The 115,343-nt window shown below is 60.5% G+C and carries 93 protein-coding genes, 1 tRNA gene and 1 pseudogene (2 of these 95 cut by a window edge); 42 read left to right on the top strand and 53 right to left on the bottom strand.

Going from position 1 to position 115,343, the window contains the following annotated elements; translation table 11 throughout:
- The 3 genes from choV to AD663_RS02380 form a co-directional block, all read right to left on the bottom strand.
- Nucleotides 1-290 carry the 5' portion of a choline ABC transporter ATP-binding protein gene (gene choV, locus AD663_RS02370; RefSeq protein ID WP_003177572.1) on the bottom strand. It extends 889 nt beyond the left edge of the window, so 290 of the gene's 1,179 nt are visible here — the first part of the coding sequence; its start codon is at nt 288-290; the stop codon falls past the left edge of the window.
- Entirely contained in the window at nt 287-1,132 is an 846-nt protein-coding gene (choW, locus tag AD663_RS02375; RefSeq protein ID WP_003177573.1) for a choline ABC transporter permease subunit, read from the bottom strand. The genes choV and choW overlap by 4 nt, the downstream gene beginning before the upstream one ends.
- Before the next feature lie 70 nt (nt 1,133-1,202).
- Nucleotides 1,203-2,150 carry a choline ABC transporter substrate-binding protein gene (locus AD663_RS02380; protein WP_003177574.1) on the bottom strand — a complete coding sequence of 316 codons (948 nt, stop codon included), beginning with the start codon at nt 2,148-2,150 and terminating at the stop codon, nt 1,203-1,205.
- A 425-nt stretch (nt 2,151-2,575) separates the two neighbouring features.
- Between AD663_RS02380 and AD663_RS02385 the strand changes: the two genes are divergently transcribed.
- Both AD663_RS02385 and AD663_RS02390 read left to right on the top strand, forming a co-directional pair.
- Nucleotides 2,576-3,952: an L-serine ammonia-lyase gene (locus tag AD663_RS02385; RefSeq protein WP_053213208.1), complete on the top strand. Its 1,377-nt coding sequence runs from the start codon at nt 2,576-2,578 to the stop codon at nt 3,950-3,952.
- Between the two features lie 478 nt (nt 3,953-4,430).
- The gene (locus AD663_RS02390) at nt 4,431-5,534 is read left to right on the top strand and encodes a GlxA family transcriptional regulator (protein WP_003177576.1); all 1,104 of its coding nucleotides are present in this window, start codon (nt 4,431-4,433) and stop codon (nt 5,532-5,534) included.
- A 147-nt stretch (nt 5,535-5,681) separates the two neighbouring features.
- Here AD663_RS02390 and AD663_RS02395 read toward each other — a convergent pair whose 3' ends face one another.
- The 6 genes from AD663_RS02395 to AD663_RS02420 all read right to left on the bottom strand — a co-directional run bounded on the left by AD663_RS02395 (nt 5,682) and on the right by AD663_RS02420 (nt 11,207).
- Nucleotides 5,682-5,945 (bottom strand): hypothetical protein, encoded by a 264-nt coding sequence (locus AD663_RS02395; RefSeq protein WP_003177577.1) that lies wholly within the window; start codon nt 5,943-5,945, stop codon nt 5,682-5,684.
- A 370-nt stretch (nt 5,946-6,315) separates the two neighbouring features.
- Complete coding sequence (locus AD663_RS02400) at nt 6,316-7,479, bottom strand: gamma-butyrobetaine dioxygenase (RefSeq protein WP_053213209.1); 1,164 nt, start codon at nt 7,477-7,479, stop codon at nt 6,316-6,318.
- 20 nt (nt 7,480-7,499) lie between these two features.
- On the bottom strand, nt 7,500-7,976 hold the full coding sequence (locus AD663_RS02405) for a thioesterase family protein (protein ID WP_003177579.1): 477 nt from the start codon (nt 7,974-7,976) through the stop codon (nt 7,500-7,502).
- A gap of 178 nt (nt 7,977-8,154) precedes the next feature.
- A complete protein-coding gene (locus tag AD663_RS02410; protein ID WP_003177581.1) occupies nt 8,155-9,120 on the bottom strand; it encodes an L-carnitine dehydrogenase in 966 nt (321 codons plus the stop codon).
- 183 nt (nt 9,121-9,303) lie between these two features.
- Nucleotides 9,304-10,191, bottom strand: coding sequence for a 3-keto-5-aminohexanoate cleavage protein (locus AD663_RS02415; RefSeq protein WP_053213210.1), 888 nt, complete (start codon nt 10,189-10,191; stop codon nt 9,304-9,306).
- A gap of 71 nt (nt 10,192-10,262) precedes the next feature.
- Entirely contained in the window at nt 10,263-11,207 is a 945-nt protein-coding gene (locus AD663_RS02420; RefSeq protein WP_053213211.1) for a choline ABC transporter substrate-binding protein, read from the bottom strand.
- A 169-nt stretch (nt 11,208-11,376) separates the two neighbouring features.
- Between AD663_RS02420 and AD663_RS02425 the strand changes: the two genes are divergently transcribed.
- Together AD663_RS02425 and AD663_RS02430 are read left to right on the top strand one after the other, a co-directional pair.
- Nucleotides 11,377-12,321: a GlxA family transcriptional regulator gene (locus tag AD663_RS02425; RefSeq protein ID WP_003177584.1), complete on the top strand. Its 945-nt coding sequence runs from the start codon at nt 11,377-11,379 to the stop codon at nt 12,319-12,321.
- A 191-nt stretch (nt 12,322-12,512) separates the two neighbouring features.
- Nucleotides 12,513-13,682 carry an alginate lyase family protein gene (locus AD663_RS02430; RefSeq protein WP_003177585.1) on the top strand — a complete coding sequence of 390 codons (1,170 nt, stop codon included), beginning with the start codon at nt 12,513-12,515 and terminating at the stop codon, nt 13,680-13,682.
- A 273-nt stretch (nt 13,683-13,955) separates the two neighbouring features.
- Here the strand turns inward: AD663_RS02430 and AD663_RS02435 are convergent, their stop codons facing one another.
- Entirely contained in the window at nt 13,956-14,372 is a 417-nt protein-coding gene (locus AD663_RS02435) for a DUF3010 family protein (protein ID WP_003177586.1), read from the bottom strand.
- A gap of 31 nt (nt 14,373-14,403) precedes the next feature.
- Nucleotides 14,404-14,805 (bottom strand): lysozyme inhibitor LprI family protein, encoded by a 402-nt coding sequence (locus tag AD663_RS02440; protein WP_003177587.1) that lies wholly within the window; start codon nt 14,803-14,805, stop codon nt 14,404-14,406.
- Between the two features lie 232 nt (nt 14,806-15,037).
- Between AD663_RS02440 and AD663_RS02445 the strand changes: the two genes are divergently transcribed.
- The 9 genes from AD663_RS02445 to AD663_RS02485 all read left to right on the top strand — a co-directional run bounded on the left by AD663_RS02445 (nt 15,038) and on the right by AD663_RS02485 (nt 30,807).
- Complete coding sequence (locus AD663_RS02445; RefSeq protein ID WP_003177588.1) at nt 15,038-16,015, top strand: dipeptidase; 978 nt, start codon at nt 15,038-15,040, stop codon at nt 16,013-16,015.
- 213 nt (nt 16,016-16,228) lie between these two features.
- Nucleotides 16,229-16,759, top strand: coding sequence for a 4-vinyl reductase (locus AD663_RS02450; protein WP_003177589.1), 531 nt, complete (start codon nt 16,229-16,231; stop codon nt 16,757-16,759).
- Nucleotides 16,760-16,774: 15 nt separating this feature from the next.
- Nucleotides 16,775-18,835 (top strand): dimethylglycine demethylation protein DgcA, encoded by a 2,061-nt coding sequence (gene dgcA, locus AD663_RS02455; protein ID WP_003177590.1) that lies wholly within the window; start codon nt 16,775-16,777, stop codon nt 18,833-18,835.
- Nucleotides 18,836-18,997: 162 nt separating this feature from the next.
- Nucleotides 18,998-20,947, top strand: a complete 1,950-nt coding sequence (gene dgcB / locus AD663_RS02460; protein WP_053213212.1) for a dimethylglycine demethylation protein DgcB — start codon at nt 18,998-19,000, stop codon at nt 20,945-20,947.
- Nucleotides 20,947-22,167, top strand: a complete 1,221-nt coding sequence (locus tag AD663_RS02465; protein ID WP_053213213.1) for an electron transfer flavoprotein subunit alpha/FixB family protein — start codon at nt 20,947-20,949, stop codon at nt 22,165-22,167. Before dgcB ends, AD663_RS02465 begins: the two co-directional genes overlap by 1 nt.
- A 15-nt stretch (nt 22,168-22,182) precedes the next feature.
- On the top strand, nt 22,183-22,953 hold the full coding sequence (locus tag AD663_RS02470; protein ID WP_003177593.1) for an electron transfer flavoprotein subunit beta: 771 nt from the start codon (nt 22,183-22,185) through the stop codon (nt 22,951-22,953).
- A 1,106-nt stretch (nt 22,954-24,059) separates the two neighbouring features.
- Nucleotides 24,060-27,512, top strand: coding sequence for a GMC oxidoreductase (locus AD663_RS02475; RefSeq protein ID WP_053213214.1), 3,453 nt, complete (start codon nt 24,060-24,062; stop codon nt 27,510-27,512).
- 154 nt (nt 27,513-27,666) lie between these two features.
- Entirely contained in the window at nt 27,667-29,535 is a 1,869-nt protein-coding gene (locus AD663_RS02480) for a hypothetical protein (protein WP_053213215.1), read from the top strand.
- A gap of 27 nt (nt 29,536-29,562) precedes the next feature.
- Entirely contained in the window at nt 29,563-30,807 is a 1,245-nt protein-coding gene (locus AD663_RS02485; protein ID WP_053213216.1) for a metallophosphoesterase, read from the top strand.
- A 114-nt stretch (nt 30,808-30,921) separates the two neighbouring features.
- Here AD663_RS02485 and gbcA read toward each other — a convergent pair whose 3' ends face one another.
- Nucleotides 30,922-32,217, bottom strand: coding sequence for a glycine-betaine demethylase subunit GbcA (gene gbcA, locus AD663_RS02490; protein ID WP_003177597.1), 1,296 nt, complete (start codon nt 32,215-32,217; stop codon nt 30,922-30,924).
- A gap of 284 nt (nt 32,218-32,501) precedes the next feature.
- Here gbcA and gbcB point away from each other — a divergent pair, with 284 nt between their 5' ends.
- A complete protein-coding gene (gene gbcB, locus AD663_RS02495; protein WP_003177599.1) occupies nt 32,502-33,602 on the top strand; it encodes a glycine-betaine demethylase subunit GbcB in 1,101 nt (366 codons plus the stop codon).
- Between the two features lie 273 nt (nt 33,603-33,875).
- Nucleotides 33,876-35,207: an IS110 family transposase gene (locus AD663_RS02500; RefSeq protein WP_053213217.1), complete on the top strand. Its 1,332-nt coding sequence runs from the start codon at nt 33,876-33,878 to the stop codon at nt 35,205-35,207.
- A gap of 170 nt (nt 35,208-35,377) precedes the next feature.
- Here AD663_RS02500 and AD663_RS02505 read toward each other — a convergent pair whose 3' ends face one another.
- On the bottom strand, nt 35,378-36,418 hold the full coding sequence (locus AD663_RS02505) for a low specificity L-threonine aldolase (RefSeq protein ID WP_003177600.1): 1,041 nt from the start codon (nt 36,416-36,418) through the stop codon (nt 35,378-35,380).
- Nucleotides 36,419-36,617: 199 nt separating this feature from the next.
- On the opposite strand from AD663_RS02505, the gene AD663_RS02510 reads away from it, so the two are divergent.
- The 8 genes from AD663_RS02510 (at nt 36,618) to fdhA (ending at nt 46,793) form a co-directional block, all read left to right on the top strand.
- Nucleotides 36,618-37,322: a TraX family protein gene (locus AD663_RS02510; RefSeq protein WP_003177601.1), complete on the top strand. Its 705-nt coding sequence runs from the start codon at nt 36,618-36,620 to the stop codon at nt 37,320-37,322.
- 313 nt (nt 37,323-37,635) lie between these two features.
- Nucleotides 37,636-38,889, top strand: coding sequence for a serine hydroxymethyltransferase (gene glyA / locus AD663_RS02515; protein WP_003177602.1), 1,254 nt, complete (start codon nt 37,636-37,638; stop codon nt 38,887-38,889).
- Between the two features lie 21 nt (nt 38,890-38,910).
- Nucleotides 38,911-40,161: a sarcosine oxidase subunit beta gene (locus tag AD663_RS02520; RefSeq protein ID WP_003177603.1), complete on the top strand. Its 1,251-nt coding sequence runs from the start codon at nt 38,911-38,913 to the stop codon at nt 40,159-40,161.
- Nucleotides 40,162-40,175: 14 nt separating this feature from the next.
- Nucleotides 40,176-40,505: a sarcosine oxidase subunit delta gene (locus AD663_RS02525; protein WP_003177604.1), complete on the top strand. Its 330-nt coding sequence runs from the start codon at nt 40,176-40,178 to the stop codon at nt 40,503-40,505.
- A complete protein-coding gene (locus AD663_RS02530; protein ID WP_003177605.1) occupies nt 40,502-43,519 on the top strand; it encodes a sarcosine oxidase subunit alpha in 3,018 nt (1,005 codons plus the stop codon). The genes AD663_RS02525 and AD663_RS02530 overlap by 4 nt, the downstream gene beginning before the upstream one ends.
- A gap of 194 nt (nt 43,520-43,713) precedes the next feature.
- Nucleotides 43,714-44,346, top strand: a complete 633-nt coding sequence (locus AD663_RS02535; RefSeq protein WP_003177606.1) for a sarcosine oxidase subunit gamma — start codon at nt 43,714-43,716, stop codon at nt 44,344-44,346.
- Nucleotides 44,347-44,510: 164 nt separating this feature from the next.
- Nucleotides 44,511-45,368, top strand: coding sequence for a formyltetrahydrofolate deformylase (gene purU, locus AD663_RS02540; protein WP_003177607.1), 858 nt, complete (start codon nt 44,511-44,513; stop codon nt 45,366-45,368).
- Between the two features lie 225 nt (nt 45,369-45,593).
- Nucleotides 45,594-46,793, top strand: coding sequence for a formaldehyde dehydrogenase, glutathione-independent (gene fdhA, locus AD663_RS02545; RefSeq protein ID WP_003177608.1), 1,200 nt, complete (start codon nt 45,594-45,596; stop codon nt 46,791-46,793).
- A gap of 103 nt (nt 46,794-46,896) precedes the next feature.
- Here fdhA and AD663_RS28090 read toward each other — a convergent pair whose 3' ends face one another.
- A complete protein-coding gene (locus tag AD663_RS28090) occupies nt 46,897-47,907 on the bottom strand; it encodes an RHS repeat-associated core domain-containing protein (protein WP_083455087.1) in 1,011 nt (336 codons plus the stop codon).
- Nucleotides 47,908-48,028: 121 nt separating this feature from the next.
- On the opposite strand from AD663_RS28090, the pseudogene AD663_RS28840 reads away from it, so the two are divergent.
- Nucleotides 48,029-48,159, top strand: a pseudogene (locus AD663_RS28840) (formaldehyde dehydrogenase, glutathione-independent); the annotation flags it as partial.
- A gap of 121 nt (nt 48,160-48,280) precedes the next feature.
- Here AD663_RS28840 and AD663_RS02555 read toward each other — a convergent pair.
- The 7 genes from AD663_RS02555 to AD663_RS02580 all read right to left on the bottom strand — a co-directional run bounded on the left by AD663_RS02555 (nt 48,281) and on the right by AD663_RS02580 (nt 54,256).
- Nucleotides 48,281-49,306 carry an RHS repeat-associated core domain-containing protein gene (locus tag AD663_RS02555; RefSeq protein WP_053213218.1) on the bottom strand — a complete coding sequence of 342 codons (1,026 nt, stop codon included), beginning with the start codon at nt 49,304-49,306 and terminating at the stop codon, nt 48,281-48,283.
- Nucleotides 49,307-49,450: 144 nt separating this feature from the next.
- Nucleotides 49,451-50,542: an RHS repeat-associated core domain-containing protein gene (locus tag AD663_RS28095; RefSeq protein WP_003177611.1), complete on the bottom strand. Its 1,092-nt coding sequence runs from the start codon at nt 50,540-50,542 to the stop codon at nt 49,451-49,453.
- Nucleotides 50,543-50,569: 27 nt separating this feature from the next.
- Complete coding sequence (locus AD663_RS02560) at nt 50,570-50,782, bottom strand: cold-shock protein (protein WP_003177612.1); 213 nt, start codon at nt 50,780-50,782, stop codon at nt 50,570-50,572.
- A 179-nt stretch (nt 50,783-50,961) separates the two neighbouring features.
- A complete protein-coding gene (locus AD663_RS02565) occupies nt 50,962-51,234 on the bottom strand; it encodes a hypothetical protein (protein WP_053213219.1) in 273 nt (90 codons plus the stop codon).
- A 909-nt stretch (nt 51,235-52,143) separates the two neighbouring features.
- Nucleotides 52,144-52,719 (bottom strand): hypothetical protein, encoded by a 576-nt coding sequence (locus AD663_RS02570; RefSeq protein ID WP_053213220.1) that lies wholly within the window; start codon nt 52,717-52,719, stop codon nt 52,144-52,146.
- Between the two features lie 105 nt (nt 52,720-52,824).
- On the bottom strand, nt 52,825-53,298 hold the full coding sequence (locus AD663_RS02575; RefSeq protein ID WP_256217151.1) for a DUF3757 domain-containing protein: 474 nt from the start codon (nt 53,296-53,298) through the stop codon (nt 52,825-52,827).
- Between the two features lie 481 nt (nt 53,299-53,779).
- Entirely contained in the window at nt 53,780-54,256 is a 477-nt protein-coding gene (locus AD663_RS02580; RefSeq protein ID WP_256217152.1) for a DUF3757 domain-containing protein, read from the bottom strand.
- A 245-nt stretch (nt 54,257-54,501) separates the two neighbouring features.
- On the opposite strand from AD663_RS02580, the gene AD663_RS02585 reads away from it, so the two are divergent.
- On the top strand, nt 54,502-55,080 hold the full coding sequence (locus AD663_RS02585) for a DUF2780 domain-containing protein (protein WP_053213223.1): 579 nt from the start codon (nt 54,502-54,504) through the stop codon (nt 55,078-55,080).
- An 85-nt stretch (nt 55,081-55,165) separates the two neighbouring features.
- Here the strand turns inward: AD663_RS02585 and AD663_RS29225 are convergent, their stop codons facing one another.
- Together AD663_RS29225 and AD663_RS02595 are read right to left on the bottom strand one after the other, a co-directional pair.
- Complete coding sequence (locus AD663_RS29225) at nt 55,166-56,209, bottom strand: RHS repeat-associated core domain-containing protein (protein WP_256217153.1); 1,044 nt, start codon at nt 56,207-56,209, stop codon at nt 55,166-55,168.
- Nucleotides 56,210-56,290: 81 nt separating this feature from the next.
- On the bottom strand, nt 56,291-57,184 hold the full coding sequence (locus AD663_RS02595; RefSeq protein WP_053213225.1) for an acyltransferase: 894 nt from the start codon (nt 57,182-57,184) through the stop codon (nt 56,291-56,293).
- 227 nt (nt 57,185-57,411) lie between these two features.
- Between AD663_RS02595 and AD663_RS02600 the strand changes: the two genes are divergently transcribed.
- Nucleotides 57,412-57,918, top strand: coding sequence for an ATP-dependent zinc protease (locus AD663_RS02600; protein WP_003177621.1), 507 nt, complete (start codon nt 57,412-57,414; stop codon nt 57,916-57,918).
- Between the two features lie 164 nt (nt 57,919-58,082).
- Here AD663_RS02600 and AD663_RS29230 read toward each other — a convergent pair whose 3' ends face one another.
- On the bottom strand, nt 58,083-59,165 hold the full coding sequence (locus AD663_RS29230; protein ID WP_003177622.1) for an RHS repeat-associated core domain-containing protein: 1,083 nt from the start codon (nt 59,163-59,165) through the stop codon (nt 58,083-58,085).
- 179 nt (nt 59,166-59,344) lie between these two features.
- On the opposite strand from AD663_RS29230, the gene creB reads away from it, so the two are divergent.
- The 3 genes from creB to creD all read left to right on the top strand — a co-directional run bounded on the left by creB (nt 59,345) and on the right by creD (nt 62,909).
- The gene (creB, locus tag AD663_RS02605; RefSeq protein ID WP_003177623.1) at nt 59,345-60,025 is read left to right on the top strand and encodes a two-component system response regulator CreB; all 681 of its coding nucleotides are present in this window, start codon (nt 59,345-59,347) and stop codon (nt 60,023-60,025) included.
- Nucleotides 60,025-61,443, top strand: a complete 1,419-nt coding sequence (gene creC, locus AD663_RS02610) for a two-component system sensor histidine kinase CreC (protein WP_003177624.1) — start codon at nt 60,025-60,027, stop codon at nt 61,441-61,443. Before creB ends, creC begins: the two co-directional genes overlap by 1 nt.
- 92 nt (nt 61,444-61,535) lie before the next feature.
- Entirely contained in the window at nt 61,536-62,909 is a 1,374-nt protein-coding gene (gene creD / locus AD663_RS02615; RefSeq protein ID WP_003177625.1) for a cell envelope integrity protein CreD, read from the top strand.
- 181 nt (nt 62,910-63,090) lie between these two features.
- Here creD and AD663_RS02625 read toward each other — a convergent pair whose 3' ends face one another.
- The 9 genes from AD663_RS02625 to AD663_RS02665 form a co-directional block, all read right to left on the bottom strand.
- Nucleotides 63,091-63,720, bottom strand: a complete 630-nt coding sequence (locus AD663_RS02625; protein WP_003177626.1) for a glutathione S-transferase — start codon at nt 63,718-63,720, stop codon at nt 63,091-63,093.
- A gap of 98 nt (nt 63,721-63,818) precedes the next feature.
- The gene (locus AD663_RS02630) at nt 63,819-65,117 is read right to left on the bottom strand and encodes an MFS transporter (RefSeq protein ID WP_003177627.1); all 1,299 of its coding nucleotides are present in this window, start codon (nt 65,115-65,117) and stop codon (nt 63,819-63,821) included.
- 203 nt (nt 65,118-65,320) lie between these two features.
- The gene (locus AD663_RS02635) at nt 65,321-65,500 is read right to left on the bottom strand and encodes a hypothetical protein (RefSeq protein WP_003177628.1); all 180 of its coding nucleotides are present in this window, start codon (nt 65,498-65,500) and stop codon (nt 65,321-65,323) included.
- Nucleotides 65,497-66,627 carry a PepSY domain-containing protein gene (locus tag AD663_RS02640; RefSeq protein ID WP_003177629.1) on the bottom strand — a complete coding sequence of 377 codons (1,131 nt, stop codon included), beginning with the start codon at nt 66,625-66,627 and terminating at the stop codon, nt 65,497-65,499. Before AD663_RS02640 ends, AD663_RS02635 begins: the two co-directional genes overlap by 4 nt.
- A 217-nt stretch (nt 66,628-66,844) precedes the next feature.
- On the bottom strand, nt 66,845-69,283 hold the full coding sequence (locus AD663_RS02645; protein ID WP_053213226.1) for a TonB-dependent siderophore receptor: 2,439 nt from the start codon (nt 69,281-69,283) through the stop codon (nt 66,845-66,847).
- A gap of 233 nt (nt 69,284-69,516) precedes the next feature.
- The gene (locus tag AD663_RS02650) at nt 69,517-70,491 is read right to left on the bottom strand and encodes a FecR domain-containing protein (protein WP_003177631.1); all 975 of its coding nucleotides are present in this window, start codon (nt 70,489-70,491) and stop codon (nt 69,517-69,519) included.
- Complete coding sequence (locus AD663_RS02655) at nt 70,488-71,006, bottom strand: RNA polymerase sigma factor (RefSeq protein ID WP_003177632.1); 519 nt, start codon at nt 71,004-71,006, stop codon at nt 70,488-70,490. Before AD663_RS02655 ends, AD663_RS02650 begins: the two co-directional genes overlap by 4 nt.
- A 225-nt stretch (nt 71,007-71,231) precedes the next feature.
- Complete coding sequence (locus tag AD663_RS02660; protein WP_003177633.1) at nt 71,232-71,939, bottom strand: PolC-type DNA polymerase III; 708 nt, start codon at nt 71,937-71,939, stop codon at nt 71,232-71,234.
- Complete coding sequence (locus AD663_RS02665; RefSeq protein WP_003177634.1) at nt 71,936-73,870, bottom strand: putative nucleotidyltransferase substrate binding domain-containing protein; 1,935 nt, start codon at nt 73,868-73,870, stop codon at nt 71,936-71,938. The genes AD663_RS02660 and AD663_RS02665 overlap by 4 nt, the downstream gene beginning before the upstream one ends.
- A 258-nt stretch (nt 73,871-74,128) precedes the next feature.
- On the opposite strand from AD663_RS02665, the gene AD663_RS02670 reads away from it, so the two are divergent.
- The gene (locus AD663_RS02670) at nt 74,129-74,575 is read left to right on the top strand and encodes a response regulator (RefSeq protein WP_053213227.1); all 447 of its coding nucleotides are present in this window, start codon (nt 74,129-74,131) and stop codon (nt 74,573-74,575) included.
- Between the two features lie 222 nt (nt 74,576-74,797).
- Here AD663_RS02670 and AD663_RS02675 read toward each other — a convergent pair whose 3' ends face one another.
- Nucleotides 74,798-76,975, bottom strand: a complete 2,178-nt coding sequence (locus AD663_RS02675) for a malate synthase G (protein ID WP_053213228.1) — start codon at nt 76,973-76,975, stop codon at nt 74,798-74,800.
- 526 nt (nt 76,976-77,501) lie between these two features.
- Here AD663_RS02675 and AD663_RS02680 point away from each other — a divergent pair.
- A complete protein-coding gene (locus AD663_RS02680; RefSeq protein ID WP_003177637.1) occupies nt 77,502-78,020 on the top strand; it encodes a glycine cleavage system protein R in 519 nt (172 codons plus the stop codon).
- A gap of 217 nt (nt 78,021-78,237) precedes the next feature.
- Here the strand turns inward: AD663_RS02680 and rarD are convergent, their stop codons facing one another.
- The 5 genes from rarD to AD663_RS02705 form a co-directional block, all read right to left on the bottom strand.
- Nucleotides 78,238-79,125 (bottom strand): EamA family transporter RarD, encoded by an 888-nt coding sequence (gene rarD / locus AD663_RS02685; protein ID WP_003177638.1) that lies wholly within the window; start codon nt 79,123-79,125, stop codon nt 78,238-78,240.
- A 213-nt stretch (nt 79,126-79,338) separates the two neighbouring features.
- Nucleotides 79,339-80,313 (bottom strand): serine/threonine protein kinase, encoded by a 975-nt coding sequence (locus AD663_RS02690; RefSeq protein WP_053213229.1) that lies wholly within the window; start codon nt 80,311-80,313, stop codon nt 79,339-79,341.
- A 214-nt stretch (nt 80,314-80,527) separates the two neighbouring features.
- Nucleotides 80,528-82,429, bottom strand: a complete 1,902-nt coding sequence (locus tag AD663_RS02695) for a PhoX family phosphatase (RefSeq protein WP_003177640.1) — start codon at nt 82,427-82,429, stop codon at nt 80,528-80,530.
- 66 nt (nt 82,430-82,495) lie between these two features.
- Entirely contained in the window at nt 82,496-83,260 is a 765-nt protein-coding gene (locus AD663_RS02700) for a TOBE domain-containing protein (protein WP_003177641.1), read from the bottom strand.
- Between the two features lie 57 nt (nt 83,261-83,317).
- Nucleotides 83,318-84,058, bottom strand: coding sequence for a ComF family protein (locus AD663_RS02705; RefSeq protein ID WP_003177642.1), 741 nt, complete (start codon nt 84,056-84,058; stop codon nt 83,318-83,320).
- A 90-nt stretch (nt 84,059-84,148) separates the two neighbouring features.
- Here AD663_RS02705 and bioB point away from each other — a divergent pair, with 90 nt between their 5' ends.
- The 11 genes from bioB to AD663_RS28110 all read left to right on the top strand — a co-directional run bounded on the left by bioB (nt 84,149) and on the right by AD663_RS28110 (nt 97,197).
- Nucleotides 84,149-85,204, top strand: coding sequence for a biotin synthase BioB (gene bioB / locus AD663_RS02710; protein WP_053213230.1), 1,056 nt, complete (start codon nt 84,149-84,151; stop codon nt 85,202-85,204).
- Between the two features lie 152 nt (nt 85,205-85,356).
- Nucleotides 85,357-86,535 (top strand): 8-amino-7-oxononanoate synthase, encoded by a 1,179-nt coding sequence (gene bioF, locus AD663_RS02715; RefSeq protein ID WP_003177644.1) that lies wholly within the window; start codon nt 85,357-85,359, stop codon nt 86,533-86,535.
- On the top strand, nt 86,528-87,259 hold the full coding sequence (locus AD663_RS02720) for an alpha/beta fold hydrolase (RefSeq protein ID WP_003177646.1): 732 nt from the start codon (nt 86,528-86,530) through the stop codon (nt 87,257-87,259). Before bioF ends, AD663_RS02720 begins: the two co-directional genes overlap by 8 nt.
- The gene (gene bioC / locus AD663_RS02725; protein ID WP_003177647.1) at nt 87,252-88,064 is read left to right on the top strand and encodes a malonyl-ACP O-methyltransferase BioC; all 813 of its coding nucleotides are present in this window, start codon (nt 87,252-87,254) and stop codon (nt 88,062-88,064) included. Before AD663_RS02720 ends, bioC begins: the two co-directional genes overlap by 8 nt.
- Nucleotides 88,061-88,741 carry a dethiobiotin synthase gene (gene bioD, locus AD663_RS02730; RefSeq protein ID WP_003177648.1) on the top strand — a complete coding sequence of 227 codons (681 nt, stop codon included), beginning with the start codon at nt 88,061-88,063 and terminating at the stop codon, nt 88,739-88,741. Before bioC ends, bioD begins: the two co-directional genes overlap by 4 nt.
- Nucleotides 88,742-88,863: 122 nt before the next feature.
- Nucleotides 88,864-89,160 carry a hypothetical protein gene (locus AD663_RS02735; protein ID WP_003177649.1) on the top strand — a complete coding sequence of 99 codons (297 nt, stop codon included), beginning with the start codon at nt 88,864-88,866 and terminating at the stop codon, nt 89,158-89,160.
- A gap of 277 nt (nt 89,161-89,437) precedes the next feature.
- Nucleotides 89,438-91,243: a phenylacyl-CoA dehydrogenase gene (locus AD663_RS02740; protein ID WP_003177650.1), complete on the top strand. Its 1,806-nt coding sequence runs from the start codon at nt 89,438-89,440 to the stop codon at nt 91,241-91,243.
- Nucleotides 91,244-91,496: 253 nt separating this feature from the next.
- A complete protein-coding gene (locus AD663_RS02745; protein WP_003177651.1) occupies nt 91,497-92,786 on the top strand; it encodes a GGDEF domain-containing protein in 1,290 nt (429 codons plus the stop codon).
- A 91-nt stretch (nt 92,787-92,877) separates the two neighbouring features.
- Nucleotides 92,878-94,674: an acyl-CoA dehydrogenase C-terminal domain-containing protein gene (locus AD663_RS02750; RefSeq protein WP_053213231.1), complete on the top strand. Its 1,797-nt coding sequence runs from the start codon at nt 92,878-92,880 to the stop codon at nt 94,672-94,674.
- A gap of 241 nt (nt 94,675-94,915) precedes the next feature.
- Nucleotides 94,916-96,694, top strand: a complete 1,779-nt coding sequence (locus tag AD663_RS02755; RefSeq protein WP_053213232.1) for an acyl-CoA dehydrogenase C-terminal domain-containing protein — start codon at nt 94,916-94,918, stop codon at nt 96,692-96,694.
- 344 nt (nt 96,695-97,038) lie between these two features.
- Nucleotides 97,039-97,197 carry a YqaE/Pmp3 family membrane protein gene (locus AD663_RS28110; RefSeq protein ID WP_003177654.1) on the top strand — a complete coding sequence of 53 codons (159 nt, stop codon included), beginning with the start codon at nt 97,039-97,041 and terminating at the stop codon, nt 97,195-97,197.
- Nucleotides 97,198-97,327: 130 nt separating this feature from the next.
- On the opposite strand, the gene AD663_RS02760 is transcribed toward AD663_RS28110, so the two are convergent.
- The 14 genes from AD663_RS02760 to rpoD form a co-directional block, all read right to left on the bottom strand.
- The gene (locus AD663_RS02760; RefSeq protein WP_003177655.1) at nt 97,328-99,154 is read right to left on the bottom strand and encodes a S9 family peptidase; all 1,827 of its coding nucleotides are present in this window, start codon (nt 99,152-99,154) and stop codon (nt 97,328-97,330) included.
- On the bottom strand, nt 99,120-100,289 hold the full coding sequence (pqqE, locus tag AD663_RS02765; protein ID WP_003177656.1) for a pyrroloquinoline quinone biosynthesis protein PqqE: 1,170 nt from the start codon (nt 100,287-100,289) through the stop codon (nt 99,120-99,122). Before pqqE ends, AD663_RS02760 begins: the two co-directional genes overlap by 35 nt.
- Nucleotides 100,261-100,536: a pyrroloquinoline quinone biosynthesis peptide chaperone PqqD gene (gene pqqD, locus AD663_RS02770; RefSeq protein ID WP_003177657.1), complete on the bottom strand. Its 276-nt coding sequence runs from the start codon at nt 100,534-100,536 to the stop codon at nt 100,261-100,263. Before pqqD ends, pqqE begins: the two co-directional genes overlap by 29 nt.
- Nucleotides 100,533-101,285, bottom strand: coding sequence for a pyrroloquinoline-quinone synthase PqqC (gene pqqC, locus AD663_RS02775; protein ID WP_003177658.1), 753 nt, complete (start codon nt 101,283-101,285; stop codon nt 100,533-100,535). Before pqqC ends, pqqD begins: the two co-directional genes overlap by 4 nt.
- 11 nt (nt 101,286-101,296) lie before the next feature.
- A complete protein-coding gene (gene pqqB, locus AD663_RS02780) occupies nt 101,297-102,208 on the bottom strand; it encodes a pyrroloquinoline quinone biosynthesis protein PqqB (RefSeq protein WP_003177659.1) in 912 nt (303 codons plus the stop codon).
- A gap of 80 nt (nt 102,209-102,288) precedes the next feature.
- Nucleotides 102,289-102,363, bottom strand: a complete 75-nt coding sequence (pqqA, locus tag AD663_RS28115; protein ID WP_003177660.1) for a pyrroloquinoline quinone precursor peptide PqqA — start codon at nt 102,361-102,363, stop codon at nt 102,289-102,291.
- Nucleotides 102,364-102,520: 157 nt separating this feature from the next.
- On the bottom strand, nt 102,521-104,944 hold the full coding sequence (pqqF, locus tag AD663_RS02785) for a pyrroloquinoline quinone biosynthesis protein PqqF (RefSeq protein WP_053213233.1): 2,424 nt from the start codon (nt 104,942-104,944) through the stop codon (nt 102,521-102,523).
- A 48-nt stretch (nt 104,945-104,992) separates the two neighbouring features.
- Nucleotides 104,993-105,787, bottom strand: coding sequence for a carbon-nitrogen hydrolase family protein (locus AD663_RS02790; RefSeq protein ID WP_003177662.1), 795 nt, complete (start codon nt 105,785-105,787; stop codon nt 104,993-104,995).
- A gap of 12 nt (nt 105,788-105,799) precedes the next feature.
- On the bottom strand, nt 105,800-107,482 hold the full coding sequence (locus tag AD663_RS02795) for an NAD(P)/FAD-dependent oxidoreductase (protein ID WP_003177663.1): 1,683 nt from the start codon (nt 107,480-107,482) through the stop codon (nt 105,800-105,802).
- Between the two features lie 271 nt (nt 107,483-107,753).
- Entirely contained in the window at nt 107,754-108,215 is a 462-nt protein-coding gene (locus tag AD663_RS02800) for an Lrp/AsnC family transcriptional regulator (protein ID WP_003177664.1), read from the bottom strand.
- Between the two features lie 35 nt (nt 108,216-108,250).
- On the bottom strand, nt 108,251-110,569 hold the full coding sequence (locus AD663_RS02805) for a hypothetical protein (protein WP_256217154.1): 2,319 nt from the start codon (nt 110,567-110,569) through the stop codon (nt 108,251-108,253).
- A 252-nt stretch (nt 110,570-110,821) separates the two neighbouring features.
- Nucleotides 110,822-110,898: transfer RNA gene (locus AD663_RS02810), tRNA-Ile, on the bottom strand.
- A gap of 15 nt (nt 110,899-110,913) precedes the next feature.
- On the bottom strand, nt 110,914-114,657 hold the full coding sequence (locus AD663_RS02815; RefSeq protein WP_003177679.1) for a bifunctional diguanylate cyclase/phosphodiesterase: 3,744 nt from the start codon (nt 114,655-114,657) through the stop codon (nt 110,914-110,916).
- A gap of 126 nt (nt 114,658-114,783) precedes the next feature.
- Nucleotides 114,784-115,343, bottom strand: partial view of an RNA polymerase sigma factor RpoD gene (rpoD, locus tag AD663_RS02820; protein WP_003177680.1) — the 3' portion only. It continues 1,288 nt past the right edge of the window; only the last 560 of its 1,848 coding nucleotides appear in the window; its start codon lies beyond the right edge, outside the window; the stop codon is at nt 114,784-114,786.

The raw sequence follows: 115,343 nt of genomic DNA on the forward strand, positions 1-115,343 counted from the left end.
GAAGCGATGTCGATCTGGCGGCCTTCGTGCTCGACGAACAGCTTGCCGCGGCTCACGGTGTTCAGGCCATTGATACAGCGCAGCAGGCTGGACTTGCCCGAGCCGGACAGGCCCATCAGTACGCAGATTTCACCTTTCTCGATGTCCAGGCTGGCTTTTTCCACGCCGACGATTTGCCCGGTCTTCTTCAGGATTTCGTTTCGGGTCAGGCCTTTGTCGAGCAGCTTGAGGGCTTCGCGTGGATCTTTGGCAAAGATCACGTCGACCTCTTCGAAGCGGATTATGCTCATGCGTCACCCCCTACTTTAGCGTCGGGTTGTTTGCAGATTCGGTCGAGCATGATCGCCAGCAATACAATCGCCAGGCCGGCTTCGAAGCCCAGGGCGATATCGGCGGTGTTCAGTGCGTTGACCACGGGTTTGCCCAGGCCATCGGCACCCACCAGCGCGGCGATCACCACCATCGACAACGACAGCATGATGCACTGGGTGATACCGGCCGCGATGCTGGGCATCGCGTGGGGCAGTTCGATGCGCGACAGAAGTTGACGGCGGGAACAGCCGAAGGCTTTGCCGGCGTCCATCAGTTCTTCCGGAACGTCGCGGATGCCCAGGTAGGTCAGACGGATGGGCGCGGCAATCGCGAACACCACCGTGGAGATCAAGCCCGGGACCACACCCAGACCGAAAAGGGTCAGGGTAGGAATGAGGTAAACGAAGGTCGGTACGGTCTGCATCAGATCGAGTACCGGACGCATCAGGGTGTAGAACATCGGCTTGTGCGCGGCAACAATGCCCAGCGGCACGCCGATCAGTACGCAGACCAGGGTGGCGAACAGCACCTGGGCGAGGGTTTCCATGGTTTCCTGCCAATAACCCAGGTTGAGGATCAGCAGGAAGGAGGCGATGACGAATACGGTCAGGCCCCATTTGCGCTGGATGAAGTGCGCCAATAGCGCGATGAGGCCGATCAAGGCCAGTGGGTTGAACCAGGTCAGCGCAAACGTCACGCCGTGAATCATCGTTTCCAGGAACAGCGCGATTGCGTCGAATGTGCTGGCGCCGTGTTGCGTCAACCATTCGACAAAGCCGGCTATGTACTGGCCCAAGGGTATTTTCTGATCAATGAGCATGGTAGTGAACGTCCGCATGCAAGGGATAAACAGCCCGGGCGAGCGAACCCGCCCGGCATAACATGAGCAATTACTGCGCGAGCTTGGCTTTCACGGCGTCCAGGCCTGGTTTACCGTCAATGGTGGTGACGCCAGCGAGCCAGGTATCGAGTACCTGTGGGTTTTTCTTCAGCCAGGCCTTGGCCGCGGCTTCAGGCTTCATCTTGTCGTCAAGCACGTTGCCCATCAGCGAGCTTTCCATGTCGACCGTGAATTCCAGGTTTTTCAACAGCTGGCCCACATTGCTGCATTCCTGGCTGTAGCCCTTGCGGGTGTTGGTCGCGACGGTCGCAGCGCCGAAATCCGGGCCGAAGAAGTCGTCGCCACCGGTCAGGTACTGAATTTTGAAGCGCGTGTTCATCGGGTGTGGCGCCCAGCCGAGGAACACCACGTCGGTATTGCGTTTGGAGGCGCGGTCGACCTGGGAGAGCATGCCCGCTTCACTCGACTCGACGACCTTGAAGCCTGCGTCCTTCAGGCCGAAGGCGTTCTTCTCGATCATGCTCTGGATCAGGCGGTTGCCGTCGTTGCCGGGCTCGATCCCGTAGATCTTGCCGTCCAGTTCCTTCTTGAATTTGGGGATGTCGGCGAAATCGTGCAGGCCTTTGTCATACAGGGCCTGAGGCACGGCGAGGGTGTACTTGGCACCCTTGAGGTTGGTGCGCACGGTTTCCACTGTGCCGGCGTCGCGGTAAGCCTTGATGTCGTTTTCCATGGTCGGCATCCAATTGCCGAGGAAAACGTCCATGTTCTTGCCGTCGGCCAGGGACTTGTAGGTCACCGGCACGGAAATCATGGTGGTCTTGGTCTTGTAGCCCAGCGCGTCGAGTACAACGCTGGTGGTGGCGGTGGTCACGGTGATGTCGGTCCAGCCGACATCGGAGAAGTTGACGGTGCTGCACTGTGCGGGTTCTGCAGCGTTGGCCAGCATCGGAAGACTCAGCATGGCGGCCAACAACAACGGCGTGGAACCTTTCATGGGTGGACTCCTGGTGTTTTATCGGCAGTGTCCGGTCAGGACAACCGCGCTTATTGGATGTTGCGGTTGGTGGCGCGTGAGCACTCTTCTGACACGCGGCCTTGCAATCGAGCCGTAACCGATCATGTACCAGTGCAAATCCGACGCCTACAGGGTGGGTCGTATCCAGTACAGGGATGGTCGCATCCAGTGCGGGTAACGTCGTTTACAGATTTTTTCCGCCCTTGGCAGGCTTCTGAACCGCAAAAAAACGGCGCAAAACCGGGGCAAACGCCAGGCGGCGTTGGCGGGCATGATTGCGTCGGTGTCAGACGTCGGGCCTCAAGACAAAAGCCGGATGATGCGGCCATCCCGGCGTTGAGCGTAGCAGCTCCGCCACCGGACGCTCCTGCGCCCGGATGTGCCTGTTCTGGAGGTTCTCGGCAATGGCAATCAGCGTTTTCGATCTGTTCAAGATTGGTATCGGCCCGTCCAGCTCCCACACGGTGGGCCCCATGCGCGCCGCGGCTTTGTTTGTAGAGGCACTGCGGACCAAAGCGATGCTGCACGATGTGCGCCGGGTCGAGGTGCAGTTGTTCGGCTCACTGTCCGCCACCGGCATTGGCCACGGCAGCGACAACGCAGTGATCATGGGCTTGATGGGGGAGTGGCCGGATTCGATTGATCCGTCGCAGATCGGCACGCGTATCGAACTGCTGCGCGAGACCGGGACGCTGCTGCTGGACAGTCGCTTGCCGGTGCCTTTCATCTGGTCGCGGGACATGCGCCTGATCGACGAGAACCTGCCGTTCCACCCCAATGCGATGACGCTGGTGGCCGAGGGTGATAACGGCGAGCTGCACCGTGATACCTATTATTCTGTCGGCGGCGGTTTTGTCGTCGATCAGGCCCAGGCGTCCAGCGGCGTGGTGGACCTGGACCGCACCGAACTGCCTTACGATTTTTCCAGCGCCGAAGAATTGCTCGATCTGTGTCGCACCCACAACCTGCGGGTGGCCGAGTTGATGATGGCCAACGAAAAGGTCTGGCGCTCGGAAGAAGAGATTCGCAGCGGCCTGATGAAACTCTGGCGCGCCATGCAGGATTGCGTCGAGCAGGGTCTCAAGCATGAGGGCATCCTGCCTGGCGGTCTGAATGTACGCCGGCGTGCGGCCAAATTGCACCGCAGCCTGCAAGAGCTGAACAAGCCCAATGTCATCGGCTCGACCCTGAGCGCCATGGAGTGGGTCAATCTTTTCGCCCTGGCGGTCAACGAAGAAAACGCCGCCGGCGGGCGCATGGTCACGGCGCCGACCAATGGCGCGGCGGGAATCATTCCGGCGGTGCTGCATTACTTCATGAAATTCAGCGAAGCGGTCACCGACGCCAACGTCGTGGATTATTTCCTCAGCGCGGCGGCAGTAGGGATCCTGTGCAAGAAAAACGCTTCGATCTCCGGCGCCGAAGTCGGTTGCCAGGGCGAGGTGGGGTCGGCCTGCGCCATGGCGGCGGCGGGTTTGGCGGAGATTCTCGGAGCCACGCCGGAACAACTGTGCAACGCGGCGGAAATCGGCCTGGAACACAACCTTGGCCTGACCTGCGATCCGGTGGGTGGCCTGGTGCAAGTGCCGTGCATCGAGCGCAATGCGATTGCCGCGGTGAAAGCCATCAACGCCGCGCAAATGGCGTTGCGGGGCGACGGCCAACACTTCATCTCCCTGGACCGGGTGATCCGCACCATGCGCGATACCGGCGCCGACATGCATGACAAATACAAGGAAACCTCCCGGGGTGGCTTGGCGGTCAGTGCGGTGGAGTGCTGATTAAGGCGCTGTGAATAATCCTGTGGCGAGGGAGCAAGCTCCCTCGCCACGGGTATCGAGAAAACCGCTCGTTAAATGAACACTCATGCGCAAACACGCCACGTTTTGGCGCGTCGCAAACAGATAAGACGTGACTTGTCGGTCACTCCTTTGCACACCGCCCGACCATCCGTCCCCGCGCTTGCGGTGACATCCGCCGCACAAGCGCCGCAGCCCAGTTCCCACAAGTGCTACCGATCTGCTCACAGCCCGCTGTGACAGGTACCTGCGGCCTGGATGGCGCTTATAACCCCTACATCACGCATGCCTTATGTAGACAGGCCGCGATGTCGTTTTCAGGATTTATTGAACACCCATTCAATTTTAGGCACGGCAATTGCTCTATCCCGATAAAGCCCCGTCTCACGCAAGAGAACGATGGCAATAACAAGAGCCTCCGCCTGAGGCCATCACCCGCTTTGTGTGAGGAGATACCGCGATGACGACGTCCAACTCCGGGGCCCAACCCCAGAACCGTGCGCCTCAATCCATCGGCTTTCTGCTGCTGGACAATTTCACGCTGATTTCCCTGGCGTCCGCGGTAGAACCGCTACGCATGGCTAACCAGTTATCCGGTCGCGAGCTATATCGTTGGACCACCCTCACCGTTGACGGCGGGCAAGTCTGGGCCAGCGATGGTTTACAGATCACCCCGGATGCCTCCATGCACAAGGCCCCGGCACTGGACACGGTCATCGTCTGTGGCGGCATCGGTATCCAGCGCACCGTCACCCGCGAACATGTGTCATGGCTGCAAAGCCAGGCCCGTCAGTCCCGTCGCCTCGGTGCGGTCTGCACCGGCAGTTGGGCCCTGGCCTGCGCCGGCCTGCTGGACGGTTTCGATTGCAGCGTGCATTGGGAATGCCTGGCCGCGATGCAGGAAGCCTTTCCACGGGTATCGATGAGCACCCGTCTGTTCACCCTCGACCGCAACCGTTTCACCAGCTCCGGCGGCACCGCACCGCTGGACATGATGCTGCACCTGATCAGCCGTGATCACGGCCGCGAACTGTCGGCGGCGATCTCCGAAATGTTTGTCTACGAGCGTATCCGCAACGAGCAGGACCACCAGCGTGTGCCACTCAAGCACATGCTTGGCACCAACCAGCCGAAGTTGCAGGAAATCGTCGCGCTGATGGAAGCCAATCTCGAAGAGCCGATCGACCTGGACGAACTGGCGGTGTACGTCGCCGTGTCCCGGCGTCAGCTGGAGCGGTTGTTCCAGAAGTACCTGCACTGCTCGCCGTCGCGCTATTACCTCAAGCTGCGGCTGATTCGTGCACGGCAGTTGCTCAAGCAGACACCGATGTCGATCATCGAAGTGGCGTCGGTATGCGGTTTCGTCTCCACGCCGCACTTCTCCAAGTGCTATCGCGAGTACTTCGGCATTCCGCCACGGGACGAGCGTGTAGGTTCCAATACCACGCAGCAAGTGGCGATGATGCCGCTGCCACAGGCACTGGTGCTGTCGCCGCTGTCCGGCCCGCTGTCGGCGCTGAGCCAGGCGCGCAATGAGTCGACGTTTGCCAGCGTAAGGCTCTAGCGCAACAGCTTTTGTGGCGAGGGAGCTTGCTCCCGCTGGACTGCGAAGCAGTCCCAAAACCGGCCTATGCGGTGTCTCGGACATATAGCGTAGCCAGGTTTACGACCGCTTCGCGGCCGAGCGGGAGCAAGCTCCCTCGCCACAGGGTCAGGCGCTATGGTTTTGCTGATATTCGGTCAATGCCGGCAGCAACTGCTTATCAATCGCCTGGCGCACGGCTGGCAGGATGGTGGCGCTGCTGGTGTACATGTCCTTGACCATCCGCCGCAGCTCATTGGCGCGGGCCCGGTCCAAGCCCCGCACAGCGCACTCACACGCCTGCTCGGCCGTAGAGCCGCTGGGTATCTGGAGCCCAAGGGCCTTGAGCTGGCCCAGCAGGTCTTCCTGGTCGATCAAATCGGCGTACATCATGACGCTTTTCCTTGTTCAGGGATTGGGGTCGTGCCTCGATTCTGGTAGCCGTCCGAAGCGGCGGCAAGGGCAAACTGTCGCAATGGCCCGGATACCTATGAACAGGTCGTTTTCGGCTAACTCTCGCGAACCCGTACTGGGCACACTGAACTCAAGCTGAATCACGATGGTTTGGTCACCCTCGCGCGACGGCTCCTCCAGTAACGCACCTGCCCCGATCCAGTCACGGCTTGATCGGGGATTTTTTTGCCTGGGTGAAACAGGGGGAGATGGGCTGCCGGACAGACCGCTATCGCGAGCAAGCCCGCTCCCACATGGGAACCCGGACTCCTGTGGGAACGAGCTTGCTCGCGAATGGCCGTTACGCGGTCTAGCGTTGTAGAACCAGAATCCGCGACAACAACTCATCCCGATCCACATAGCAACCCTGGAAATGCCGCGCCCCCGAGGCCGGGTCGAAGGCGTTGCGGGCGTGGAGGGTGCGGCGGTTGTCGAAGCACCAGAGTTGGCCGGGTTCGAGACGCTGTACCAGACGAAATTGTGGCTCGCGGGTCAGGGCGATGAAGCGACGGTACGCGCGGTACAGCCGGGGCATCTGCTCGACCGAGGTGTCGAACGGCCCGCGCAGGAAGTTCGCCATGCGGATCTCCGAGACATGCCCGAGGACATCCAGCGCAATGATCGGCGCCAGGCAACGGTAATCGCTGTGACGATCCTTGTTGCGAAACTCCACCGGGATCTGGCACAGCGCGTCGAAGGCTTCGGGATCTTCCTGGCGCAGCGTCTCGGCGATGGCAAAGCCGTCGACAAAAATACTCTCGCCACCCTCAGCGTCATTCACCAGGCAATGCAAGAACTGAAGCCCCGGCTGCAACTCCCGCGTCGGCAAATCGCTGTGCAGTGGCAAGTTGAAAGCGGTGTAGGCGTTGCTGTCGGCATTGGCCTTGGATTGCACGTTGAACAGCACGCCGAAGTTGCTTTCGCGGATAAAGGAAATGCGCTGGGCAATCTGTTTCAGCGACCCGGGTTCGGTGGGCACGCCGCGTACTTGCGTCAGGCCGATGTCGCGCACCGCCAGCAGCCAGTGCAGCAACGCATCGGCGTCTTCCATCAACGCCGGGTAATCGAACACCGGCAGTTGCAGATCGTGCTGCCACAGTTGGCGCCGAGGTTTGTTCGCCAGGCGCTCGGCCCTGGATTGATCATCGTAGGCGTGGGCGCGCAACCAGCCTGGATCGAAACGGCTCTGGTGACCGTCCTGCCAACTGACGCACAAACAACCTTCGTCGTCGAGGCCGACGGTAGCGGGGGCAAGGTGTTCGGGGACGTCGACGATTTCCAGCACTTGTTCCCGAGTGACGCTGTAGACGCATTCAGGGCAAGGGCAGTTGTCCCGCAGCCATTGATGGTGGAAGGGGCTGACCCGGCTGTCGGCCCAGGTGACCTGTAGCCGGTCGGCCATGGGCGTCACCGCGCCCAGTGCGCAGATCCGAGGATATCGGCGGAAGTCGGCAAAAGCGGCGGCGGTGTTCATGGCGATCTCCTGTTGCGGACTTATCGGGCGGCTGGCAGCGCGATGACCCGCCCGATGTAGGCCGGGGATGGCAGGTCGGACTGTTCATCGAGCAGGGCGGTGAGTCTGCCCAAGGTCTGCTCCGTGAAAGGCGCCGAACGCGGGCCGGCCAGGTCGACGTGCAGCAGCATTTGCTCATTACCGGCCAGCTCTTTATCGCCGCCCGCCAAGTGCAGGCTGTGGTAGAGGTGCAGGCGCTTGGCGTCATGGCCGATGATGTGCGTGCGCACTTCCACGGCGGCGTCGAGTTTTACTTCGTGCAGGTAGTTGAGGTGCAGTTCGAGGGTGAACAGCGAGTGACCGCTGGCCTCGCGGTTCTGGCTGTCCAGGCCGAGCCGGTCCATCAACGCATCGGTGGCATAACTGAAGATCAGCAGGTAGAAGGCGTCGCGCAGGTGGCCGTTGTAATCGACCCATTCCGGGAGAATGCGGGTTTGGTAGGTGGTTAGAGTGGGCATGGCGGAACTCCACAAACAGTCGCTGATGTACCCTTTTGTGGCGAGGGAGCTTGCTCCCGCTCGGCCGCGAAGCGGTCGTAAAACCGGCGAATGCAATTTGACTGACACCGCATTTGCCGGTTTTGGGACTGCTTCGCAGTCCAGCGGGAGCAAGCTCCCTCGCCACATGGGGTTGTGATTATTCAGTGAACGCCATCCCATGCTTGGCTTTGGTCGTCTTCACCGCCTCCAGCACCGCCAGCAGGCAATCATCACGATAGCGCTCCAGGGCCGAAATGCTGTGGCTGCCCAGTTGCTCGCTCGTCCCGTCCACCACGTCGTCGATGAGTTTTTCAGTCAGTTCCGGCGCTGGCAGGTAGGTCCATGGCAATTGCAGCGCCGGGCCGAACTGGGCCATGAAGTGACGCATCCCGGCATCGCCGCCAGCCAGGGTATAGGTCAGGAACGTGCCCATGAATGACCAGCGCAACCCGGCCCCAAAACGAATGGCGTCGTCGATTTCACCGGTGGTGGCCACGCCGTCGTTGACCAGGTGCAAGGCTTCGCGCCACAGCGCTTCGAGCAACCGGTCGGCGATGAAACCGGGCACTTCCTTGCGCACATGCAGCGGCCGCATGCCGAGGGATTCATACACCTGCATGGCCGCCTGCACCGCTTCTGGCGCGGTGTGTTTGCCGCCCACCACTTCCACCAGCGGCAGCAGGTAGACCGGGTTGAACGGGTGCCCGACCACGCAGCGTTCCGGGTGGGTGCAACCTTCATAGAATTCGCTGGGCAAAAGCCCCGAAGTGCTGGAACCGATCAGCGCGTTCGGCTTGGCGGCGGCGCTGATCTGGCCGTGCAGTTCCAGTTTCAGTTCCAGGCGCTCGGGGGCGCTTTCCTGGATGAAGTCGGCGTCGCGTACACACTCTTCGATGGTCGCGACAAAGCGCAGCCGATCCTGCGACGCCCCAGGGGCCAGGCCCTGTTTCTCCAGCGCGCCCCAGGCGTTGGCGACGCGCTTGCGCAATGCCGCCTCGGCGCCCGGCGCTGGGTCCCAGGCCACGACGTCCAGGCCATGGGCCAGGGCGCGGCTGACCCAGCCGCTGCCGATCACACCGCTGCCCAGGGCGGCGAAGATTTTGATGTCAGTGATAAAGCTCATGGTGATTTCCTGAATGGTTCGCCGATTCCTAATGTGGGAGCGGGCTTGCTCGCGAAGACGGAATTCCTTTCACAGAAGATCCATCGGAGGTACCGGCCCCTTCGCGAGCAAGCCCGCTCCCACACTCGATCTGTGCTGGTCTTGGGATCTGCGGTCAGTGCAGATCCTATGTGTGCTTTTGGTTTAGCTACGTTTGGTCAGGCCCATCTTCTTGCGGCCTTCAGCTGGGGTGAGCACCCGCGCTCCGAGGCGACTGAGGATTTCACTGGCCCGCTCCACCAGTTGGCCATTGGTGGCGAGCACGCCTTTGTCCAACCACAGGTTGTCTTCCAATCCGACCCGCACGTTGCCGCCCAGCAACACGGCCTGGGCCGCCATCGGCATTTGCATGCGGCCAATGCCGAAGCCGGCCCACACCGCGTCGGCCGGCAGGTTGTCGACCATGGCTTTCATCGTCGTGGTGTCGGCCGGTGCGCCCCATGGGATGCCCAGGCAGAGCTGGAACAGCGGGTTGTCCAGCAGGCCTTCCTTGATCAGTTGCTTGGCGAACCACAGATGGCCGGTGTCGAAGATTTCCAGCTCGGCCTTGACCCCCAGCTCGGTGATGCGCTTGGCGCCGGCTCGCAGTTGCGCCGGGGTGGACACATAAATGGTGTCGCCATCGCCGAAGTTCAGGGTGCCGCAATCCAGCGTGCAAATCTCCGGCAGTAGCGCTTCGACGTGGGCCAGGCGGGTCAGCGGGCCCACGAGGTCGGTGTTGGGGCCGAACTCCATCGGCCGTTCACCGGCACCGATCTCCAGGTCGCCGCCCATGCCGGCGGTGAGATTGACGATGATGTCCACGTCTGCCTCACGGATGCGTTCCATCACTTCGCGGTACAGCGTCACGTCCCGGCTGAACTTGCCGGTCTGCGGGTCGCGAACATGGCAGTGGACCACCGTGGCTCCGGCCTTGGCGGCCTCGACAGCGGCCTCGGCGATCTGTTTCGGGGTGACCGGCACGTGGGGGCTCTTGGCGGTCGTGTCGCCAGCACCGGTGAGTGCGCAGGTGATGATGACGTCGTGGTTCATGGTGCGGATTCCTTCAGGCGTGGTCGGTCACTGCGCAGCCGTCGGGCGCTGCGCAGATAGGTAGTGGTGGGTCAGTTGCTGGTCAGTTTCAGGTTGTCGGCGGCCGGCTTGCCGTCGAAGGTGGTTACGCCTTCGAGCCAACGCTGTTTGTCTTGCGGGTGATCCTTGAGCCATTGCCGGGCCGATTCGAGCGGGTCCTTGTGATCCAGCAGCGGCTGCATCATCCGGCTCTCGTCTTCGGCGGTGAATGTCAGGTTGCTCAACAACCGCCCGACGTTCGGGCATTGCTGGGCATAGTCCGGAGCGGTGACGGTCCACACGGTGGCCATGCCTTCGTTCGGACCGAGGGCGTCTTCGCTGCCAGTGAGGTAGGTCATTTGCACATTGACGTTCATCGGGTGCGGCGCCCAGCCAAAGAACACCACGGCTTCCTTGCGCCGCACGGCGCGGTCCACAGCGGCGAGCATGCCGGCCTCGCTGGACTCGACCAATTGGAATTTGCCCAGACCGAACTGGTTCTTGGCGATCATCGCCTTGATCTGGGTGTTGGCGCCGGAGCCTGGCTCGATGCCATAGATCTTGCCGCCCAGTTCTTTTTCGAACTTGGCGATGTCGGCGAACGTCTTCAGGCCCTTGTCGGCCAGGTAGGTGGGCACGGCCAGGGTGGCGCGCGCATCCTTGAGGCTTGGCTCCGTCAGCACTTTGACCTGCTTGGCCTCGACGAACGGGGTGATGGTCTGGGTCATCAGCGGATTCCAGTAGCCGAGGAACAGGTCCAGGCGCTGGTCGCGGATGCCGGCAAAGATGATTTGCTGGGAGGCGCTGGTCTGTTTGGTCTTGTAGCCGAGGCCATCGAGCATCACCTGGGTCAGGGCGCTGGTGGCGATGACGTCGGTCCAGTTGACCACGCCCAGGCGCACGTTCTGGCACGCGGCGGGCTCGGCTGCCAGGGCGGCGCCATTCAACAAAGTGGTACCGCTCAGGGCAAGAACGCAGTAGCTGATCAATCGTTTCATGGCGGGGTCCTCGGCAGCTTATTGTTATGGGTTCCGGTGTCTGCGCGCCGGTGATGCCAAGTTACGCAGCCCGCAGCCTTGCAAAACGCACGGCGGCGACGCGCTCTTGCACTGCAGCGACCTGTGGCGTATCAAGGTCGGCACGCTACCCGCCAACCGAGTGCGCTCCATGTCCCAGGATTTCTACTTCTTGTTGATGCCGGGTTTCTCGGCCATCGGTTTCATTTCGGCTATCGAGCCGTTGCGGGTCGCCAATCGTTTTCGCGGCGAGCTGTACCGCTGGCATGTGTTGAGTGCCGATGGTGGAGCGGTGCTGGCGAGCAACGGTATGTCGGTCAACGCCGATGCCGCGCTGGAGCCACTGAAAAAGGGCGCGACCCTTTGGGTGGTGGCGGGGTTCGAACCGCTGAAGTTCGCCACCCCGGCATTGGAGCGCTGGCTGCATCGGCTGGACAACGAAGGCGTGAGCCTGGGCGGTATCGACACGGGCAGTGTGGTCCTGGCCGAAGCGGGTCTGCTGGAAGGGCATCGCGTGACCCTGCACTGGGAAGCGATCGAGGCGTTCAAAGAGTCTTATCCACAGCTCAGCGTGACCCAGGAATTGTTCGAAATCGACCGTCGCCGTATCACCTGCGCCGGCGGCACCGCTTCCATCGACCTGATGCTCGACCTGATCGGCCAGGCCCACGGTCCCGAGCTGGCGATTCAAGTGAGCGAGCAATTCGTGCTTGGCCGCATTCGCCCGCGCAAAGACCATCAGCGCATGGAAATCGCCAGTCGCTACGGCATTCGCAACAAGAAACTGGTGCATGTCATCGGCGAGATGGAAACCCACAGCGAACCGCCCCTGAGCACTTTGGCCCTGGCCGAATCCATCAGCGTCACACGTCGCCAGCTCGAAAGGCTGTTCCGCCTGCACTTGAACGACACCCCGAGCAACTTCTACCTGCGCTTGCGCCTGGAAAAGGCCCGGCAACTGCTGCGCCAGACCGACATGAGCGTGTTGGAAGTGAGCATTGCCTGCGGTTTCGAATCACCGTCGTACTTCACCCGCAGTTACCGGGCACGGTTCGAACGCTGCCCGCGGGAGGATCGGCGGCGGCAGTTGGTTTGAAAGCAAAACACCTCTAGGGCACCTGCACCAAAAACGGTATTTAAATTTTTTGATTTAAATTATTCCTGGCGATCGTCTTGGTTTTTTTAAAGACTGGTGCTGTTAGTTCTGATGGCGGCTAAAGGATTTTCTGCCGATCCAAGAAACGTGTTTTAACGGACCGCTGAATAGGGCCAAGGGAGGTGCTGTGCATGAAGAGAAATATTTGGCTTTTTTTTGTATTGCTATTAGTTAGTCGTTTGGTACAAGCAAATCTCGCCCATCCTGGAATTCTGGTGGACTTCAAGCAATTACAGTACGTGAAGGAAAATATACATCGAGAGCCTTGGAGGAGCGCTTATGAAAAAGCCCTGCAAGACCCCTTGGGCGATAGAAATTACGAGCCGACGCCTTGGACGACGGTAGAGTGTGGCTCGTATTCCAATCCCAATAACGGCTGTTCGGACGAGACCAGAGACGCCCGGGCAGCCTACACGCAGGCTTTATTATGGCGGCTGAGCGGTGACCCTCGGTATGCAGAGAATGTACGAAAAATCCTCAATGCTTGGGCCGACACACTGATCGGTGGTCACACCAATAGTAATGGTCCCTTGCAAGCTGCATGGACGGCAGCGTTGTTTACCAGAGCCGCTGAAATTGTCAAATATTCCTACGATGGTTGGCCCCAGCCGGAAAAAGACAAAGTGACCAGGTTATTTGCCAGGCAGTATTATCCTGACGTGCTGCGTGCTTTTTCCGGGAGTTATAGTTGCTATAACAAGAACTGGCATGCAAGTGCCATTGAAGCAATGTTTAATATTGCTGTATTCAATAAAAAACAGGCGTGGTTGGATGACGCCGTTGCGAAGTGGCGTGGCCTTGTTCCGTCCTATATTTATCTCTCCTCCGATGGCGCACGTCCGAAGAATGCTCCGTGGTGCTCGCGTAGCAACGCACAAGTTAATGCGCACTGGAGTAGCCCTGAAGTCTACGTGGAAGGTTTGTCGCAAGAAAGTTGCCGGGACTTTGAGCATGCGGCTTATGGTCTGGCGGCAATAATCAACGTTGCGGAGAGCGCACGTTTACAAGGGATTGATTTATATGGGGATCAAACCAGCCAGGCCGCGTTACGCATTGCGGCGGCGATGGAGTTGCACAGTGCCTATCAAAATGGTGATCAGGCAAAACTATGCAAGTCCTATGATGGATACAGGAACGATACGGTCGGCACGTTCGAAATAGGATTCAATCACTACGCGTTGCGTCAAGGCGCTTCCCTGCCGCAGACGTCGCTGTTCCTGCAAAAGCACCGCCCAGTCAAAGGAAAATTTCATTACCTTTGGGAAACGCTGACCCATGGATCCACGGGGATCATCCCATAGAACCAGTCGTATCTGGTTTGAGAAGACCCGGCGGTGATTGGGGACGGGCGGGAGCTGGTTTGAGAGGCTTTTATACTCAATTATTCCCGCGACTATAAATTATACCTGTCGCCATAAACGGGGATAAAAGCCTGATGTCCGCCTACACCTGTGGCGAGGGAGCTTGCTCCCGCTGGGCTGCGTAGCAGCCCCAAAAAAGCGAGGGCCGCTGCGCGCCCCAGCGGGAGCAAGCTCCCTCGCCACGGGGGGGCGCATTCCACAGGGGAAACGCATTTATTTTTTCAGCAACGCCGAACACGCTGCCTTGTAGGCCTCATGCTGATATTTGTTCAGCGTCGCTGGCAAGGCGAAGTCATGTTTCTTGTGCTGCGCGTTGATGGTCTGCGGTGACAGCAGCGTCACCTCGCAATCCTCCAGCAATTGAAAAACCCCTTCAATCTTGAACGTGGTCGGTCCGCCGGCGAACTCGCCTTTCTTGCTGCGCTTCTTGATGGCGATGCGTTCGATACCATGCTCAGCCACGAATGCCCGCACCTGAGCGGCAAACGCCTTGACGTTGGCGGCTTCGTCATCGTCGTCCAGGGCGATTTTCTTGGTGTTCAGCGCGACGTGGGTCAAGGCCAGCTGATCCAGCGAGGCAACGGCGATGATCGCTTCGCTGCCTTTGATTTCGATGCCGCAGGTTTTCATGTGAATCTCTTTGCTTGAGGGGGTGTGCAGCTTACTCCTGCCCAATCGACTCCAAGAACTCCGACCGATCATCGCTCACCTGGGCCATGCAGTCGTTTTCGGCGATTTTGTAGGCTTCGCTGCCGGGTTTGGCCGGGAAGGCGGCGATGGCGCAGTCGGCTTCGCGCTGTTTTAGCCACAGTTGCTGGGCGGCCTTGATCTTGGCGGTGATGTCGTTGAGTTGCGCCTTGTCGCTGGCGTAGCGGGTTTGCAGGCGTTCGTTGAGGCTTTGCAGGTTCTCATTGAGCAGTTGTTCGGCGGCGGTCTTGCCATAGGCCGAGCAGGCCAGGGTCTGGACGTCGTTTTCCACCGCGTCGCAGGGGTTTTGTTCGGTGTCTTCGGTGGCGTGGGCCACGGTGCTGATCAATGCCAAAGCCAGGAAAAGTGATTTCATCGCGTCGCCGCTCAGTCCAGTGAAAACCAGTGATGCGGCGGATTCTGGCGCAAGCGACGGGTAAAGAACAGACGGGCAGGGTGGAGCGGCCATGACCCTTTGTCGCGGATTGACGCTTTCGGCAATTCCCCTGTCGTTTTTGCACCCGGTCGCCACGGCCCTCAGGCATATGCTGGCCCCAAAGCGCCGGCACACGATTCGGCGCGTGGATCTGACAAAAGGGGACTGCCTGATGAGCCCAGCCGAATTGCACGCCGACAGCATCGTTATCGACGGGCTGATCATTGCCAAGTGGAACCGTGAACTGTTCGAAGATATGCGCAAGGGTGGGCTGACCGCCGCCAACTGCACCGTGTCGGTGTGGGAAGGCTTCCAGGCGACCATCAACAATATCGTCGCCAGCCAGAAGCTGATCCGCGAGAACAGCGACCTGGTGATCCCGGTGAAAACCACCGCCGATATCCGCCGCGCCAAGGAACAGGGCAAGACCGGCATCATCTTCGGCTTCCAGAACGCCCACGCGTTCGAAGACCAACTCGGCTACGTCGAGATCTTCAAGCAGCTTGGCGTTGGCGTGGTGCAGATGTGCTACAACACCCAGAACCTGGTGGGCACCGGTTGCTATGAGCGTGACGGTGGCCTGTCGGGCTTCGGTCGCGAAATCGTTGCCGAGATGAACCGGGTCGGCGTCATGTGCGACCTCTCCCATGTCGGTTCCAAGACTTCCGAAGAAGTCATCCTCGAATCGAAGAAACCGGTCTGCTATTCCCACTGCCTGCCGTCCGGCCTGAAAGAACATCCGCGCAACAAGTCCGATGAAGAACTGAAGTTCATCGCCGACCACGGCGGCTTTGTCGGCGTGACCATGTTCGCGCCGTTCCTGGCCAAGGGCATCGATTCGACCATCGACGACTACGCCGAAGCCATCGAATACACCATGAACATCGTCGGCGAAGACGCCATCGGCATCGGCACCGACTTCACCCAGGGCCACGGCCAGGACTTCTTCGAAATGCTGACCCACGACAAGGGCTATGCCCGTCGTCTGACCAGCTTCGGCAAGATCATCAACCCCCTGGGCATCCGCACCGTGGGCGAGTTCCCGAACCTCACCGAAACGCTGCTCAAGCGCGGCCATCCAGAGCGGGTGGTGCGCAAGATCATGGGTGAAAACTGGGTAAGCGTCCTGAAAGACGTCTGGGGCGAATGAATAACTCAGGAGCCTACTCCGCTCGCCGATAGCTGCGTCAGGTCCTCGCGCCAAGCTCGCCGTACGTCCCGTACTGTCTCGCTTGTCGCTCCGGTCCTTCCTTGCTCTCGACGTGCTCGCTACGGCTCCAAAGTCATTCACACGGCTGGTTTATAAGAGCGAAGCAAAAGCATTGCTAAGCACTGACTACGAATTTTCTGGAGTTAACGTTTCATGGCCAAGATCGCCCCGCAACTGCCTATCGAAGTCGACAGCGAAACCGGTGTCTGGACCTCCGACGCCCTGCCGATGCTCTACGTGCCGCGTCACTTCTTCGTCAACAACCACATGGGTATCGAGGAAGTGCTGGGCGCCGACGCCTACGCCGAGATTCTCTACAAGGCTGGCTACAAGTCCGCCTGGCACTGGTGTGAAAAAGAAGCCGAATGCCACGGCCTGGAAGGCGTCGCGGTGTTCGAGCACTACATGAAGCGCCTGTCGCAACGCGGCTGGGGCCTGTTCAAGATCCAGGACATCGACCTCGACAAAGGCACCGCCAGCGTCAAGCTCGAGCACTCGGCGTTCGTCTACGTGTACGGCAAGGTCGGGCGCAAGGTCGACTATATGTTCACCGGCTGGTTTGCCGGCGCCATGGACCAGATCCTCGCCGCTCGCGGCAGCAAGATCCGCACTGTGGCCGAGCAGGTCTACGGCGGTTCCGAAGAAGGCCACGACGATGGCCTGTTCATCGTCAAGCCGTTGTAAGTCGAGGATCGCGCCATGGCTTTTGAAGCAATGTTCCAGCCGATCCAGATCGGCAAACTGACCATCCGCAACCGCGTGCTCAGCACCGCCCACGCCGAGGTCTATGCCACCGACGGCGGGATGACCACCGACCGGTACGTGAAGTATTACGAAGAGAAGGCCAAGGGTGGCATCGGCCTGGCCATTTGCGGTGGCTCGTCGGTGGTTGCCATCGACAGCCCGCAGGAATGGTGGAGCTCGGTGAACCTGTCCACCGACCGCATCATCCCGCACTTCCAGAACCTGGCCGACGCCATGCACAAGCATGGCGCCAAGATCATGATCCAGATTACCCACATGGGCCGTCGCTCGCGCTGGGACGGCTTCAACTGGCCGACCTTGATGTCGCCGTCCGGCGTGCGTGAGCCGGTGCATCGCGCCACCTGCAAGACCATCGAGCCGGAAGAAATCTGGCGGGTGATCGGCAACTACGCCAGCGCCGCCAAGCGGGCCAAGGCCGGTGGCCTGGACGGCGTCGAGCTGTCCGCCGTGCACCAGCACATGATCGACCAGTTCTGGAGCCCGCGGGTCAACAAGCGTACCGACGAATGGGGCGGCAGCTTCGAAGGCCGGATGAAATTCGGCCTGGAAGTGCTCAAGGCCGTGCGCGCCGAAGTGGGTGACGATTTCTGCGTGGGCATGCGCCTGTGCGGTGACGAATTCCACCCGGACGGCTTGTCCCACGAGGACATGAAGCAGATCGCCAAGTACTACGACGACACCGGCATGCTGGATTTCATCGGCGTGGTGGGCTCGGGTTGCGACACCCACAACACCCTGGCCAACGTTATCCCGAACATGAGTTATCCACCGGAGCCGTTCCTGCATTTGGCCGCCGGTATCAAGGAAGTGGTCAAGGTCCCGGTGCTGCACGCGCAGAACATCAAGGACCCGAACCAGGCCACGCGGATCCTCGAGGGCGGTTACGTCGACATGGTCGGCATGACTCGTGCGCACATCGCCGACCCGCACCTGATCGCCAAGATCAAGATGGGCCAGATCGACCAGATCAAGCAGTGCGTCGGCGCCAACTACTGCATCGACCGTCAGTACCAGGGCCTGGACGTGCTGTGCATCCAGAACGCCGCGACGTCCCGTGAATACATGGGCGTGCCGCACATCATCGAGAAGTCCACCGGGCCGAAACGCAAGGTGGTGGTCGTGGGTGCCGGCCCGGCCGGGATGGAAGCAGCACGCGTGGCCGCCGAACGTGGGCACGAGGTGACCCTGTTCGAGAAGAAAGAATTCATCGGTGGGCAGATCACCACGGCCTCGAAAGCCCCGCAACGGGACCAGATCGCCGGTATCACCCGCTGGTTCCAGCTGGAGCTGGCGCGGCTGAAAGTCGACCTGCGCCTGGGCGTGGCGGCGGATGCGGCGACCATCATGGACTTGCGTCCGGACGTGGTGGTGCTGGCCGTCGGCGGGCATCCGTTCCTGGAGCAGAACGAGCACTGGGGCGCCGCCGAAGGGCTGGTGGTCAGCAGCTGGGACGTGCTCGACGGCAAGGTTGCACCGGGCAAGAACGTGTTGGTCTACGACACCATCTGCGAATTCACCGGCATGTCGGTGGCCGATTTCCTCGCCGACAAGGGCAGCCAGGTCGAGATCGTCACCGACGACATCAAGCCGGGCGTGGCGATTGGCGGGACGTCGTTCCCCACCTACTACCGCAGCATGTACCCCAAGGAAGTGATCATGACCGGGGACATGATGCTGGAGAAGGTCTACCGCGAAGGCGACAAGCTGGTGGCGGTGCTGGAGAACGAATACACCGGGGCCAAGGAGGAACGCGTGGTCGACCAGGTTGTGGTGGAGAACGGCGTGCGGCCGGACGAAGAAATCTACTACGCACTCAAGGAAGGTTCGCGCAACAAGGGCCAGATCGACGTCGAAGCCCTGTTCGCGATCAAGCCCCAACCGTGCCTGGAGCAGAGCGGTGATGGCTACCTGCTGTTCCGCATCGGCGACTGCGTGGCCCAGCGTAATACCCACGCGGCCATCTACGACGCCCTGCGGTTGTGCAAGGATTTCTAAAGCTTGCACATGACCCTGTGGGAGCGAGCTTGCTCGCGAAAGCGGTGGGTCAGTCAATCCTGATGTGACTGACAAAATGCATTCGCGAGCAAGCTCGCTCCCACAGGAACCGAGTAAGGCATCTCGACCTGCAAGACCCTGAGGTCTTTGGGAGCAACACCTATGTTGAACACCCTTCTCCCCATCCTGCTGTTTGCTGCCCTGGGCCTCGCGGTCCTTGGCGCCTTGCGGCGGGTGAACATGTGGCGCCGGGGCCGACCGGCCAAGGTCGACCTGATCGGCGGTCTCTTCGCCATGCCCAAGCGCTACATGGTGGATTTGCACCATGTGGTCGCGCGGGACAAGTACATCGCCAACACCCACGTCGCCACGGCGGGTGGTTTTGTGCTGGCGGCAGTGCTGGCGATCCTGGTGCACGGCTTCGGCCTGCAGAACCGCATCCTGGGCTATGCATTGTTGTTCGCCACCCTGCTGATGTTCAGCGGTGCGATCTTCATTGCCCTGCGTCGCCGCAATCCACCGTCACGGCTGTCGAAAGGCCCGTGGATGCGCCTGCCCAAGAGCCTGTTCGCGTTTTCCATCAGCTTCTTCCTGGTGACCTTGCCGGTGGCCGGGATCCTGCCGGCGGACTTCGGCGGCTGGGTGTTGGTGGCATTGCTGGGCCTGGGCGTGCTGTGGGGCGTGTCGGAGATGTTCTTCGGCATGACCTGGGGCGGGCCGATGAAGCATGCCTTCGCCGGTGCCCTGCACCTGGCCTGGCATCGCCGCGCCGAACGCTTTGGCGGCGGTCGTTCCACGGGCCTCAAGCCGCTGGACCTGAACGACCCGGCAGCGCCGCTGGGCGTTGAGAAGCCCAAGGATTTCACTTGGAACCAACTGCTCGGTTTCGATGCTTGCGTGCAGTGTGGCAAGTGCGAAGCCGCTTGCCCGGCCTTCGCCGCCGGCCAGCCGCTGAACCCGAAAAAACTCATCCAGGACATGGTCGTTGGCCTGGCCGGCGGCACCGACGCGAAGTTTGCCGGCAGTCCGTACCCAGGCAAAGCGGTGGGCGAACACAGCGGTAATCCGCATCAGCCAATCGTCAACGGCCTGGTGGACGCCGAGACGCTGTGGTCCTGCACCACCTGCCGGGCTTGCGTCGAGGAATGCCCGATGATGATCGAGCACGTCGATGCCATCGTCGACATGCGTCGCCACCTGACCCTGGAAAAAGGCGCCACGCCGAACAAGGGCGCCGAGGTGCTGGAAAACCTCATCGCCACCGACAACCCGGGCGGCTTTGCCCCGGGTGGGCGGATGAACTGGGCGGCGGACCTGAACCTGAACCTGCTCAGCGAGAAGAAATCCACCGACGTGCTGTTCTGGGTCGGCGACGGCGCCTTCGACATGCGTAACCAACGCACCCTGCGCGCGTTCGTCAAAGTGCTCAAGGCGGCGAAAATCGACTTCGCCGTGCTCGGCCTCGAAGAGCGTGACAGCGGTGACGTGGCTCGCCGCCTGGGCGATGAAGCGACGTTCCAACTGTTGGCCAAGCGCAACATCCAGACCCTGGCCAAATACAGTTTCAACCGCATCGTCACCTGCGATCCCCACAGCTTCCACGTGTTGAAAAACGAATACGGCGCCTTCGATGGCAACTACCGGGTGCAACACCACAGCACCTATATGGCAGAAATCATCGAGGCCGGCGGGCTTAATCTGGGTCAGCACAAAGGCGACAGCGTGACCTATCACGATCCTTGCTACCTGGGTCGCTACAACGGCGAATACGAGGCGCCGCGCCAGGTGCTGCGTGCGCTGGGTATCGAGGTCAAGGAGATGCAGCGTTCCGGTTTCCGTTCGCGTTGCTGCGGCGGTGGCGGCGGTGCGCCGATCACCGACATCCCTGGCAAACAGCGGATTCCCGACATGCGTATGGAAGACATCCGCGAAACCGGCGCCGAACTGGTGGCCGTGGGTTGTCCACAATGCACCGCGATGCTTGAGGGCGTGGTCGAACCACGGCCGCTGATCAAGGACATCGCCGAGTTGGTGGCCGATGCCCTGCTCGAAGACACCGCCCCGAGCAAGCCCGTGACTCCAGCCAAACGTGAACCCGCGGAGGTGCATTAATGAGCGACATTATCCGCCGCGACCCTCGCGCCGAGTGGATCGCCCGCAACCGCTTGCACCCGCTGCACGCGGCCATGCAACCGGTACAACAAAGCTGGATGGGCCCTAACGGCGTCATCCGCAAGAACGTCCATGGCGTCGGTTTCATCGGCCCCAACGGCATCAAACGCATCGACCGCAGCGGTGCCCAACAGGGTGGCGCGGCCAAGCGTACGGTTGCCACTGAAGTGCAACTGCCGTTGCATCAGGTGCCGCAACCGGCGTTCTACATCAGCGTGGTACCCGATATGGTCGGTGGCCGCCTCAGCAGCCACGACCGCGACCTGCTCGGCCTGGCGCATCAGTTGGCCGGTAGCGATGGTGCGGTGCTGGCGGTGGTCTTCGGCGAGCATAAGGAAAACGCCTTCGCCACGGCCGGCGTCGACCGCTTGCTGGTACTCGAAGGCGAGGCGTTCAGCGGTTATGCACCGGAACAACGCGTGCAAGGCCTGCGGGCTGTGGATAACCAATTCAACCCACGTCATTGGTTGCTGCCCGACAGCCGCACCGGTGGTGGCGAATTGGGCCGACGTTTTGCTGCGGCCCTGGGCGAACGCCCGGCCACCCGGGTCTGGCAGGTCAAGGGCGAGGAGTGCATCGGGCGTGCCGGTGCAGGCCTGCAAGACCTGGCGCGGCCATTGGCGCGCTTGATCCTGGCGGCGGCTGAGTGCGCTGAGCCGGTCAGCGAAACCCGTCACGAAGCGTTGCCTGTGGAGTTATCCACAAGCGTGGCGCGCAGCCTGTCGCGTATCGAAGACCTGGGAGCAGTCGCGGTGGACCCGGGGGCGATCCCGATGGCCGAAGCCGAATTCATTTTCTCCGGCGGCAATGGCGTCAAGGACTGGGCGCTGTTCCACCAGACCGCGGCGGCCCTGGGGGCTACCGAAGGTGCATCGCGGGTAGCGGTGGACGATGGTTTCATGGCCCGTGACCGCCAGGTCGGTGCGTCTGGCACCTGGGTCACGGCGCGAGTCTATGTGGCCGTGGGGATTTCCGGGGCGATCCAGCATCTGCAAGGCATCGGTGCCTGCGACAAGGTGGTGGCGATCAACCTCGACCCGGGCTGCGACATGATCAAGCGGGCAGACCTGTCGGTGATCGGTGACAGCGCGGCGATTCTCCAGGCCTTGATCGCGGCGGTAGAGGCTTACCGCAACGAAGCCAAGCGCGAAGCGGCTTAAGAGAAGGATGAGTTGATGAGTACCCAAGTGATCAGCCTCGTGTCCATCGGCGCCCATCCGACCTCCGGTCGGCCGCGCCGTGCCGAACAGGACGCCCGGGCCGTGGAGCTGGGCCTGCAACTGGCTGGCAGCGAGCTGCAAGTGCTGCACGCCGGCGACGTGGCCGAACCGGCCTTGCGCGCCTACCTGGGCATGGGCCTGGACGAACTTCATGTGCTGGATAACCCCGTTGGTGCCGACGCATTGCCGGCCCTGACTGACTACCTGCGTGACGCCGGTGCCCAGGTTGTGCTCACCGGCAGCCAGGCGGAAACCGGTGAAGGTTCAGGGATGCTCCCATTCCTGCTGGCGGAAAACCTCGGCTGGCCGCTGGTGGTGGGGCTGGCCCAGGTCGAATCCATCGACAACGGCGTGGCCCTGGTGCTGCAAGCCTTGCCTCGTGGCCAGCGGCGTCGCCTGAAAGTGCGCCTGCCGTTTCTGGCCACTGTGGATAACGCTGCGCCCAAGCCTCGGCAAAGCGCCTTCGGCCCGGCCCGGCGCGGGGCCTTGCACGCTGAAGAGGTGGAGGTGATCGACGACACCTTGTTGGCGGTGGCGACCCTGCAACCGGCCAAACCACGCCCCAAACGCTTGAAAGTGATCAAGGCCAAGAGCGGCGCCGACCGCATGAAAGCCGCCACGGCCAAGGCCAGCGGCGGAGGCGGCCAGGTGCTCAAGGGCGTGAGCCCGGAAGCCGGGGCCGAGGCGATTCTCAAGTTGTTGGTCGAGGAAGGGGTGGTTCGCTGAATCCAGGAACACCCGCGAGACCCTTGTGGGAGCGGGCTTGCTCGCGAAAGCGGAGTGTCAGGCGATTTTGCCCTGGCTGACACACCGCTTTCGCGAGCAAGCCCGCTCCCACAGTAAGTTCCATGGTTACTCACAATCCCTGTGCGTCCGCCTGTGGATAAGCTGTTCGCCCATCGCTGTACGCCACGCCAATCAGGCCCTGCAAGCCTGCGATCAAAAAATAGCCAGCCTAACCTGCGGTTTTTACTGGCTTTTCTCTATGAACAAAGACCGAATTGAATCCACAGTTGCCCCCAATCTCTGTTGGCGCTTCTGTGGATAAGATGTTCGCTATCCTCTGCAAGCCATACGGAACGGGCTCTGCGCCAGATTGGTCGTTAAATGATCAATTCGCTGTTTTTATCTGAGTTATCACGTGAAAACCCCGATTTATACGCTCCGGAGGCGGTTTTCCACAGAACAGTCAAAATTACCCCCAAACGCTGTTGGTCCTTCTGTGGATAAGGTGTTCGCTTACCGCTACAGCCCTTTATTAACGGGCCCTGCAACGATTCGATCAATAAACAACCTATGTGCCTGGGAAATCGACTTTATTCATAAGTCACGGTTTTTATTCGCTTTGTCGCTGAATAAATGTCGGCAGTAGGCACACTTGTCCCCATTTGCTGTGGGTGGCCATGTGGATAACTTGTTCGTTGAATGCTGCAAGCCTCGGTGCGTATAGCCCAAATCGCGATAGATCAAATTTCATACAGTTCTAAGGAACTGCCTTGACGATGGGCTGTCGGCTGTCTTCACTCCATGGCACAAGGACATCGCAACTTTATCCACATCAGGTTCAGGGAGAACACAGGATGGATGGCAAGGATCCCCGCTCGCATCCGCTTTCACCCGTAACCTGCGTCCCGACACCTCCCACCTCGTTGCACAAGCGTATCCACCGTCGCGCCGCTAACCAGCGTGCGCGTCTATAGCGTTCGGCTTTTCCCCCTGTAGCACCGCTGACTGCCGCTCGAACCTGTACGGGAAGAGTGGCCAGGCGTTCGTGCGCCTGTCGATTCGCAGGCAACCGCAGAGTTGCCCCTTCTGCCTGAGAGGACTTGAACATGACACGGATATCGACCCCCATCAGCCAAATCCAGGAACACTACGACGTTATCGTCATCGGTTCCGGCTATGGCGGCGGCATTGCCGCCTCGCGCCTCTCCCGGGCCGGACGCAAGGTGTGCCTGCTGGAGCGTGGCCGGGAAATCCAACCCGGCGAATACCCCAACACCATGCTCGCGGCGACCGAGGAGTTGCAGGTGCACGATCCGGACGGCCACATCGGTTCGCGCACCGGGTTGTTCGACTTGCACGTCAACGCCCAGCAGAACGTGGTGGTCGGTTGTGGCCTGGGCGGCACTTCGCTGATCAACGCCAACGTTGCGCTGGAACCGGAACCCGGGGTCTTCGACGATCCGCGCTGGCCACTGGCGGTACGTGAGCACCGCGACACCCTGCTCAAGGACGGTTATGCGCGGGCCCGGGAAATGCTCAAGCCCAACCCTTATCCAGCCTCCGGGCCGAACCTGCCCAAGCTCGACGCCCATAAAAAGTCGGCGGACTATCTCAAGCAAGGTGCGCACTTCTACAAGCCGCCGATCAACGTGACTTTCGACAAGCTGGACAACAACCTCAACCACGTCGGCGTCGAACAACTGCCCTGCAACGGGTGCGGCGATTGCGTCTCGGGCTGTAACAACAAGGCCAAGAACACCACGCTGATGAATTACCTGCCCGATGCCTGGAACCACGGTGCGGAGATTTTCTGCCAGGCCCAGGTGCGGCACCTGGAGCGCGACGGCAACGGTTGGATCGTGCATTTCCAATACCTGGACAGCGGCCGCGAGATGTTCTCGGCACCCACGCTGTTCGTGCGCGCCGACATCGTGGTGGTGTCCGCCGGGACCCTGGGTTCCACCGAGATCCTGTTGCGTTCCCGGGATAAAGGCCTGCCGATGTCCGGCCAACTGGGCGAGAACATGAGCGGCAACGGCGACATCCTCGGGTTCGGCCATAACTGCGACCAGACCATCAACGGGATTGGCTTCGGCGCCCATTCGGCCAAGGAACTCGAAGCGGTGGGGCCGTGCATTACCTCGGTCATCGACATGCGCACCGAGGGCGACTGGCGCAGCCGCATGGTCATCGAGGAAGGCTCGATCCCCGGGGCCCTCGGTCGGCCGATGGTGCCGAGCATGGCCGCGTTCTCGGAAATGATCGGCGTGCCCACCGACACGGGCTTCGGCGCCAGCCTCAAATACAAGGGCCGCGAAGCCGAGAGTTTTCTGCGAGGTCCTTACTACGGCGCGCTGCATAACATGCAGACCTACCTCATCATGAGCCACGACGATGGCAAGGGCCGCATGCTGCTCGACAACAAGGATCAGTTGCGCATCGATTGGCCCGGCGTCGGCGAACAGGAAAACGTCACCCTCGGCAACGAGCGCTTGCACCAGAGCACCAAGGCGTTGGGCGGGATCTGGGTCGAGAACCCGATCTGGACCAAGCTGCTCAAGCACAGCATCGTCTCGGTCCACCCGTTGGGCGGTTGTGTGATGGGCGAAGATGCAACGCAAGGCGTGGTCAACCACAAGGGCCAAGTGTTCAGTGGCGCCAGCGGAACCGACGTCTACCCTGGCCTGTATGTCACCGATGGTGCGGTGATCCCGACGTCGCTGGCGGTCAATCCGCTGCTGACCATCTCGGCGGTGAGTGAGCGCAACATGGGGCTGCTGGCGGCCGACCGGGGTTGGATCATCGACTACACGCTGCCGTCGGCCCCGCGCAAACCGGTGGCCGCGCCGACCCTCGGCGTGCAGTTCACCGAAACCATGAAGGGTTATTTTTCCACAGCCTTCACCCAGCCCCAGGGCACCGATCTCACGTTATACGAAGCGGCGGCCAAGCGTGGCAAGGCTGAAAACTCGCCTATCGAATTCACCCTGACCATCACCGCCGACGACCTCAACCGCCTGATCAAGGAGCCGGAGCACGCCGCGACCCTGGTGGGTACGCTGGATGCGCCGCTGCTCTCGCCGCAACCGCTGGTCGCCAGCAACGGCGTGTTCAATCTGTTCGAGCAGTACCAGGAACAGGTTGGCGTGCGGCACATGAACTACGACATGAAGCTGACCGCCGAGGATGGCAGCGACTATTACTTCAGTGCCTTCAAGACCGTGCCCGAGGACAACGGCGTGCTGAACATCTGGCACGACACCAGCACGCTGTATGTCACCCTGTATCGCGGGCCGGACAAGACCGGTGCGGTGATTGGCTCGGGGGTGATGCACATTCTGCCGGCCGACTTCGCCAAGCAGATGACCACCATGAAAGTGCTCAACGCCCGCAATGAACGCGAGCGCGTCGAGGCATTGGCGCGGTTCGGAAAATTCTTCGCCGGTATCTTGTGGGAAAGTTACGGCGGGGTGTTTGCCGGTGATGTCTACTTCAATCCGGATGCGCCACCTCGCATCAAGCGGCCCTTGGACGCGCCAGCGCCGACCGTGCATTTCTTCCAGACCGAAGACAACGTCGAGCTGCGCCTGACCCGTTACCAGGCGGGCAGCAAGGGCCCGGTGATGCTGGTGCACGGCCTGGGCGTTGGCTCGAATATTTTCTCCACCGACACCATCCATACCAACCTGCTGGAGTACTTGTGCAAGCACGACTACGACGTCTGGTTGTTGGATCTGCGTGTGAGCATTTTGCTGCCGGCCAGCAAGAATGAATGGAATGGCGACCAGGTGGCCCAATACGATTTCAAGGCCGCCATCGAGCAGATCCAGCAGGCGACCCTGGCCCGCGACGTGCAATGCGTGGTGCATTGCTACGGTGCGACGACCTTCTTCATGTCGATGCTGGCGGGCTTGCAAGGGGTGCGCTCGGTGGTCTGCTCGCAGATAGCCACCGATGTGGTGGTGGCCACTGCGACGGGTTTGAAGGCCGGCCTGCACCTGCCGGGGATGCTCGATGCCATTGGCATCAAGTCGCTTACCGCCTACGCCGACACCAAGGAAACCTGGTTCAACAAACTCTACGACAAGGCCCTCAACGGCTATGCCCGGATCGAGGCCCAGGGCTACTGCACCAACCCGGTCTGCCACCGCATCACGTTCATGTACGCCTCGCTGTACCGCCACGACACCCTCAACGAAACCCTGCACGACAACCTGCATGAGCTGTTCGGCGAATCGAACATGCACACCTTCGAGCACCTGGCGCTGATCGTGCGCAAGGGGCACTTGGTGGACTTCAAGGGCAACGACGTCTACATGCCGCACTTCGACCGGCTGAAGTTGCCGATCTGCTTCATCAGCGGCGCCGATAACCAGTGCTACCTGCCGCAGAGCACCCTCAAGACCTATGAGCGACTGTGCGACATGCACGGCCCGCAACTGTTCAGCCGCCACGAGGTGCCGGGCTACGGCCACATCGACTGCATGTTTGGCAAGGATGCGGTGATGGATGTGTATCCGATCATTCTCGGGCATCTGGAGAAGACGGCGCTCGGCTAGGAGAACAGCGGACCCGTGGCGAGGGAGCTTGCTCCCGCTCGGCTGCGAAGCAGTCGTCGCTTTTGAATCTTGGGGGCCGCTACGCGGCCCAGCGGGAGCAAGCTCCCTCGCCACATGGGTTTTGTGGTGAGTCAAGAATAAGGAAACGGACGTCATGAACACTTACATCCGCTGGTTCCAACGCATCATCTGGGTCGGGATTGTCATGAACATGGTCTTCGCGATCCCGGCGCTGTTCGCCCCGGCGTTGCTGACGTCCATGCTCGGCCTGCCGCCCGTGTTGTCCGATCCCTGGCTGGAGAACAGCGGCATGTTGCTGGTGGGGATCAGCCTTTTCTACATGCCCTCGGGGTTCGATGCGCCGCGTTTCGTGGTGCATTCATGGTTGTGCGTGCTGTCGCGGCTGGTGGCGGTGGTGTTCTGGATCTACCTGATCAACACCAACAACCAGGGCTCGTTGTTCGAGCCGATGTTGATGGGTGACTTGAGCATGTTCCTGATCCTGGGCGTGCTGCTGTACCTGGGCAGCCCGGCCGCCAATCGTCCGCTGGCCTTGCTCTGCGCCGGTTGGCGGGAATGGCGCGCCGGCTGGGCGCTGCGCTGGCAGAACCATGGTTTCAAGGTCGGTACGCTGGTGGTGGTATTGCTGCTGGGTTTCATCGGCTGTCAGACCTGGTACCAGATGATCCGCGAGGTGCCGCAAGCGGACTTCGCCTCCGATGAGGACCACTACAAATATGCCGCCATCGGCCTGGGTATCGAGGCGCGCATCCCGTACTACCTGTTCGCTGTGCTGCCGCAGATGTGCCCGGAAAAACTGCCCAAGCCTGGCGGTTATGAGGTGTTCGGTTTCCTCTACGAGAACGGCAACGACCTGCCCATCGGCATGGCCAAGCGGCAGCTCGGCTACCCCACGGTCGAGCCCAACTGCGCCCTTTGCCACACCGGTTCCTATCGGGCCAATGCCACCGATGTCGCGGTTCCGGTCGCCACCGCGCCGGCCAATACCCTGCAGCTGCAAGCCTTCCAGTGGTTCGCCTACGATTGTGCCAGCGATCCGAAATTCACCCCCGATGCGGTGATGACGGCGATCAACAGTAAATTCCAACTGGGTTTCTTTGAAAAGCTCTACAACCGCTACCTGATCATCCCGATGGCCAAGAGCGCGCTGCTCAAGCAGAAGCAGGCCTATGCCTGGCAGAAGTTGCGTCCAGCCCAAGGGCCAGGACGGACCGACACCTTCAACCCGACCAAAATGGTGGTGTTCGGATTCCCGGATGATTCAACCATCGGCACCGTGGACCTGCCGCAAGTCTGGAACCAGAAGCCCCGCGAGTCCTTGTATCTGCACTGGGATGGCAATAACAACGACATCCACGAGCGCAACTACGCAGCGGCGATGGCCGTGGGCGCGACGCCGCAATCGGTGTTGCCACCGAGTTTCAACCGCGTGACCAACTGGCTGCTGGGCCACAAGGCGCCCACGTGGCCGTTCGCCCTGGACCAGGCGAAAGTCGCCCAGGGCAAACCGATCTGGGACCAGAACTGCGCCGGTTGCCACGATTTCGGCCGCACCGACACCGGCCAGGTCACCACCCACATCGACCAGTTGGGCACCGATCCCCATCGACTCAACTCTTTCACTGAAGGTTTGGTGACAGCATTCCACGGCTTCAAGAAACCACCGTTCGACTTCAACGCGTACCGCAAGACCCAAAGCTATAGCAACACCCCCACCGATGGCGTCTGGCTGCGCGCGCCGTACCTGCACAACGGCTCGGTGCCGACCCTGTGGGATCTGCTGCAACCGCCGGAACAGCGTCCGCAGGTGTTCTACACCGGCTCCGACGTCTACGACCAACAGAAGGTCGGCTTCGTCACCAGCGGCGCGCAAATGAAGGCGTCGGCGGACTTCAAGTACGACACCCGCCTGGAAGGCAACCACAACGGCGGACACCTGTATGGCACGCAACTGTCGGACGTCGACAAACGGGCCCTGATCGAATTCATGAAAACCCTGTAGCCCAGGGCAATGCGAAGGAGCGTCCACATGTCATTACTGCATCATTGGGAACATGAGTTCGACAAGGTCAAGGTCCGCCTGCACGGGTTGGTCACGCGGCTGGAGATGTCCTGGAAGAAACTCGTCAACGACCTGGAGCCCGAGGAGTTCCAAGCCATCGTCGCGCTGCTGCAACGAGGCCACGACCAGGCGCAGCATGTCATCGAGCATGGCGACTTGCCGGACGACGAACCGGCGGTGCCTTGGGAGCTGGCCCACGGCTTGTCGATCCTGAAGATCGGCAACGCCACACCGTTGCCGCAAAGCGAAGACGAGTTGCCAACCCGGGTGCTCAAGGACGGCACATTGCTGGGCTGTCGCAAATGGGAACTGCTGGATCTGTTGTGGAGCGAGGCGTTGCTCAAGTGGATCGAGAACCTGCGCCACCACGCGCCGTTTGCCACGACTCCGGCGCTGGTGAAAATGGACAGCGACGTCGTCCTGGCCATCGCTGGCGACTGGGGCACCGGGCCCTTCGACAGTCACGCACCGGCGGTGGCCGTAGCCAACCAGATGCAACTGGCCCTGGCCGATTTCACCATCCATCTGGGTGATGTCTATTACGCCGGCACTCATTCCCAGGAAGACGTCGACATGGTCGGCTGGCCCCAGGGCAAGCATGGCTCGTTCACCCTCAACTCCAACCATGAGATGTACAGCGGCGCCCACGGTTACTTCAAGGAGCTGGCCAAGCGCTTCCCGGTGCAGCAGGGCACCAGTTACTTCGCCTTGTACAACGACGACTGGCTGGTGGTCGGCCTCGACAGCGCCTACGCCTCGGACGCCATGAACCTGTACATGGACGGCACCCTCAATACGCAACAGATCGAGTGGATGAAGAGCCTGCCCAAGCGCAAGAAGCTGATGGTGCTCAGTCATCACCAGGGCTTCGATATTTCCGGGCACAACAAGACCGCGCTTTACCAACCGGTATGCGATGCCCTGGGGCGTGAACCGGACTATTGGTACTGGGGCCATTTGCACAACGGTATCTGCTACGCCACCCATGGCGCCTTGCATGCACGCTGCGCCGGGCACGGGGCGATACCCTACGGCACCACCAGCGAACTGAACGGGCATGCCCGGGTGTTGTGGTCAGAGACTCAGCTGGCGGGGGACGAGGTGTATCCGGAGCGGGTGTTGAATGGGTATGTGAAGGTGCGGCTGGTGGGAGAGAACATCGAAGAGACGTTTTATGGGGAGGATGGGTCGGTGCGGTGGTCTTCCAAGTAAATGGGTGAATGCTAGACCGCTTTCGCGAGCAAGCCCGCTCCCACATTCGACCGCATTTCTTCTGAAGAAACCGGGCCAACTGTGGGAGCGAGCCTGCTCGCGAAGCTTTTGCTGTCAGCCCTGGACCGGAACGCCCTTGAGGTACGGCGCGGGCTCGGCCCCCAGGTTGTTGAGCAGACGCTCGCTGTACCAGTCCACGAAGTTCACCACACCGAACTCATAAGTCTTGGAATACGGACCCGGCTGGTAGGCGGTGGAGTTGATGCCGCGCTGGTTTTCTTCGGCCAGGCGACGGTCCTGGTCATTGGTGGCGTCCCAGACCTCACGCATGCGCGCCACGTCGTAATCCACGCCTTCGACCGCGTCCTTATGCACGATCCACTTGGTGGTGACCATGGTTTCCTGGGCGCTGATCGGCCACACGGTGAACACGATGATGTGGTCGCCCATGCAGTGGTTCCACGAATGTGGCAAGTGCAGGATGCGCATCGAGCCCAGGTCCGGGTTCTTGATGCGGCCCATCAGCTTGGCGCAGCCTTGCTTGCCGTCCAGGGTCATCGACACGGTGCCCTTGAGCAGCGGCATGCGCACGATACGGTTGCGCAGGCCGAAACTGGCGTGGGCGTAAGGGATCTTCTCGGCTTCCCAGGCAGCAGCGGAGGCAGCTACGTGGTCCTTGAACGCCTGGTCGGCGCGGGGGTCGGTGACGTCGTCCCACTCCAGCAGGGTCTTGAGCAGTTCAGGGTGCGAGGCGTTGCAGTGGTAGCACTCGCGGTTGTTCTCCAGCACCAGTTTCCAGTTGGCCTTTTCCATCAAGGTGGTTTGCACCGCCACCTTGGTGTTCTCCATGTCGTACGGTTCCATGTAATGGTTCAGCGTCGACAGGAAATCATCGATGGCTGGCGGGTTCTCGGCCAGGCTGATGAAGATGTAGCCGCCAGCGGTCTTCACGTTCACAGGCTTCAAGCCGTACTGCTTCATGTCGAAGTCGGCGCCCATCTCGGTGCCGGCGAACAGCAGGCGACCGTCCAGTTCGTAGGTCCACTGGTGATAATGGCAGACCAGCTTGGCGACCTTGCCTTTCTCGCTGGTGCACAGGCGCGAACCGCGGTGGCGGCAGACGTTATGGAACGCGTGCACCACACCTTCGGCGCCACGAATCACGATGATCGGGTTCTTGCCGACTTGCAGGGTCAGGTAGTTGCCCTTGGCCGGGATCTCGCAGGTCATGCCGGCGATCAACCATTCCTTCTGGAAGATTTCCTGCATGTCGATATCAAACAGGCGCTCATCGCTGTAGAACGGTTGCGGCAACGAGTAGGTGCGTTCGCGCTCTTGCAGCATTTGCGCGGTGGCCTTGCGTGCGGGTTCCAGCGGATCGCCCAGGCTCAGGGTAGTGGTGACGTCCATCGTTTTATCCTCGTGGCCCTCTAAGCGGAGCCGGTGAAAATGACTAATCGGTTGTGCTACGCAAGGCAGAAAAACTTCGTTATCTGTTGTGGCGAGTGTGGGGCCGCGCAGGTGCAGAACCTTATCCATGGGCGACATGGCCCAATCTGTTCCCGACGCCCAAGACCCGGTGGTTGGGGGCTGGTCGCGATAAGTATGTCAATGTCGCGAATAGGTAAACGGTGGTGCCAGCGCCTGCGCACAATCGCCATCATGAAGGCCGGCAGTCGGCCGTGGAGATCAGCATGTCCAATAACTTCCTGAACCCGGTCACGACCCAGACCTGGGCCAATGGCCGACATATCGTGCGTTGCGTCAAAGTCATCCAGGAAACCTGGGATGTGCGCACGTTCTGCTTTATGGCCGACCAGCCGATCATGTTCTTTTTCAAGCCCGGGCAGTTTGTCACCCTGGAGCTGGAAATCGAAGGCCAGCCGATCATGCGTTCCTACACCATCTCCAGCTCGCCGTCGGTGCCCTACAGTTTCTCGGTGACCATCAAGCGCGTGCCGGGGGGCAAGGTTTCCAACTGGCTGCATGACACCCTGCATGAAGGCCAGGAGCTGGCGGTTCACGGGCCGGTGGGCTTGTTCAACGCAATGGATTTCCCCAGCCCCAAAGTCCTGTACCTGAGTGGTGGCGTGGGGATCACCCCGTGCATGTCCATGGCGCGCTGGTTCTACGACACCAACGCCAACGTCGACATGACCTTCGTCCACAGCGCCCGGTCCCCCAAGGACATCATTTACCACCGCGAGCTGGAGCACATGGCGTCGCGGATCGACAACTTCAGCTTGCACCTGATCTGTGAAAAACACGGCCTGGGCGAGCCTTGGGCCGGGTATCGCGGATACCTGAACCACAAGATGCTGGAATTGATGGTGCCCGATTTCCTCGAGCGCGAAGTGTTCTGCTGCGGCCCGACGCCGTACATGAGCGCGGTCAAGCGCCTGTTGGAAGCCGCCGGCTACGACATGAAGCGTTACCACGAGGAGTCCTTCGGCGCCACGCCAGCGGAAGCCCGTGCCGATGCGGTGGAACAGGCCGAGCAGGCGGCGGATGCGCCTGAAGTCGATAAAGCGGATTTGCACCAGGTCGAATTCGTCGCCTCGGGCAAGAGCATCGCCGTGGCACCGGGCGAAACCGTCCATGCCGCGGCCGCCAAGCTCGGCCTGCTGATTCCCAAGGCCTGCGGCATGGGCATCTGCGGCACCTGCAAGGTCATGAAGCTGGGTGGGGAAGTGGAGATGGAGCACAACGGCGGCATCACCGAGGACGACGAGGCCGAGGGGTACATCCTGTCGTGCTGCAGCGTGCCGAAAGGGGATGTGCGGATCGAGTTTTGATCGGCGATGAGCCCCCTGTGGCGAGGGAGATCCCGCCGCGTCTTCGACGCTGCGCTGTCGCGCAGCAAACAGTTCATCGTAAATTGGAAGAACGCGCGCGGGGCAAAGGCCGTAACCAGCACTGGTGTGTCAGCACCCGAGAGGGAGAGTGACCTGCACGGTATCGGCGTGGAGTCGTTGATGGCACGGCCAGGCCGTGACCTCGTATAAGAGAGTGAATCCTTTCGCCACCGTGTACCCCGCGCGCGTCATTCAATCCTGCGAGGAATTGCCATGGCGCGCAAGAACCAAAAGCGTTTTGAGATTATTCATCACCTCTGTGCCGGTATTGACGTGGGAAGCCGTGAGCATTGGGTCGCTGTAAACCCAGAGCAGTACGATCCTGCTGTCCGTCAATTCTCTACGTTTACCGACGATTTGATCGCACTGGCCGACTGGCTCCAGTCGTTGAACATCAGTGTCGTGGCCATGGAGGCGACGGGCGTTTACTGGATTCCGCTTTTCGAAGTGCTGGATGCGCGTGGCTTTGAGGTTTATCTGGTTAACTCACGTGCTACGCGGCAGACCTCTGGGCGCAAATCCGATGTGCTTGATTGCCAGTGGATCTGGCAACTCATGACGCACGGCCTGCTCAGCGGCGCTTTTCGCCCTTCTGATGAGATCTGTTCGATGCGTTCATTGGTCCGCCAGCGCGCCAATAAAGTCTGCGACCAAGCCAAGTCGATCAATCGTATGCAGAAGGCCTTGAGTCAGATGAACATCCAGTTGGCCCAGGTTATCAGTGACATCACCGGGGTGACGGGTTTGAAGATCTTGCGGGCTATCGTCCAAGGCGAGCGTTCCCCTGAAAAGCTTTCAGCCTTGCGCGACGGACGGATCAAGGCCGATCAGGAAACCATCGCTCGCAGCTTGCATGGCAACTGGCGGGCAGAGCATCTACATGCGCTAGGCCAGGAGCTGGCGTGCCATGACTTCTTGGAAAAGCAGATCGCTGAATGCGATCAAGCCATTGCCCAGGCGCTAGCGCGACTTCCAGTTCTTCAGCCGGAGACAGGACTGCCTTGCAAGCCCTTGCGCAGTGCACATCGCTCAGCCGATCAACAACTGGCGCTACACCAGGCACTGATCAAGGTCATGGGCGTGGATTTAACGGCCATTCCCACCATCGGTATTGATATTGCGTTGGTACTCGCCAGCGAACTGGGGCCGGACTTATCACGTTTCCCGACCTCGCAGCACTTAAGCTCTTGGCTTGGTCTGGCCCCTCCCACGCGAATATCAGGAGGCAAACCGCTTCCTGGTAAAGCGCCTAAAATCATCAATCGAGCCGCCCAAGCCCTCAAGCAAGCGGCCTCCAACGCACGGCAGGATAAAAGTTTTATTGGCGCCAGCCACCGTGCCCGCCTGACGCGGATGGACACTAGTTGCGCGATCAAGGCGACGGCTCATCAACTGGCGCGATTGATTTACGCCATGCTCACCAAAGGCCAACCCTACGTTGAGAAAGGGATAGAAGAGTTTGAGGAGAAAAGCCGGGGACGCCAACTGCGGGCTCTGGAGCGCAAAGCCCGAAAGTTGGGTATGCAATTAGTTAAGGCTGCATGATTTTTAGAAGCAAAAACAATGGGTTGTATTTTGTTTGATAAGAGCTTGCTCCCGCTCGGCTGCGCAGCAGTCGTCGCTTTTGAAATCTTGGGGCCGCTGCGCGACCCAGCGGGAGCAAGCTCCCTCGCCACAAAAAGCCTCCCAAAGCCACGCAGGCTTTGGGAGTCGCCTTAAAGACTCATCACTTCTCGAATATCCGCCGCCAATTCCCGCACCCGCGCTTCTTCGGTGTCCCACGAGCACATGAAGCGTGCGCCGCCCTTGCCGATGAAGGTGTAGAAACGCCAGCCCTTGTTGGTAAGCGCGGCAATGGCCGGTTCCGACAGTTGCAGGAACACGCCGTTGGCCTGGACCGGGAACATCAGTTCCACACCAGGAATGTCGCTGACCAGTTGCGCCAGCAATTGCGCGCAGTGGTTGGCGTGGCGGGCGTGCTTGAGCCAGGCCTCGTTCTGCAGCAGGCCGACCCAAGGCGCGGAAAGAAAGCGCATTTTCGAGGCCAGTTGCCCGGCCTGCTTGCAGCGGTAGTCGAAGTCTTCGGCCAGGTCGTGGTTGAAGAACAGGATCGCTTCACCCACCGCCATGCCGTTTTTCGTACCGCCGAAGCACAACACGTCCACGCCGGCCTTCCAGGTCAGGTCCGCCGGGGTGCAGCCGAGGAAGGCGCAGGCGTTGGAGAACCGCGCGCCGTCCATGTGCAGGTTCAGCCCCAATTCCTTGCAGGTGACGCTGATGGCGCGGATTTCTTCCGGCGTGTAGACGCTGCCGACTTCCGTGGCCTGGGTGAGGGTCACGACCCGTGGCTTGGGGTAATGGATGTCCTGGCGCTTGAGGGCGACCTCGCGGATGGCGTCGGGGGTCAGCTTGCCGTTTTCCGTGCGGGCCACCAACAGCTTGGATCCGTTGGAGAAGAACTCCGGCGCGCCACATTCGTCGGTTTCGACGTGGGCGGTTTCCGAGCAGATCACGCTGTGGTAACTCTGGCACAGCGAAGACAGCGCCAGGGAGTTGGCCGCGGTGCCATTGAACGCGAAGAACACTTCGCAGTCGGTTTCGAACAAGGCCCGGAAATCATCCGCCGCGCGGTGGGTCCATTCATCGTCACCGTAGGCGCGCTGGTGGCCCTGGTTGGCCTCTGCCATGGCGGCCCAGGCTTCGGGGCAAATGCCGGAATAGTTGTCGCTGGCGAACTGTTGACTCTTGTCGGTCATGGCCTTGCTCCTGAGATAGAGAGTCCTGGGTAAGAGATCCCTGGCGGAATTCCCGGGTGGGGGATTCCATGGTTCGGCGCGCTTGAGTGCGCAACGCCGTGGTCGATCATGGTTTGGTGCGCACTTTACCCAAGATTAGCGGGGGAACACACCGGATGTTTCTGTCAGGAATTCACAAAATCATCGGGCCATTATCTACATGAGCCGGCGCGACGGGGCGCTGGACCTGCTCAAGTGGCTGGCTCTGTTGGCGATGATTCTCGATCATCTGCGATATGTCGGTTACTCCGTCGATTGGCTGTACGTGCCGGGGCGCTTGGCGTTTCCGTGGTTCTGCCTGGCGATGGCGGCAAACCTTGGACGCTCCGGGACCGGTGCCAGCTCGTGGCGCTACCTGGGTTGGTTGCTGTTGTTCAGTGCGGTGAGTGAAATTCCCTATCGGCTGTTCTTTCCCGACGCGTCCACCCTGAACGTGATGCCGACTTTGGTCCTGGGCCTGCTGGTAGCACGCGGCTGGCAGACATCGACCCTGAAAGCGCGAGGCCTGGCGGCAAGCGCGTTGCTGCTGGCGGCGCTGTTTTCATCGCAACTGATGTTCGGTTTTTTCGGTGTGCTGTTGCCCCTGGCGATGTTGCTGGTGTTGCGCCGGCCTTGGTATTTCGCGGTCTTGCCCGCAGGGGTATGTGTGGCGGCCAATCAATGGCGGGTGTTGTATGGCGCGGCGTGGCTGGGAGATGCGGTGGCGTTGTGGGGGCTGCTGGCTTGCCTGATTGCGCCAGGGCTTGGGTTGTTTCTTTTGCGACGGGCCGGTCGTTTTCGTCCGCTGGCGATGCGGCGCTGGGCTTATGGGCTTTATCCGGCGCATTTCCTGGTTTTGCTTGTGGTTCGCCAGATCGCCGCGTAACCCCCCGTGGCGAGGGAGCTTGCTCCCGCTGGGCTACGCAGTAGCCCCAAACCTGAGGGTGCGCTTTATCAGGTACACCGCGTTTGCCGGTTTTACGACTGCTTCGCAGTCGAGCGGGAGCAAGCTCCCTCGCCACGGAGGTTGGCGCCGGCCCTCCTTTGCTGTGCATGTCGTAAACGCACCTTTGCGTGGCGTCCATAGGCATTTGACCTGCCTGCGCCAGCCATACCATCGCATCCAAAGGGCACGACCGAAACGGTGGTCAGTGCCTCACCGAGACGAATGGCGCACCGTCGCCGCTGGGAGAGATGCAATGTTCAGCAAGCAAGACCAAATCCAAGGTTACGACGATGCACTGCTGGCGGCGATGAACGCCGAGGAGCAACGCCAGGAAGATCACATCGAGCTGATTGCGTCAGAGAACTACACCAGCAAGCGCGTGATGCAGGCCCAGGGCAGCGGCCTGACCAACAAGTACGCCGAAGGTTATCCAGGCAAGCGCTACTACGGTGGCTGCGAGCACGTCGACAAAGTCGAAGCCCTGGCGATCGAACGCGCCAAGCAGCTGTTCGGTGCCGATTACGCCAACGTCCAGCCGCACTCCGGTTCTTCGGCCAACAGCGCCGTATACCTGGCTTTGCTGCAGGCCGGCGACACCATCCTGGGCATGAGCCTGGCCCACGGCGGTCACCTGACCCACGGCGCCAAGGTGTCGTCCTCGGGCAAGCTCTATAACGCGGTGCAGTACGGCATCGACACCACCACTGGCCTGATCGACTACGACGAAGTCGAGCGCCTGGCGGTCGAGCACAAGCCGAAAATGATCGTGGCCGGTTTCTCGGCGTACTCCAAGACCCTGGATTTCCCACGTTTCCGCCAGATCGCCGACAAGGTCGGTGCCCTGTTGTTCGTCGACATGGCCCACGTCGCCGGCCTGGTCGCCGCCGGCCTGTACCCGAACCCGCTGCCTTACGCCGATGTGGTCACCACCACGACCCACAAAACCCTGCGCGGTCCACGCGGTGGCTTGATCCTGGCCAAGTCCAACGAAGAGATCGAGAAGAAGCTCAACGCCGCGGTATTCCCCGGTGCCCAGGGCGGCCCGCTGATGCACGTGATCGCCGGCAAGGCGGTGTGCTTCAAGGAAGCGGCGGAGCCAGGTTTCAAGGCTTATCAGCAGCAAGTGATCGATAACGCCCAGGCCATGGCTGGCGTGTTCATCAAGCGCGGCTACGATGTAGTGTCCGGTGGCACCGATAACCACCTGTTCCTGGTCAGCCTGATCCGTCAGGGCCTGACCGGCAAGGACGCCGATGCCGCCCTGGGCCGCGCCCACATCACCGTGAACAAGAACGCCGTGCCGAACGACCCGCAATCGCCATTCGTGACGTCGGGCCTGCGCATCGGCACCCCGGCGGTGACCACGCGCGGTTTCAAGGTCTCCCAGTGCGTCACGTTGGCCGGCTGGATCTGCGACATTCTCGACAACCTCGGCGACGCCGATGTCGAGGCCAACGTCGCCCAGCAAGTGTCGGCCCTGTGCGCGGATTTCCCGGTTTATCGCTGAGTCGGTTTTGGAGTAATGACTATGCAACGCTATTCGGGCTTCGGCCTCTTCAAACACTCACTCAGCCATCACGAAAACTGGCAGCGGATGTGGCGCACGCCGACCCCGAAAAAAGTCTACGACGTGGTCATCGTCGGCGGTGGCGGGCATGGCCTGGCAACCGCTTACTACCTGGCCAAGGAGCACGGCATCACCAACGTGGCCGTGGTCGAGAAGGGCTGGCTGGGCGGCGGTAACACCGCGCGCAACACCACCATCGTGCGCTCCAACTACCTGTGGGACGAATCGGCCCATCTGTACGAACATGCGATGAAGCTGTGGGAAGGCCTGTCCCAGGACCTGAACTACAACGTGATGTTCTCCCAGCGTGGCGTCTACAATCTGTGCCACACCCTGCAAGACATCCGTGATTCCGAGCGCCGGGTCAGCGCCAACCGCCTCAACGGCGTCGACGGTGAGCTGCTCAACGCCAAGCAAGTAGCAGACGAGATTCCTTACCTGGACTGCTCGAAAAACACCCGCTACCCGGTGATGGGCGCCACCGTCCAGCGTCGCGGCGGCGTGGCCCGTCACGATGCCGTGGCCTGGGGCTTTGCCCGGGCGGCGGACGCGTTGGGCGTGGACCTGATCCAGCAGACCGAAGTGATCGGTTTCCGCAAGGAAAACGGCGTGTGCATCGGTGTGGAAACCAACAAGGGCTTCATCGGCGCCAAGCGCGTCGGCGTGGTGACCGCCGGTAACTCCGGGCACATGGCCAAGCTCGCGGGCTTCCGCCTGCCGATCGAATCCCACCCGCTGCAAGCACTGGTGTCCGAGCCGATCAAGCCGATTATCGACAGCGTGATCATGTCCAACGCCGTGCACGGCTACATCAGCCAGTCCGACAAGGGCGACCTGGTGATCGGCGCCGGTATCGACGGCTACAACGGCTACGGCCAGCGTGGCTCGTACCCGGTGATCGAGCACACCGTCCAAGCCATCGTCGAGATGTTCCCGGTGCTGTCGCGGGTGCGCATGAACCGCCAGTGGGGCGGCATCGTCGATACCACGCCGGACGCCTGCCCGATCATCTCCAAGACGCCGGTGCCGAACATGTTCTTCAACTGCGGTTGGGGCACCGGCGGCTTCAAGGCCACCCCGGGCTCGGGCAACGTCTTCGCTGCAAGCCTGGCCAAGGGTGAAATGCACCCACTGGCCGCGCCGTTTTCCATCGACCGTTTCCACAACGGCGCTCTGATCGACGAACACGGCGCTGCTGCCGTCGCCCACTAACAGGAGAAATCCCTATGTTGCACATCTTCTGTCCTCACTGCGGCGAACTGCGCTCCGAAGAGGAATTCCATGCATCCGGCCAGGCGCATATCCCGCGTCCGCTGGATCCGAATGCCTGCACCGACGCGGAGTGGGGCGACTACATGTTCTTCCGTGACAACCCACGCGGGTTGCACCATGAACTCTGGGACCACGTCGCCGGCTGCCGCCAGTATTTCAACGCGACCCGTGACACCGTGACCTACGAGATTCTCGAAACCTACAAGATCGGCCAAAAGCCGCAGTTCACCGACAAGGCTGACAGTCCGAAAGCGGCTGCACAGGCTCTGGGAGAGAAGGTATGAGCCAGATCAATCGCCTGTCCAACGGCGGACGGATCGACCGCAACAAAGTGCTGAGCTTCACCTTCAACGGCCAGACCTACAAAGGTTTTGAAGGCGATTCCCTGGCCGCTGCACTGCTGGCCAACGGCGTCGACATCATTGGCCGCAGCTTCAAGTATTCCCGCCCGCGCGGCATCTTCGCCGCCGGCGCCGAAGAACCGAATGCGGTGCTGCAGATCGGTGCCACCGAAGCCACGCAGATCCCGAACGTGCGCGCCACGCAACAGGCGCTGTATCAAGGTTTGGTCGCCACCAGCACCAACGGCTGGCCGAACGTGAACAACGACATGATGGGCATTCTCGGCAAAGTCGGCGGCAAGCTGATGCCACCGGGTTTCTACTACAAAACCTTCATGTACCCGCAATCGTTCTGGATGACTTATGAGAAGTACATCCGCAAGGCCGCAGGGTTGGGTCGCTCTCCGACCGAGAACGATCCGGACACCTACGACTACATGAACCGTCACTGCGACGTGCTCATCGTCGGCGCCGGCCCTGCCGGCCTGGCCGCTGCATTGGCAGCCGCCCGCAGCGGTGCGCGAGTGATCCTGGCCGATGAGCAGGAAGAGTTCGGCGGCAGCCTGCTCGACTCCCGCGAAAGCCTGGACGGCAAGCCGGCGACCGAATGGGTCGCGGCGGTGATCGCCGAGTTGAAATCGATGCCCGAAGTGGTGCTGCTGCCTCGTGCCACGGTGAACGGTTACCACGACCACAACTTCCTGACTATCCACGAGCGCCTCACCGACCACCTCGGTGATCGTGCGCCGATTGGCCAGGTGCGCCAGCGCATCCACCGGGTCCGCGCCAAGCGCGTGGTCCTGGCCACCGGCGCCTGCGAGCGTCCGCTGGTCTACGGCAACAACGACGTGCCGGGCAACATGCTGGCCGGCGCAGTGTCCACCTACGTGCGCCGCTACGGCGTGGCACCGGGCAAGAAACTGGTGCTGAGCACCAACAACGACCATGCCTATCGCGTCGCGCTGGACTGGTTCGATGCCGGCCTGCAAGTGGTCGCCGTGGCCGATGCCCGCACCAATCCACGTGGTGCGCTGGTGGAAGAGGCGCGTGCCAAAGGCATTCGCATCCTCACCGGCAGCGCGGTAATCGAGGCCCGTGGTAGCAAGCGCGTTACCGCAGCGCGCATCGCCGCCATCGATGTCAGGGCGCACAAAGTCACCAGTCCCGGCGAATGGCTGGACTGCGACCTGGTGGCCAGCTCCGGCGGCTACAGCCCAGTGGTTCACCTGGCTTCGCACCTGGGCGGCAAGCCGACCTGGCGTGAAGACATCCTCGGTTTCGTACCCGGCGAAGCGCCGCAGAAGCGTGTCTGCGTCGGTGGTGTGAATGGTGTCTACAGTCTCGGCGATACCTTGGCCGATGGCTTCGAGGGCGGCGTGCGCGCAGCCACTGAAGCCGGTTTCAAGGCGGTTGAGGGTGTATTGCCCAAAGCCCTGAGCCGTCACGAGGAGCCAACCCTGGCGCTGTTCCAGGTGCCCCACGAAAAATCCACGGCACGGGCGCCGAAGCAATTCGTCGACCTGCAGAACGACGTCACCGCTGCCGCCATCGAGCTCGCCACCCGCGAAGGCTTCGAGTCGGTGGAGCACGTCAAGCGCTACACCGCACTGGGCTTCGGCACCGACCAGGGCAAACTGGGCAACGTCAACGGCCTGGCCATCGCGGCCCGCTCGCTGAACGTGAGCATCCCGCAGATGGGCACCACCATGTTCCGTCCGAACTACACGCCGGTGACTTTCGGCGCGGTGGCGGGTCGTCACTGTGGGCACATCTTCGAACCGGTGCGTTTCACCGCGCTGCATGCCTGGCATGTGAAGAACGGTGCTGAGTTTGAAGATGTCGGCCAATGGAAGCGCCCATGGTACTTCCCGAAGAATGGCGAAGACATGCACGCCGCAGTCAAGCGCGAATGCAAGGCCGTGCGCGACAGCGTTGGCCTGCTGGACGCCTCGACCCTGGGCAAGATCGACATCCAGGGCCCGGACGCCCGCGAGTTTCTCAACCGCGTCTACACCAACGCCTGGACCAAGCTCGACGTGGGCAAGGCCCGCTACGGCCTGATGTGCAAGGAAGACGGCATGGTCTTCGACGATGGTGTGACCGCTTGTATGGCGGACAACCATTTCATCATGACCACCACCACTGGCGGCGCGGCCCGTGTGCTGCAATGGCTGGAGATCTATCACCAGACCGAATGGCCGGATCTGAAGGTGTACTTCACCTCGGTCACCGACCATTGGGCGACCATGACCCTGTCCGGTCCCAACAGCCGCAAGCTGCTGAGCGAAGTCACCGACATCGACCTGGACAAGGACGCGTTCCCGTTCATGACCTGGAAAGAAGGCCAGGTGGGCGGCGTGCCGGCGCGGGTGTTCCGGATTTCGTTTACCGGTGAGCTGTCGTACGAAGTCAACGTGCAAGCCGACTACGCCATGGGCGTGCTGGAAAAAATCGTCGAGGCCGGCAAAAAGTACAACCTGACCCCGTACGGCACCGAGACCATGCACGTACTGCGGGCCGAGAAGGGCTTCATCATTGTCGGTCAGGACACCGACAGCTCGATGACCCCGGACGACTTGAACATGGGCTGGTGCGTAGGCCGTACCAAACCGTTCTCGTGGATCGGCTGGCGTGGCATGAACCGCGAAGATTGCGTGCGTGAAGAGCGCAAGCAACTGGTGGGCCTCAAGCCGATCGACCCGAATGTCTGGCTGCCGGAAGGTGCGCAACTGGTGTTCAACACCAAGCAGGCGATCCCTATGACCATGGTCGGCCACGTGACCTCCAGCTATGCCCACAACTCCCTGGGTTATTCATTTGCCATGGGCGTGGTCAAGGGCGGGCTCAAGCGGATGGGCGAGCGAGTCTTCGCCCCCCTGGCCGACGGCAGCGTGATCGAGGCAGAGATTGTTTCTTCGGTGTTCTTCGATCCGAAGGGGGATCGGCAGAATATCTAAAGGGACTTTGGTCCTGTGGGTGGGCAGTTACACCGCGTCGCCTCATTCGCGAGCAAGCCCGCTCCCACAGGATTGAAGTCGCCAAAGGAATTTGAGCCAGGCATCAATCCAATGTGGGAGCGGGCTTGCTCGCGAAGGCGGCAGGACAGTCACCACAAATGCCGGAACAACAGAATTCAAGACAGGTGCTCCATATGACCGCAGTCAACGTGTACCAACAACGCCCAACCACCGGGGCCAAGGCCGAGTCGTCGCTGCACCATGCCGACCTCGCCAGCCTGGTGGGCAAGGGTCGCAAGAACGCCGGCGTGACCGTGCGCGAGAAAAAACTCCTGGGCCACCTGACGATTCGTGGCGATGGCCACGACCCAGCGTTCGCCGCCGGCGTGCACAAGGCCTTGGGCCTGGAGTTGCCGGGTGCACTGGCCGTCATCATCAAGGGTGAAACCAGCCTGCAGTGGCTTGGCCCGGATGAGTGGCTGCTGGTGGTGCCGAGCGGTGAAGAGTTCGCCGCCGAGAAAAAACTTCGCGAAGCCCTGGGCGAGCTGCACATCCAGATCGTCAACGTCAGCGGCGGCCAGCAGATCCTCGAACTGTCCGGCCCGAACGTGCGCGACGTGCTGATGAAATCCACCAGCTACGATGTCCACCCAAGCAACTTCCCGGTGGGCAAGGCCGTGGGCACGGTGTTCGCCAAGTCGCAACTGGTGATCCGCCATACCGCCGAAGACACTTGGGAGCTGGTGATCCGCCGCAGCTTCTCCGATTACTGGTGGCTGTGGTTGCAGGATGCGGCGGCTGAGTATGGGTTGAGTGTGCAGGCCTGATTGATGGCCTTGGACTGCTTTTGTGGCGAGGGAGCTTGCTCCCGCTGGGCTGCGAAGCGGCCCTCGCTTTTGGCGGTTGCTACGCAACCGAGCGGGAGCAAGCTCCCTCGCCACAGAGTTCTGTGTTCGGCGGGGCTTATCCATAACGAACAGGAGTCACCGCAATGAGCCGCGCCCCGGATACATGGATTCTCACCGCCGACTGCCCCAGCATGCTCGGCACGGTGGACGCGGTGACCCGCTTTCTGTTCGAGCAGGGCTGCTACGTCACCGAACACCATTCTTTTGATGACCGGCTCTCGGGGCGTTTTTTCATTCGCGTGGAGTTTCGTCAGCCGGATGGCTTCGACGAGCAAAACTTTCGCGCCGGCCTGGCCGAGCGCGCCGAAGCCTTTGGCATGGTCTTCGAACTGACGCCGCCTAACTACCGGCCCAAAGTCGTGATCATGGTGTCCAAGGCCGATCACTGCCTGAACGACTTGCTCTATCGCCAGCGCATCGGCCAGTTGTCCATGGATGTGGTCGCCGTGGTGTCCAATCACCCGGATCTCAAGCCGTTGGCCGACTGGCACCAGATTCCCTACTACCATTTCCCCCTGGACCCGAACGACAAGCCAGGCCAGGAACGGCAGGTGTGGCAGGTCATCGAGGACACCGGCGCCGAGCTGGTGATCCTCGCGCGCTACATGCAGGTGCTGTCGCCGGAGCTGTGCCGCAAGCTCGACGGCAAGGCCATCAACATCCACCACTCCCTGCTGCCGGGGTTCAAGGGCGCCAAGCCGTATCACCAGGCCTACAACAAAGGGGTGAAGCTGGTCGGCGCCACGGCGCACTACATCAACAACGACCTGGACGAAGGCCCGATCATCGCCCAGGGCGTGGAAGTGGTGGACCACAGCCACTATCCCGAGGACCTGATCGCCAAGGGCCGGGACATCGAAGGCCTGACGTTGGCGCGGGCGGTGGGGTATCACATTGAAAGAAGGGTGTTCTTGAACGCCAATCGCACGGTCGTTCTTTAGATTTTTGGGGCCGCTTCGCAGCCCATTCGCGAGCAAGCCCGCTCCCACAGGAGTTGTGTCGGTACACAGATCGCGGTTCAACCAAAATCCAATGTGGGAGCGGGCTTGCTCGCGAAGAGGCCCTTACAGACGACAAAGTAACAAGACACAAGCACCAACCCGAGCACTCAACGCGCTGCCTGTCTGGGCAACGCGGTTCCATAAAAACAACAGCGAGGTGAAAGCATGTCTGGCAATCGTGGTGTCGTGTATCTGGGCAACGGCAAGGTCGAAGTACAGAAAATCGACTATCCAAAAATGCAGGACCCGCGCGGCAGGAAGATCGAGCACGGCGTCATCCTGCGCGTGGTCTCCACCAACATCTGCGGCTCCGACCAACACATGGTGCGTGGCCGTACCACCGCTCAGACCGGTCTGGTCCTGGGTCACGAAATCACCGGTGAAGTGATCGAAAAGGGCAGCGATGTCGAGAACCTGAAAATCGGTGATCTGGTGTCGGTGCCGTTCAACGTGGCGTGTGGGCGCTGCCGTTCCTGCAAAGAGCAACACACCGGCGTCTGCCTGACCGTCAACCCGGCCCGTGCCGGCGGTGCCTACGGTTACGTGGACATGGGCGACTGGACCGGCGGCCAGGCCGAATACGTGCTGGTGCCGTACGCCGACTTCAACCTCTTGAAGCTGCCGGACCGCGACAAGGCCATGGAGAAAATCCGTGACCTGACCTGCCTGTCCGACATCCTGCCGACCGGCTACCACGGCGCCGTGACAGCAGGTGTTGGCCCTGGCAGCACCGTGTACATCGCCGGTGCCGGCCCGGTTGGCCTGGCGGCTGCCGCTTCCGCACGCCTGCTGGGCGCGGCAGTGGTCATCATCGGCGACGTCAACTCGATCCGCCTGGCCCATGCCAAGGCCCAGGGTTTCGAAATCGTCGACCTGTCCACCGACACCCCGCTGCACGAGCAAATCGCCGCACTGCTGGGCGAGCCGGAAGTGGATTGCGCCGTCGACTGCGTCGGCTTCGAAGCCCGTGGTCACGGTCATGACGGCGTCAAGCACGAGGCCCCGGCCACCGTGCTCAACTCGTTGATGGGCGTGGTCCGTGTCGCCGGCAAGATCGGCATCCCTGGCCTCTACGTCACCGAAGACCCGGGCGCCGTCGATGCCGCAGCCAAAATGGGCAGCCTGAGCATCCGCTTCGGCCTCGGCTGGGCCAAATCCCACAGCTTCCACACCGGCCAGACCCCAGTGATGAAGTACAACCGCCAGCTGATGCAGGCGATCATGTGGGACCGCATCAACATTGCCGAAATCGTCGGTGTACAGGTGATCAGCCTGGATGATGCGCCGAAGGGGTATGGCGAGTTCGATGCGGGCGTGCCGAAGAAGTTTGTGATTGATCCGCATAAGTTGTTTAGTGCGGCGTAAGGTTGGAAGCAAGACGGAAAAAAGGGCGACAGTTATGTCGCCCTTCTTTGTTAGTCGTTATTTTCATTGCTCGCCGCATGCATGCACCAGGTCCGAAGCCTATTCATTGGCGGACCTGATTGACTTGAACAGTCATAGGGTTGCGCCTGAAAGAACCATGGTATTTAAATGAAATATCCTCATAGATATGAGGGCGCAAAGACTTTATCCCCTCGCTCATCCCCTCGCCTCGGTAATAGTCAATGTCGAGTGCTTTTGAAGGCATATCGGTTACGTATACTTTTAGTACGACTGTTCGTTCGCTTTTTGAGAGCAATGAACGAGCGTATTCCTCTGCAACTCCGGGATCTGTGGCTATGTAGAATCCTTCACCCAGTACCAAGTCTTCCGGTTTGCTGTTGGCCCCTGCATATCCATCCAGAACTCCGCGGTTGAGCAAATTTCGTGCGCTGCTATCCGTAGTGCCATGGTAACCCACAGCATATTGTTTGGTCGGCGAGGGGGCTTCAGCTTTATGGGGGGATTTTTTTGGGCCCAACAAGTTTCTGAGCCCTTTGAGAGGGTTAAACCCTTTAGGAAAAAAGAAGTGTCCTGTTGGATCCCGCCTATTAAGCGGATCCCCGTCGCAATAGGTATATGCATTCAGCCCACCCTTACCAAACGGACTCAAACTGTCCGGACTGTTAAATCGCATCAACCCCGGATTGAACACCCGATAACCATTGCCCAACAAATAATGCCCCGTCACCGGGTCCGGCCGTTCGCCATTGAAGCCGAGCAGGCTTAGTAAGCCGTTCTCCGCAGGGCGGTGGCCGTACGGGGTATAGGCGAGGGGATGAGGCTGCGTGGCATCGAGCGCGTGTAGCACCGAGCGTTGTTGATCGGTGGCGAGCAAAGTGGTTCCGACGGCGCCATCCTGGCGCTGTTGTTGCGCCAGGAGTTGTTCGTCCTGTTGGAAAATCGACCGCTCTACCGAGCCCTGGATTTCGCTGGTCAGGCGCTCCTTCAGGTAGAAGCGCTGGGCGCGGGCCTGGGTCGGTGGTGTGCAGTCGGTCAAGCGATCCAGTGGGTCGTAGTGGTAACGGCAGAGCACGGTTTCATCTGCGGAGGACATGGGCTTTGCTCTATGGAAAATACAGATAGCAACATCATGTTCAGGTAGAAGGTCGGCTGTCTAGCTAGCAGAAGTGTTAGGTTTAGCTGCCAGCAGCAGCCAGCCCTCACTCATGAAATGAAACCGCCAACTGGTGCAGGCGATCATGTGGGACCGTATCAACATTGCTGAAATCGTGTACAGGTGATCAGACTGGATGACGCACCGAAGAAATTTTTGATTGAACCGCACAAGTTTTTTTGCGCGACGTAAGCGGCAAAGGGCAAGACGGAAGAAAAGGACAACAGTGATGTCGCCCTTTTTTCGGGGCTTTCTCCAGTGGAAGCGTAGCAACTAATAAATTTCGATTCTATTTTGCTTGGTAAGATAAGATTTAAGTTTGATTGCGTATTTGTCGTGAGTGCTGCTCTGTCCACTCGTAAGTTGGAGGGCCACCAGGATAGGTAAAAAAGAACGATGTTGGTTGGAAGACCTCGTCAGTCATCTGCTTGATTCCCGCTTCATACCTGTGCAGATTAGCTTTGTGAGTCGTTCTAGATTCTAGTGTTTTTTGAATGATTTCGTGAAGGTCTTCTATTTCGGATGTGAGGTTGGCGGAGTTTTTTAGTTGATGGGCTAAGAATCTTTCTTGTTTGATTATTTTGTTGCTGTCTTTCCATAGTTTGAATTCGAATCGGGAAATGCGTGGAACTTCATGTTCAGGGCCTATAGGTAATATTAAAAATTCCTCTGTAGGGGATATGAATATATCTATATTTTTTATGTCGTTCGTTGCAGGAAGTGTTATGCCATGAACGTCTATGATCGTAGCCGGATTCGGTCTTTTTATGATTTTTAGGTGTCTTAGTACAGGCTTTAAAAAGTTAGGTAAATGTCCCGTCGGATCGCTTCGATTCACAGGGTCCCCAACGCAGTATCCATACGCATTCAATCCACCCTTTCCAAATGGACTCAAACTGTCTGGGCTGTTGAACCGCATCAACATCGGATTGAACGCTCGATAACCATTGCCCAATAAATAATGCCCCGTCACCGGGTCCGATCGTTCGCCGTTGAAGCCGAGCAGGCTGAGTAGACCGTTTTCCAGGGCTCGGTGACCATAAGGCGCATAAGCGATAGGGTGAAGCTGCGTTGCGGCGAGCGTCTGTAATACCGACCGGTGGTGATCGGTGGCGAGAAAAGTGGTTTGGACAGTGTCTTCCTGGCGTTGTTGCTGCGCCATGAGTTGGTCCTCCAGTTGAAAAATGGAGCACTGCGCCGTCCCCCGAACTTCTGTGGCTAGACGATCCTTGAGGTAGAAACGTTGGGAGCTGACTTGGGCTGTTGGCGTGCAATCGGCCAAGCGATCCAACGGGTCGTAGCGGTATCGACAGAGTACGTTTTCGCGTTCGAATGGCATCGGCAGTACTCCCTGGAGGGTACGCGTATTTCAAAAGTTACTGTGGCACAATTGGTTAAAGTCGTCGACTAGTAACTCTGTTAGGGCCGAGGGGGAAAAACGTCACTCACGTTAACTTACTCAGGGATTTAAATTGACGCTGCTTTATTTACCAGTCGTATCGAATTCTTTTTCCTCTTTCAATAATTTTCCGGGCCTTTTGTTGCCGAAGCCGAAGGTCTTTTGGTGACTCAAATATTGTTTCCATGGGTGAGAAGCGCTCAGTCGGAATAGGTATATACAAATCTTGACGCGTTGTAGGAGGTGCTTTAGGGGCCATAACGCTGGGTGAGTGATAAATATTTGTAGGCCGTTCTGTAGCCCGAGGGAACGACCAATAAGTGTGCAGTCGTGCATTGGCAGGCAATGGTGGTAACGGTCCAATTTTTGGAAGTCTCTGCTCTGGCATAGAACTGCTAGGAGCCCCAGCACTGATTGAGTCTTGGAAGCCGGGCGATGTGGCATTTTTTGGGGGGCTGGGGTGGGAATAGGCCCGCGCAATGGTTTGGACGAAGCTGAAGCCATCGAACCCGAATTTACGATCCGGGAAGCACTGTTTGCTGCGTTTACAGTCGTGGCTTGAAACGAAGTCGCGGGTGACGGGGAATTTGGCGTCCGAGGTCTTAAGAAGTTTAAAAAGGCTTTCCAAAGACTGGAAAAGCTAATGTAGTGCCCCGAAGGGTCAGTGCTGTTAACAGGGTCGCCTATACAATAGACGTAGGCGTTCAACCCACCTGCCCCAAACGGACTGAAACTGTCTGGGCTGTTGAACCGCATCAACATCGGGTTGAATGCCCGATAACCATTACCCAGCAAATAGTGACCCGTCACCAGGTCCGGCCGTTCGCCATTGAAGCCGAGCAAGCTAAGCAAATCGTTTTCCGGCGGGCGGTGGCCGTAAGGCGTATAGACAAGGGCACAAGGCTGCGTTGCATTGAGCGCGTGCAATACCGAGCGTTGTTGATCGGTGGTAAGCAAAGTGGTTTCGACGGCGCCGTTCTGGCGCTGTTGTTGCGCTAGGAGTTGATCGGCCTGCTGGAAAATCGAGCGCCCTATAGAACCTTGTAGCTCGCAGGTCAGGCGCTTTTGCAGATAAAAGCGCTGGGTACTGGCCTGGGTCGATGGTGAGCAGTTGGCCAGACGATCCAATGGGTCGTAATGGTACCGACAGAGCGGTGTTTCACGGTTAACAGACATGGGTTGGCTCCCGGGATGGACCGGTTTTTATTCCGGCGTAACTCTCGTGGCCTGCATTCCCTTGCTTCCCTGCTCGATTTCAAAGGAGACGGTCTGTCTCTCCTTCAAGGTTTTATAACCTTCGCCGGATATCGCAGAGTAGTGAACGAACAGTTCCTCGCCACCCTTGCGGCAAGAAATGAAGCCATAGCCCTTTGCATCGTTAAACCATTTAACGGTTCCCTTGATTCGGTCTTTCATTTTTATTGTCCTGCTTGCCCGAATGGATAAAGGCGTGGTTGCCCATGGCCTTGTTTTCGTTAACACAACGGGAGCTTAGGGTCGGGGTGAATCGTTGCCTACTGTCAGAGTTGACAGTAGGCAATACCGAGAGGGAATAACCGATTGCAGGTGATATTCAGATGACTGTCATGAGGCGGTCATGCCATGGCCTGCGCCTGTAAGCGGCGGCCGATCACGTCCAGTACATCGCAGCCATCGCGCAAGGGAATCGCCAGGAGCAGGGCGAAGTCGTGGAGGACGACGGCGTCGGAACTGATCTCCTCGCGGAAGGCGATGTTTTCCAGTAGTTGGGTGACGGCGCGGATGCGGTAGGCGGCGGTTTCGTAGAGGACGTCGAGGGGGGCTTGGGTGTCGATGAGCAGGGTGGCGGGGGTGCAGTCGACGCCGGTGATGGGGATGTATCGGTTCATTGGGTAGATCTCCATGGGGTTCGATGATGCCGCCACTCACTCGTCGCCAAACGAATGGGTGGCAGCTGTACGCAGGTTGGCGAACCGGACACCATGGAAGCCGGCAGACCCGAAGGCCTCCCGCGTACAACTGCCATTGAGCAATTCTGCGAGTGCAAAAACCCGTGCCAAAAAGCAGGGCTTCTGACCATAGTGTATCGAGTCGCCAAACCCGAGTCGCCATGTGGACGACGGGAAGAACTATAGGCATCGCCTACTGGGCTGAGCAAGGCTCGCTGTTGCGGGGGATTTCCCAAGTATTTGTGGGATTTTTAGTCGTGAGTATTCAAGCAGGAACACCGCTCCCATTGTGGCGAGGGGATTTATCCCCGCTGGGATGCGAAGCGGCCCCAAACCAGACAACTCGGTGTGTCAGGAGGATTGAGTTCGCTGCTTTAGGGTTGCTGCGCAGCCCAGCGGGGATAAATCCCCTCGCCACAAAGGGAGAGCAGCCCCTGCTTCTCAGATACCCACGGCGAGCGCTTCGCACTCGAGCGGGAGCAAGCTCCCTCGCCACGGGTTATTGATGAGCAGTCGCGGCCTCGACCCGGTCGCAGAATTCAGGGTAGAAACCCCGGGCGCTGGGGCCTTGGCAATAGTCTTGCGTAGTTGTTGGATTTTTGGTCGCGAGTATTCAGGCAGGAACACCGTTCCCATTGTGGCGAGGGAGCTTGCTCCCGTTGGGCTGCGCAGCAGCCCCCAAACCAGGCAACTCGGTGTGTCAGCAGGATTGAGTTCGCTGCTTTAGGACTGCTGCGCAGCCCAGCGGGGATAAATCCCCTCGCCACAAAGGGACAGCAACCCCCTGCTTTTCAGATACCGGCGGCGAGCGCTTCGCACTCGGGCGGGAGCAAGCTCCCTCGCCACGGGTTATTGATGGGCAGTTGCGGCCTCGACCCGTTCGCAGAATTCAGGGTAGAAACCTTTGGCGCTTGGGCCTTGGCAATAGGCTTGTGCCTGGGCCAGGGCGTCGCCGCTGAATTTCAGGCTACGGGGCATGCCAGCAAAGGTTTCGTAGCCACCCTGTTGGGTCTTGATGGCGTCAAAGCCTGGCATGTCGTAGACCAGTTCCACATCATCGTCGGCCAGCAGTCGTGCCTTGACCGTTACTTGCGTGTATTGCTTGCCCCCTGGCGCGCCATTGAGCGCCGCCAGGCCGTGGCCGACGACACGCAGCATGTGCGGGACCCAGGGCTCGCACTCATCCGCGCAAGCGCCTGTACGGTAGAGCACGGTCAACGCCTGCTGATCGCGGCTCACTTCGGTCAGGGCTGGGTCGGAGCGTTTGATGCGATGCTCGATGGTCAGCCAGGTCTTCTGCGCTTCGCTGACGTCATCGCCAAGCTCCGGATTCAGCGGGCCCCGCTGGCATTCGGTAACGCCAAAGACAATAAGCATGCCCGCCAGGATGACCGCGAGGGTCGCTCCGCCAATTTTTACATTCATAGGCAAACTCTGCTGGAGGATGCGGCACTGTACGGTAACCGCGCAGTCAATGGCAGGGCGTTTAGAGGCGCAGCGCTGGGGCAATTAATCTGCTGTGATCAACCGTCAAAAACTGACGCGAAAGTCGTCGGAACTGATCAACCTGCAGGTTTTGATGTCCGGGCTTTCGCAGCGATTGTCCGCCCACGGCAATAGGGTCGGCTCTTGGATTTGGAGGTATTCCAGCGTCAGGTTTATCGCGCCGTACTTGCAAGTAATGGTTGCCCTCGTCGGGGCATGGTCATCTGCATCAGGTTCATGGATAGCGAATTCGGCACCGTTGAATTGCAACAAGGCAGTGTTGGCCACTTCCATGACGCTGTGGCTTTCCCATTCGTGATCATCCTGAACTTCTATCGATCCAGTGTCCGTATGGATTTGCGTGACGGCAGGACAGGTTATTTCGCCGGCGTGGACATGGCCGATGATCAACAAGAGCATTCCGGCGCCGCCGACAGTCAGTATGTTTCGCATTTGCCAGCCTCCACTTTTCGTGTCGGCGACATGTTTGCGGCTCAGCGTGGTGAGGGCTACTGTCAAGGCTGACAGTCGTTTATGTTGATTTGGAATTAGCTAGTAGTAGTTTTCAAAGTTTGGCGATAAAAAACTCAAAACTTCATGAAAAGCGGAAATGACTGAAGGATTGAAAGGTTCCAGCCACCCACGGGAGGACCGAGACGAACTATAGGTTTCGTCTGTAGAATGGTGCAAAATTCGTGGTTGCGGGGGATTTCCCAAGTAGTCGTGGGATCTTTGGTCGTGAGCATTCAGCCACGAACACCGCGTCCACTGTGGCGAGGGAGCTTGCTCCCGCCGGGCTGCGCAGCAGCCCTAGCTTTTCAGGCATCAGCGGCGAGCGCTTCGCACTCGAGCGGGAGCAAGCTCCCTCGCCACGGGTTATCGATGTGCAGTTGCGGCCTCGACCCGTTCGCCAGGAAGGAGCCGCACTGGACGATACCTGTGCGCAATGGCAGGGTGTCTCAAAGGTGGGTTGGAACGGTACTTCGGAGCGGGTTGACGATCAAAAACTCACGTTGAAATAGTCAGCACTCATCAGCATGCACATCTTGGTGTTCGGGCTTTCGCAACGATTTTCCGTCCACCTTGAAAAGCCCGGTTGCAAGATCCGCGGGTACTCCGACTTCAGGTTTATATCACCGTATCGACAAGTAACAGTTGCCGTGGGCTCGCGTCTATCGCTGTCAGCTTCGTGAATTACATATTCGGCACCGTCAAATTGCAGCTTCAGTGGGTCTACCACATCCACCAGACTTTCGCTTTTCCATTCGCGGTCCTCCGGTGTGTCGACTAGGAAAATGTCTTCCATTGCTTCAATGTTTCTGTATATATCGGTGACGGTCGGACATGTTATTTCACCTGCATTGACATGGCGGATGATCAGCATGAGCAGTACCGCACCTCCAGCCAGCGCTTTTCGCAATTGCCAGGCTCCATGGTTCAGTTCAAAGATGGTCGCAGCCTTGTCCGGGCGGGCCACTGTCAATGCTGACAGTTATTTATGTCAATTTAGAACTGTGAGGGGATATTTGGTAACTTTTGGCGATAACGCATCGGCTGCTTTTGATTGAATCAGTCGTTTCCGACAAACTTGAAGGATTTTTCCGAAATAACGTTCGCAAGCAAGCGGACTCGCTGGGAACATTCCCATCGCCTCTCAGTCCAACCGACGATTTTACGCCGCCCTCGATGGGCGGGGTTTTTGTGCTCAATAGGAGCGTCTCGATGAAAGCTTCTCGTGGTTTTGCCCTGTCTTGCTTGTTGACGCTGGCAGCCAGCCCGGTCTTCGCGCAGTTCAGCCTCAGCGATGCGGCCAATGTGGTGTCGGCAATGCAAGGCAATCAGGCTGGACAGGGGGAGGGCGCCGTGGCTGCCGCACCGAAAGCCGCCGGGTTGCTCAACACCCTGGGCTCGGAACTCAAGATCACGCCGGAACAGGCCATCGGCGGTGCCGGTGCGATGTTGGGGCTGGCGAAGAATCGACTCAGTGAACCGCAGTTTTCCGAGTTGAGCAAAAGCGTGCCGGGCCTTGATCAGATCGCCGGTAACAGCGCCATCGGTGGGCTCAATGGCCTGGGCGGTTTGCTCGGTGGCGCGTCGGACAAAAACGCGTTACTCGACGGGTTGCTCGGTAACGTCAAGGACTCCAATGATTTGAACAACGCCTTCAACGCGCTGGGCATGGACAGCGGCATGATCGGGCAGTTTGCTCCGGTGATTCTTCAATATCTCGGACAGCAGGGTGTGGGCAGTTCGTTGCTACAAAACCTGGGCGGTATCTGGGGCGCTGGTGCTGGTGTCTGATCATTGAGTGACTATTGGAGCCCCCTACTAACGTCAAAAACTTCCGGCTTCGTCTTAATAGTTGCGAATGATATTTTCGCCATTTTTACGCAGGTTGTCTCACATCGTTCGTAAACTCCTTTATTTCATCGAATCCTGAGAAGCGAACTTGGGGCTTGTGTACCTGTGGCTTGCGGGGCTGGGAGATAGGGGCGGGTTGGACGCTGTTGTGGAACCTACGCATGACGTTGGAATACTCCTTTCTTAACGATTTTGTTATTGATGAATTAGCGACTCGCCGAGCTTTTCTTTCCCACGCAGCTTGCTGCGGAGCGCGAAAATCATTCGGAGATAATAATACGTCCATTCGTTGTTGACGAAGAAGCTCCAAGTCGTCGGATATTTTAATTAATTCGAAGGGCCTTTCATCCGCAGGTATCGTTAATTTTCTATTTGTCGTAGTGTTGAATTGAGCTTCATCAAGGGCCGAATATAGTGGATCCGAACCTGAGGTTTTCACATGCTGAGTACGAGTAGGAGTTTTTATTGGGGTTTTGCTTCTAGGAACAGTCGGTGTGATATTTAATAGACTTCTGAAACGTTTCCCAATCCCCCAAAAATGCCCTGATGGATCTATCCAATTCCTCGGGTCCCCTGCGCAATACGCATACGCATTCAATCCACCCTCCCCAAACGGACTCAAACTGTCCGGGCTATTAAACCGCATCAACACCGGATTGAACGCCCGATACCCATTCCCCAACAAATAATGCCTCGTCACCGGATCCGGCCGCTCGCCATTAAACCCAAGCAAACTGAGCAAGCCGTTTTCCGCCGGGCGATGACCGTAAGGCGTATAAGTGAGGGGATGAGGACGGGTTGCATCAAGGGCGTTCAATACCGAGCGCTGTTGATCGGTCGCCAGCAGCGTGGGTTCGACCCTGGCATCCTCGCGCCGTAGTTGCGCCAGCAGTTGGTCGTCGTGCTGGAAGACGCTGTGCTGCACCGCACCCTGTATTTCGGTCGCCAATCGGCTCTTGCAATAAAAACGCTGGGTGCGGGCCTCGGCGCCGGGCGCACAATCGGTCAGGCGATCGAGTGGATCGTAGCGATAGCGGCACAATACAGTTTCGCGAGGGGCGGTAGGCATGCGCCGGGCTCCGTGCAAGGGTCCAAAAAAACGGACCTCCAGCATCGGAGTTTTCGCCGCTGCTGCCTACTATCAGAACTGTTAGGAACTCATTGTTTCACTGCTCAACACCGCAATGCGCCGATCCTTCTCAGCCCACAACCGATTAACCCAATCCTGCACATACTGGCGAAACACCGGATCGTTCTCGTAATCCCCTTGCCACAGCGCCGGGTCCAGCTCGCGGGTCTGGATGTCGACGATGACCCGGGGCACCGCGCCGCTGATCAAATCCCAGAACCCGGGAATCCGCTCTTGTGGGTACACCACCGTAACGTCCAGTACCGCGTCCAGTTGTTCACCCATCGCCGCCAGCACGAACGCCACGCCGCCGGCCTTGGGCTTGAGCAAGTGGATGAAGGGTGACTGCTGCTGTTGGCTTTTGGCGGCGGTAAAGCGCGTGCCTTCGAGGTAGTTCACCACGGTGACCGGTTGGCGCTTGAACAGCTCGCAAGCGGCCTTGGTGATTTCCAGGTCTTTGCCGGCCAGCTCCGGATTCTTGGCCAGGAAGGCCTTGGTGTAGCGCTTCATGAAGGGGTAATCCAGCGCCCACCAGGCCAGGCCGAGGAACGGCACCCAGATCAGCTCTTTCTTGAGGAAAAACTTGAAGAACGGCGTGCGTCGGTTGAGGGTCTGGACCAGGGCGGGAATGTCCACCCAGGACTGATGATTGCTGACCACCAGATAAGACGTATCACGACGCAGGTCGGCGCCGCCGCGAATGTCCCAGCGGGTGGGGATGCACAGGGCGAAGATCAGTTTGTCGATCTCGGCCCAGGTCTCGGCGATCCACATCACCGCCCACGAGGCGTAGTCGCGAAAGCGTCCGGGCAGGACCAGTTTGAGCAGGGCGAACACCATCAGCGGCCCGAACAACACCAGGGTGTTGAGCAACAGCAACAACGTGACGAAACAGCCGGTGAGCGGGCGGCGCATAGATGACTCTTGCAAACGGGTGGGCGCGCCATGATAAGCAGCTTCGGGCGACAGGCCAAATTGGTGTGGACGAATGTTTCACCTTTTGGCCGGTATGCTGGGTTTGCTTTTGTGGTCACAAGGGCAGTGCTTGGTTGGGTTTTCTTTTAGCCATGGCTATTGAGATCAACCGAACGAATTCACCGCCCACGGTCTAAAATCCCACCCCACACAGGAAGCCCCATTGCATGAAATCCATTCTCGCCCTGCTTTCCTTGGTGGCCCTTCCAGCGCTGGCCGCCGAGCCGACCCTGTACGGGCGCTACGAATACATCGCGCTGCCGGAAATCGGTGGCGAAGTGCTCAAGGCCAAGATGGACACCGGCGCCCTGACCGCCTCGCTGTCGGCCAAGGACATCGAAACATTTACCCGCGACGGTGACGACTGGGTACGGTTCCGCCTGGCGACCAAGGATGCGAGCAATAAGGTCTACGAACACAAGATCGCGCGCATCAGCAAGATCAAGACCCGTTCCGAAGAAGATGAAGAGGACGACGAAAAAATCGCGCCGACCAAGCGCCCCGTGGTTGATCTGGAGCTGTGCCTGGGTAACGTCAAGCGCACCGTGGAGGTCAACCTGACCGACCGCAGCAGCTTCAATTACCCGCTGCTGATCGGCGCCAAGGCGTTGCGTGAGTTCGGCGCGGCGGTGAACCCGGCGCGACGGTTTACGGCGGATAAGCCGGACTGCTGATAGTCTGGTTCAGAAATGCCGATCAAGGCTCCGAAAAGATAGGTGATTTTTCGGAGCCTGGGCAACGTGAAGTTTTTATAGTGTTGTGTATAAGTTCGTGATGTTTTAATGCGTTCGAGGTTAGCTGGTCTTTTGCCTTAAGTCGAGTCCGGTAAAGTAGTATATTAAGTCGAGTTCGGTAAGGTTGCGTGTAAAATCGAGTCCGATAGAGTTGTGTATATAGTTGAAACGAGCGATTTTTGCGTCGATAACCCCCTTCCCGTGAGTCGACTTTGCTGTTTGAGTAACCCGTTCTCGCGAAGGAAATTGTTTACCATTCTAACGTTTGCTGTGTAACTTAAGCTTTCCGCAAGGTTGATCCTTGTATCAAAAGGTAGAGTGCTAAGTATTTCGGTCCCGTCAGGTCGTAGGCCAGTTAACTTTTTATATATACTTGGATTTTTATTAAAGCCTTGTGCTGTTTGAAGGGCCTGATATAGATGCCAAAGTAGTGTTGGGTTGTCGGTTGGAAGTTTGTTAGGGGTAAAGAAATCGTGCCTCCCTAATTTTTTCTCATTGGCTTCTGCGATTTTCACTATGGCTCGTTTTTCTGCATAGGTTCCTCCCGTTATAACTGGCTTTGGATTTGGAATACGTTTGGTGACTCGTCCACCCCGCGCTTTGGTAAGTGTTGAGGTAGCTGCCCCGAGTGTAGGCGGTTTGTGAAAGGGTGGGATGTGCCCTGTCGGATCGCTCCGATTAATAGGGTCCCCTATACCATAGCCATACGTATTCAATCCCCCCTCCCCAAACGGGCTCAAACTGTCCGGACTGTTAAACCGCATCAACACCGGATTGAAAGCCCTATACCCGTTACCCAATAAATAATGCCCTGTCACCGGATCGGGCGGTTCACCATTGAACCCAAGCAAACTGAGCAAACCATTTTCCGCCGGGCGGTGACCGTAAGGGGTATAGGCAAGGGGATGAAACCGGCTTGCATCGAGGGCGTTCAATACCGAGCGCTGTTGATCGGTTGCGAGTAGGGTGGTTTCGATCTTTGCATCTTCGCGTCGTAGTTGCGCCAACAGCTGTTCGTCGTGTTGGAAGACGCTGTGTTGCACCGCGCCCTGTATCTCAGTAGCCAATCGGCTCTTGCAGTAAAAGCGCTGAATGCTGGCCTCGGTGGACGGTGCACAATCGGCCAGGCGATCGAGCGGGTCGTAGCGGTAGCGGCACAATACGGTTTCACGAGGGGAGGCAGGCATCGACTGAGCTCCATCCGAAGTCCGAAAATAACTGGCCTTAGCATCAGCCGCTTTTCAGCGGTTGGCCACTATCAGAACTGTTAGGCACAACGACCATCCACCGACAAACTCAACTACCATTGACGTGCCCCAAGCCTTGCGGCACCGTTCCGGCAACTTTATTGCCGGGCTCGCAAGCCATGCCTCATATCCTGATTGTCGAAGACGAAGCCGCCATCGCCGATACGCTGGTGTTTGCCCTGCAAGGGGAGGGGTTCGACACCACGTGGCTGAGCCTTGGCGCCGCTGCCCTCGATCACCAGAAAAACACCCCGGCCGACCTGATCATCCTCGATGTGGGCCTGCCGGATATCAGCGGATTCGAAACTTGTAAAAATCTCAGACGTTTCAGCGACGTTCCGGTCATCTTTCTTACAGCTCGGGATGGCGAGATCGACCGGATCGTTGGCCTGGAGATCGGTGCCGACGATTATGTGGTCAAGCCCTTCAGCCCCCGCGAGGTGGCGGCCAGGGTCCGTGCGATCCTCAAGCGCGTGGCGCCGCGTCCGGCGGCGGACTTGGGTACGGCGTTGTTCCAGGTGGACAGCGACCGGGTGCAGATCAACTATCGCGGCAAGCCACTGAACCTCACCCGCCACGAGTTCCGCCTGCTCACCTGCCTGCTGGAGCAACCGGAACGGGTCTTCAGCCGCGAACAACTGCTCGACGCCCTGGGCGTGGCCAGTGATGCCGGCTATGAGCGCAGCATCGATAGCCACATCAAGAGCGTGCGCGCCAAGCTGCGCCTGGTCCGGGCCGAGGCGGAGCCGATCCAGACGCATCGAGGCCTGGGCTATAGCTACAGCCCGGGGCACAGCTGATGTCGCTGGGGATTCGGATTTTCCTGGTGTATGTGCTGTTCATTGGTTTGACCGGGTATTTCGTGCTCAACACAGTCATGGAGGAAATCCGTCCCGGCGTGCGCCAGTCCACCGAGGAAACCCTGGTGGACACGGCCAACCTGATGGCCGAGATCTTGCGGGACGATTTCAAGGCCGGCACGCTCAGCCAGAATCGCTGGCCGCAATTGCTCCATGCCTACGGCGAGCGTCAGCCGGCGGCGACCATCTGGGGCTTGCCGAAAAACCAGGTCAGCCATCGCATCTACGTGACGGACGCCAACGGTATCGTGGTGCTCGATTCCAGTGGCGTGGCGGTGGGCCAGGATTATTCGCGCTGGAATGACGTTTATCTAACCTTGCGAGGCCATTACGGCGCCCGTTCAAGTCGCAGCGATCCGGACGATCCGGCTTCCTCGGTGATGCACGTTGGCGCACCGATCCGCGACAATGGCCGGATCATCGGCGTGGTCACCGTCGCCAAGCCCAACAGTTCGTTGCAGCCGTATGTCGACCGCACGGAGCGCCGTCTCTTGGTGTATGGCGCGGTGCTGGTTGCCTTGGGCTTGTTGCTCGGGGGCGCGCTGTCTTGGTGGCTCAGTGCGGCGTTGCGCCGTTTGACCGCCTACGCACAGGCAGTCAGCCAAGGCCGGCGGGTAGAAGTGCCGCATTATCGCGGCGGCGAATTCGAACAATTGGCGGGCGCGGTGGAACACATGCGCACCCAACTCGAAGGCAAGGCTTACGTCGAGCGCTACGTGCATACCTTGACCCACGAACTCAAGAGTCCGCTGGCGGCGATTCGCGGTGCCGCCGAACTGCTGCAAAGCGACATGCCAGCCGCCCAGCACCAGCGCTTCGTCAGCAACATCGACAGCGAAAGCGTGCGCATGCAACAGTTGATCGAGCGGCTGCTCAACCTGGCCCAGGTCGAACAGCGGCAAGGGTTGGAGGAAGTGGTCGCCGTGCCGCTGGCGGCGCTGTGGGACGAACTGCTGGAGACTCGCGGTGGCTGGATCGAGCATCGACAGTTGCGGGTCGAACGGCACCTCGCCGCTGACCTTACGTTGATGGGCGAGCCGTTCCTGTTGCGCCAGGCCTTGGGCAACCTGCTGGAAAACGCCCTGGACTTCACCCCCGAGAACGGGCTGCTGCGCATCAGTGCCGAGCGCAGCGGGAACCGCGTCGAGGTTCGCCTGTTCAATCAGGCCGAGCCGATTCCCGACTACGCCCTGCCGCGCCTGAGCGAACGCTTCTACTCCCTGCCGCGCCCGGGCAGCGGCCGCAAGAGCACCGGTTTGGGGCTTAACTTCGTGGAAGAAGTGGTGCAGTTGCATGGCGGCGAGTTCGGCATCGGCAATGTCGAGGGTGGCGTGGAAGTGGTGTTGCGGTTGCCCTGAAACCGCTTCTCCACACAATCTCCACACTTCTCCCATAAACATCCCATACAGCCACCCCAGACTCTCTCTCATTCGAACAGGGAGAGCCCCACATGAACCGCAGCCTCGCATTAAAACTGGGCATGATTGCCCTATTGATCCTCCTGCTGATGATTCCGCTGTTGATGATCAACGGCCTCATCGACGAGCGCCAGGAGCTGCGCGACGGTGTGTTGCAGGACATCGCCCGCAGTTCCAGCCACAGCCAGCAACTGATCGGGCCGATGATCGTGGTGCCGTTTCGCAAGAACGTGAAGGTCTGGAATACCAACGAGAAAACCGGGGTACGGTTCCTGGAAACCGTTGAGCAAAGTGGCGAATTGTATTTTTTACCGGAAGAATTCGAGCTCGACGGCCAGGTCCGCACTGAAACTCGTGCCCGGGGCATCTACGAAGCGCGGCTGTTCCATGCCGACAGCCGGATCGATGGCCGCTTCAAGGTGCCTGAACACTACGGTGTCGCCACCAAGGACTTTGCCGATTACCGCTTCGATGAACCGTACCTGAGCGTCGGCATCAGCGACATCCGCGGCATCGAGAACGCGCTGACCCTGACGCTCAACCAGCAGACCGTCGACTTCCTGCCTGGCTCGCGGCTCGGCTGGCTGGGGCAGGGCGTGCACGTACCGCTGCCGATGGTCACTGCCCAGGGCAGCCCCGAGCTGACCTTCGGTTTCGACCTGCGCCTGCAAGGCACTGGCGAGCTGCAGATTCTGCCGGTGGGTAAATCCACCAAGGTGCATCTGGCCGCCGACTGGCCGCACCCTAGTTTTATCGGCAACTTCCTGCCCATCAAACGCGACATCAATGAGCAGGGCTTCAGTGCCGACTGGCAGACGTCGTTTTTCTCCACCAACCTCTTGGAAACACTGCAAGCCTGTGAGCCGAGCGATGGCTGTGAAGCGTTCCGCAGCCGTGCCTTCGGTGTGAGCTTCATCGACCCGGTGGACCAATACCTCAAGACCGACCGGGCGATCAAATATGCGCTGTTGTTCGTCGCCCTGACGTTCGCCGGTTTCTTCCTTTTCGAGGTGCTCAAGAGCCTGGCGGTGCACCCGGTCCAGTACGCCTTGGTGGGCGTGGCGCTGGCATTCTTTTACCTGCTGCTGTTGTCACTCTCGGAGCACATCGGCTTCACCCTGGCGTATCTGGTATCGGCGAGTGCCTGTGTGGTGTTGATCGGGTTTTATGTTTGCCATGTGCTGCGCAGCGTGAGCCATGGGTTGGGGTTTTCGGCGGGGCTGGCGGGGTTGTACGGCTTGCTCTACGGCTTGTTGAGTGCTGAAGATTACGCACTGCTGATGGGCTCGCTGTTGCTGTTCGGCCTGTTGGGCGTGTTCATGGTGCTGACCCGTAAATTGGATTGGTATGGGGTCGGGGCGAAGCCGGCGGCAGCGATGAGCTTCGACTTGGGAGAGGTGAAATGAGCCGGTCGCTGGGGTTGCGTGAGGATCAGCGGGAGGGGGCAATATTGGTGGCGCTGATTGTTGATTTGTTTCCTTCGGATTTGTATTGGCCCATTCGCGAGCAAGCCCGCTCCCACAAATATTGCGCAGAACCTGTGGGAGCGGGCTTGCCCGCGAAGAGGCCGGTGCAGTCAGCGCAGAACTAGACCCGGGGCACTGTCTCAAGCATTGAAGGCCGCAAGCTCACCTCGGCAAACCACGCCGCCAATTGCGGGTTGGCCTTGCGCCATTCCAGATCGGGATGGCGCAAGTCCAGGTAGCCCAAGGCGCAGCCCACGCTGATGGACGCCACATCGAAATGGCACGCCAATTCGGCAATCGCCTCGGCTTCGAGCATGCCCAAGGCGCGGCGGATCTTGTCCCGCTGCGCATCGAGCCACTCGTCCCAATGTTTTTCCGCCGGGCGCAGCGCGGTTTCGTAGCGGATCATCACCGCCGCATCCATGACCCCGTCGGCCAAGGAGGCCAGGGTCAGGCGCCGCCAGCGAGCCGCGCCATCCCGAGGGATCAGCGGGTTGCCGACGTGCTGGTGGTCGAGGTAATCGAGAATCACCCGGCTGTCATGGATGACACTGCCGTTAGCCAGGCGCAGGGCCGGGATTTTGCTCAGGGGGTTGTCGTCGATGAGGACCTGATCGGGTTTGACCGGCGTGAGCAGGCTGAGCTGCAACGCCACGCGGTCCTGCTGACCGGTTTCGTGCAGCAGGACCAGCACTTTGCGAACGAAGGGCGAAGCGGGGTTGTGGAACAGCGTCATGCTGGGGGTGGACATGGCAACGTCTCGGTCAGGGGCTTGCTGCGCAGCATAGCGCGTTCATCCATGCGCAAGGCAGGCGCGACCGAGGCGAACAAGCCCGGTCGCGCGGCGCTTTAGGCGACGGGTTGAAGCACCTGTGGTGCTGGCGCCGAGGTGGTTGGTTGCTGCTTGAGCTCCCGGGCGACGGTCCAGACGATGAACGCTGCGATTACGTCGAAGATGGCCAGCAGCACGAACAGCGGGCTGTAGCCGATCTTGGTGACCATCACGCCAAACAGCAGGGTGAACGCCGCAGCGCCCAAGTAACCGAACATCCCGCCCATGCCGGTGGCGGTGGCGACTTCATTCTTGCCGAACGAGTCGGACGTGATGGCGTACAGCGCACCGGACAAGGTCTGGTGGGCAAAACCACCGACGCACAGCAGGGCGATCGCGGTGTATGGGCTGGCGACCAGGCCGATGCAGGCCGGACCGATCATGCACGAGGCGCCGAACAGCAGGACCATCTTGCGCGAGGTGAACAACGACACCTTGCAGTACTTGTGGAAGAACGGGCTCAGGTAGCCGCCCAGCACGCAGCCCAGGTCGGCGGCCAGGAACGGCAGCCAGGCGAACATCGCGATTTCCTTGATGTTCATGTGCCGCTCGGTCATCAGGTACAGCGGGATCCAGGCGTTGAACGTCTGCCAGGCCGGCTCGGAGAGGATCCGCGCACTGGCGATGGCGTAGAAGTTGCGACTGGCGATGATGCGTTTCCAGCTGCCTTTCTTCGGCGTCGGGTCTTGAAAGTGAGCTTCCTGGCCGCTGAGGATGTAGTCACGCTCGGTGTCGCCCAGGAGCTTCTGGTCGCGTGGATGCTTGTAAAAGATCAGCCAGAGGAACGTCCAGGCCACGCCCAGGCCGCCAACGATCAGGAACGCCAATTCCCAACCACTGTTCAGGATCGCCCAGACCACGAGCGGCGGAGCCAGCACGGCGCCGATCGACGAACCGATGTTGAACCAGCCGATGGCCACCGAGCGTTCCTTGGCCGGGAACCATTCGGTTGAGGTCTTTACCGCAGCCGGCAGCCCAGCGGCTTCCGTCAGGCCGAGCAGGCCACGGAAAAACGCCAGGCCTTGCCAGCCCGAAGCCATGGCCGCTGCGGCGCAGGCGATGGACCAGGCGAAAGCGAAAATGGCGAAGCCCATTTTGGTGCCGATGGCATCGATGATGTACCCGGCCACTGGCTGCATCAGGGCATAGCAGATTTGCCACGCCACGACGATGTGGGAGTACTGCTCGGTGGAGATGTTCATTTCACTCATCAGGGTGGGCGCAGCCACCGAGAGGGTATTGCGAGCCAGGTAGTTGACCATCAGGCCGGCCGTGACCAGGCCGACCATCCACCAGCGGATGCCTTTGATTTTCATCACTTCACCATCAATTATTTTTGGATTTGGCGTCGCATGTCATGTTGTAGGTTGTCGTACAACGTGCGCATTTATAGTGGCGCAATGATTAAATTGTCAACAAATATGTCAAAGCTTCGGCGATGTGTAACAACCGGCGTATCGATGGTTATCGTATGAGGAGAGAAAAGGCTGCCCCATCAGGCGAAAGGCAGCCGGATGGCTCAGCGGCGCGGGATCAACCCGCGCACCGCCAACAACGAAGGTAGGCCCAGCCCCAGCCAGCTGACGGCGTCCCACAAGCCGTCACCCAGCAGTGCGCTGAAAAGCCCGGCGGCACAGAGAACGCCGATCACCACGGGCACGCCAAATACTTTCCAGAAACTCGACTGACGTGGCTTCACGAGGCGACTCCCGCCGCGGCGGTTGCACGCTTGGCCGCTTTGCGCCGCACCAGCCACAGGTAAACGCCACTGCCCAGGACGATGATGGTCAGCACATCGAGCGTGGCCCAGAAGATCTGCATCGGCCGGCCGCCGTAGTCGCCGAAGTGCAGCGGCAGCGAGAGGCTCATGACGTCCATGTACCACGGCCGTTCGGCCACGGCGGTGACCTGGAGCGTGCTGGCATCGATCAGTACCGGTGTGAGCAAATGCGAGGTCAGGTGGGTGCTGCCTTTCATGAACACGCCGTAGTGATGCTGACTGGAAAACAGCGTGCCGGGGAAGGCGATGAAACTGGGCTCCATGCCCGGCGTGACGTCCTTGGCGATGTCGAGCAAACGGCTCGCCGGTGCCAATTGCGTCAGCGGCGGGGCGTTGCGGTAGGGTTCGACCATGGCGCTGAGGCTGTCGTTGCGCCAGGCGGCAATGATCAGGTCGGCGCATGCGGCAATGACGCCGGTAACGCCTACGGTCAGTGCCCAGACTAGCGTGACAACGCCAATCAGGTTGTGCAGATCGAGCCAGCGCAGGCGCGTGGATTTGTCCTGGCGCACCGTGGCGAACTTCAAGCGCCGCATGAACGGCAGGTACAAGACCACGCCGGAGACGATGGCAACCACGAACAACAGGCCCATGAATGCCAGCAATAACTTGCCCGGCAAACCGGCGAACATGTCCACGTGCAGGCGCAGCATGACCATCATGAAGCCGCCGTTGGCCGAGGGCATCTCCAGGGCTTCGCCGGTGCGTGCGTCGAGCATGAAGGTGTGGGAGGCGTTGGGCTCGGTGCCGGGTGTTGGCGCCATGATGGTGATGACACCGTTGGGCTCGTCCTCGTCCCAGCCAAAATACTGCACCACTTCACCCGGACGATGGGCCTTGGCTTTTTCCACCAGTTGTTGCAGGTCGAGCGGTGGCGTGTCGGCTGGCAGTTGCCGAAACTCCGGGGCGTCGCCGAGCAGGTGTTCGATTTCATGATGGAAAATCAATGGCAGCCCGGTGATTGCCAGCATCAGCAGGAACACCGTGCAGATCAGGCTGGTCCAGGTGTGGACGAAGGACCAGCGGCGGATGGTTTTGCTTTTCATGAGCGATCCGAATGCAAGAGGGCCTCGATGCCTGAGCCCCGTCAGTCAAGCCGCGAAACCTGTGGGAGCGAGCTTGCTCGCGAAAGCGGTGTGCCAGACAACATCAATGTTGACTGTTACGCCGTCTTCGCGAGCAAGCTCGCTCCCACAGGGATTTCATTTGACTGACAGGTCTCGGGTACAGATGTCCTCAAAAGGTTTTGCAAATGCTAACCGTTTACCATTTGTAATTCACACTGGCGACGACGTTGCGCTGGTCGCCGTAGTAGCAATAGAAACCGTCGCAGGTGGACAGGTAGTCCTTGTTGAAAACGTTCTTCGCGTCCACCGCCACCGTGACGCCCTGGAGCGTCTTGTTCAAACGGCCCAGGTCGTAATGGGCCGAGGCGTCGTACACGGTGTATGAGCCGACATGGCCCCAATCGGTGTTGGTGGTGTTGCCGTAGGTGTCGCCGACGTATCGCACACCGGCACCCACACCGAAGCCATCCAGCGGACCGTTGTGCCAGGTGTAGTCGGCCCAGGCGGTGGCTTGGTTGCGTGGCACCTGGGCCATGCGCTTGCCTTTCTCTGCCGCGGTACCCTTGGTGATTTCGCTGTCGTTGTAGGTGTAGGAACCGATGAGCTTCAGGTTGTCGGTCACGTCGCCCGAGGCTTCCAGCTCCAGGCCGCGCACTTGAACCTCACCCACTTGGCGGGTGACGTTGTTTTCGGTCACCGAGTTGTTTTTCTGGGTCAGGTCGAACACTGCTGCTGTCAGCAAAGTCTTGGTGCCTGGAGGCTGGTACTTGATGCCGGCCTCGTACTGTTCGCCTTCGGTCGGCTTGAATGCTTCGGTGCTGGTGACAACCGAGCCTGCCGCTGCCTGGAACGACTGGGCGAAGGAAATGTAAGGCGTCACACCATTGTCGAAGACGTAGCTCAGCGCGGCGTTACCGCTGAATTTCTTGTCGCGCTGGGTGTTGGTCGCATCGTTCTGGTTGTGGAACACGGTGCCGGTGTGAATCCAATCTTCACGGCCGCCCAGGGTCAGGCGCCAGTTGTCCAAGGCGATCTGATCCTGGATATACAGGCCGGTCTGGTTGGTTTTCTGGTTGTAGTCATACATGTCGAAGAACTGGACGTTGGAGAAGTCCTGGCCGTAGCTCGGGTTATTGACGTTGCTGGTTGGCACGCCGCCCGACCCCCACCGCCAACGGGCGTTGCTGTTGGAGCGCTGGTGGTCCAGGCCCAGCAACAACGTATGGTCCAAGGCCCCGGTTTCAAAATCGGCCTGGAAGTTGTTATCCACCGCGAACTGGCTGATGTCCTCATCAACGATGCTGGCGCTGCGTTTCACGGTGCCATCGGCGCTCACGGATTCGTCCGGACCGTCCGGCCAGAACGAGCCGCCGGCGGAGATGCCCTGGAACGACAGATCGCTCTTGGTATAACGCAAGTTCTGGCGGAACTGCCAGGTGTCGTTCAAGCGATGCTCGAAGTTGTAGCCCAGTGCGTAATAGGTGCGGTCGTAGTATTCCCAATCCGGATCACCCAGGTTCTTGTGATGGGAAATCTTGCCGGCCGGCGAGGACAGCTTGGTGCCTTGCAACGGCAGGAATTGGCCGGTGATACCGGTGTCGTCGCGGGTGTACTGGGACAGGAAGGTCAGGCGGGTGTCTTCGTTGATATTCCAGGTCAGGCTCGGGGCGATGTTGTAGCGCTTGTCCGGAATGTGGTCGACCTGGGAATTGCTGTCGCGCACGGTGCCGCTGATTCGATAGAGGAACTGGCCTTCGTCATCGACCTTGCCGGTGCTGTCGAAATTGATCTGCTTGTGCTCGTAGCTGCCGGCCTGCAGTTCGACTTCGTTGCTGCTTTCGACTTGTGGGCGACGACTGACCATGTCGAGCATGCCGCCCGGTGGCGTCTGGCCGTAGACCGAAGACGCCGGGCCGCGCAGCACGGCGATGCGCTCAAGGTTCCAGGGCTCGATTTTCGGCGTGATGTAGTTGCCCCTGGGCAATGGCAGGCCATCGAGGAACTGGGTCGGCACGAAACCACGCACCAACAGCCAGTCATTACGTGAGTCCGAGCCGTAGCCGCTGCTCTGCACGCCGGCGGTGTAGCGCAGGGCGTCATTGAGGTTGAGGACGGAGCGGTCTTCCATCTGCTGGCGCGTGACCACGGAAACCGAGCGGGGCAGTTCGACGATCGGCGTATCGGTCTTGGTGCCGGCGGCAGTGCGGGTGGCGGCGTAACCTTCGGACGGGCTCCACGCGGTTTCGCTGACGCCAGCGCCGATCACGCTGGTTTCCGGCAAGGCCATCACGCCTTCCGGTACTGCCACCAGGCTGTAGGTGCCGGCGCTGCTTTGTTCCAGTTGCAGGCCGGTACCGCGCAGGGCCTGGCGCAACGCGCCCGTGGCGTCGAACTGACCTTGGACCGGCGCCGAGGTTTTACCCGAAGCCAGGGACGGGTTCAGGCTCAGGGCGAGGCCGGCCTGGCTGGCGATCTGGTTCAAGGTGCTGGCCAGTGGCGCGGCGGGCAGGTTGTAGGCGCGCATGCTGGAAGCCTGTTCGGCAGCCACCAGCGGGCTGCTGGCGAGCGGAACGGCAAAGGCAATGGCGACGGCCAATAGGCTGGGGCGCAACAGGTTGTCTAGCGGACGGGACATATGGCGGCTCCTGAATGGAAATATTTCTCAATTGCCTCAGTGCCGGACGAAAATTGAAAAGTGATAGGGCTGGATGAAAATAATTTAGATTTAGTTTTTGGATCGGCTTGGGTTTTGTTTTGTGTGGGGTGGCCTCTTCGCGAGCAAGCTCGCTCCCACACTGACCGAGCCGCCCGCAATTCCCTGTGGGAGCGAGCCTGCTCGCGAAGGCTGACTGCCTGACACAACATTGCTCAGCGCTTGGCCTCGGTCCTGGGCCCCACCACCACCCACCACCGTGTGTGATGCTCGACCTGCACTGGCAAGGTCGGCAGCAGCGCCATCAGGGCCAGGTCGGTGTCGTGCAACGGAAAGCTGCCGGTGATCCGTAAATCCGCCACTTGCGGCTCGACGCCCAGGTATCCGCGCCGATAGCGCCCCAATTCGTGAACCAGATCTTCAAGGCGCGCGTTGTCCACCACCAACATGCCGCGGGTCCAGGCATCGGCGCCGGGGTTCAAGGCAAGGGTCGGGCCGAGACCGTCGTGGCGCATCAGCACCTGTTGGCCTTCGCGCAGGATCTGCTCGGCGTCGGTCGCCTGCGGGTGTGCCGCCACCGCCGATTTCAATACGCTCAGGCGTGTGCCTTCCTCCTCGCGCTTGACCAGGAACCGCGTGCCCAGGGCACGCATGCTGCCGTCGCGAGTCTCGACGATAAAGGGACGCGGGTCGTTGTGACCGGTCTCCACAAGAATCTCGCCTTCTTGCAGGACGATGCGCCGCTGCTTGTCATCGAAGCGCACATCCAAGGCACTGTGGGTATTGAGGTTGATCAGCGTGCCGTCGGCCAAGCGCAAGGTGCGTTGCTCGCCCGTGGCGGTGCGCTGATCGGCCAGCCAGTATTCCAATGGCACGTAGCGGTCCCCGGCAAACAGCGCCAAGCCGATGACTGCAACCATAGTGGCCAGGCCGCTGCCGACCTTGCGCACCCGGCGCCTGATGCTCGCCCGCGATTGCAGCAACGCGGCCCGCGCCGGCCCGCTGGCGACGCTGAAACGCTGGTCAAGCATGCCCAGCTGCCGCCAGGCCCGGGCGTGCTCTTCATCGGCGGCGTGCCAGCGGGCGAACGCTTCACGCTCCTGGGCGCTGCCAGAGTCAAGCGATAGCTGCCAGGCAATCGCGGCCTCCAGGACGCTGGCCGAGACCGGTTTGGCGTGGGCGGGGTTCATGTGGGCTCACCGTAGAGGGCGATGTAGCACTGACGAATGCCCTGGGCCAGGTATTGCCGTACCCGCGGCACCGAGACCCCCAGGCGCTCGGCAATTTCGGCGTGGCCGAGGCCGTCGAGGCGGTTATAGAGGAAGGCTGCGCGGGCTTTGCTGGACAATTTTCCGAGCAAGCGATCGATCGCCTTGAGGTCTTCGAGGATCAGTTGCTGTTCTTCCACGGACGGCTGTTCGCTTTCAGGGATCAGCATCAGTTCGGTGAGATAAGCCTGCTCCAACGCTGCCCGACGGAAATGGTCGAACAACAACCCTTTGGCGATCGCCACCAGGAACGCGCGGGGCTCGCGGGGCGCCGTCAGTTCTTGCCGGCCGAGCAGGCGCACGAAGGTGTCCTGGCTCAGGTCTTCGGCCCGCTGTGCACACGCCACATTGCGCCGCAACCATGCCAATAGCCAACCGCGATGGTCACGGTACAACGCACCAACCAGATCACTGTGGGGGCTAGGGATTGACGACACGGAGCATCACCGACGTTTTAAGTAACGAGAATTGTTCGCGATTGTGGCAGAGGCGGGGGAAAGAAAGCAATTGGCGCTGGTCGGGCGGTGTTGCATGACGCTGTGCTCATGTGGGAGCGGGCTTGCTCGCGAAGACGGCTGCACACTCACCATCGACGCAAGCTGACCCACCGCTTTCGCGAGCAAGCCCGCTCCCACAAAAGCTCGGTATTCGTAAATTTCAGGTTAAAGCGAAGGCGCCTGCTGTCGGCGTTTCCATTGGCCCAGCCGCTGTTGCAGCTCAAGCGGGCTCTGGATTTGCTGCTGGCGCGCGCGGCTGAACAGGATCAGCGCCAGTTCGGCGGTGGCCAGGGCGTCGGCGCTGGCGTTGTGACGGTCGAAGACTTGCAGCTTGAACCAGTCGATCCACTCATCCAGGCCAGCCTTGCGCAGGTTGGCCTGGGGGCAAAGCATCGGGGCCAGGTCAGCCACGTCCAGGAACGGATGCTGCAAGCGGTAACCCAAATAATCCTTCAATGCCCGCCCGAGCATGTGAGAGTCGAACGGCGCATGGAACGCCAGCAGCGGGCTATCGCCCACAAACGCCATGAACGCCAACAGCGCCTCGGCCGGATTGCTGCCGGCGGCGATGGCGCTGGGCGCCAGGCCGTGGATCAACACACTGGGCCCCAGTTTCTGCTTGTCGCACTGCAAGGTGCGTTCGAATTGCTGGCTGAAATCGATGGCGCCGTCCTCGATGACCACTGCGCCGATGGACAGCACTTGATCCTTGTTCAGGTTCAGCCCGGTGGTTTCCAGGTCCAGCACCACCCAGCGCTGTTCCCGCAGGCTGCACTCACCCAGCGGCGTGGGCGCGGGCAGACGCTCCAGGTGCTGCTGCAAGCCGTCGGGCAGCGTCGGCTGGGCCGGGCGCAGCCAGGAAAACAGGCTCACAGCTGGTACCTCAGCGTCAGGCTGCTTTGCAGGCGTTGGGCCTGGCGCAGGGATTCGCGCAGGATACGTCGATCCAAGTGATTGAGGCTCTCGGGGTCGACGCGATTGGAATAGGGCAGGTTCTCGCGGGTCTGCAGCTGATGTTGCTGCATGCGGGTCTGCTGGATGAAGTGATAGGCCTCTTCGTAAGCCGCGCCGTCCAGGGGCTCGATCACTTCCTTGATGACCAGTTGCCGCAAACGTTCCAGGGTGTTGTTGGCTTCGATGCCATTGGCCAGCGCCAACAGGCGAGCCCCGTCGACGAAGGGCGTCAGGCCTTGCACTTTCAGGTCGAGGGTTGCCTTCTCGCCGTTCTTGCGACTCAGCACGAAATCCCTGAAGCGTCCCACCGGTGGGCGATGACGCAGCGCGTTTTCAGCCATCATGCGCTGGAACAAACGGTTATCGGCGACTTGTTCAAGAAGCTGCTGGCGCAATTGCTCACAGCCCTGTTCGTCGCCCCAGACCACTCGCAAGTCGAAATAGATGCTTGAGCCCAGCAGGTTTTCCGGCGTCGCTTCACGGATGAATGCCGCAAAGCGCCGGGCCCATTCGGCACGGGACAGGCACAGCTCGGGATTGCCGGCCATGATGTTGCCCTTGCACAAGGTGAAGCCGCACAAAGCCAGGCTCTGGTTGATCTGCTGAGCGATGGGCAACAAAACACCACGGATCTGCGCCGCATGGGCCGCGTCTCGTGCCTCGAAAATGATGCCGTTGTCCTGATCGGTGTGAAGGGTTTGCTCGCGCCGGCCTTCGCTGCCGAAACACAGCCAACTGAAGGGCACGCCCGGGTCGCCCTTGTCGGCCAGGGTCAACTCGATGACCCGGCATACGGTGTGGTCGTTGAGCAGTGTGATGATGTGGGTGATCTGGGTCGACGACGCCCCGTGGGCCAGCATGCGCTCCACCAATTGACCGATCTCGCCGCGCAGGGCCACGAGGTTTTCCACCCGTGGGGCGCTGCGGATGGTCCGGGCCAGGTGCACCAGGTCGACACGCTGCAGGGAAAACAGATCGCGCTCCGACACCACGCCACACAGGCGCTGTTCCTTGACCAGGCAGACGTGGGCGATATGACGCTCGGTCATGGCGATGGCCGCATCAAAAGCGCTGTGGTCCGGCGAGAGGAAAAAGGGTGCCTGGGTCATGTGCTCGGCAATGGCCTGGGAAAAATCCCCCGAGCCGTCGGCCACCACCTGCCGCAAGTCGCGCAGGGTAAAAATCCCCACCGGTGCTTTCTGTTCATTGACCACGACGATGCTGCCGACTTGTTGTTCATGCATCAGTTTCACGGCTTCACGCAGGGGCGTTTCGGGGCTGCAACTCACCGGGTGACGCATCGCCAGCTCACCCAATCGGGTATTGAGCGAGTACTGCGTGCCCAAGGTTTGGGCCGATTTCTGCTGAACCTGTTGGTTGACCTGGTCGAGCAGGCTGCTGACCCCGCGCAGGGCGAAGTCGCGGAAGGGGCCGGACAATGCGAACAGCTTGATGAAGGCCGGCTTGTTCAGTTGCAGGCAGAAGGTATCTTCGCCAGCCAGGTGCTCGGTGCGTGTGGCGCGCTCGCCCAGCAGCGCGGCAAGAGGGAAACATTCGCCGGTGGTGATCTCGAAGGTGGTCTCGGTGCCACCCTTGGCCGTATGGGGACGCTCGCCCACCACGCGGCCCTGCTTGACGATGTAAAAGTGTTCCACCGGGCCGTCGGCCGGTTTGATGATGCTTTCACCCGTGGCGTAGAAGCGCAGCAGGCATTGCTCCACCAGATAAGCCAAGTGGGCATTTTCCATTTGATTGAACGGGGGGAACCGCTGGAGAAATTGCAGCGTGCCCTGGATGTTTTGCAACACCGCAGTTTTTCCTGCCTGGATGAAGGCGTCCGCTTTTTTCATAACCTGCGCAGTCTTTTTCGAATTTTTGTGGTCGGATCTGTTCGCTCATGGTCGGCTCCTGAGCGCGGGGTGCCCATTGGACGTAAGTCTAGGTCGCCGCAAAGAGCCGCCACCGCGGAAAAAACCCAGGTTTGAACGTGGAAAAAACTTCATTGATTGTTCTTGGAAAAAAATCCGACGAAGTGCACATTGAAGCGCCGCAGAACGATGTCTGACCACTGTGCCAGGGGATCGATTTTATAGAACGTAGAGAGCACCATGCCCGACCACGATATTTTGAGTGACGCCGAGCGCGAGGCGCTGAGTGCCGTCATGCTGGAACCTGACCTGCCGCCACAGCGCGTCTTGATCGTCGATGACGACAAGGACGCCCGCGAGCTGCTGTCAGAGATTCTGGCGCTGGACGGTATTCACTGCATGACCGCCGCCAGCGGTGAAACAGCACTCAAGATGCTGGAAACCAAGCCTTCGATCGGCCTGCTGATCACCGATTTACGCATGGGCAATGTCGATGGCCTGGAACTGGTGCGGCTGGTGCGCGAATCCGAACGGGCCGCGCTGCCGATCATCATCGTGTCCGGCGATGCCGACGTGAAGGACGCCATCGAGGCCATGCACCTGAGCGTGGTGGACTTTTTGCTCAAGCCGATCGATACCGAGAAGCTGCTCGGGTTGGTCAAGCATGAGTTGGGGATGGATCTGTAGCCTGCATCCCATTGTGCAAGGCTGTTGTGGCGAGGGAGCTTGCTCCCGCTCGACTGCGCAGCAGTCGCAAGTCAGTCAATGAGGTTTCGGATGCTGGGGAAAGGGGGCTGCTTCGCAGCCCAGCGGGAGCAAGCTCCCTCGCCACAAAAAGCACTATTGCCCAATAAAAAAAAGCCCTGATCTTTCGATCAGGGCTTTTTGCGTTTCATCACTACCGCTCAATCACAACCCATTGGCTGCCTTGAACTCGCGACGACGACGGTGCAGCACCGGCTCGGTGTAGCCGTTAGGCTGCTTCGTGCCTTCGATCACCAGTTCGACCGCCGCCTGGAAGGCGATATTGCTGTCGAAGTCTGGCGCCAGCGGACGATATAGCGGGTCGCTGGCGTTCTGGCGGTCCACCACCGGCGCCATGCGCTTGAGGCTTTCCATAACCTGGTCCTGCGTGACGATGCCGTGGCGCAGCCAGTTGGCGATGTGCTGGCTGGAAATACGTAGCGTCGCACGGTCCTCCATCAAGCCGACGTCATTGATGTCCGGCACTTTCGAACAACCGACGCCCTGGTCGATCCAGCGCACCACATAGCCAAGGATGCCCTGGGCATTGTTGTCCAGTTCGTTCTTGATCTGCTCGGGCGTCCAGTTCGGATTGACGGCCAGCGGGATGGTCAGGATGTCGTCCACCGAAGCGCGGGTGCGCTTGGCCAGTTCGGCCTGGCGGGCGAACACGTCGACCTTGTGGTAGTGCAACGCGTGCAGCGCGGCGGCGGTGGGCGAAGGAACCCAGGCCGTATTGGCGCCGGCCAGCGGATGAGCGATTTTCTGTTCGAGCATCGCCGCCATCAAATCCGGCATGGCCCACATGCCCTTGCCGATTTGTGCGCGACCTTGCAGGCCAGTGCTCAAGCCGATGTCGACGTTCCAGTTCTCGTAGGCGCCGATCCACTTCTCGGCCTTCATGTCGGCCTTGCGCACCATCGGGCCGGCTTCCATGGAGGTGTGGATCTCATCGCCGGTACGGTCGAGGAAGCCAGTGTTGATGAACACCACGCGCTCGCTGGCGGCCTTGATGCAAGCCTTGAGGTTGACCGTGGTACGGCGCTCCTCGTCCATGATCCCGACCTTGAGGGTGTTGCGTGGCAGGTTCAGCACGTCTTCGACGCGGCCGAACAGCTCGTTGGTGAACGCGGCTTCTTCCGGCCCGTGCATCTTCGGCTTGACGATGTACACCGAGCCGGTGCGGCTGTTGCGCCGGGTGGTGTTGCCGTTGAGGCTGTGGATGGCTGCCAGGCTGGTGATCAAGCCGTCGAGAATGCCTTCCGGCACTTCGTTGCCCTGCTTGTCCAAGATGGCGTCGATGGTCATCAGGTGGCCGACGTTGCGCACGAACAGCAGCGAACGGCCGTGCAGTGTCACGCTCGAACCGTCGGCTGCGGTGTATACGCGGTCGGCGTTCATGGTGCGGGTAAAGGTCTGGCCGCCCTTGGCGACTTGTTCCGAGAGGTCGCCCTTCATCAGGCCGAGCCAGTTGCGGTAGATCACCACTTTGTCATCGGCATCGACGGCGGCGACCGAGTCTTCGCAGTCCATGATGGTGGTCAGCGCGGCCTCCATCAGGATGTCTTTGACGCCGGCGGCATCGGTCTGGCCGACTGGGGTGCTGGCATCGACCTGGATTTCGAAGTGCAAGCCGTTGTGCTTCAGCAGCACCGCGCTCGGGGCCGAGGCATCGCCCTGGAAACCGATCAGTTGGGCATCGTCGCGCAGACCGCTGTTGCTGCCGCCCTTGAGGGTGACCACCAGTTTGCCGTCGACGATTTTGTAAGCGCTGGAGTCGACATGGGAGCCGGCTGCCAGGGGCGCCGCTTCATCGAGGAAGGCGCGGGCGAAGGCGATGACCTTGTCGCCGCGAACCTTGTTGTAGCCTTTGCCTTTCTCCGCACCATCGGCTTCGCTGATGGCATCGGTGCCGTACAGGGCGTCGTACAGCGAACCCCAGCGGGCGTTCGAGGCGTTGAGGGCGAAGCGGGCATTCATCACCGGCACCACCAACTGCGGGCCGGCCATGCGGGCGATCTCGTCATCGACGTTTTGGGTCGAGGCCTGGAAGTCCGCCGCTTCTGGCAGCAGGTATCCGATGTCTTGCAGGAAGGCTTTGTAAGCCACGGCGTCGTGGGCCTGGCCGGCACGGGCCTGGTGCCAGGCATCGATGCGCGCCTGGAAGTCGTCGCGTTTGGCGAGTAGGGCTTTGTTCTTCGGCGCCAGGTCGTGGATGACCTTGTCGGCACCGGCCCAGAACGCGTCGGCGGTCAGGCCGGTTCCGGGGATGGCTTCGTTATTCACGAAGTCGAACAGGACTTTGGCGACCTGCAGGCCACCGACTTGAACGTGTTCAGTCATTGCTTGCCTCACTCTGCTCAGCTATTTCGCTTTTCAGCTCTTCGATTTTGACAATGAAGCCTCGGGACATTTAAACCACAAACCCCGGAACCAGTACATGCCATCGCTGGCGGCTGGGTGGGTCCTATCACGGCGTTAAGCCTTGCTGACGGGGCTTTTCAGGGATGCGACTGCGCCTTGGCAGACATCGGTCCAACGTTATGTAGTGCGCGCTGCGGCATACTACATGATCAGTTGCGGTTGTGAAAATTAGACTAATTGCGTCGTTCCGCGACCGACTAAAGCAGTACAGTCACGACGCGGTAGCGGATGTTCTCAAAAAAACGGATCATTGTTCCAGATAAATCTAATTAATGTACACATTTACCGTGGCGAGGGAGCTTGCTCCCGCTGGAGTGCGAAGCGCTCCCCTATTTAGGGGGGCTACTGCGTAGCCCAGCGGGAGCAAGCTCCTCGCCACGAAAGCAGGGCGGTGCCGATTCATGGCTTGCCTATACTGTTTCTTCCACAACGAGAGGGCTATGCCATGGACCATCTGGTCATCACTGTTTTCGCCCCGGACCGGCCCGGGCAGGTCGAGCGCATCGCTGATTGCATCGCCGAGCACGGCGGTAACTGGCTGGAAAGTCGCATGTCGCGCCTGGCTGGGCAGTTTGCCGGGATCTTGCGCCTGAGCGCCCCGGCCGAATCCCATGAAGAGTTGATTGAAGCCTTGCAGGGGCTATCGGCCCACGGCATTCGCGTGTTGATTGCCGAAAGCGCAGTGGCAGAATCCTGCAGTTGGAAACCCATCACTATGGAATTGGTGGGTAACGATCGTCCTGGCATCGTGCGTGACATCACTCGTTTGCTGAGCGAGCAGGGCGTGAACGTCGAGCGGTTGGTGACTCATGTTCGGCCGGCACCGATGAGCAGTGAGTTGCTGTTTCACGCCGAAGCGATCCTGGGCGTGCCGTTGACTCTTTCGCTGGACACCTTGCAGGAGCGCCTGGAAACCCTGGCCGATGAATTGATGGTGGAGCTCAAGATCAGCGACGAAGCGTGACCCAGGTTATCCAAGGAAAACCATCGCCTGCCTGTGGATAACCTGTAGAGACTCCGCGCCAGCCCACGTCCGCCGGGCCTCAGCGAGCGATGATCAAAAAAACATCAGTTTTCAAGGGCTTGTGCACAAACGGCGGGGATCAGGTTGTGGATAACCTTGGGAAGGATCGATGCAGGCCACGCTAGCCGTTGCCTGCAGAGGGTTGGGTGTTTTTTGATCAGCTGCGGCGGCGCATGCTGATCACCGCGTCGATGCTGTACACCGCAAGCCCGGCCCAGATAAACAGGAACGCCACCAACGTGCTGGACGACAAATGCTCGCCGAACAGCATCACGGCGAGCAGCAGCACCAGCGTCGGCGCGATGTACTGGAGAAAGCCGATGGTAGTGTAGGGTAAATGCCGTGTTGCGGCGTTGAAACACACCAACGGCACCAGCGTCACGGGGCCGGCCGCCACCAGCCACCAGGCTTCGGAAGTGGTCCAGAAAGCTGCCTGGGCACTGGTGGCCGTCGGGTTGAACAGCAACCAGGCAATGGCGATAGGCACCAGCATCCAGGTTTCCACCACCAGCCCCGGCAAAGCCTTGACCGGCGCCTGCTTGCGGATCAAGCCATAGAAACCGAAGGTCAGCGCCAACACCAGCGACACCCACGGCAGGCTGCCCACTTGCCAGACCTGCTGCGCCACGCCGACCGCCGCCAACACGACCGCCAGCCATTGCATGCGTCGCAGCCGCTCGCCCAGCAGCAGCATGCCCAACAATACGTTCACCAGCGGGTTGATGTAGTAACCCAGGCTGGCTTCGAGCATGCGTTCGTTATTCACCGCCCAGACGTAGGTCAGCCAGTTGGCGGCGATCAGCGTGCCGCTCAAGGCCAGGATCGCCAGGCGACGCGGATTGTCCCGCAGCTCGCGCCACCAGCCCGGGTGCTTCCAGACCATCAGCAACGCCGCGCCGAACAGCGCCGACCACAGCACCCGATGGATGATGATTTCCACGGAGGGCACGCTGGCGATGGCTTTGAAATAGATCGGGAACAGGCCCCAGATGATATAGGCGCTCAGGCCCAGGATGTACCCGCGACGCGGGTTGGCGGCTTGCATGCAGAGTCCTTGCTTAGGCAGCTAACAAAGGTGTGATTGTAAGGAGATTTGTCAGGTTGTGCTGCGAACCTTTGTAGGCATCTTGGCCCACCGAGGATTCATCTGTGGGAGCGGGCTTGCTCGCGAAGGCGGTGTGTCAGTCGACATGAGTTCTGAATGTCACTCCGCCTTCGCGAGCAAGCCCGCTCCCACAAGGGGTTTGCTGCAGCTTGATCAAAACAACTTCAACGGCTCTTCATTCAGCGCCGCCAATTGTTCGCGCAGCGCCAATACCTGGTCGCCCCAGTACCGTTCGCTGCCGAACCACGGGAAGCTGCGAGGGAAGGCCGGGTCATCCCAGCGCCGTGCCAGCCAGGCGCTGTAATGCATCAGGCGCAAGGCCCGCAGCGGTTCGATCAATGCCAGCTCTCGCGGGTCGAAGTCGTGGAACTCTTGATAACCGTCCATCAGTTCCGACAATTGCCCGAGGCATTCCTGGCGATCACCCGCAAGCATCATCCACAAATCCTGCACCGCCGGACCCATGCGGCAATCGTCGAGGTCGACGATGTGGAACACCTCGTCGCGGCACATCATGTTGCCGGGATGGCAGTCGCCGTGCATGCGGATGTTTTTGTGGGGCGTGGCGGCGTAGACCTCCTCGACACGCTTGAGCAGGTCCCGTGCCACTGACTCGTAGGCTGGCAGCAGGCTGCGCGGTACGAAACCGCTTTCGAGCACGGTGGCAAGCGAGTCGTGGCCGAAATTTTTAACGCCCAGTGCCTCGCGATGCTCGAACGGGCGACTGGCGCCCACCGCGTGCAGGCGCCCGAGCAATTGCCCGAGGCGATAGAGCTGGTCAAGGTTGCCCGGTTCCGGCGCGCGGCCACCGCGACGGGGAAACAGCGTGAATCGAAACCCGGCATGTTCGTGCAGGCTGGCGCCGTTATGAATCAATGGCGCGACTACCGGCACTTCGCAATCGGCCAGCTCGAAGGTAAAGCGGTGTTCTTCCAGGATCGCTTCGTCGGTCCAGCGCTGCGGGCGATAGAACTTTGCAATCAGCGGCTCGGCGTCTTCGATGCCGACCTGATAGACGCGGTTCTCGTAGCTGTTGAGAGCCAGCACACGGGCGTCGCTCAGGAAGCCAATGCTTTCAACGGCATCGAGCACCAAATCGGGCGTGAGGGTTTCAAACGGATGGGACATGCTGACTCCTGCGCAGCGGCAGGGCTGCCGCGTCCGGCCCAGCATGGTAGCGCAAAGCAGACTGGATTGATTGGTGTGACTTGCACAGGACTATGTGGCGAGGGAGCTTGCTCCCGCTTGGGTGCGAAGCGCCCATAAAGATGGGGTCGCTGCACAACCCAGCGGGAGCAAGCTCCCTCGCCACAAAGTGTCATGCCCCCGGCCCAAACCAGTATCAGGCGCCGATGACCCCGCCATCTTCCCGAGTAATCACCATCACCGAAGACCGCGGCTTGCCGTTGGGCAGATGCTCGGGGAAGGTCGAACCGCCGTTTTCCCCAGGATGCTGGATCCCGACGAACAAGGCCTTCTGGTCCGGCGCGAAACTGATCCCGGTCACTTCACAACCCACCGGCCCGACCATGAAGCGGCGGATCTCACCGCTGTTGGGGTCGGCACACAGCATCTGGTTGTTGCCCATGCCGGCAAAGTCCCCGGCATTGCTGACGTCGCCGTCGGTGAGGATCCACAGCCGGCCGGCCTTGTCGAAGCCCAGGCCGTCCGGGCTGTTGAACATGTTCTGCGGGTTGATGTTGGACGAACCGGCCTTCGGCGTGCCGGCGTGTACCGTCGGGTTGCCGGCGACCACGAACAGGTCCCAGTCGAAGGTCTTGGCTGCGTGATCGTCGCGGTCGGTGCGCCAGCGCAGGATCTGGCCGTAGACGTTCTTGGCCCGGGGGTTCGGCCCGCCCACCGGCTGGCCGTCTTCGCCGCGCTTGGCGTTGTTGGTCAGGGTGCAGTAGACCTGGCCGTCTTTCGGGCTGACCACGATCCATTCCGGACGGTCCATGCGCGTGGCGCCCACGGCGCTGGCGGCCAGGCGTGCATGAATCAATATCTGCGCCTGGTCGGCGAAACCGCTGCTGGCGTCCAGGCCATTCTTGCCGTGGGTCAGCTCGATCCACTGGCCCTTGCCCTTGGGGTGGTCCGGGTTGCTGTCACCGGCGTCGAAGCGCGCCACGTACAAGGTGCCATGGTCCAAGAGGTTGCGATTGGCCTTGGCATTGCGGTGGTTGATGCGCTCGCGGCTGACGAATTTGTAGATGAATTCACCGCGTTCGTCGTCGCCCATGTACACCACGGCACGACCGTCATTGGTCTGGGCCAGCGCTGCGTTTTCATGTTTGAAACGGCCTAGGGCGGTGCGTTTGACCGGCGTGGACTCCGGATCGAACGGATCGATTTCCACCACCCAGCCGTGGCGATTGAGTTCGTTGGGGTTCTTTGCCAAGTCGAAGCGCGGGTCGAACAGGTGCCAGTTGATGTCGCGGCTGGTGACGGTGGCGCCGTAGCGTTTCTGCGCCTCGTCGAACTGCAGGTCGGCCTTGCTGCTGCCGAAGCAGTCGGTGAAATTTTCTTCGCAGGTCAGGTAAGTGCCCCACGGTGTCATGCCGTTGGCGCAGTTCTGAAAGGTCCCCAGCACTTTCTTGCCACTCTTGTCGGCGCTGGTTTTCAGCAGCTCGTGACCGGCCGCCGGGCCCCGCAGGCGAATCGGCGTGTTGCCGTGGATCCTGCGGTTGTAGCGCGATTGCTGGACGAACTGCCACTGGCCGCGACGACGCTCGACCTCGATCACCGACACGCCTTCACTGGCCTGGGCCTTGCGCACGTCTTCAGCTGACTGCGGCTGGCCGCCATGGGCAAAGAGGTAGCGGTAATTGGTGTATTCGTTGTTGATCGCCATCAGCGCCCGGTTGTTGTCACCGGGGAACGGGAACAGGCTCATGCCGTCGTTGTTGTCGCCGAATTGCATCTCCTGCGCGCGTGCCGTGCCGTTGCCGCTGGGGTCGAACGCCGGTGCGTTTTTTTGCAGCGGCTGGCCCCAACTGATCAGCACCGAGGATTTATAACCTGGCGGCAGCGTGAGGGTGTCGGTCGTGGCGGCGGCGATGCCGTCGAAGCCCAGCAGCCTGCTGTTGCCCTCGCTCACGGCGGCGGCCAGCACGCTGCGACTCAGCAGGTTGCCGCCGAGGAACATCGCCGCGCCGCACAGGGCGCCGGCGCTGATGAATCCACGGCGGCTCAGGCCGACGATTTTTTCCAGGTCGGTGGATTGGTTTTCTTCTAATAGGCTCATCTCAGGCTCCCTGCAGGTTTTGGCAGTCACCATAAAGCGGGTCGATGAAACTATTGTTGCAGCGCGCTACAGCGGCGTGCCGAGCAGCACATTCGTGGGGGAAAACTCCACTTGCACCGCCGAACCGTCGCGCAGTTTTCGTTCGCGCAGTTCAAGCGGGTCCGCCAGGGCGCACAGCGTCTGGCCATTGGGCAGGCCGATACGCACTTCGCTGGGGCCATTTTCGGCGGCGCAGACTTGCTCGATCGTTCCTCGCAGCGAATTGATGGCCGATCTTGCCGACGGTTCGGCGGGGTGCAACTCCAGCCAGCCGGCCTTGATCAGTGCCACCACTTCGGTACCGATGGTCAGTTCCAGGCGCACGGTGCTGTCGTGGGTGATCTGGGCTTCGATGATCAAGCCCCGAGCCAGCTCCAGGCGTACCCGGTCGTTGTGTCCCTGTGCCTCGATGGCGAGGATTTTGCCGTGCAATTGATTGCGCGCGCTGGTGCGCAGCATGAGGCGGCCTAGCAGGCCCAGGTCATTGGCATCTTCACTGGCCTCCAGCAGCTGGGCCTGCAAGGTTTGCAAGCGTTGATACAGGCGCAGGACGCGTTGCCCTTCTTCCGACAGCTTGGCGCCGCCACCCCCCTTGCCGCCGACGCTGCGCTCCACCAAGGGTTGGTCCGCCAGGTTGTTCAACTCATCGATGGCATCCCAAGCGGCCTTATAGCTCAAGCCCGCGCTCTTGGCGGCGCGAGTGATGGAGCCCTGTTCGGCGATGTGCTGCAACAGGGCGATGCGTTGTGGACGCCGGACGATGTGTTGGGTCAGGAGCGTGGGCAATGACATGACGGACAACTGCGGCAAGGGACGATGAGCGGACGTTGGCGCCTTGGACGCGGCGCGTCAAGCCGGCTCGCCGGGTTTTGGCGTGCGTGCCAGGCAATACACGTCGACCCGCGCGGCACCGGCTTCGCGCAGCAAACGGGCCAGCGCCTGGGCGGTGGCGCCGGTGGTGAGCACATCGTCCACCAGCGCCAAGTGTAGATTTTGCGCCGACGCGTTCGGGGCCAAGGCGAAGGCCTGGCACAGGTTCCGCTGCCGGGCTTTGGCATCGAGTGCCTGTTGGGCAGGGGTGTCCTGGGTACGTCGCAGCAGGGTCTCTTCGCAAGGTATTTGCAGCGAAGTGCTGAGCCAGCGGGCGAGCAGCGTGGCTTGGTTGAACCCGCGCTGGCGCAACCGCCGGGCGGCCAGGGGCACCGGTACCAGCGCGTCGGGCCGCTCCAGCCCTTCGTCGAAATGATGTTGCAGCGACTGCGCCAACAGCTCGCCCATGAGCCGGCCGAGGGGCCATTTCGCCTGGTGCTTGAAACGGGTGATCAGGCTGTCCACCGGAAAGTCATAGGCCCAGGGCGCCAGGACCCGCTCGAACGCCGGCGGCCGTGCCGCGCATTGTCCACAGCGCAGCCCGGCCATGGGCAACGGCAGGGCGCACACTTCGCATTGGTCGCCGAGCCAGGGCAATTCGCTTTCACAAGGGGTGCAGAGCGGTTGTGGCGTATCGGTGGCGTCCCCGCAGAGCAGGCAGAATTGTTTGTTTTTTAACCAGATGTAAACCGGTCCTTCGTATCGTGGTTGACAGCGCATGACTCTTCCTTAAATATGCCGAACATCCGTGTCGCGCCTGTGGGTATTACGCATCCCAGGCGCCTGCCAAGCATAATCAAGGAAATGCCCATGAGCGCCAGCACCACTGCCAACCTGCGTCATGACTGGTCTTTGGCCGAAGTCAAAGCACTCTTCGTCCAGCCCTTCAATGACTTGCTGTTCCAGGCGCAGACCGTGCACCGCGCGCATTTCGACGCCAACCGCGTGCAGGTTTCCACGCTGTTGTCGATCAAGACCGGCGCCTGCCCGGAAGATTGCAAATATTGTCCGCAGTCCGGTCACTACAACACCGGCCTGGATAAAGAGAAGTTGCTGGAAGTGCAGAAAGTCCTCGAAGAGGCTGCGCGCGCCAAGGCCATCGGGTCGACCCGTTTCTGCATGGGCGCGGCGTGGAAGCACCCGTCGGCCAAGGACATGCCTTACGTGCTGGAGATGGTCAAGGGCGTGAAGGCCATGGGCCTGGAAACCTGCATGACCCTCGGTCGACTCGACCAGGACCAGACCGCAGCGCTGGCCGAGGCCGGCCTGGATTACTACAACCACAACCTCGATACCTCGCCAGAGTTCTACGGCAGCATCATCACCACCCGCACCTACAGCGAGCGCTTGCAAACCCTGGCTTACGTGCGCGATTCGGGGATGAAGATCTGCTCCGGCGGCATCCTGGGCATGGGCGAGTCCCTGGACGATCGCGCCAACCTGCTGATCCAGCTGGCCAACCTGCCGGAGCATCCGGAGTCGGTGCCGATCAACATGCTGGTCAAGGTTGCCGGCACGCCGTTGGAGAATGCCGAGGACATCGATCCGTTCGATTTCATCCGCATGCTCGCCGTGGCGCGGATCATGATGCCTCAGTCCCATGTGCGCCTCTCCGCCGGCCGCGAAGCGATGAATGAACAGATGCAGGCCCTGGCGTTCCTGGCCGGTGCGAACTCGATTTTCTACGGCGACAAGCTGCTGACCACCGCCAACCCGCAAGCCGACAAGGACATGCAGCTGTTCGCACGCCTGGGCATCCAGCCTGAAGCCCGTGAGGAACATGCCGATGAAGTGCATCAGGCAGCGATTGAACAGGCGTTGGTGGAGCAGAAGAGCAGCGCGCAGTTCTATAACGCGGCTGTTTGAGTCAATGCAAAACCAAGTGTGGGAGCGGGCTTGCTCGCGAAGGCGGCGCAACAGTCAATACACATGTTGAATGTGATGACCCCTTCGCGAGCAAGCCCGCTCCCACATTGGATTTCATTGTTTTCAAAATAATGATTCATCCCGAGGCCTGCATGCCCTTTGATCTCGCCGCACGCCTGGCTGCCCGTCGTGCCGAAAACCTCTACCGCCAGCGCCCGTTGCTTGAAAGCCCGCAGGGGCCAGAAGTTGTGGTGGATGGCCAGCCGTTGCTGGCGTTCTGCAACAACGACTACCTGGGCCTGGCCAACCATCCGCAGGTGATCGAAGCCTGGCGCGCCGGGGCGGCCCGCTGGGGCGTTGGTGGTGGCGCTTCGCATTTGGTCATCGGCCACAGCGGCCCCCATCACGCCTTGGAAGAAGCCTTGGCTGATTTGACTGGCCGCCCGCGGGCGTTGCTGTTCACCACGGGCTACATGGCCAACCTCGGTGCGGTCACGGCGCTGGTCGGGCAGGGCGACACGGTTTTGGAAGACCGGCTCAATCATGCCTCGTTGCTCGATGCCGGGTTGTTGTCCGGGGCGCGCTTCAACCGTTACCTGCATAACGATGCCCAAAGCCTGGCCAACCGTCTTGAGAAAGCCACCGGCAATACCCTGGTCGTTACCGATGGTGTGTTCAGTATGGACGGCGATCTTGCCGACCTGCCGGCCCTGGCCCGCGAAGCCAAGGCCAAGGGCGCCTGGTTGATGGTCGATGATGCCCACGGCTTTGGTCCACTGGGGGCCAATGGCGGCGGTATCGTCGAGCATTTCGGCTTGAACCAGGACGATGTGCCGGTGCTGGTGGGCACCCTGGGCAAGGCGTTCGGCACTGCCGGTGCGTTTGTCGCCGGGAGTGAGGAGTTGATTGAGAGCTTGATCCAGTTCGCGCGCCCCTACATCTATACCACCAGCCAACCACCGGCGCTGGCCTGCGCGACGCTCAAGAGTCTTGAACTGCTGCGCAGCGAGCATTGGCGGCGCGAGCATCTGCAATTGTTGATCCGCCAGTTCCGCCACGGCGCCGAACAGATCGGCCTGCAATTGATGGACAGTTTCACGCCGATCCAGCCGATTGTGATCGGCGACGCGGGGCGGGCAATGCGGATGTCACAAATGTTGCGCGAGCGAGGGCTGATGGTTACCGCCATTCGCCCGCCTACCGTGCCGGCTGGCAGTGCCCGGTTGCGTGTGACCCTGACGGCTGCCCACAGCGAAGCCCAGGTGCAACGACTGTTAGCGGCATTGTCCGATTGTTTTGCCCTGTTGGGGCCGGAGCCATGTCATGCGTGATCGACTGATACTGCTGCCCGGTTGGGGCTTGGGGGTCTCACCGCTGGAGCCGCTGGCGGCGGCGTTGCAGGGGCTGGACGAACACCTGCGGGTGGAAATCGAGCCGCTTCCGGCCCTGGCATCGAGCGACCCGCAAGAATGGCTCGAAGAGCTGGATGCGTGCGTGCCCCAGGACGCCTGGCTGGGTGGCTGGTCCCTGGGCGGCATGTTGGCCTCGGCGCTGGCGGCACGGCGCGCAGAGCGCTGCTGTGGCCTGCTGACTCTGGCCAGCAATCCGTGCTTCGTGGCTCATGAGCAGTGGCCGAGCGCGATGGCGGGCGAAACGTTCGACGGCTTTCTCGCCGGCTGCGCTGGCGACCCACGCCTGACGCTCAAGCGGTTCAGTTTGTTGTGCGCCCAGGGCGGCAGCGATCCGCGCGGGTTGTCGCGGTTGCTGCTGGCCGGGGCGCCAAGTACATCCCCCGACGTGTTGATGGCAGGGCTGGAACTGCTGGCGCAATTGGATACTCGCGCCGCGTTGCAGAGTTTTCGAGGGCCGCAACTGCATTTGTTTGCCGGCCTCGACGCCTTGGTGCCGGCCGAAGCCGCGAGTCAATTGCTGGTCTTGCTGCCAGATGTCGAAATCGGCCTGATCGAACAGGCCGGCCACGGATTCCTACTGGAAGACCCCCACGGTGTGGCAGGGGCGATCCAGGCTTTTTTGCATGAGTCCGGTGATGACTGATTTGTCCGCTCCTAAATGGCCCGGCGCCTTGCCCGACAAGCGTCAGGTTGCCGCCTCGTTTTCCAGGGCCGCGTCCAGCTATGACAGCGTGGCTGAATTGCAGCGCGATGTGGGGCTGCGATTGCTCGAGCGGTTGCCGGCTTCACTGCAGCCCGCGCGCTGGATGGATCTGGGCTGCGGCACTGGTTATTTCACCCGGGCCCTGGGTGCGCGCTTCGGCGAGGCGACCGGCCTGGCGTTGGATATTGCCCAGGGCATGCTTGACCATGCGCGTCCAAAAGGTGGCGCTGCGTATTTCATCGCCGGGGACGCGGAGCGGTTGCCTTTGCAGGCGTCGAGTTGCGACCTGGTGTTCTCCAGCCTGGCGGTGCAGTGGTGTGCGGATTTTGCCTCGGTGCTGAGCGAGGCCCACCGTGTCTTGAAGCCGGGCGGAGTGTTTGCCTTTGCCAGCCTCTGCGTCGGTACGTTGTACGAATTGCGCGACAGCTGGCGTCAGGTAGATGGCCTGGTGCACGTCAACCGTTTCCGTGGGTTCGAGACGTATCAACAGCTGTGCGCGGCCAGCGGCCTGGATGTCGTCAGTCTTGAACAGCGGCCCCATGTATTGCATTACCCCGACGTGCGCAGCCTGACCCACGAATTGAAAGCCTTGGGCGCGCATAATCTGAACCCCGGTCGACCGGGTGGGTTGACGGGCAGGGCGCGGATCCTGGAGCTGGTCGAGGCTTATGAACAATTCCGCCAGGCCCAGGGCCTGCCGGCGACTTATCAAGTGGTCTACGCCGTCTTGGAGAAACCGCTATGAGCCAGGCCTATTTCATTACCGGCACTGACACGGATGTGGGCAAGACCACGGTCGCGGCCGGTCTGTTGCATGCTGCTCGGCAGGCCGGCATGAGCACCGCCGCCGGCAAACCCGTGGCCTCCGGTTGCGAGGTTACCCCCAAGGGCCTGCGCAACGCCGATGCCCTGGCGTTGCTGGCTGAGTGCTCGGTGCCGCTTGAATACGCGCAGGTCAATCCGCTGGCATTTGAGCCGGCTATTGCGCCTCACTTGGCGGCGCGGGAAGCCGGCGTGGCCTTGACGGTGCAATCGTTGCTGATGCCGATGCGTGACGTGCTTGCCCTGAAGGCCGATTTCACTCTGATTGAAGGCGCAGGAGGATGGCGGGTACCGTTGGCCGATCAGGATAACCTGTCGGATCTGGCCATGGCCCTGGGCCTGCCGGTGATTCTGGTGGTGGGTGTACGCCTGGGGTGCATCAGCCATGCCCTGCTGACCGCCGAAGCCATCGCCCGGGACGGTCTGCAACTGGCCGGGTGGGTCGCCAATATCATCGATCCCAAGACCTCGCGCCTGGAAGAAAACCTCGCCACCCTGGCCGAGCGCCTCCCGGCGCCGTGTCTGGGGCGAGTACCGAGGATCAAGGGCATCACTGCTGACATCGTGGCTGAGCATCTGCACCTGGATCTGCTGGATTAATCGTTCAGGGCCAAGGTTTTGGCTATGACAAGGCACTGTGCCATTAGGGTTTTTGTCGGGCCTTTTCCCAGGGCTTCTGATTCAATGACCGCTGTCGACCCTTCAAGATGACGAGCCCTGCCATGGAAATCTCAGGAAACACCGCGTTCTATGCCGGTCTGAGCACGATTCAGACAGGGCAGAACCGTGTCGATCAGGCGGCTGGCCAGATCGCCAACACCACGATCGAGCGTTCGGTCACCAGTCAGTCGTCCGATATACAGGCTGATCGACTGCGCTCGGTGGATCGCAGCCAGCAATCGGACCTGGCCAGTAGCATGGTCGAAATGTCCCAAGGCAAGTTCCAGGTGCAACTGGGCGTGAACGTGGCCAAGGCATCCGACGAAATGCTCGGGACGTTGATCGATACGTTTGCCTGATCTTGTATTTCCAGATTTGCAAAAACGCCGCGATTATCCGCGGCGTTTTGGTCTCTAACGTCCTGTTGCTCAACTAATCTTTTCCTACGCGCATTGCGGATCCTTCACCGTGGTGGATTTCCTGTGTCTGACATTTTTTGCCAGTCGATGACGAACGGCAAAAGATCGGCGCTTGACAAGATTTGGGCGTAAACGTATGTTTCAAACAACTGTTTGACCGCTACAACAAATCCACGCGGTCGTTCATTCCCGGTTACATCAGCAGAGGTTTATCGCTATGCCTGACTACAAGGCCCCCTTGCGTGATATTCGCTTCGTTCGTGACGAACTGCTCGGCTACGAAGCGCATTATCAGAGCCTTCCGGCTTGCCAGGACGCAACTCCGGACATGGTTGACGCCATTCTCGAAGAAGGCGCCAAGTTTTGTGAGCAGGTGCTGGCTCCGCTGAACCGCGTGGGTGATATCGAAGGCTGCACCTGGAGTGAATCCGGCGTGAAGACTCCGACCGGCTTCAAGGAAGCCTACAAGCAATTCGTCGAAGGCGGCTGGCCAAGCCTGGCCCACGATGTGGAACATGGCGGCCAAGGCCTGCCGGAGTCCCTGGGCCTGGCGGTCAGCGAGATGGTCGGCGAAGCCAACTGGTCGTGGGGCATGTATCCGGGCCTGTCCCATGGCGCGATGAATACGATTTCCGAACACGGTACGCCCGAACAACAAGAGGCTTACCTGACCAAGCTGGTCTCCGGTGAATGGACCGGCACCATGTGCCTGACCGAACCGCACTGTGGCACCGACCTGGGCATGCTGCGCACCAAGGCCGAGCCTCAGGCCGACGGTTCCTACAAAGTCTCCGGCACCAAGATTTTCATTTCGGCCGGCGAACACGACATGGCCGACAACATTGTCCATATCGTCCTGGCGCGCCTGCCGGACGCACCGGCCGGCACCAAGGGCATTTCGCTGTTCATCGTTCCAAAGTTCCTGCCTAACGCCGACGGCACCATCGGTCAGCGCAACGCGGTGAGCTGCGGTTCCCTGGAACACAAGATGGGCATCCACGGTAACGCCACCTGCGTGATGAACTTCGACGCGGCCACCGGTTTCCTGATCGGCCCGGCGAACAAGGGCCTGAACTGCATGTTCACCTTCATGAACACCGCACGCCTGGGCACCGCGCTGCAAGGCCTTGCCCACGCCGAGATCGGTTTCCAGGGCGGCCTGAAATATGCCCGTGACCGCCTGCAAATGCGTTCCCTGACCGGCCCGAAAGCTCCGGACAAGGCCGCCGACCCGATCATCGTGCACCCTGACGTGCGCCGCATGCTGCTGACCATGAAGGCTTTCGCCGAAGGTAACCGGGCGATGGTGTACTTCACTGCCAAGCAGGTCGACATCGTCAAGTACGGCGTGGACGAGGAAGAGAAGAAGAAAGCTGATGCGCTGCTGGCGTTCATGACGCCGATCGCCAAGGCTTTCATGACTGAAGTCGGTTTCGAATCGGCCAACCATGGCGTGCAAATCTATGGCGGCCACGGTTTCATCGCCGAGTGGGGCATGGAGCAGAACGTTCGCGACAGCCGCATCTCGATGCTGTACGAAGGCACCACTGGTATCCAGGCCCTCGACCTGCTGGGCCGCAAAGTGCTGATGACCCAAGGCGAGGCTCTCAAAGGCTTCACCAAGATCGTTCACAAGTTCTGCCAGAGCAATGAAGGCAACGACGCGGTCAAGGAGTTCGTAGAACCCCTGGCTGCGCTGAACAAGGAATGGGGCGAACTGACCATGAAGGTCGGGATGGCGGCCATGAAGGATCGCGAAGAAGTCGGCGCGGCGTCGGTGGACTACCTGATGTACTCCGGTTACGCCTGCCTGGCCTATTTCTGGGCCGACATGGCGCGCCTGGCAGCGGAAAAACTCGCGGCCGGCACCACCGAGGAGGCGTTCTACACCGCCAAGCTGCAGACCGCGCGCTTCTACTTCCAGCGCATCCTGCCGCGTACCCGCACTCACGTAGCAACCATGCTGTCGGGCGCCAACAACCTGATGGACATGAAAGAAGAAAACTTCGCGCTGGGCTATTAAGCCTTAAGCGATTGTTCGAAAAAGCCGCCGCTTCTTCGGAAGCGGCGGCTTTTTCATGCCCGCCACAAATCCCCTCGCTCCCACAGAGGTCAGTGGTGATCCTGAAACAATATTCATCAAGCTCCACCCTAAAAAAACCTGTCCCTCGGCCGTTACAGCGATGGCAGTGTGACATCTGTCACATCGCCCGTGCGTAACTGCGCCAATAGCAGGCACAATGCCATCTTTGATCAGCCGGGTCGGAGCTTTACCCTTGCCGCGTTCTTCCGCTGTACGTTTCAGCCATTTCCTACCTTCATTGCTGCTGTTGCTGGCGGGGCTTGCGGCTGCCTACGTCAAAGATCTCAACGTGTTCTTCACCTCGCTGTTCAACGTCCTCCCTACGCTGGTGTTGTTGCTGGGCGGTGCGTATTGCGCGGTCTATCGGCGCCAACGCGAGCTGTTTCTGATGGTGACGGTGTACATCGCCTATTACCTGCTGGACACCCAGACCGATTTTTACCGCGACAACGGCAAGGTGCGCGAAGACGCGGCGGTGGTGTTCCATCTGGTTTGTCTGCTGTTGCCGCTGTTGTTCGGTCTGTTCGCGGCATGGCAGGAGCGCACCCATTTGTTCCAGGACATGGTGGCGCGGTTCGCGGTGCTGCTGGTCTTCGGCAGCGTGGCCCTTGCCCTGGAGCAAAGTTTTCCCCAGGCATTGCTGCTGTGGCTTTCGGAGATCCGCTGGCCGGCGTTGCACGGCGCCTGGATGAGCCTGATCCAATTGTCCTACCCGATGTTCGCCGCCGCGTTTTTGTTGCTGGCCTGGCAATATTGGCGCAACCCCCGACCACTGCACGCGGCGCAACTGGTGGGGTTGCTGGGGTTGTTCTGGATGCTGCCTAAAACCTTCATCCTGCCGTTCACCCTCAACATCATGTGCAGCCAGGTGATGCTGATGATCGCAGCGGCAGTCGCTCATGAGGCCTATCAGATGGCCTTCCGGGACGAGTTGACCGGTCTGCCGGGCCGACGGGCACTGAATGAGCGCATGCAACGCCTGGGACGCAACTATGTGCTGGCGATGAGCGACGTGGACCACTTCAAGAAATTCAACGACACCCACGGTCACGACGTGGGTGACCAAGTGCTGCGCCTGGTGGCCAGCAAACTGTCGAAAATCGGCGGCGGCGGTAGGGCATATCGCTACGGCGGTGAGGAATTCGCGTTGGTGTTTGCAGGCAAGACCATTGATGAGTGCATGCCTCACCTGGAGGTCATCCGCCAGTCCATCGAGACCTACAGCATTCAGCTACGCAACCCCGACAACCGGCCCCAGGATGATCAACAAGGACGCCAGCGTCGCGGTGGGGCCGGTGCGTCCAGCGTCTCGGTGACGGTCAGCATCGGCGTCGCGGAACGCCTCGAGCAGCGCACGCCCGAAGAAGTGCTCAAATCCGCCGACCAGGCGCTCTACAACGCCAAGGGCGCGGGGCGTAACTGCGTAGTTGCCTTTGGGCAGAACCGCCGCGGTGCGGTGCGCATGGAAGCCGCCGCGGGTTGAGTGATGATGGCGCATTCAGCGTCTGGACTGTGATTGTGGGCCTCGGTGACCGGCAGTAGGTTGGAACGATCTGCTACCGGAGAAAACCACCATGCCCGAGTACAAAGCCCCCCTGCGCGACATGCGCTTTTTGATCGATCATGTCTTTGACTTTCATGGCCGTTACGCCGCCCTGGGCGCCAGCGATGCCAGCCCGGACATGATCAACGCGATCCTGGAGGAAGGCGCCAGGTTCTGCGAGAACGTGCTGGCGCCGCTCAATCGCTCCGGTGACGAGGAGGGTTGCCACTTCGATAACGGTGTCGTGACCACGCCTACCGGTTTCAAGCAGGCTTTCGCCCAATACGTGGAAGGCGGCTGGCACGGGCTGGCGGCGGATCCGGCCTATGGCGGCCAGGGCTTGCCCAGTTCCCTGGGCCTGGTCATCAGCGAGATGGTCGGTTCCAGCAATACTTCTTGGGGCATGTACCCGGGCCTGACCCATGGCGCCATGTCGGCCATCCACGCCCATGGCACCGAAGAGCAGAAACAGACCTACCTGAACAAACTCACCGCCGGCCAGTGGACCGGCACCATGTGCCTGACCGAAGCCCATTGCGGCACGGACCTGGGCATCATCAAGACACGCGCCGTGCCCCAGGCCGACGGCAGCTATGCGATCTCCGGCAGCAAGATTTTCATCTCTGCCGGTGAGCACGACATGAGCGACAATATCATCCACTTGTTGCTGGCCAAGCTGCCGGATGCTCCGGCCGGGACCAAAGGCATCTCGCTGTTCATCGTGCCCAAATTCCTGCCCGACGCGCGCGGCGAGGCAGGGGAGCGCAATGGCGTTTCCTGCGGCTCGATCGAGCACAAGATGGGCATCAAGGCGTCGGCCACGTGCGTGTTGAACTTCGACGACGCCAGGGGCTTTCTCATCGGCGAGCCGAACAAGGGCCTGACCTGCATGTTCACCATGATGAACCATGCCCGGCTCGGCACCGGCATGCAGGGCCTGTGCCTGGGGGAAGCGAGTTTCCAGGGCGCGATCAAGTATGCCCATGACCGTTTGCAGATGCGCTCGCTGACTGGCCCCAAGGCGCCGGAAAAAGCCGCCGACCCGATCATCGTCCATCCCGATGTGCGCAGGATGTTGCTGACCATGAAGGCTTTCAATGAAGGCAACCGGGCGCTGACGTACTTCACCGCGCAGTTGCTGGACACCGCGCACCTGGACGCGAACGAGGCGGCCCGTCAGGAGGCGGAAGATCTGTTGGCGTTCCTCACACCGATCTGCAAGGCCTTCATGACCGACACCGGGCTTGAGGTGACCAACCACGGCATGCAGGTGTTCGGTGGCCACGGTTTCATTCGCGAATGGGGCATGGAGCAACTGGTGCGCGACTGCCGCATCGCGCCGATCTATGAAGGCACCAACGGGATCCAGGCCCTCGACCTGCTGGGACGCAAGGTGCTGGGCAGCCAGGGCAAGTTGCTGCGTGGCTTTACCAAAATCGTCCATAAATTCTGCGCGGCGAATGCCGGACATCCGCAGCTCAAGGATTACGTCGCGCAACTCAACGAGCTCAACCAGCAATGGGGCGAGCTGACCACACGGGTGGGCATGGCTGCCATGAAGAATCCCGATGAGGTCGGCGCCGCTTCCGTGGATTATTTGATGTACAGCGGCTACATCATCCTGGCCTACCTGTGGTTGCGCATGGCCTTGGTGGCCCAGTCGCAACTCGACGGTGGCCAAGGCGACGAAGATCTATGCCGCGGTAAATTGGCGACCTGTGAGTTTTACTTCAAGCGCCTGCTCCCACGCACGAGCGCCCATCGGGCTGCGGTCGAAGCTGGAAGCGATTGTCTGATGAAACTGCCGGCGGAGTTGTTTGCGCTCTGAAGCGTGGCGAGGGAGCTTGCTCCCGCTTGAGTGTGCGCATCATTCATAAAAAAGGGCTGCTACGCAGCCCAGCGGGAGCAAGCGCCCTCGCCACGATGGATCTCTAAAACCTGGTCGTGACTAAAAATAACAAAATGGTCACTGGTTGACCCTATGTGTCGCAAAAGTTGTTGATGTACACTCGGGCCCATGCGAAAACCGTATCTTACGAACCAACTGTTTAGATCCTGCGAGGTTTGCCATGGCTGACTACAAAGCGCCCCTGCGCGATATGCGCTTCGTCCTCAATGAAGTGTTCGAGGTTGCGAAGCTCTGGGCCCAACTGCCAGCGTTGGCCGATACCGTAGACGCGGAAACCGTCGAGGCGATCCTCGAAGAAGCCGGCAAAGTCACCAGCAAGAGCATCGCCCCCCTCAGCCGCGCGGCTGACGAAGAAGGTTGTCATTGGGCCGACGGTGCCGTCACCACGCCGGCAGGTTTCCCACAGGCCTATAAGACTTACGCTGAAGGCGGTTGGGTCGGTGTCGGCGGCGATCCGGTGTACGGCGGCATGGGCATGCCCAAGGCCGTTTCGGCCCAGGTCGAGGAAATGGTCAATTCGGCCAGCCTGTCCTTCGGCCTGTACCCGATGCTCACCGCCGGGGCTTGCCTGTCGATCAATGCCCACGCCAGCGAAGAACTGAAGGCCGCGTACCTGCCGAATATGTACGCTGGCGTCTGGGCCGGCTCCATGTGCCTGACCGAACCCCACGCCGGTACGGACCTGGGGATCATTCGCACCAAGGCCGAGCCCCAGGCCGACGGTTCCTATAAGGTCAGCGGCACGAAGATCTTTATCACCGGTGGTGAGCACGACCTTACCGAAAATATCATTCATTTGGTGCTGGCAAAGCTGCCGGACGCACCGGCCGGCCCGAAAGGCATCTCGTTGTTCCTGGTGCCCAAGTTCATGGTCAATGCCGATGGCAGCCTGGGTGCGCGAAATGCGGCCAACTGCGGCTCGATCGAACACAAGATGGGTATCCAGGCGTCCGCCACCTGCGTCATGAACTTCGACGAAGCCGTGGGTTACTTGGTGGGTGAGCCGAACAAAGGCCTCGCGGCGATGTTCACGATGATGAACTACGAGCGCCTGGGCGTCGGTATCCAAGGCCTGGCGACCGGTGAGCGCTCCTACCAGAACGCTATCGAATACGCCCGTGACCGCTTGCAGAGCCGTTCCCCAACCGGCGCGCAGAACAAGGATAAGGTCGCGGACCCGATCATCGTCCACCCCGACGTGCGCCGGATGTTGCTGACCATGAAAGCATCGAACGAGGGTGGCCGCGCATTCTCCACCTACGTGGCGATGCAACTGGACACCGCGAAATTCAGCGAAGACCCGGCGACCCGCAAGCGCGCCGAAGACCTGGTGGCCTTGCTGACCCCGGTGGCAAAGGCTTTCCTGACCGACCTAGGCCTGGAAACCACTGTTCATGGCCAGCAGATTTTCGGCGGTCATGGTTACATCCGTGAATGGGGCCAGGAGCAACTGGTGCGTGATGTGCGCATCACCCAGATCTACGAAGGGACCAACGGCATCCAGGCCCTGGACTTGGTCGGGCGCAAGATCGTCGGCAGCGGCGGTGCGTTCTATAGGTTGTTTGCCGATGAAATTCGTCACTTCACTGCCACTGCGGGCGGCGACCTGGCCGAGTTCACCAAACCCCTGAACGATGCTGTCAGTACGCTGGATCAACTGACCGAGTGGCTGCTGGACCGGGCCAAAAACAACCCGAATGAAATCGGCGCGGCTTCAGTGGAATACCTCCAAGTGTTCGGCTACACCGCCTATGCCTACATGTGGGCGCTGATGGCCAGGGCGGCCTTGGGCAAGGAGAACCAGGATGATTTCTACGCCAGCAAATTGGGCACCGCACGGTTCTACTTCGCACGCCTGCTGCCGCGTATTCATTCCCTGAGCGCTTCGGTAAGGGCGGGCAGTGAATCGCTGTTCCTGCTGGAAGCTGGCCAATTCTGAGACAAGAGCGCTGTGTAAGCATTTGCTTACACAGCGTGCTGGCATTTTCCCTCTACCGGCGGATTGGATCCAGGGCTAATCTACTTTCCATGGACGTAGCGCAGGACGCGCAAAGTAAACAACACGGACACGTAGGATTCTGCCAGGACGGCGGAGTGAAATGGATGTCAGGGAAACAGTCTGCAAAACCCCGCTTCGGCGGGGTTTTCTTTTGTGTGCGTTTTTTATTTGCCCACGGCCTCGCCCGGTTGGGCAGTTTCCTGCGGATGTGCCACTGAACCCTGGCGAGCGGTCAGGTGTCCATCAGCTAAGGCAACTTAGCCATCGGCCATCAGGAGTCATCCATGGATTTCATTCGTATCATCATCGCCATCTTGCTACCGCCGCTGGGTGTGTTCCTGCAAGTGGGTTTCGGCGGGGCTTTCTGGCTGAATATTCTGCTGACGCTGTTGGGCTACATCCCAGGCATCGTGCATGCGGTGTATATCATCGCCAAGCGCTGATCGCGCAATGCGGGATTTATCTATGGCGAGGGAGCTTGCTCCCGCTGGATCGCGCAGCGGTCCCAATGTGCTTTGCGATTGCTGCGCAATCGAGCGGGAGCAAGCTCCCTCGCCACAGTGACCGCTGTTGTTAGAGATCGCTATCAATCACCCTGCGATAAAACAGCCACTCATGCTCCAGGGCATGCGCTTGGTTCGCCGCCTTGCGAAAGCCATGGCGCTCATCAGGGTAGTAGTGCGCCTCGACCGTAACGCCATTCGCCTCCAACGCCTCGACCATATCCCGGGTCTGCTGCGGCACGACCACGGCGTCCAATTCCCCTTGGAAAAAGATCATCGGTGTGCGAATCCGGTCTGCATGCAACAGCGGCGTACGGGCGCGGTAGCGTTCGGCGTCCTGCTGTGGGTCGCCGATCAGCCAGTCCAGGTAATCGCCTTCGAACTTGTGCGTAGCACGGCCCAGGGCGACGGGGTCGCTGACACCGTAAAGACTGGCGCCGGCGCGGAATACATCGTGGAACGCCAGGGCGCACAGGGTGGTATAGCCGCCGGCACTGCCGCCACGAATGAATGTCCGACGGCCATCGATCAGGTGTTGCTCGTCCAGGTAAGCGACCACCGCACAGGCATCTTCGACATCCACCACGCCCCAGCTCAGATGCAGCGCCTGCCGATACGCCCGTCCATAGCCGCTGCTGCCACGGTAGTTGAGGTCGGCAACGGCAAAGCCGCGCTGGGTCCAGTATTGGATGCGCGGATCAAACACCGGGTAGCAGGCCGAGGTGGGGCCACCATGGATGAAGACCACCAAGGGCGGTTTCTCTTCGGTGTTCATCGCCGGGTAAAAGAACCCATGGGCTTCACCCGACGCCGAGGGGTAGCGCAGCGTACGCGCACGGCTGATCTGTTCGACGGGCAGCGGCGCGAGGCCGCCGGCCAGGACTGTTACAGCGTGGCTTTGTCGTTTAATCGCAATCACCGCCGATGGGCTCGTCGGCGAAGCGGCGATGGCATAGATGAAGGAGTCATCGAGCGCGAGGCTGCGCAAACGCGTGTAAGTACCGGTGTAGTCCTCGCTGGCATCCTGGCGGCACACGCCCAGGCGACCAAAGCCTGCCTCGGTCCAGCTCGCCAGATAAGTGCGTGAATCCAGGGGCAGCCAAGTACAGCCGCCCAGTTGCCACGGAGCGGACGCATGATCGGCTTCGGCGGCGGGCAGCGGCTCAAGACCTTGGGCCGATTCCACCCAGGGTTGCCAATAACCGGCGCGATCCGTCAGGCAATACAACCGGTTCGAGTCATCGAAACGCGGTTGCTGGATCGACTCTTCTTCAGCATTACCCGCCACGCAGCGCGGTTCGCCCCAACCGCTCACGTTGCGCTCGGCCAGCATCAATCGCGTTGCCGTCCACGGCTGATGCGGACGACTCCACTCAATCCATGCCAACCGCTGGCCGTCCGGGCTCACCGTCGGCGAAGCATAAAAATCCGTGCCTTCAGCCAGCACATGCCGCTGATGATCGGCCAATCCGATCGACACCAGGCGATGCTGGTTGGCCTGTTCTTCCACCGCCAGCACCTGGCCGTCGGCGAAACCTAGATCCCCGTATCGACAGTCGCCCGAGGTCAGCGCCACCGGACGTTCGCCAGCCAGGGTTTGGTGATAAATCTGCTGATCGGCCTCATTGACGAACAGCACGCCGTCATCGCTCAAACAGAACGCACCGCCGCCGTATTCATAGACCCGGCTGCGTGCGCTGAATCCATTTGGCGTCAGGCAGCGGGCCTTGGCGTCCTGCCAATGCCAGATCCGGCAGGCGCTGTCTTCGGGGCGGTATTCGTTCCAGAACAGGCCCAGGGGGCCGACGCGCAATTCAGCGAAGTCGGTACCGGCGGCAACGGCCTGGGCGGCGCTGAAAGGATCAGCCTTTGGCGATGAGGCGCGAGTTTCGTTCATTGCGAAAAGCCAGTTGTTCAATGGTTTGCGTGGCGTGCTCGGCATCTTCGCGAGCCTGCAGAATGATCCCGTGATGCTCGGACTTGCTGCACACCGGGTCGGCGTTGCTGGCGTCGCCCGTCAGCATGAACGCCTGGCAGCGGCAGCCACCGAAGTCCTTCTCTTTTTCATCGCAGGAACGGCAGGGTTCGGGCATCCAATCATAGCCGCGAAAGCGGTTGAAGCCGAACGAGTCGTACCAGATGTGCTGCATGCTGTGCTCGCGCACGTTGGGAAATTGCACGGGCATCTGTCGTGCGCCGTGGCAGGGCAGTGCAGTGCCGTCCGGCGTGACGGTCAGGAAGATGCTGCCCCAACCATTCATGCAGCCCTTGGGGCGTTCTTCGTAGTAGTCCGGGGTGACGAAGATCAGCTTGCACGGATTGCCTTCGGCTTCCAGCTTGGCACGATATTCGTTGGTGATGCGCTCGGCGCGGACCAGTTGCTCACGGGTGGGTAACAGGCCGACGCGATTGAGCTGCGCCCAGCCGTAGAACTGGCAGGTGGCGAGCTCGACGAAGTCGGCTTCAAGGGCGATGCACAGCTCGATGATGCGGTCGATCTTGTCGATGTTGTGCCGATGGGTGACGAAGTTCAGCACCATCGGATAACCGTGGGCCTTGACCGCCCGGGCCATTTCCAGTTTTTGCGCGAAGGCCTTCTTTGACCCGGCGAGCAGGTTGTTGACTTGCTCGTCGCTGGCCTGGAAGCTGATCTGGATATGATCAAGGCCGGCTTTCTTGAAGTCGCTGATTTTCTGCTCGGTCAGGCCGATGCCGGAGGTGATCAGGTTGGTATAGAAACCCAGCCTGCGCGCTTCGCCAATCAGTTCGGCCAGGTCCTGGCGCACCAACGGCTCGCCACCGGAAAAGCCCAATTGCGCGGCGCCCATCTCCCGGGCCTCGCGAAACACCTTGAACCACTGCTCGGTGCTCAGCTCCTTGCCTTGCTCGGCAAAGTCCAGCGGGTTGGAGCAGTACGGGCATTGCAGCGGGCACCGGTAGGTCAGCTCCGCCAGCAACCACAGCGGCAGGCCGACTTCAGGCTTTGGCGGCAGGCCGGTGGTGTCAGGCAAGTTCGATCCAGTGCTCTGCACGGGCGACCTCCATGAATTGCTCGATGTCGTCACCGAGTTCCGGCACGTCGGGGAATTGCTTCGCCAACTCACCGATGATCGCTGCGACGTCCCGTTCACCATCGATCAGGCCACCGATCAGCGAAGCGCTGTCGTTGAGCTTGATCATGCCTTCAGGATAGAGCAGCACGTGGCCTTTCTGGGCGGGTTCGTACTGGAAACGATAGCCGGGGCGCCAGCGCGGGGTCTTGCCGCGGTCGAAACTCATAGAGTGATCCCTTTGTGCCAAACCCGTTGCCCAGTCACGCTGTGATAGGGCGGGCGGTTCAATTCGTAGGCCATGGTCATGGCATCGAGCATGCTCCAGAGAATATCCAGCTTGAACTGGAGAATCTCCAACATGCGCTCCTGGCCCGCGCGGGTGGTGTAGTGCTGCAAAGTGATCGCCAGGCCATGCTCCACATCACGCCGGGCCTGACCCAGGCGGGTGCGGAAATATTCATAACCGGCCGGGTCGATCCATGGGTAATGCTGCGGCCAGCTGTCCAGGCGCGACTGGTGGATCTGCGGGGCAAAGAGCTCGGTCAGCGAACTGCTGGCGGCTTCTTGCCAACTGGCCCGGCGGGCAAAGTTGACGTAGGCATCCACCGCGAAACGCACGCCGGGCAACACCAATTCCTGGGAGCGCAACTGATCGGGGTCCAGCCCCACGGCTTGTCCCAGTCGCAGCCACGCTTCGATACCGCCGTCTTCGCCGGGCGCGCCGTCATGATCGAGCAAACGCTGGATCCACTCGCGGCGGATCTCCCGGTCCGGGCAGTTGGCGAGGATCGCCGCATCCTTGAGCGGGATGTTCACTTGATAGTAAAAGCGGTTGGCGACCCAGCCCTGGATCTGCTCGCGGGTGGCGCGGCCTTCATACATCGCTACGTGGTAAGGGTGATGGATGTGGTAATACGCACCCTTGGCACGCAGGGCCGCTTCGAACTCGGCGAGGGACAGGGGGATGTCAGTCATTTCAGTTGCTCCTACAGTTCAATACTCATGCCGTCGTAAGCCACTTCGACATTGCGCCGCACCAGCTCGGCCCGTTCGGCGGAGTCTTCATCGAGGATCGGGTTGGTGTTGTTGATGTGAATAAGGACCTTGCGCTGTTCGGGCAGTTGTCCCAGCACTTCCAGCATGCCGCCGGGGCCGTTCTGCGCGAGGTGGCCCATTTCCCGGCCAGTGCGAGTGCCGACGCCACGGCGCTGCATTTCATCGTCGTCCCACATAGTGCCGTCCACCAGCAGGCAATCGCTACCGGCCATGATCTCCAGCAACGGCCCGTCGACCTTGCCCAGGCCCGGGGCGTAGAACAGCTTGCCGCCGGTGCGCAGGTCTTCGACGATCAGCCCGATATTGTCGCCCGGGTGCGGGTCGAAGCGGTGCGGCGAATAGGGCGGCGCGGCACTGCGCAACGGCAGCGGGGTGAAGCGCAGGTTCGGGCAGGCAGCGATGGTAAAGCTGCGGTCGAGTTCGATGCGGTTCCAGCTCAGCCCACCGTTCCAATGGGTCAGCATGTTGAACAACGGGAAGCCGGTGCTCAGGTCTTCATGGACCATGTCGGTGCACCAGACTTGATGGGGGCAACCTTCGCGCAGGCTGAGCAGGCCGGTGGTGTGGTCGATCTGCGAGTCCATCAGGATGATGGCGCCGATGCCGGTGTCCCGCAGCGCCCGGCCAGGTTGCATCGGGGCGAAACCCTGGAGCTGGGCGCGAATGTCCGGCGAGGCATTGCACAGTACCCAGTTCACACCGTCATCGGAAATTGCGATGGACGATTGGGTGCGCGCCAAGGCCCGCAGGCTGCCGTCGCGAAAACCTGCGCAATTGGCGCAGTTGCAGTTCCATTGGGGGAAACCGCCACCGGCGGCGGAACCTAGAATCTGGACAAACATGGCCGCTCCATCTGCAAACCGAAATAAAAACGCCCCGGCTGACCGAGGCGTTGTGCTGCGTGCTTAACCGCCTGCAGCAATCAACGGCTGGCGAAGTACATGGTGACTTCGAAACCGATACGCAGGTCGATATATGCGGGTTTGGACCAAGACATGGGAATACTCCTTTGGTTGGGGTGGGGCGGTTGGAATCTATACATATAGTCCACCTCCGTTCGGAGATGTTCAGATGCTTAGGCGGCTATGTTACTAAATCTGACAAATTCGTTCGCCGCGATTCTCCGAGAAAGCTCATTGCAGCGATTGCAATGATCAATCCGCTGCATGCCAGGGAGCGCCCGGACAGGCTCCGTTGCTCAGGCAAATCCGCCCACCGTGTGCGTCGATCAAACGCCGGGCGGCCGCCAGTAGCTGCTCGCGGTCCAGACGCATAATCGCTGCGGATAACTGCTCAAGGTAATCCGACGGCCGGTCCGCCAGCTTGCCCTGCCAGAGCAGTTCGGCCGCCTCGGCGCAGGGCAGGGCGGCGCTTTCGAATTGGGCGGCAAGGGCCCGCTGCCGATGAGCCAGGGTTGAATCATCGATTTGCTGGATCAGCGCCGGCAAACCGCTGAGGAACTCCTCTATATGGGCAATCAACTGCCCCGCCGAGACATCGGGCGATTGCACGCCAAACAGCACGCCGGTTTCCCCATCAACTTGCTTCAACCCGCTGAACACGGCGTAACCCAACTGCAACTCGACCCGCAGGCGCTGGTAGAGCGGGGTCTGGCACAGCTGCGCCAGCAGCCGCCATGCCGCCTCGTCGGGCAAGGCCTGGGTCGGCGTTGGGCAAAACAGCAGCACGGCCTGTTCGTCGCCCTGGGCCTGGAGCTGGTGCCAGACACGATGCGTGGACGGCGTCCTCGGTTCGGCTTCCTGGCTGGCGATGCCGGGCACTTGGGCCAAAACTGGGCCCATGGCCGCCTGGGTGGCCGTCGACAAGCCGATGGCCAGGCCATCCCACCGGGCACTTGCCCACGGGCTGTCCGTCAGTGGCAGTGCCGAAGCTTGCCGGTCGCGTTGGCAGTAGTCCGACAAGTGCTTCAACAAATGTCTGATCGGCATCAGCGGCGTTTCGTTGCGGGGCGGGACAGCCGGCAGCGGCTGGCTCAGCATGGACAAGATGTGCTCCAGCACCAACGGTAACGGAGCTTGCAGCCCTACCAGCCTCAACAGGCATTGATCGTCGGCGCAATCGAAGGACACCTCCACGCCAGCCTGGCGAGCATCTTCACGCAAGTCCCGCAGGTGCCAATCGAGTCTGGCTTGAAGATCGAGCGAGGCCGCCAACCGCCAACGCAGGTACACCGCACCTTCGCGGCTGTCATCGGCAAATGCCTGGCTGAATTGCATGGGCGAGCGCTCCCGCCGGCCCCGGGAGCGGTCCTGGGCGAAGGTGCGCAAACCGCGATGGGCGCTGGTCTGGCCACGTATCAGCCCGGCGCGGGCTGGTTCGCTGGCCGTTTGCAGGAACGGATTGGGCGTGGGCAGTTGCCATGGGCCCGTCACGTTATCCACAGGCTCAAGTTGCCTGAGGATTGTCCTGAGTCTGACAAGGTCGCTTTCCGACAGCGGACCGTCACGTTTCTCACAGTCCCAGCGCGCCAGTTGCAGGGCAGATGCTGTCTCCTGTCGACGCTTCAGGCGTGCGGTGAATTCCTGGCGCAACGGTGCCCAGTCGTCCTGGGCTGCGAAAAAACCCAGCCAATCGTGCAGCAATGCCTGGATTTCATCCGGGGCCCGAGCATTGTCGCGCTTGAATTCGATGTGCAGCAGCGCCTGCCCGGCAAATTCATACAGCACGGTGGCCTGGAGGCTGTCAGCCAAACCGCGCTGACGTAAGGTGGCGAGCAAACCGCCTGGTTTGCTGGCGTTCAGCCACGTGCAGAGGAAATCCAGGGCTTGCGGTGAAGCTTCAGGCAGATTTTCGAGGGCATACAGCAGATCGAAATGTTCTTCGCCGACCTGTTGATAACTGGCCTGGGGCGCCGCCATCAGCTTCGGTGGCAAAGGCCTGGCAACCGCGTCGCCCGCCGGCACGCTGTCGCCGAACTGCCGGGCCAGTGCGCTCAACGCATCGATGCTCTGCGGGCCGGCCAGGCTCAATGTCATTTGGCCGCTCTGGTAGAACCTGCGGTAAAAGTCATGCAATGCCGCCTGGAATTCAGGCTGCGTGACTTCGAGACTGTCGCGATTGCCCGCATGAAAGCCCCGTAGCGGATGATTCGCCGCGAGGCCTTCGTGCAGCGCAACCTGGCGCTGGGCTGCCGCGTCCTGGGACCAGGCGACGTATTCGGCTTGCAGCACTTCTCGCTCGCGCAGTTGATCGGCTTCGTCCAGTCGCGGGTGAGCGAGCATGTCTGCCAGCCGCTCCAATCCGCCGGCGAAGGCGGCAGGTGGCAATTCGAAGAAATAATCGGTGGTGCGTTCACTGGTACGAGCGTTGATCTGGCCGCCGTGCCGCTGCACGTAAGCCATCAGGTTGTCTGTTGTGGGAAACCGCTCGGTGCCAAGGAAGAAAAGATGTTCAAGCAGGTGCGCCAACCCAGGCCAGGCCAGGGGGGCATCATGGCTGCCGGCCGCTACGCGCAACACTGCGGCGCTGCGCTTGAGTCCGGGGACATGACGAACTGTCACCCCGATGCCATTGGCCAGGGTTTGAGTATGAGGGCGTAGGGAATCAGGGACCGGCATGAGCGCTTCCAGAACAGGGATGCGCTCATGCTAGCGGATTAGCCCGGCTCAGTGCTTGAGCAAGTCGTTATAAAGGGCGGGGCGGCGGTCGTGCAGGTAGTTGTAGGCCGCACGGGAGGCGTCCATCAACTGTCGATCCAGGTCGCCGACGATCAGCGCCTCGTCGAGCCCCGCCAGGGCGGGGCGGCTGCCATCTGGAGCGGCGATGCTGCTTTGTCCGCAATACTGCAATTCACCTTCGTGACCGCAATAATTGGCGTAGGCCACGAAGCATTGGTTCTCGATGGCCCGCGCACGCACGGTGACATCGGCAATGAACTCGTAGGGCTGCATGTTGGCGGTAGGCACCAGGATCAGCTCGGCCCCGGCCAGGGCCAGGCGCCGGGCGTTTTCCGGGAATTCCAGGTCGTAGCAGATCAGCAGGCCGAGTTTCCAGCCGTTGAGTTCCACGACAGGCAGCGTCGAATCGCCGGCGCTGAACATCGAATGATCCAGATCGCCGAACAAATGGCTCTTGCGGTAATTGGCGAGGCGTTCGCCCTGGGCGTCGATGAGCTGGACCGAGTTGTAGATCTGCCCATCTTCACTGCGTTCGGGATAGCCATAGACGATCGCCAGTTGGCTTGCCTTGGCGATACGGCCGATCTGCTGCGCCCATTCGCCGTTATAGACCTCGGCCAAGACATTCACCGCGTCGACGCCGATGTTGTAGCCGGTCATGAACATCTCCGGCAGCACCAATACATCGGCGCCCCTGGCCTCCAGCGCGACTTGATGCAAGCGCTGCAGGTTGCCTGCCGGATCCAGTGGCAGCGGTGGGCATTGGTAAAGGGCTACACGCATCGACAACTCCTTTTATTCGGGCAGGGCGATCGGACCGATCTCATGGAATACATCCCCTGGACCCGGGTTCTCGGCGTGAGTTTCACCGCCGAAGTGCTTCATGATTCCCCACACGGCATTGAGTGAGGTTTGTACCGCGCCTTCAACCCAGGCGGGTGTCCATGAGACGTCATCGCCGGCGATAAAGATCCCTCGGTGTTCGGCCGGCATCTCGTCCTGCATGAAATGGGCGTACATGCGCTGGTTGTAGCGATAGTGGCCGGGCAGGGCACCCTTGAATGCACCGAGGAAATGCGGGTCGGCCTCCCAGGACACGGTGATCGGGTCGCCGATGATCCGGGCGGCGATGTCCACCTTCGGGTAGATTTTCTTCAAGGCGTCGAGGGCCAGCTTCACGCGTTTTTCCACCGGATGCGGGAGCATTTTCAGCGCATCGCTCATCCAGGAATACGACAGGCAAATCACTCCTGGCTTATCGTCGCCGTTGTCGAACAGGTAGGTGCCCCGGGTCAGGCGGTCAGTGAGGGTCATGCTCATCAGGTCGCGACCGGTTTCGGGATCCTTGTCTTTCCAGAACGGCCGGTCGACCATCACGAATGTCTTGGACGCCTGCATGTAGCGGGTGCGGTCCAGGGCCATCCACATCTTTTGCGAGAACAGCGCTTCTTCACATTCGATCTGGGTGGTCAGCAGCCAGCTCTGGCAGGTCACCAGCACGGCGGCATATTCGCGGGTGTTATCCCAGACATCGGTCACGCTGAAGTTGCCGTTGTCGGCACGGGCGATTCGCTTCACCCCGCTACGCGGCGCGCCCAGGTGCAACGAATTCAAACTGGTGCCTTCTGGCCAATGCACGCAACGCTCCGGCACATGTTTCCAGATCCCGTGAGGGACCTGCTCCACGCCGCCTACCACCAGGTGCTGATGATCGTCGCAGTTGGTCATCACCACGCGGAAGATTTCCAGCATCGAGTTGGGGAAGTCCGAATCCCAGCCGCCGGTGCCGAAACCGACCTGGCCGAATATCTCGCGGTGTTGGAACGAAAGTTTTGCGAAGGCTTTCGAGGTGGCGACAAAATCATAGAAGGTGCGGTCGTCCCACAGCGGCACCAGGGTGTTCCATAGCGCCTTGAGGCGCGGCACATCACGGTCGCGGATCGCTTGCTGGATCTCGCCGAAGCGCGAGCCGGCCTCCAGCGCGTCGGCCCAGGCGTCGGCCACTTCTTGGAACAACGCCGGCAAGTCAGTCATGCTTTCTGCGTAATAGGTCTGGCCTTCCAGGTCGATGACGGTGCTGCCCGACGCCGAGGTGAGCGGGTTAGGGAACGGCTTGGTCTCCAGGCCCAGCTTGTCGACATAGTGATAGAACGCAGTGGACGACACCGGGAAACGCATGCCCCCCAGCTCGGCAATCACGCCTTCGGCGCCATTGAAGGCCTGCGAGCGCAGGCGCCCGCCCATTTTCGAGGCCTCGTAGACCACAGGCTTGAGGCCCAGCTTCATCAGCTCGTAGGCCGCCACAAGACCGGCGATCCCAGCCCCGACAATTGCCACCTCCGTGCCATGGTTGTGCTCCGGGATCGAGCCCAGGCCGGCCGGGTGTTCGATCCAGTCGTCAAAGGCGAAAGGAAAGTCCGGTCCAAAAATGGTGATGGGCTTCTTACCGTCTGCGGGGTGGCGATTGTTCTTGTTCATGGCTGACCTTGTTAGGCGACTCGACGCGGTGTTCGCGTCTGAGTATAGGAAAAGATGCCAGCCATTCTAGGGAGCATAGAGCACGTTAATAAGACGCAATGTGTCGTCGTTTTGCTCTGTCGTCAGTCATTTCGCCGTAGAAATAAATCTAAATGACGAAACGTTCTTGTGGGAGCGAGCTTGCTCGCGAATACGACAGCACATTCAACATTTATGGCGATTGATGCACCGCTTTCGCGAGCAAGCCCGCTCCCACAGATTCAGATAGGCCCTAGACCGGCTGCCCCCGATCGATCTTGCTGCTGAGAATGATCGAGGTGGTGGTCTTGTCCACGCCGTCCACGCTGCCAATCTGGTCCAGCAGTTGATCCAGCTGTTCGGGCGAGTCGGTGCGCAGCCAGGCGACGTAATCGAATTCACCACTGACCGCACACAACTGCTGCACCTGGGCCATGGCGCTCAAGCGCCGCAGCACATCTTTTCCGGAGCGCGGCTGGACCTTGATACCGACGTAGGCCTGCAAACCGCCGTCAATCAACCGCTGCCCCAGGCGCACGCCGTATCCGGTAATCACTTTGGTTTTTTCCAGCCGCGCCAACCGCGAGGTCACGGTCGTGCGGGCAATGCCCAACTGCCGGGCAAGCATGGCGACGCTTTCCCGCGCATTGATTTGCAGGGCCGCGATCAGTTGGCGATCGATTTCATCAAGGACGCAAGGACGGGAATCAGGCAAGGTCGGCTCCGGCGCGGGCATCAGTGGCAGGCATGTTACAGGCTCTCTCGCTTGAAATAGTGGATGTCAGGTAAAGCCAGTGCGCGCCAGGCAGGTGCCAAGTGCGCCTGTGAAGACTTGAGCCAGAGCCCGTCTTGGCAAATGAGCTGCTCAGCGGGCAATTGCAACAGCAAGTCCAATGAGAACGGCTGCACTGAACCTGGATCCTCATCGTCTTCAGCTTCCCAATCGCGTTCGTAACACCGGATCCGTAGCTGGCTTGCATCGAAGCCTTCGAAGAGGGGTCTGTTGCCCAGCCATTGGGGATGCTCGCGCAGTGTGTGCTCTTGGGTATCGAGGAGTAGCAATTGCCAGCCGCGGTAGCTTCCGCACAGCTCTGTCACGTCGGTCGCCATACGGGTCAAGGCAAGATAGCGGCCCTGCGCTGACCAGATCATCGAGGGCGCCAAGTTGTCCAGCGCACAGCCCGATGCCGTCAGTAAATGGCCTCCAAGCCGTGGTGTGCCGGTGCGTACCCAGCTGTCGGCATATTCCGTCTCGCTGCCGAACAGCCAGGCCGCATCACGCTGGGTCGGTGAGGGCTGGATGAAGTCACCATCGGCAGTCGCCGCTTGCGGGCCGTCCACCCGGCGCCAAGGGGCGATTGCGCTTAGCTGGGCGTCTTCTGGTTGCAGCTGTACGGTGGTGTAGTACAACCGATATTGATCGCTGGGACGGCAGAAGGACGCGTCATCACCGACCGGTGGCGCGGCGACGTTGAAACGTTGCAGAGGACTGCTTTCCAGCTCGTTATCCAGGCGACCTGCGACCACCGCCAGGCTCAACCGGCCATCACGGAAATCGAGTATCCGCTCTACCCACAAATCAGGCCCTTGCAGCAGGCGCCGATGTTGCAGATCAGCAACCACCGCATGGGTGGTGACGGTCGTTGAGTTTTCAAAGGGCAGCAGCGCCAGGTAGCGCCCGCAATCGGAGACTCGATGATCCAGTAGCCAAGCCCCAGGCAAAAGCCAGTCGCCGATCTGGCAGCGATAACCGCCAAGCCCTTCGCGGTTGTCGCCCAGCCAGGTCAGACGAGCACATGTCCCATCCTGCAGCGGTTGCGTCTCGATGCCAGAGTCGCCTCGTCGGCCCTGGCTGTCCAGGGGCATCACAATAGCCGTGCGGGTCAGTTTGAACTCATCGACCTGCACCCGACCTTGGGCGTCATGACCGGTCTGGGTCTCGGTATCGCTGTGGATGCTGTCCAGGCGGTAGCCGTAGCGGCCGGCGCTCGGTCGGGGATAGTCGAGGTACGCACCGACATGGACATGGCTTGCATCGAGGCTGAGCAATTCGTGCCAGTAGAAAGAGGGTTCAGCGGCGGTCTTCACCCAAGGCGAGGGCAGTGCGCGCCAGCCGTGGTCCGATTGCCAGAACCAATACTGGTCGCCTTCGGCATCGTTGGCCTGCTCGCGGGCCAGGCACACCAAGGCGCAATGATCCGCCCCCCAAACCAATGGCGCATCGGCGGCCATGATCAGCCCTGACGGCTGGTCGTTGACGCTGATGGCATAACGCGGGGCATACAGCGGTTCCAGTGGCTGGGCCAGATCACGGAGGGTCGCGGGTAAAATGATCTGGCCCGCCAACTGCTGTCGGCCATCGGCGCTGGGTCGTGCGAAGGTGTGCGGCATATTGTCAGGATGCCAGCCAGGCTCGAGCCAGAGGTCCGCGACAGGAATCAGCTCGATCATTTCTGCTGTTTTCATCAACTCATCCAGCCGGAGCTGGCGAACGCTGTCGTCTATCAGCGGGCTATGGCGGCCGCTCAATACGTCCTGCTCAAAAGTGTCCAGCTCCCAGAATTCACTGTCGGCACAGCGATACAGCCGGCGTTGCTGACGGTCGAGAACAACCAGCCCCCATTCCTGCCGAGAAGGCACCGTCGCCGCGAAATAGCGCCCATCGCGGGAAAACAGTGCCGAGGAACCCAGGCCTTGCACAAGCACGCCATCGGGGAACAGGTAGTCGCAATAAGTGGGACCCCCCATGGCGATTTCACTGTGGTTGAACACCCGGATCGGCTCGCCTTCAGGCGTCAGTTGCGGCTCGCTTCCACCCCAGGCGCTGGCGCCCTTGCTGGACACGGCCGCCAAGCCCAGACGCCGCTCCCATTTACTGACGCACGCCAGTCCGCCGACGATGCTGGCAATGGCCGCGAAAATCCCCCACCACTCAGGCAACGCCCTGCCCACGCTGAAACCCAGGCCGAACACGGCGCCGACGATCAATCTGCCACAGACCCTTGCGGCCGATGGAAAACCGAATCGCGTGGCAAGCCCCATCAACAAGCCGAAGAACAATACGGCCAACAAAGCCAACGGGGGAGGCAATATCGTGACGAAAAAAGCCGGCACCAGCAGGAGGCCGAGTTGCCAGAACAAATCGAGAAACAGGCGGGGAAGGCTGGGGCTGGCGATGATAGGGAATCTCGCTGGAGAAGGTTGAACGGCTTGGGCGAAGGGGGTAGCCCGTCGTTTATTCTTCAAAGTATTACTTCAGGCGAGTCCAGGAACAAGGAAAGGGGAAAACACGAAAGCCGCGCAATGCGCGGCTTTTTTGTTTGGTGGGCCCACACGGACTCGAACCGTGGACCAAAGGATTATGAGTCCTCTGCTCTAACCAACTGAGCTATAGGCCCTCAGTAGGCCGCGGATTATAGCGACGGTTTCTCGGCTGTGCTATCCGAAAAATCCGATACGGTCATACGAAGAAACGTGGCGGCAAACTCATCGGCGCACAGGGGCAGGCTGACGATGTAGCCCTGGATCTGTTCACACCCTTCTTCGGTGAGAAATTGCTGCTGCGCCAAGGTTTCGACGCCCTCGGCAATGATGGTGAATTGCATGCTGCGGCCCAGGGCGATGATTGCCCGCACGATAGCCGCGTCGTGAGGGTCGTCGGGCAGGCCGCGAACGAAGGATTGGTCAATCTTGAGGATGTCCAGCGGCAGGCGCTTGAGGTAGCTCAGGGATGAGTAGCCGGTGCCGAAGTCGTCGATGGCCAGTTGCACGCCCAGTTTTTTCAGTTGGTGCAGCACTGTCAGGGCTTCTTCGGCCTGGCTCATGATGAAGTTTTCGGTAATTTCCAGTTGCAATAAGTCAGGCTGGAGACGGTTCTCGCGCAGCAGTTGTTCGATGCGCCCCAGCAGGTTGGGTTGGCGCAGTTGGGCGCCGGCCAGGTTGACGGACAGGGGACCGAGGCTTTCGTAGGTGCTGTTCCATTCGCAAAGTTGGCGGCAGGCACGCTCCAGTACCCAATCGCCGATCTGCAGGATCATGCCGTTTTCTTCCGCCAGCGGAATGAAGTGTTCCGGTGGCACGTCGCCAAACGTCGGGTGATACCAGCGAATCAGCGCCTCGGCGCCCACCAGCCGGTTATCGGCAAGGCTGATTTTCGGTTGGAAGGACAATGACAGCTCGTTGCGCTCGATTGCCCGTCGCAGCTCATGCTCCAAGGCCACGCGTTCGCTCGCCTGGGCGGTGAGGTCGCGGGTGTAGCTCTCCACCCGGTTGCGTCCCTTGGCCTTGGAGCGGTACATCGCGGCATCCGCATTCTTGACCAGTGTGGCGACATCACAGCCGTCCTGTGGATAGAGGCTGGTGCCGATGCTGGCGCTGATGAAAAACTCGTGCTCGCCGGCCTGGAACGGCGCGGCAAAGCAATTCAGCAGTTTTTGGGCGATGTGTTCGGCATCGCTAGGCTGCTGCAGGCCGGGGAGCAGGATGATGAACTCGTCGCCGCCCAGGCGCGCGACGGTGTCGATGTCGCGCAACTGTTCACGCAGGCGCACGGCGATCCCTTTGAGCAACAGGTCGCCGACTGGATGCCCGAGGCTGTCGTTGATGTGCTTGAAGCGATCCAGGTCCAGGAACAGCACCGCGCCCTGGCCGCCGTTTTCCTGCTGGTTGTTCAGGGCCGTCAGCAAGCGGCTTTCGAACAAGGTGCGATTCGGCAGCCCGGTGAGGGGGTCGTGGTGAGCCTGGTAATCGAGCCGGGCCTGGGCATGCTTGAGACTGGAAATATCGGCGAAGACCGCGACGAAATGGGTGATCTGCTGCTCCCGGTTGCGCACCGCACTGATGGTCAGCCAACTGGGGTACAGCTCGCCATTCTTGCGCCGGTTGGAAATCTCTCCTTGCCAGTGTCCCTCCGCCGTCAGTTGGTGCCACATCGCCGCGTAAAACGCGCTGTCATGCAGCCCGGAGGCGAGCAAGCGCGGCGTATGGCCCAAGGCTTCCGTCTCGCTGTAGCCGGTGATTTCAGTGAAGGCGCGGTTCACGGCGCTGATGTGCTGTTGCGTATCGGTAATCAGCACGCCTTCGGCGGTGCTTTCGAAAACGGTGGCCGCCTGTTGCAGTTTCTCCTGCATCAGATGGCGCTCGGTGATGTCCCGGGCGATGGTCAGCATGCAATCTTCGTTGCCGATGGGCAGCGGCCGGCTGGACACTTCGCAGAGCCGGATCTGCCCGTCGTTGCGGCGGATATGGCAGCTGAAATCCCTGACGAACCCGTCCCGTTTCAGCAGGTCGAGCATCTGTTTGCGCTCGTTGAGGTTGACCCAGATACCCAGGTCCAGTGTCGACCGGTCCACAGAAAGGGCGCTGTTGAAACCGGTGATGCGGCTGAAGCCTTCATTCACTTCAATCAGCAGGCCGTCGCTTTGCCGGGACAGCAACAGGCCGTCGGGTGACGCATGAAACGCCTTGGCAAACTTCTCTTCCGAGGTCTGCAACTGCTGCTGGGTTTCCTTGAGCTGGCTGATGTCACGCACGACCACGACCAGGGCAGGCGTCATGTCGAGGTCAAAAGGTTCGGCGGAAATCAGCCCGGTGAACACTTGGCCGTTGTTGCGGCGAAAGGGCATTTCCAGGTTGCGGATGCTCCCGGCCTGCAAACGTTGCAACAGGCTCGGGCCCACGCCCTGGATGCCCCAGATGTTCAGTTCGGTTGCGCTGCGGCCGACCACTTCTGCGGCGCTCAGGCCGATCTGCTCTTCGAAAGCCGTATTGACCTCCAGCAGGCAGCCATCCAGCAGGCGCGCAATCACCAGGATGTCTGGGCACTGGCGGAACACCGAAGCAAATTTCTGCTCCGAAAGGCGCAGCGCTTCCTCGGTGCGCTTGGCTTCACTGATATCGATCATCAGCCCGCGCATAACTGGCTCGTGGCCATGTTCGATCAGGCTGACAATGTCGCGTACCCACAGGCAACGGCCATCGGCGGTGATCACGCGGTAATCGATGCAGTGGTCGCGGCCCGCCAGCACCTCATGATCGCAATAAGTCTGGGCGCGGATCAGGTCGGCGGGATGAATGATGTTGCGCCAGAATCCCGGGATCAGCCAATGGGCAAGAGGATAGCCGAGCAATTCTTCGGCATGGGGAGAGACGTAGCTGTAGGTGAAATCGCTGACTCGTGCTTCCCAGGCAATCGCCGAAAGGCTCTCCACCAGCCCACGGTAATGGTATTCACTGCTGCGCAATTCCTGTTCGAGGTCGACACGCCGGGCGATTTCGGAGCTCAAGCGGCGGTTGATGCGAATCACCACCACCAGGATGCCGACCAGCACCAGCAGCGTAGGCAAGCCGTAAACCAGCAGGTCCGACCAGAACTGACGGTAATCATGCACATTGCCGACCCATTTCTGCTGGATCTCGTTGACCTCGGCCGGGCTCATGTCCGCCAAGACCTTGTCCAGGATGCTCACCAAGATCTTGTTGTCTCGGGGGACGCCCATCGCCAGCTGATAGCGATAAGGGGTTTCCCCACTGACATACAGGCCCTCGAGCTTGAGTTGGCGCAGGCTCCAGACGCTGGAGGCCAAGTCGCCCACCACCGCGTCCACTTCATCGGTCGCCAATGCTTGCAGGGCTGAACTGACGTTGGGCAGCGCTACCAGGTTCAGGTCCGGATGGTGGTTGCGCAGCAGTTCGTGCGGCGCGTAGTTCTCCACCACGGCGATCTTGAGGCCATAGAGCTCCTTGAGACTGTGAGGCTGGGCGCCGCCATGATGGGCGAGGATGACAATGGGAAAGTCGAGATAAGGCCGCGTAAAGGCCAGGTAGTTCTGCCGTTCGGGGGTGGACATGATGCCCGGGAGAAGGTCGATCTTGCCCTGTACGACCTGCTCCAGCACTTCAGTCCAGCTGGCCGGTTCGATGGGGGTCAGCTTGATGGCCAACCGCTCACGGATGATGTCGACGTAATCGGCGGCCAAGCCCTGGTAGCGGCCCTGATCATCACGAAACTCAAACGGCGGCCATGAGGCATCGACACCCAGGCGCAGGTCGGGATGGTCCTTCAGCCAGCGGAGCTCCTCATCGGTGAGCGTCAACGCGCCAGCTGTTGCGGTCCAGGTCATCAATGACAGCAAAAGCGCGGCCGTCAGTCTGGGCATCACTGTCTCGTTATGGCTTGGATAGGATGTTTCGAGTGTAGACGGGCAATAGGGTGGGGAGGGGCGTAACGGAGGGGTTTTTATCGGCAGATAACAAAACCCCCGGCTGGGCCGGGGGTTTTGGGGTCACTCGTCGAGGAAGGAGCGCAAATGCTCGCTTCGCGTCGGGTGGCGCAACTTGCGTAGCGCCTTGGCTTCGATCTGGCGAATCCGCTCGCGGGTCACATCGAACTGCTTACCGACTTCCTCGAGGGTGTGGTCGGTATTCATGTCGATGCCGAAACGCATGCGCAATACCTTGGCTTCACGAGCTGTGAGGCCGGAGAGTACTTCGCGAGTCGCTTCCTTGAGGCTCTCAACGGTGGCGACGTCAATCGGAGACTGCATGGTGGAGTCTTCGATGAAGTCACCCAGATGGGAGTCTTCGTCATCACCGATCGGGGTTTCCATGGAGATCGGCTCTTTAGCGATCTTCAACACCTTGCGGATCTTGTCCTCAGGCATCTCCATGCGTTCGCCCAGCTCTTCCGGCGTCGGTTCGCGACCCATTTCCTGCAACATCTGCCGGGAAATACGGTTGAGCTTGTTGATCGTCTCGATCATGTGCACCGGAATACGGATGGTGCGGGCCTGGTCGGCGATCGAGCGAGTGATCGCCTGACGGATCCACCAGGTGGCATAAGTCG

The organism is Pseudomonas sp. Q12-87 (assembly GCF_001269755.1).
Classification (GTDB): Bacteria; Pseudomonadota; Gammaproteobacteria; order Pseudomonadales; family Pseudomonadaceae; genus Aquipseudomonas; species Aquipseudomonas fluorescens_S.

Coding starts and splice junctions, on each gene's coding strand:
- AD663_RS02595 (WP_053213225.1), bottom strand. CDS start 57,184: ATGCGCCGCCCGCTCACCGGCTGTTTCGTCACGTTGTTGCTGTTGCTC.
- AD663_RS02740 (WP_003177650.1), top strand. CDS start 89,438: ATGCCTGACTACAAGGCCCCCTTGCGTGATATTCGCTTCGTTCGTGAC.
- AD663_RS02400 (WP_053213209.1), bottom strand. CDS start 7,479: ATGAACACCGCCGCCGCTTTTGCCGACTTCCGCCGATATCCTCGGATC.
- AD663_RS02410 (WP_003177581.1), bottom strand. CDS start 9,120: ATGAGCTTTATCACTGACATCAAAATCTTCGCCGCCCTGGGCAGCGGT.
- AD663_RS02790 (WP_003177662.1), bottom strand. CDS start 105,787: ATGCGTGTAGCCCTTTACCAATGCCCACCGCTGCCACTGGATCCGGCA.
- AD663_RS29230 (WP_003177622.1), bottom strand. CDS start 59,165: ATGCCTGCCTCCCCTCGTGAAACCGTATTGTGCCGCTACCGCTACGAC.
- AD663_RS02430 (WP_003177585.1), top strand. CDS start 12,513: ATGAAGAGAAATATTTGGCTTTTTTTTGTATTGCTATTAGTTAGTCGT.
- AD663_RS02420 (WP_053213211.1), bottom strand. CDS start 11,207: ATGAAACGATTGATCAGCTACTGCGTTCTTGCCCTGAGCGGTACCACT.
- AD663_RS02755 (WP_053213232.1), top strand. CDS start 94,916: ATGGCTGACTACAAAGCGCCCCTGCGCGATATGCGCTTCGTCCTCAAT.
- bioC (WP_003177647.1), top strand. CDS start 87,252: ATGACTGATTTGTCCGCTCCTAAATGGCCCGGCGCCTTGCCCGACAAG.
- AD663_RS28090 (WP_083455087.1), bottom strand. CDS start 47,907: ATGTCCTCCGCAGATGAAACCGTGCTCTGCCGTTACCACTACGACCCA.
- creD (WP_003177625.1), top strand. CDS start 61,536: ATGAACCGCAGCCTCGCATTAAAACTGGGCATGATTGCCCTATTGATC.
- AD663_RS02675 (WP_053213228.1), bottom strand. CDS start 76,975: ATGACTGAACACGTTCAAGTCGGTGGCCTGCAGGTCGCCAAAGTCCTG.
- AD663_RS02760 (WP_003177655.1), bottom strand. CDS start 99,154: ATGAACGAAACTCGCGCCTCATCGCCAAAGGCTGATCCTTTCAGCGCC.
- gbcA (WP_003177597.1), bottom strand. CDS start 32,217: ATGGACGTCACCACTACCCTGAGCCTGGGCGATCCGCTGGAACCCGCA.
- AD663_RS02735 (WP_003177649.1), top strand. CDS start 88,864: ATGGAAATCTCAGGAAACACCGCGTTCTATGCCGGTCTGAGCACGATT.
- AD663_RS02720 (WP_003177646.1), top strand. CDS start 86,528: ATGCGTGATCGACTGATACTGCTGCCCGGTTGGGGCTTGGGGGTCTCA.
- AD663_RS02695 (WP_003177640.1), bottom strand. CDS start 82,429: ATGAGCCTATTAGAAGAAAACCAATCCACCGACCTGGAAAAAATCGTC.
- AD663_RS02470 (WP_003177593.1), top strand. CDS start 22,183: ATGAGTACCCAAGTGATCAGCCTCGTGTCCATCGGCGCCCATCCGACC.
- AD663_RS29225 (WP_256217153.1), bottom strand. CDS start 56,209: ATGCCTACCGCCCCTCGCGAAACTGTATTGTGCCGCTATCGCTACGAT.
- AD663_RS02445 (WP_003177588.1), top strand. CDS start 15,038: ATGAGCCCAGCCGAATTGCACGCCGACAGCATCGTTATCGACGGGCTG.
- AD663_RS02750 (WP_053213231.1), top strand. CDS start 92,878: ATGCCCGAGTACAAAGCCCCCCTGCGCGACATGCGCTTTTTGATCGAT.
- creC (WP_003177624.1), top strand. CDS start 60,025: ATGTCGCTGGGGATTCGGATTTTCCTGGTGTATGTGCTGTTCATTGGT.
- AD663_RS02475 (WP_053213214.1), top strand. CDS start 24,060: ATGACACGGATATCGACCCCCATCAGCCAAATCCAGGAACACTACGAC.
- pqqF (WP_053213233.1), bottom strand. CDS start 104,944: ATGCCGGTCCCTGATTCCCTACGCCCTCATACTCAAACCCTGGCCAAT.
- AD663_RS02795 (WP_003177663.1), bottom strand. CDS start 107,482: ATGAACAAGAACAATCGCCACCCCGCAGACGGTAAGAAGCCCATCACC.
- AD663_RS02535 (WP_003177606.1), top strand. CDS start 43,714: ATGACCGCAGTCAACGTGTACCAACAACGCCCAACCACCGGGGCCAAG.
- AD663_RS02530 (WP_003177605.1), top strand. CDS start 40,502: ATGAGCCAGATCAATCGCCTGTCCAACGGCGGACGGATCGACCGCAAC.
- AD663_RS02525 (WP_003177604.1), top strand. CDS start 40,176: ATGTTGCACATCTTCTGTCCTCACTGCGGCGAACTGCGCTCCGAAGAG.
- AD663_RS28095 (WP_003177611.1), bottom strand. CDS start 50,542: ATGTCTGTTAACCGTGAAACACCGCTCTGTCGGTACCATTACGACCCA.
- AD663_RS02680 (WP_003177637.1), top strand. CDS start 77,502: ATGGACCATCTGGTCATCACTGTTTTCGCCCCGGACCGGCCCGGGCAG.
- AD663_RS02650 (WP_003177631.1), bottom strand. CDS start 70,491: ATGAACCCCGCCCACGCCAAACCGGTCTCGGCCAGCGTCCTGGAGGCC.
- AD663_RS02405 (WP_003177579.1), bottom strand. CDS start 7,976: ATGCCCACTCTAACCACCTACCAAACCCGCATTCTCCCGGAATGGGTC.
- pqqB (WP_003177659.1), bottom strand. CDS start 102,208: ATGTTTGTCCAGATTCTAGGTTCCGCCGCCGGTGGCGGTTTCCCCCAA.
- AD663_RS02665 (WP_003177634.1), bottom strand. CDS start 73,870: ATGAAAAAAGCGGACGCCTTCATCCAGGCAGGAAAAACTGCGGTGTTG.
- AD663_RS02440 (WP_003177587.1), bottom strand. CDS start 14,805: ATGAAATCACTTTTCCTGGCTTTGGCATTGATCAGCACCGTGGCCCAC.
- AD663_RS02625 (WP_003177626.1), bottom strand. CDS start 63,720: ATGTCCACCCCCAGCATGACGCTGTTCCACAACCCCGCTTCGCCCTTC.
- rarD (WP_003177638.1), bottom strand. CDS start 79,125: ATGCAAGCCGCCAACCCGCGTCGCGGGTACATCCTGGGCCTGAGCGCC.
- AD663_RS02585 (WP_053213223.1), top strand. CDS start 54,502: ATGAAAGCTTCTCGTGGTTTTGCCCTGTCTTGCTTGTTGACGCTGGCA.
- creB (WP_003177623.1), top strand. CDS start 59,345: ATGCCTCATATCCTGATTGTCGAAGACGAAGCCGCCATCGCCGATACG.
- pqqD (WP_003177657.1), bottom strand. CDS start 100,536: ATGAGTTTCGACCGCGGCAAGACCCCGCGCTGGCGCCCCGGCTATCGT.
- AD663_RS02505 (WP_003177600.1), bottom strand. CDS start 36,418: ATGACCGACAAGAGTCAACAGTTCGCCAGCGACAACTATTCCGGCATT.
- glyA (WP_003177602.1), top strand. CDS start 37,636: ATGTTCAGCAAGCAAGACCAAATCCAAGGTTACGACGATGCACTGCTG.
- AD663_RS02565 (WP_053213219.1), bottom strand. CDS start 51,234: ATGAACCGATACATCCCCATCACCGGCGTCGACTGCACCCCCGCCACC.
- bioF (WP_003177644.1), top strand. CDS start 85,357: ATGCCCTTTGATCTCGCCGCACGCCTGGCTGCCCGTCGTGCCGAAAAC.
- AD663_RS02640 (WP_003177629.1), bottom strand. CDS start 66,627: ATGAAAAGCAAAACCATCCGCCGCTGGTCCTTCGTCCACACCTGGACC.
- AD663_RS02380 (WP_003177574.1), bottom strand. CDS start 2,150: ATGAAAGGTTCCACGCCGTTGTTGTTGGCCGCCATGCTGAGTCTTCCG.
- dgcB (WP_053213212.1), top strand. CDS start 18,998: ATGTTGAACACCCTTCTCCCCATCCTGCTGTTTGCTGCCCTGGGCCTC.
- AD663_RS02435 (WP_003177586.1), bottom strand. CDS start 14,372: ATGAAAACCTGCGGCATCGAAATCAAAGGCAGCGAAGCGATCATCGCC.
- pqqC (WP_003177658.1), bottom strand. CDS start 101,285: ATGACTGACATCCCCCTGTCCCTCGCCGAGTTCGAAGCGGCCCTGCGT.
- AD663_RS02395 (WP_003177577.1), bottom strand. CDS start 5,945: ATGATGTACGCCGATTTGATCGACCAGGAAGACCTGCTGGGCCAGCTC.
- fdhA (WP_003177608.1), top strand. CDS start 45,594: ATGTCTGGCAATCGTGGTGTCGTGTATCTGGGCAACGGCAAGGTCGAA.
- AD663_RS02480 (WP_053213215.1), top strand. CDS start 27,667: ATGAACACTTACATCCGCTGGTTCCAACGCATCATCTGGGTCGGGATT.
- AD663_RS02560 (WP_003177612.1), bottom strand. CDS start 50,782: ATGAAAGACCGAATCAAGGGAACCGTTAAATGGTTTAACGATGCAAAG.
- purU (WP_003177607.1), top strand. CDS start 44,511: ATGAGCCGCGCCCCGGATACATGGATTCTCACCGCCGACTGCCCCAGC.
- choW (WP_003177573.1), bottom strand. CDS start 1,132: ATGCTCATTGATCAGAAAATACCCTTGGGCCAGTACATAGCCGGCTTT.
- AD663_RS02670 (WP_053213227.1), top strand. CDS start 74,129: ATGCCCGACCACGATATTTTGAGTGACGCCGAGCGCGAGGCGCTGAGT.
- AD663_RS02570 (WP_053213220.1), bottom strand. CDS start 52,719: ATGAATGTAAAAATTGGCGGAGCGACCCTCGCGGTCATCCTGGCGGGC.
- AD663_RS02520 (WP_003177603.1), top strand. CDS start 38,911: ATGCAACGCTATTCGGGCTTCGGCCTCTTCAAACACTCACTCAGCCAT.
- AD663_RS02815 (WP_003177679.1), bottom strand. CDS start 114,657: ATGCCCAGACTGACGGCCGCGCTTTTGCTGTCATTGATGACCTGGACC.
- AD663_RS28110 (WP_003177654.1), top strand. CDS start 97,039: ATGGATTTCATTCGTATCATCATCGCCATCTTGCTACCGCCGCTGGGT.
- AD663_RS02485 (WP_053213216.1), top strand. CDS start 29,563: ATGTCATTACTGCATCATTGGGAACATGAGTTCGACAAGGTCAAGGTC.
- AD663_RS02645 (WP_053213226.1), bottom strand. CDS start 69,283: ATGTCCCGTCCGCTAGACAACCTGTTGCGCCCCAGCCTATTGGCCGTC.
- AD663_RS02465 (WP_053213213.1), top strand. CDS start 20,947: ATGAGCGACATTATCCGCCGCGACCCTCGCGCCGAGTGGATCGCCCGC.
- gbcB (WP_003177599.1), top strand. CDS start 32,502: ATGTCCAATAACTTCCTGAACCCGGTCACGACCCAGACCTGGGCCAAT.
- AD663_RS02450 (WP_003177589.1), top strand. CDS start 16,229: ATGGCCAAGATCGCCCCGCAACTGCCTATCGAAGTCGACAGCGAAACC.
- AD663_RS02690 (WP_053213229.1), bottom strand. CDS start 80,313: ATGTCCCATCCGTTTGAAACCCTCACGCCCGATTTGGTGCTCGATGCC.
- bioD (WP_003177648.1), top strand. CDS start 88,061: ATGAGCCAGGCCTATTTCATTACCGGCACTGACACGGATGTGGGCAAG.
- bioB (WP_053213230.1), top strand. CDS start 84,149: ATGAGCGCCAGCACCACTGCCAACCTGCGTCATGACTGGTCTTTGGCC.
- AD663_RS02600 (WP_003177621.1), top strand. CDS start 57,412: ATGAAATCCATTCTCGCCCTGCTTTCCTTGGTGGCCCTTCCAGCGCTG.
- dgcA (WP_003177590.1), top strand. CDS start 16,775: ATGGCTTTTGAAGCAATGTTCCAGCCGATCCAGATCGGCAAACTGACC.
- AD663_RS02510 (WP_003177601.1), top strand. CDS start 36,618: ATGAGCCGGCGCGACGGGGCGCTGGACCTGCTCAAGTGGCTGGCTCTG.
- AD663_RS02555 (WP_053213218.1), bottom strand. CDS start 49,306: ATGCCATTCGAACGCGAAAACGTACTCTGTCGATACCGCTACGACCCG.
- AD663_RS02385 (WP_053213208.1), top strand. CDS start 2,576: ATGGCAATCAGCGTTTTCGATCTGTTCAAGATTGGTATCGGCCCGTCC.
- AD663_RS02425 (WP_003177584.1), top strand. CDS start 11,377: ATGTCCCAGGATTTCTACTTCTTGTTGATGCCGGGTTTCTCGGCCATC.
- AD663_RS02630 (WP_003177627.1), bottom strand. CDS start 65,117: ATGAAAATCAAAGGCATCCGCTGGTGGATGGTCGGCCTGGTCACGGCC.
- AD663_RS02700 (WP_003177641.1), bottom strand. CDS start 83,260: ATGTCATTGCCCACGCTCCTGACCCAACACATCGTCCGGCGTCCACAA.
- AD663_RS02500 (WP_053213217.1), top strand. CDS start 33,876: ATGGCGCGCAAGAACCAAAAGCGTTTTGAGATTATTCATCACCTCTGT.
- AD663_RS02415 (WP_053213210.1), bottom strand. CDS start 10,191: ATGAACCACGACGTCATCATCACCTGCGCACTCACCGGTGCTGGCGAC.
- AD663_RS02390 (WP_003177576.1), top strand. CDS start 4,431: ATGACGACGTCCAACTCCGGGGCCCAACCCCAGAACCGTGCGCCTCAA.
- AD663_RS02705 (WP_003177642.1), bottom strand. CDS start 84,058: ATGCGCTGTCAACCACGATACGAAGGACCGGTTTACATCTGGTTAAAA.